This is a genomic window from Pseudomonas trutticola BRTCR10, from assembly GCF_056155105.1.
On record NZ_CM149552.1, the window covers coordinates 5,252,309 to 5,367,651 of the forward strand.

89 protein-coding genes, 1 tRNA gene and 1 pseudogene (2 of these 91 running past the window's edge) are annotated in these 115,343 nt (G+C 58.8%); 38 read left to right on the forward strand and 53 right to left on the reverse strand.

Annotated features, from left to right (window positions below; all coding sequences use genetic code 11):
- A protein-coding gene (gene nosR / locus ACVVH8_RS23825) for a response regulator c-di-GMP phosphodiesterase, NosR family (protein WP_103304601.1) crosses the window boundary here: on the reverse strand, positions 1-1,310 show its 5' portion. The gene continues 49 nt to the left of window position 1, outside the view; 1,310 of the gene's 1,359 nt are visible here — the first part of the coding sequence; its start codon is at positions 1,308-1,310; its stop codon lies off the left edge, out of view.
- 254 nt (positions 1,311-1,564) lie between these two features.
- Here nosR and ACVVH8_RS23830 point away from each other — a divergent pair, with 254 nt between their 5' ends.
- Genes ACVVH8_RS23830 through ACVVH8_RS23850 form a run of 5 tightly spaced genes read left to right on the forward strand, consistent with a single transcriptional unit; the run spans position 1,565 to position 9,906 of the window.
- Complete coding sequence (locus tag ACVVH8_RS23830; protein ID WP_103304600.1) at positions 1,565-3,829, forward strand: GGDEF/EAL domain-containing response regulator; 2,265 nt, start codon at positions 1,565-1,567, stop codon at positions 3,827-3,829.
- Positions 3,826-5,697, forward strand: coding sequence for a putative bifunctional diguanylate cyclase/phosphodiesterase (locus tag ACVVH8_RS23835; RefSeq protein WP_475226676.1), 1,872 nt, complete (start codon positions 3,826-3,828; stop codon positions 5,695-5,697). The genes ACVVH8_RS23830 and ACVVH8_RS23835 overlap by 4 nt, the downstream gene beginning before the upstream one ends.
- A 44-nt stretch (positions 5,698-5,741) precedes the next feature.
- Positions 5,742-6,695, forward strand: coding sequence for a cytochrome-c peroxidase (locus ACVVH8_RS23840; RefSeq protein WP_475226679.1), 954 nt, complete (start codon positions 5,742-5,744; stop codon positions 6,693-6,695).
- Positions 6,692-8,506 carry a DAHL domain-containing protein gene (locus tag ACVVH8_RS23845; protein ID WP_103304598.1) on the forward strand — a complete coding sequence of 605 codons (1,815 nt, stop codon included), beginning with the start codon at positions 6,692-6,694 and terminating at the stop codon, positions 8,504-8,506. Before ACVVH8_RS23840 ends, ACVVH8_RS23845 begins: the two co-directional genes overlap by 4 nt.
- Positions 8,503-9,906 carry an ATP-binding protein gene (locus ACVVH8_RS23850; RefSeq protein ID WP_475226681.1) on the forward strand — a complete coding sequence of 468 codons (1,404 nt, stop codon included), beginning with the start codon at positions 8,503-8,505 and terminating at the stop codon, positions 9,904-9,906. Before ACVVH8_RS23845 ends, ACVVH8_RS23850 begins: the two co-directional genes overlap by 4 nt.
- A gap of 7 nt (positions 9,907-9,913) precedes the next feature.
- On the opposite strand, the gene ACVVH8_RS23855 is transcribed toward ACVVH8_RS23850, so the two are convergent.
- Entirely contained in the window at positions 9,914-11,239 is a 1,326-nt protein-coding gene (locus tag ACVVH8_RS23855; RefSeq protein ID WP_475226684.1) for an APC family permease, read from the reverse strand.
- Between the two features lie 186 nt (positions 11,240-11,425).
- Positions 11,426-12,241, reverse strand: coding sequence for a carbon-nitrogen hydrolase family protein (locus ACVVH8_RS23860; protein WP_475226686.1), 816 nt, complete (start codon positions 12,239-12,241; stop codon positions 11,426-11,428).
- 125 nt (positions 12,242-12,366) lie between these two features.
- On the opposite strand from ACVVH8_RS23860, the gene ACVVH8_RS23865 reads away from it, so the two are divergent.
- Positions 12,367-13,167, forward strand: a complete 801-nt coding sequence (locus ACVVH8_RS23865) for a helix-turn-helix transcriptional regulator (protein WP_475226688.1) — start codon at positions 12,367-12,369, stop codon at positions 13,165-13,167.
- Positions 13,168-13,300: 133 nt separating this feature from the next.
- Positions 13,301-14,920, forward strand: coding sequence for an FMN-binding glutamate synthase family protein (locus ACVVH8_RS23870; RefSeq protein ID WP_103304593.1), 1,620 nt, complete (start codon positions 13,301-13,303; stop codon positions 14,918-14,920).
- Between the two features lie 16 nt (positions 14,921-14,936).
- Here the strand turns inward: ACVVH8_RS23870 and ACVVH8_RS23875 are convergent.
- The 3 genes and pseudogenes from ACVVH8_RS23875 to ACVVH8_RS23885 form a co-directional block, all read right to left on the reverse strand.
- Positions 14,937-15,176: pseudogene (locus ACVVH8_RS23875) on the reverse strand (glucosyltransferase domain-containing protein); the annotation flags it as partial.
- Positions 15,177-15,199: 23 nt separating this feature from the next.
- A complete protein-coding gene (locus ACVVH8_RS23880) occupies positions 15,200-18,799 on the reverse strand; it encodes a hypothetical protein (protein WP_475226691.1) in 3,600 nt (1,199 codons plus the stop codon).
- 399 nt (positions 18,800-19,198) lie between these two features.
- Positions 19,199-20,617, reverse strand: coding sequence for an amino acid permease (locus ACVVH8_RS23885; protein WP_213026485.1), 1,419 nt, complete (start codon positions 20,615-20,617; stop codon positions 19,199-19,201).
- Positions 20,618-21,301: 684 nt separating this feature from the next.
- Here ACVVH8_RS23885 and ACVVH8_RS23890 point away from each other — a divergent pair.
- The 3 genes from ACVVH8_RS23890 to ACVVH8_RS23900 all read left to right on the forward strand — a co-directional run bounded on the left by ACVVH8_RS23890 (position 21,302) and on the right by ACVVH8_RS23900 (position 30,555).
- Positions 21,302-21,760: an REP-associated tyrosine transposase gene (locus tag ACVVH8_RS23890; RefSeq protein WP_401298419.1), complete on the forward strand. Its 459-nt coding sequence runs from the start codon at positions 21,302-21,304 to the stop codon at positions 21,758-21,760.
- Between the two features lie 296 nt (positions 21,761-22,056).
- A complete protein-coding gene (locus ACVVH8_RS23895; protein ID WP_475226693.1) occupies positions 22,057-25,203 on the forward strand; it encodes a transglycosylase domain-containing protein in 3,147 nt (1,048 codons plus the stop codon).
- Positions 25,204-25,392: 189 nt separating this feature from the next.
- Complete coding sequence (locus ACVVH8_RS23900) at positions 25,393-30,555, forward strand: NEL-type E3 ubiquitin ligase domain-containing protein (protein ID WP_475226695.1); 5,163 nt, start codon at positions 25,393-25,395, stop codon at positions 30,553-30,555.
- Here the strand turns inward: ACVVH8_RS23900 and ACVVH8_RS23905 are convergent.
- From ACVVH8_RS23905 to ACVVH8_RS23930, 6 genes are all read right to left on the reverse strand, one after another.
- Positions 30,524-31,717 (reverse strand): hypothetical protein, encoded by a 1,194-nt coding sequence (locus ACVVH8_RS23905; protein WP_475231226.1) that lies wholly within the window; start codon positions 31,715-31,717, stop codon positions 30,524-30,526. The two genes, ACVVH8_RS23900 and ACVVH8_RS23905, sit on opposite strands and share 32 nt — an antisense overlap.
- 93 nt (positions 31,718-31,810) lie before the next feature.
- Complete coding sequence (locus tag ACVVH8_RS23910) at positions 31,811-32,311, reverse strand: CS1 type fimbrial major subunit (RefSeq protein WP_146041242.1); 501 nt, start codon at positions 32,309-32,311, stop codon at positions 31,811-31,813.
- A gap of 33 nt (positions 32,312-32,344) precedes the next feature.
- Positions 32,345-33,088, reverse strand: coding sequence for a pilus assembly protein (locus ACVVH8_RS23915; RefSeq protein WP_103304585.1), 744 nt, complete (start codon positions 33,086-33,088; stop codon positions 32,345-32,347).
- Positions 33,089-33,132: 44 nt separating this feature from the next.
- A complete protein-coding gene (locus tag ACVVH8_RS23920) occupies positions 33,133-34,347 on the reverse strand; it encodes a hypothetical protein (protein WP_315446727.1) in 1,215 nt (404 codons plus the stop codon).
- A 4-nt stretch (positions 34,348-34,351) separates the two neighbouring features.
- Entirely contained in the window at positions 34,352-36,874 is a 2,523-nt protein-coding gene (locus ACVVH8_RS23925; protein WP_213026489.1) for a TcfC E-set like domain-containing protein, read from the reverse strand.
- Between the two features lie 111 nt (positions 36,875-36,985).
- The gene (locus tag ACVVH8_RS23930; RefSeq protein WP_103304582.1) at positions 36,986-37,477 is read right to left on the reverse strand and encodes a CS1 type fimbrial major subunit; all 492 of its coding nucleotides are present in this window, start codon (positions 37,475-37,477) and stop codon (positions 36,986-36,988) included.
- Between the two features lie 497 nt (positions 37,478-37,974).
- Here ACVVH8_RS23930 and ACVVH8_RS23935 point away from each other — a divergent pair, with 497 nt between their 5' ends.
- Positions 37,975-38,550, forward strand: a complete 576-nt coding sequence (locus ACVVH8_RS23935; protein WP_103304581.1) for a PadR family transcriptional regulator — start codon at positions 37,975-37,977, stop codon at positions 38,548-38,550.
- On the forward strand, positions 38,547-39,332 hold the full coding sequence (locus tag ACVVH8_RS23940) for a siderophore-interacting protein (RefSeq protein ID WP_213026490.1): 786 nt from the start codon (positions 38,547-38,549) through the stop codon (positions 39,330-39,332). Before ACVVH8_RS23935 ends, ACVVH8_RS23940 begins: the two co-directional genes overlap by 4 nt.
- 187 nt (positions 39,333-39,519) lie before the next feature.
- On the opposite strand, the gene ACVVH8_RS23945 is transcribed toward ACVVH8_RS23940, so the two are convergent.
- Positions 39,520-40,158 carry a Pr6Pr family membrane protein gene (locus ACVVH8_RS23945; RefSeq protein ID WP_213026491.1) on the reverse strand — a complete coding sequence of 213 codons (639 nt, stop codon included), beginning with the start codon at positions 40,156-40,158 and terminating at the stop codon, positions 39,520-39,522.
- A 1-nt stretch (position 40,159) separates the two neighbouring features.
- Positions 40,160-40,390: a VF530 family protein gene (locus tag ACVVH8_RS23950; RefSeq protein WP_103304578.1), complete on the reverse strand. Its 231-nt coding sequence runs from the start codon at positions 40,388-40,390 to the stop codon at positions 40,160-40,162.
- Between the two features lie 300 nt (positions 40,391-40,690).
- Between ACVVH8_RS23950 and ACVVH8_RS23955 the strand changes: the two genes are divergently transcribed.
- From ACVVH8_RS23955 to cmoB, 12 genes are all read left to right on the forward strand, one after another.
- Positions 40,691-42,052 carry a carbohydrate porin gene (locus tag ACVVH8_RS23955; protein ID WP_103304577.1) on the forward strand — a complete coding sequence of 454 codons (1,362 nt, stop codon included), beginning with the start codon at positions 40,691-40,693 and terminating at the stop codon, positions 42,050-42,052.
- Between the two features lie 237 nt (positions 42,053-42,289).
- Positions 42,290-44,701: a glucose/quinate/shikimate family membrane-bound PQQ-dependent dehydrogenase gene (locus ACVVH8_RS23960; RefSeq protein ID WP_103304576.1), complete on the forward strand. Its 2,412-nt coding sequence runs from the start codon at positions 42,290-42,292 to the stop codon at positions 44,699-44,701.
- Between the two features lie 526 nt (positions 44,702-45,227).
- The gene (locus tag ACVVH8_RS23965) at positions 45,228-45,593 is read left to right on the forward strand and encodes a DUF6124 family protein (RefSeq protein WP_475226699.1); all 366 of its coding nucleotides are present in this window, start codon (positions 45,228-45,230) and stop codon (positions 45,591-45,593) included.
- Between the two features lie 292 nt (positions 45,594-45,885).
- Positions 45,886-46,338 carry a hypothetical protein gene (locus ACVVH8_RS23970; protein WP_475226702.1) on the forward strand — a complete coding sequence of 151 codons (453 nt, stop codon included), beginning with the start codon at positions 45,886-45,888 and terminating at the stop codon, positions 46,336-46,338.
- 95 nt (positions 46,339-46,433) lie between these two features.
- On the forward strand, positions 46,434-46,895 hold the full coding sequence (locus ACVVH8_RS23975; protein WP_103304573.1) for a hypothetical protein: 462 nt from the start codon (positions 46,434-46,436) through the stop codon (positions 46,893-46,895).
- Between the two features lie 647 nt (positions 46,896-47,542).
- The gene (gene lon, locus ACVVH8_RS23980) at positions 47,543-49,966 is read left to right on the forward strand and encodes an endopeptidase La (RefSeq protein WP_103304572.1); all 2,424 of its coding nucleotides are present in this window, start codon (positions 47,543-47,545) and stop codon (positions 49,964-49,966) included.
- Between the two features lie 198 nt (positions 49,967-50,164).
- Positions 50,165-50,626 carry a hypothetical protein gene (locus tag ACVVH8_RS23985; RefSeq protein WP_475226704.1) on the forward strand — a complete coding sequence of 154 codons (462 nt, stop codon included), beginning with the start codon at positions 50,165-50,167 and terminating at the stop codon, positions 50,624-50,626.
- A 251-nt stretch (positions 50,627-50,877) separates the two neighbouring features.
- Complete coding sequence (locus ACVVH8_RS23990; protein ID WP_475226706.1) at positions 50,878-51,270, forward strand: hypothetical protein; 393 nt, start codon at positions 50,878-50,880, stop codon at positions 51,268-51,270.
- A 279-nt stretch (positions 51,271-51,549) separates the two neighbouring features.
- Positions 51,550-51,942 carry a protease inhibitor I42 family protein gene (locus ACVVH8_RS23995; RefSeq protein WP_103304570.1) on the forward strand — a complete coding sequence of 131 codons (393 nt, stop codon included), beginning with the start codon at positions 51,550-51,552 and terminating at the stop codon, positions 51,940-51,942.
- 2 nt (positions 51,943-51,944) lie between these two features.
- Positions 51,945-52,580, forward strand: a complete 636-nt coding sequence (locus tag ACVVH8_RS24000) for a lysoplasmalogenase (RefSeq protein ID WP_475226709.1) — start codon at positions 51,945-51,947, stop codon at positions 52,578-52,580.
- A 211-nt stretch (positions 52,581-52,791) separates the two neighbouring features.
- Complete coding sequence (gene cmoA / locus ACVVH8_RS24005; RefSeq protein WP_103304567.1) at positions 52,792-53,535, forward strand: carboxy-S-adenosyl-L-methionine synthase CmoA; 744 nt, start codon at positions 52,792-52,794, stop codon at positions 53,533-53,535.
- Positions 53,532-54,488, forward strand: a complete 957-nt coding sequence (gene cmoB, locus ACVVH8_RS24010; protein WP_475226711.1) for a tRNA 5-methoxyuridine(34)/uridine 5-oxyacetic acid(34) synthase CmoB — start codon at positions 53,532-53,534, stop codon at positions 54,486-54,488. Before cmoA ends, cmoB begins: the two co-directional genes overlap by 4 nt.
- Positions 54,489-54,618: 130 nt before the next feature.
- Here cmoB and tadA read toward each other — a convergent pair whose 3' ends face one another.
- The 7 genes from tadA to treP form a co-directional block, all read right to left on the reverse strand.
- Positions 54,619-55,116, reverse strand: a complete 498-nt coding sequence (gene tadA / locus ACVVH8_RS24015; protein ID WP_475226713.1) for a tRNA adenosine(34) deaminase TadA — start codon at positions 55,114-55,116, stop codon at positions 54,619-54,621.
- Complete coding sequence (locus ACVVH8_RS24020; protein WP_475226715.1) at positions 55,116-56,492, reverse strand: multicopper oxidase family protein; 1,377 nt, start codon at positions 56,490-56,492, stop codon at positions 55,116-55,118. The genes tadA and ACVVH8_RS24020 overlap by 1 nt, the downstream gene beginning before the upstream one ends.
- A 117-nt stretch (positions 56,493-56,609) precedes the next feature.
- Positions 56,610-56,900 carry a PTS sugar transporter subunit IIB gene (locus tag ACVVH8_RS24025; RefSeq protein WP_103304563.1) on the reverse strand — a complete coding sequence of 97 codons (291 nt, stop codon included), beginning with the start codon at positions 56,898-56,900 and terminating at the stop codon, positions 56,610-56,612.
- A 2-nt stretch (positions 56,901-56,902) separates the two neighbouring features.
- Positions 56,903-59,440 (reverse strand): phosphoenolpyruvate--protein phosphotransferase, encoded by a 2,538-nt coding sequence (gene ptsP / locus ACVVH8_RS24030; RefSeq protein ID WP_475226718.1) that lies wholly within the window; start codon positions 59,438-59,440, stop codon positions 56,903-56,905.
- Positions 59,441-59,502: 62 nt separating this feature from the next.
- The gene (locus ACVVH8_RS24035) at positions 59,503-60,726 is read right to left on the reverse strand and encodes a carbohydrate porin (protein WP_475226720.1); all 1,224 of its coding nucleotides are present in this window, start codon (positions 60,724-60,726) and stop codon (positions 59,503-59,505) included.
- Between the two features lie 104 nt (positions 60,727-60,830).
- Positions 60,831-62,477: an alpha,alpha-phosphotrehalase gene (treC, locus tag ACVVH8_RS24040; protein ID WP_475226722.1), complete on the reverse strand. Its 1,647-nt coding sequence runs from the start codon at positions 62,475-62,477 to the stop codon at positions 60,831-60,833.
- 44 nt (positions 62,478-62,521) lie between these two features.
- Positions 62,522-63,964 carry a PTS system trehalose-specific EIIBC component gene (gene treP / locus ACVVH8_RS24045; protein WP_475226724.1) on the reverse strand — a complete coding sequence of 481 codons (1,443 nt, stop codon included), beginning with the start codon at positions 63,962-63,964 and terminating at the stop codon, positions 62,522-62,524.
- A gap of 235 nt (positions 63,965-64,199) precedes the next feature.
- Here treP and treR point away from each other — a divergent pair, with 235 nt between their 5' ends.
- The 4 genes from treR (at position 64,200) to ACVVH8_RS24065 (ending at position 73,758) form a co-directional block, all read left to right on the forward strand.
- Positions 64,200-64,904 (forward strand): trehalose operon repressor, encoded by a 705-nt coding sequence (gene treR, locus ACVVH8_RS24050; protein ID WP_315446713.1) that lies wholly within the window; start codon positions 64,200-64,202, stop codon positions 64,902-64,904.
- Between the two features lie 101 nt (positions 64,905-65,005).
- The gene (locus ACVVH8_RS24055; RefSeq protein ID WP_475226726.1) at positions 65,006-68,101 is read left to right on the forward strand and encodes a membrane-targeted effector domain-containing toxin; all 3,096 of its coding nucleotides are present in this window, start codon (positions 65,006-65,008) and stop codon (positions 68,099-68,101) included.
- A 94-nt stretch (positions 68,102-68,195) separates the two neighbouring features.
- Positions 68,196-71,339 (forward strand): membrane-targeted effector domain-containing toxin, encoded by a 3,144-nt coding sequence (locus tag ACVVH8_RS24060; RefSeq protein WP_475226728.1) that lies wholly within the window; start codon positions 68,196-68,198, stop codon positions 71,337-71,339.
- A 346-nt stretch (positions 71,340-71,685) separates the two neighbouring features.
- Positions 71,686-73,758 carry a TerD family protein gene (locus tag ACVVH8_RS24065; RefSeq protein ID WP_475226730.1) on the forward strand — a complete coding sequence of 691 codons (2,073 nt, stop codon included), beginning with the start codon at positions 71,686-71,688 and terminating at the stop codon, positions 73,756-73,758.
- A 121-nt stretch (positions 73,759-73,879) separates the two neighbouring features.
- On the opposite strand, the gene ACVVH8_RS24070 is transcribed toward ACVVH8_RS24065, so the two are convergent.
- The 5 genes from ACVVH8_RS24070 to ACVVH8_RS24090 form a co-directional block, all read right to left on the reverse strand.
- Positions 73,880-74,218, reverse strand: a complete 339-nt coding sequence (locus ACVVH8_RS24070) for a hypothetical protein (protein ID WP_103304554.1) — start codon at positions 74,216-74,218, stop codon at positions 73,880-73,882.
- A 162-nt stretch (positions 74,219-74,380) separates the two neighbouring features.
- Positions 74,381-75,958, reverse strand: a complete 1,578-nt coding sequence (gene guaA / locus ACVVH8_RS24075; protein WP_213026511.1) for a glutamine-hydrolyzing GMP synthase — start codon at positions 75,956-75,958, stop codon at positions 74,381-74,383.
- 99 nt (positions 75,959-76,057) lie between these two features.
- Entirely contained in the window at positions 76,058-77,527 is a 1,470-nt protein-coding gene (gene guaB, locus ACVVH8_RS24080; protein WP_085709413.1) for an IMP dehydrogenase, read from the reverse strand.
- Between the two features lie 116 nt (positions 77,528-77,643).
- The gene (locus tag ACVVH8_RS24085) at positions 77,644-78,192 is read right to left on the reverse strand and encodes a sugar ABC transporter ATPase (protein WP_103304552.1); all 549 of its coding nucleotides are present in this window, start codon (positions 78,190-78,192) and stop codon (positions 77,644-77,646) included.
- 183 nt (positions 78,193-78,375) lie between these two features.
- Positions 78,376-79,143 (reverse strand): sulfite exporter TauE/SafE family protein, encoded by a 768-nt coding sequence (locus ACVVH8_RS24090; RefSeq protein ID WP_475226733.1) that lies wholly within the window; start codon positions 79,141-79,143, stop codon positions 78,376-78,378.
- Positions 79,144-79,243: 100 nt separating this feature from the next.
- On the opposite strand from ACVVH8_RS24090, the gene ACVVH8_RS24095 reads away from it, so the two are divergent.
- From ACVVH8_RS24095 to leuA, 4 genes are all read left to right on the forward strand, one after another.
- On the forward strand, positions 79,244-80,131 hold the full coding sequence (locus ACVVH8_RS24095; RefSeq protein WP_475226735.1) for a LysR family transcriptional regulator: 888 nt from the start codon (positions 79,244-79,246) through the stop codon (positions 80,129-80,131).
- Positions 80,132-80,261: 130 nt separating this feature from the next.
- The gene (gene xseA, locus ACVVH8_RS24100) at positions 80,262-81,641 is read left to right on the forward strand and encodes an exodeoxyribonuclease VII large subunit (protein ID WP_016984362.1); all 1,380 of its coding nucleotides are present in this window, start codon (positions 80,262-80,264) and stop codon (positions 81,639-81,641) included.
- A gap of 3 nt (positions 81,642-81,644) precedes the next feature.
- On the forward strand, positions 81,645-82,466 hold the full coding sequence (locus ACVVH8_RS24105; protein ID WP_103304549.1) for a peptidoglycan DD-metalloendopeptidase family protein: 822 nt from the start codon (positions 81,645-81,647) through the stop codon (positions 82,464-82,466).
- 463 nt (positions 82,467-82,929) lie between these two features.
- Positions 82,930-84,609 carry a 2-isopropylmalate synthase gene (gene leuA, locus ACVVH8_RS24110; protein ID WP_103304547.1) on the forward strand — a complete coding sequence of 560 codons (1,680 nt, stop codon included), beginning with the start codon at positions 82,930-82,932 and terminating at the stop codon, positions 84,607-84,609.
- Positions 84,610-84,846: 237 nt separating this feature from the next.
- Here the strand turns inward: leuA and ACVVH8_RS24115 are convergent, their stop codons facing one another.
- From ACVVH8_RS24115 to trmJ, 21 genes are all read right to left on the reverse strand, one after another.
- Positions 84,847-85,638 carry an amidohydrolase gene (locus ACVVH8_RS24115; protein WP_213026516.1) on the reverse strand — a complete coding sequence of 264 codons (792 nt, stop codon included), beginning with the start codon at positions 85,636-85,638 and terminating at the stop codon, positions 84,847-84,849.
- Positions 85,626-86,774, reverse strand: coding sequence for a pyridoxal phosphate-dependent aminotransferase (locus tag ACVVH8_RS24120; protein WP_475226737.1), 1,149 nt, complete (start codon positions 86,772-86,774; stop codon positions 85,626-85,628). The genes ACVVH8_RS24115 and ACVVH8_RS24120 overlap by 13 nt, the downstream gene beginning before the upstream one ends.
- Before the next feature lie 235 nt (positions 86,775-87,009).
- The gene (der, locus tag ACVVH8_RS24125) at positions 87,010-88,482 is read right to left on the reverse strand and encodes a ribosome biogenesis GTPase Der (protein ID WP_090286015.1); all 1,473 of its coding nucleotides are present in this window, start codon (positions 88,480-88,482) and stop codon (positions 87,010-87,012) included.
- Positions 88,483-88,617: 135 nt separating this feature from the next.
- Positions 88,618-89,769 carry an outer membrane protein assembly factor BamB gene (gene bamB / locus ACVVH8_RS24130; RefSeq protein ID WP_034156262.1) on the reverse strand — a complete coding sequence of 384 codons (1,152 nt, stop codon included), beginning with the start codon at positions 89,767-89,769 and terminating at the stop codon, positions 88,618-88,620.
- Complete coding sequence (locus tag ACVVH8_RS24135; protein WP_103304544.1) at positions 89,762-90,403, reverse strand: YfgM family protein; 642 nt, start codon at positions 90,401-90,403, stop codon at positions 89,762-89,764. Before ACVVH8_RS24135 ends, bamB begins: the two co-directional genes overlap by 8 nt.
- A 41-nt stretch (positions 90,404-90,444) precedes the next feature.
- Positions 90,445-91,734 carry a histidine--tRNA ligase gene (gene hisS, locus ACVVH8_RS24140; protein ID WP_213026518.1) on the reverse strand — a complete coding sequence of 430 codons (1,290 nt, stop codon included), beginning with the start codon at positions 91,732-91,734 and terminating at the stop codon, positions 90,445-90,447.
- 36 nt (positions 91,735-91,770) lie between these two features.
- Positions 91,771-92,880 carry a flavodoxin-dependent (E)-4-hydroxy-3-methylbut-2-enyl-diphosphate synthase gene (ispG, locus tag ACVVH8_RS24145; RefSeq protein WP_213026519.1) on the reverse strand — a complete coding sequence of 370 codons (1,110 nt, stop codon included), beginning with the start codon at positions 92,878-92,880 and terminating at the stop codon, positions 91,771-91,773.
- Positions 92,881-92,883: 3 nt separating this feature from the next.
- Positions 92,884-93,921: a RodZ domain-containing protein gene (locus ACVVH8_RS24150; protein ID WP_475226740.1), complete on the reverse strand. Its 1,038-nt coding sequence runs from the start codon at positions 93,919-93,921 to the stop codon at positions 92,884-92,886.
- Positions 93,921-94,679, reverse strand: coding sequence for a type IV pilus biogenesis/stability protein PilW (pilW, locus tag ACVVH8_RS24155; protein ID WP_475226742.1), 759 nt, complete (start codon positions 94,677-94,679; stop codon positions 93,921-93,923). Before pilW ends, ACVVH8_RS24150 begins: the two co-directional genes overlap by 1 nt.
- A gap of 12 nt (positions 94,680-94,691) precedes the next feature.
- Positions 94,692-95,840 carry a dual-specificity RNA methyltransferase RlmN gene (gene rlmN, locus ACVVH8_RS24160; RefSeq protein WP_103304539.1) on the reverse strand — a complete coding sequence of 383 codons (1,149 nt, stop codon included), beginning with the start codon at positions 95,838-95,840 and terminating at the stop codon, positions 94,692-94,694.
- A 28-nt stretch (positions 95,841-95,868) separates the two neighbouring features.
- The gene (ndk, locus tag ACVVH8_RS24165; RefSeq protein ID WP_003227894.1) at positions 95,869-96,294 is read right to left on the reverse strand and encodes a nucleoside-diphosphate kinase; all 426 of its coding nucleotides are present in this window, start codon (positions 96,292-96,294) and stop codon (positions 95,869-95,871) included.
- A gap of 87 nt (positions 96,295-96,381) precedes the next feature.
- Positions 96,382-96,582: a Fe-S cluster assembly protein IscX gene (iscX, locus tag ACVVH8_RS24170; protein WP_077574428.1), complete on the reverse strand. Its 201-nt coding sequence runs from the start codon at positions 96,580-96,582 to the stop codon at positions 96,382-96,384.
- Between the two features lie 14 nt (positions 96,583-96,596).
- Complete coding sequence (gene fdx / locus ACVVH8_RS24175) at positions 96,597-96,938, reverse strand: ISC system 2Fe-2S type ferredoxin (RefSeq protein ID WP_007916885.1); 342 nt, start codon at positions 96,936-96,938, stop codon at positions 96,597-96,599.
- Complete coding sequence (gene hscA, locus ACVVH8_RS24180; RefSeq protein ID WP_475226746.1) at positions 96,938-98,803, reverse strand: Fe-S protein assembly chaperone HscA; 1,866 nt, start codon at positions 98,801-98,803, stop codon at positions 96,938-96,940. The genes fdx and hscA overlap by 1 nt, the downstream gene beginning before the upstream one ends.
- 51 nt (positions 98,804-98,854) lie before the next feature.
- Entirely contained in the window at positions 98,855-99,376 is a 522-nt protein-coding gene (gene hscB / locus ACVVH8_RS24185; protein WP_008084660.1) for a co-chaperone HscB, read from the reverse strand.
- 8 nt (positions 99,377-99,384) lie between these two features.
- Positions 99,385-99,708: an iron-sulfur cluster assembly protein IscA gene (gene iscA, locus ACVVH8_RS24190; RefSeq protein ID WP_003227904.1), complete on the reverse strand. Its 324-nt coding sequence runs from the start codon at positions 99,706-99,708 to the stop codon at positions 99,385-99,387.
- A gap of 28 nt (positions 99,709-99,736) precedes the next feature.
- Complete coding sequence (gene iscU, locus ACVVH8_RS24195) at positions 99,737-100,123, reverse strand: Fe-S cluster assembly scaffold IscU (RefSeq protein ID WP_003227907.1); 387 nt, start codon at positions 100,121-100,123, stop codon at positions 99,737-99,739.
- Between the two features lie 101 nt (positions 100,124-100,224).
- Complete coding sequence (locus ACVVH8_RS24200) at positions 100,225-101,439, reverse strand: IscS subfamily cysteine desulfurase (protein ID WP_103304536.1); 1,215 nt, start codon at positions 101,437-101,439, stop codon at positions 100,225-100,227.
- A gap of 47 nt (positions 101,440-101,486) precedes the next feature.
- Positions 101,487-101,978 (reverse strand): Fe-S cluster assembly transcriptional regulator IscR, encoded by a 492-nt coding sequence (gene iscR, locus ACVVH8_RS24205; protein ID WP_003227911.1) that lies wholly within the window; start codon positions 101,976-101,978, stop codon positions 101,487-101,489.
- A gap of 238 nt (positions 101,979-102,216) precedes the next feature.
- A complete protein-coding gene (gene cysE / locus ACVVH8_RS24210; protein WP_025109222.1) occupies positions 102,217-102,993 on the reverse strand; it encodes a serine O-acetyltransferase in 777 nt (258 codons plus the stop codon).
- A 3-nt stretch (positions 102,994-102,996) separates the two neighbouring features.
- Complete coding sequence (gene trmJ / locus ACVVH8_RS24215) at positions 102,997-103,767, reverse strand: tRNA (cytosine(32)/uridine(32)-2'-O)-methyltransferase TrmJ (protein WP_064589075.1); 771 nt, start codon at positions 103,765-103,767, stop codon at positions 102,997-102,999.
- Between the two features lie 145 nt (positions 103,768-103,912).
- Between trmJ and suhB the strand changes: the two genes are divergently transcribed.
- Positions 103,913-104,731 (forward strand): type III secretion system regulator SuhB, encoded by an 819-nt coding sequence (gene suhB / locus ACVVH8_RS24220; protein ID WP_016773320.1) that lies wholly within the window; start codon positions 103,913-103,915, stop codon positions 104,729-104,731.
- Between the two features lie 187 nt (positions 104,732-104,918).
- Here suhB and ACVVH8_RS24225 read toward each other — a convergent pair whose 3' ends face one another.
- From ACVVH8_RS24225 to queA, 6 genes are all read right to left on the reverse strand, one after another.
- The gene (locus ACVVH8_RS24225) at positions 104,919-105,467 is read right to left on the reverse strand and encodes a glycine zipper 2TM domain-containing protein (RefSeq protein ID WP_053123539.1); all 549 of its coding nucleotides are present in this window, start codon (positions 105,465-105,467) and stop codon (positions 104,919-104,921) included.
- Between the two features lie 121 nt (positions 105,468-105,588).
- Positions 105,589-106,503, reverse strand: a complete 915-nt coding sequence (gene secF, locus ACVVH8_RS24230) for a protein translocase subunit SecF (RefSeq protein WP_103304535.1) — start codon at positions 106,501-106,503, stop codon at positions 105,589-105,591.
- A gap of 9 nt (positions 106,504-106,512) precedes the next feature.
- The gene (gene secD, locus ACVVH8_RS24235; RefSeq protein ID WP_103304534.1) at positions 106,513-108,381 is read right to left on the reverse strand and encodes a protein translocase subunit SecD; all 1,869 of its coding nucleotides are present in this window, start codon (positions 108,379-108,381) and stop codon (positions 106,513-106,515) included.
- A 64-nt stretch (positions 108,382-108,445) separates the two neighbouring features.
- On the reverse strand, positions 108,446-108,784 hold the full coding sequence (yajC, locus tag ACVVH8_RS24240) for a preprotein translocase subunit YajC (protein WP_003227923.1): 339 nt from the start codon (positions 108,782-108,784) through the stop codon (positions 108,446-108,448).
- Between the two features lie 43 nt (positions 108,785-108,827).
- Positions 108,828-109,943: a tRNA guanosine(34) transglycosylase Tgt gene (tgt, locus tag ACVVH8_RS24245; protein WP_161794909.1), complete on the reverse strand. Its 1,116-nt coding sequence runs from the start codon at positions 109,941-109,943 to the stop codon at positions 108,828-108,830.
- Positions 109,944-109,957: 14 nt separating this feature from the next.
- On the reverse strand, positions 109,958-111,022 hold the full coding sequence (queA, locus tag ACVVH8_RS24250; protein ID WP_103304533.1) for a tRNA preQ1(34) S-adenosylmethionine ribosyltransferase-isomerase QueA: 1,065 nt from the start codon (positions 111,020-111,022) through the stop codon (positions 109,958-109,960).
- A gap of 107 nt (positions 111,023-111,129) precedes the next feature.
- On the opposite strand from queA, the gene ACVVH8_RS24255 reads away from it, so the two are divergent.
- The 5 genes from ACVVH8_RS24255 to ACVVH8_RS24275 all read left to right on the forward strand — a co-directional run.
- Positions 111,130-111,214: transfer RNA gene (locus ACVVH8_RS24255), tRNA-Leu, on the forward strand.
- Positions 111,215-111,378: 164 nt separating this feature from the next.
- Complete coding sequence (locus ACVVH8_RS24260; protein ID WP_475226748.1) at positions 111,379-112,620, forward strand: tyrosine-type recombinase/integrase; 1,242 nt, start codon at positions 111,379-111,381, stop codon at positions 112,618-112,620.
- Between the two features lie 284 nt (positions 112,621-112,904).
- The gene (locus ACVVH8_RS24265; RefSeq protein WP_475226751.1) at positions 112,905-113,765 is read left to right on the forward strand and encodes a hypothetical protein; all 861 of its coding nucleotides are present in this window, start codon (positions 112,905-112,907) and stop codon (positions 113,763-113,765) included.
- 235 nt (positions 113,766-114,000) lie between these two features.
- Positions 114,001-115,035, forward strand: a complete 1,035-nt coding sequence (locus ACVVH8_RS24270; RefSeq protein WP_475226753.1) for a hypothetical protein — start codon at positions 114,001-114,003, stop codon at positions 115,033-115,035.
- Between the two features lie 107 nt (positions 115,036-115,142).
- Positions 115,143-115,343, forward strand: partial view of a hypothetical protein gene (locus ACVVH8_RS24275; protein WP_475226755.1) — the 5' end (the start) only. The gene runs 555 nt beyond the window's last position; the window shows 201 of its 756 coding nt (coding positions 1-201); the start codon lies at positions 115,143-115,145; its stop codon lies beyond the right edge, outside the window.

The following is a 115,343-nucleotide window of genomic DNA, read 5'->3' on the forward strand; positions in this document are numbered from 1 at the left end:
AATATCCTGTACTTGGCGCCTTCCATGGCTTCGAAGGCAATCAGCTTTTCCACCAGCAGACCGCTGAGGACCTTGCCGGCATTGAGCAGCAACATGCCGTTATCGGCATTCAGATTGCGTGCCAGGATCATTCCCGCCGCCAGATCCCGAGTGGTCAGTACCTTGACCGTCGGGTCCGCCAAGGTGACGTCACTGAGGAAGGCCGCACACACCTGAATGAAATCTTCGACCAGATCGGGATCGTACAAGCGCCCGGCGTACTGGCGCAGGTACAGCAGCGCTTCGTCACTGTTCATCTGCCGCTCAAGAATCAAACCACGTTGCAATTCAACGAAGTCCACCGCCAGTTTCAGCAAGCGTGAACCAAACGGAATCGCTTCGCCCTTGAGCCGGTCAGGAAACCCGCTGCCGTCCCAACGCTCCTGATGATGCAGGATCAGGCGTGCCGCATCCTTCATCGGGTCCAGCGTCATCAACAGTGATTCGCTCTGCTTGGGATAAGCGCGATAACGCTCGCGATCGGTATGCCGTAGCAGGTCCGAGGGCGTGATCATCATGCCGTCGGTCCAGCTCAGTTTGCCGACGTTGTACAGCGCCGCCGCCATGGTCAGGTCACGGCTGGTGGCCTCGTCCAGACCATGCTGAGTGCAGTAGCTGCGCACCAGTTCGATGATCTGCCGGTTGGTCTGTTTGGCCGGGGGCAAACGCAGATTGGCCAGCAACGAGAACACTTCGGTGCCGGTGACATAGCTGTGCTTGAGCTCTTCGTAGGCCAGATCAAGCATGTCGGCGGTCTGCTGCAGTTCGGCCGTACGCGCGGCGACATGCTTTTCAAGGGTACTGTTGAGCAGCTTGAGCTGGTCGTTCTGCACCCGCGTCACCTGCTCCAGACGCTGGCGCTCCTGCTCGGAGTGCTGATGCTCAAGGGACTGGCGCAGGATCAGCAGCAACTCCTCGTCATTCCACGGTTTGCTGATGTAGCGGTGAATCTGCCCGTCATTGATCGCCTTGATGATGGCGGACGGGTCGGCATAACCGGTGAGCATGATGCGCACAGCGGCCGGATGGCGTTCGCGGACAAGGGCCAGCAACGAGGCGCCGTCCATATTGGGCATGCGTGCGTCACTCATGACCAGATCCACCGCCTGCGTCTGGAGCATCTCCAGCGCCTGCGCGCCACTGGTGGCCAACAGAACATCGTAGGGCTGTCCCCGCAACAAGCGGCGCAAGCTGTTCAGAATCGACTCTTCGTCATCGACCAGCAGCACCTTGGGGCGGCGGCTGTGCGTCGAGGTGGATTGCTCTTCCATGGCGTGCCCTCAAGCGTGACAGTGAACTTGATCGACGCACCGACCTACCACCCCGCTTGCCCCGCGCCTGCCTCAAAGGCTAGATGATTTTTTGCAGCGCTCACGCAAATCTTCGGCCCGGCTGCACAGGCGAAATGCCGGCGGGACAACTATGCTCATCACGTTGTACGACTCCGTCAGCCTTCGAACAGGCCTGACACGAGGGAAAGGATGCTCCCGATGACAGCAGCATGTGACCCCATGGACGTTGCGGCATGAGCCTGCCATCGACGCAGATCAATCGCCGTGTGCTCATTGTCGATGACAGCCCGGCCATTCATGGCGATTTTGCCAAGATTCTCAGCCCCGCCGCTCCCGAAGACGACGGTCTGGACGCAACCGAAAGCCTGTTGTTCGGCACACCGTCTGTGGCCCAGCCTCAGCTATTCGAAATCGATTCGGCGTTTCAGGGCCGCGAAGCCCTGGACAAGCTCGAAGCCGCGTTGGCCGACAATCGTCCTTATGCCATGGCCTTTATCGACATGCGCATGCCACCGGGCTGGGATGGCCTGGAGACCATCGAACGGCTGTGGCAGGTCGATCCCAGGTTGCAGGTCGCGCTGTGCACGGCCTATTCCGACTATTCCTGGGAAGACATCGACCGGCGCCTGGCGTTGAACGACCGCTTGCTGATTCTGAAAAAGCCCTTCGATGCGATCGAGATTCGCCAGATGGCCAGTGCCCTGACGGTCAAATGGCAAATGACCGAAGACGCCGAACTCAAGCTCAACCGGCTCGAACAAGCGGTTCAGGCGCGCACCCGGGAACTGTCCGACGCCAACATCATCGTGCAGAACAGCCCGACCATCCTTTACCGGCTGCGCGGCGACCCTTCGTTTGCGCTGATGTATATCTCCCACAACATCACCCGCTACGGCCATGTCGCGGCTGACCTCGTCGGCTCAGCGAACTGGGCTCAGGTACTGATTCACCCGGACGACCAGCCCTGCGTCGATGCCGCCATGGCCCGGGTGCTGGATCGTCACGCGTCGGGGGCGTCGATCGAATTTCGTCTGCGCACCGGTCAGGGCACCTGGCGCTGGGTGGAAAACCGCTACATCCCGGTACGCGATCACGACGGCCGACTGCTGGAAGTCGAAGGCATTATTCTGGACATCACCGAGCGTCGCCTCGCCGAGGAAAAACTGGCATTGCTGGCCCGCCTCGACGGCCTTACGGGGCTGGCCAATCGCGCCACGCTGATTGAGCGTCTGCATCAGGCGTTTGCCGCCGCACGCCGAGGCGCCATGCCCTTCGCGGTGTTTTATCTGGACCTGGACCACTTCAAGCGGATCAATGACACATTGGGCCATCCCGTCGGCGATCTGCTGTTGCAGGAGGTGGCCCGGCGCATCAGGACCGGTGTGCGCGAAAACGATGTCGTCGCGCGCCTCGGGGGTGACGAGTTCGCGATCCTGCAATTGGACGTCAGCGACCCGACCCAATCGGCCGCGATGGCGGCCAATATCCGCGACGCACTGCTGACGCCCTACAACCTGGCCGGCAATGCGTTGCACATTTCCGTGAGCATCGGCATCAGCACCTACAGCGCCAGCAGCCTCGATGCCGACAGCCTGCTCGGGCAGGCCGACATGGCGCTGTATCGCGCCAAGGAAATGGGCCGCAACCAGTACCACTTCCACTCGGAGGAGATCTCCCGGGAAGTGGCCGAGCGCATGACCATTGTCAGTGAATTGATGACCGCGCTTGAGGGCGATGAGCTGCGGCTGCATTACGCGCCGGAGATGGATTTGCACAGCGGCAGGATTCTGGGCATGGAGGCACAAATCGTCTGGCAACATCCGCGACTCGGGCTGCTGACGGCGGGCGCCTTTGTGCCGGCGGCGGAGCGAACCGGCGCGATCATTCCGCTGGGCCGCTGGGTGCTGGATCGCGCCTGCCGCCAGATGCAGATATGGCGCGACGAAGGTGTCGCACCGCCGGTGATCGCGATCAAGCTTTCATTGGCCCAACTCAAGAGCGGCCCGGAGCTGATTTACGACGTACTGCGCACCACTGCACGCTGGGAGCTGGCGCCCTGGGACCTGCGTTTTGATGTCACCGAGGCGACGCTGGCCCAGACCAAGTGGACGCACAACGACGTACTGCCGCGCCTGCGCGAACTGGGCGTGACCATCGCCATCGATGATTTCGGCACCGAATACTCATCGTTCGATTACCTGAAAACCTACCGGGTCAATCACCTCAAACTCGCCCAGAGCTTTATCGACAGCGCGACTCAGGATGTGGCCGGCGCCAACGCTCTGCGAGCGATCGTCAATTTCGCCCGGGACCTGGACATCGGCATCATCGCCGAAGGCCAGCCTCCGCAGAATCGGCATTACGCAGCGTCCGCCGTTGCCCCGCTGCCCAGCGCGCAGGGTCTCTACTTCAGCGAAGCCGTCAGCGCCGAGCAGGCAGGACAATTACTCAAGGACGGACACGCATCGGCTGCGCCCACACAGGAAGACGAGGGATGAAAAAGCCTTCCCCGCAAACCAACCGGCGCATCCTGATCATCGACGACACGCCGGCAATTCACGATGACTTCCGCAAGATCCTCGCCCCGCAGGCGCAAGACGAAGTCGATCTGAATCAGCTTGAGCAAACGCTGTTTGGCAGCCCCCTGTCGCCGCATTTGACGTTCCAGCTCGACTCCGCCTATCAAGGTCAGGAGGCCCTGACCCTGGTCCAGCGCGCACTGGCTGCCGGCAGCCCTTACGCCCTCGCCTTTATCGACATGCGCATGCCGCCCGGCTGGGACGGCCTGGAAACCATCGAGCAATTGTGGCGCGCCGATCCTGACCTGCAAATCGCCTTGTGCACCGCCTACAGTGACTACAGCTGGGAAGCCATGGCCGAACGTCTGGAGTTCGGCGATCAGTTGCTGATCCTGAAGAAACCGTTCGACAGCCTGGAAATCCGCCAGATGGCCAACGCCCTGACGTGGAAATGGCAGTTGGCCCAGGACGCCGCCCTGAAGATGCTCGGCCTTGAACGAACCATCGAGGCGCGGGTGCACGAATTGCTGAAAGTGTCACACCTGCTGCAATACGACAGCCTCACCGGCCTGCCCAACAGCACCCTGCTCGGTGATCGTTTGAGTCAGGCGCTGGCCGTCTGCCGGCGCCATGACAAGCAACTGGTGGTGATGTTCCTGGGACTTGACCGGTTCAAGCGCATCAACAATGCGCTGGGGCATCCGGCGGGTGACGAGATGCTCAAACGGGTGGGCCAGCAACTGTTGTTGTGCGTGCGTGAATCGGACTCGGTCTTTCGCTACGGCTCCGACGAGTTCGTGGTGATTCTCAGCGACATCAGCCACCCTCAGCAGACCCGCGGCATCGCCGAAAAAGTGCTTGCCGCCATCCGCCTGCCACAGACGATTGCCGGCCATGACGTCAGCGTTACGGCCAGCGTGGGCATCAGCGTCTACCCCGAAGACGGGCTGGATGCCATCGAGCTGATCAAGAAAGCCGAGACCGCGATGCGCAACGTCAAGGAAACCGGCCCCAACGACATCGGTTTCTTCATCGAAGCCATGAACCTGCGGGCCCGTGAGCAACAAGGCATCGAGTCAGGCATTCGCCGGGCCCTGCAACAGCACGAATTCGTCCTCCACTATCAACCGAAAATCGATCTGCGCAGCAGCCGGGTGGTCGGCGCCGAAGCACTGGTGCGCTGGCAGAAACCCGGGCACGGCTGGGTGTATCCGGCGGACTTCATTCCTGTGGCCGAAGACAGCGGACTGATCGTGCCACTGACCCAATGGGTGCTGGGCGAGGCCTGTCGCCAGACGCAGGCCTGGCAAGTGGCCGGACTGCCGCCGATCCGCATGTCAGTGAACATTTCACCGATCGACTTTCGTCAGCGGGATTTCGTCGACAGTGTCGAGCGGGCGCTGGCGCAGTCGGGGCTGGCGGCCGATTGGCTGGAGCTGGAAATCACCGAAAACGTACTGATGCAAAACGTCGAGGCGACGATGAGCGCGCTCAATCGTCTGAAGGCATTGGGCATACGCCTGGCCATCGACGACTTCGGTACCGGCTACTCCAGCCTGAGCTACCTGCGCCGTTTTCCCATTGATGTGCTGAAGATCGATCAATCGTTCATTCGCAGCCTGAGCAATGACAGCAACGATGCCGCCCTCGTCGGCGCCATCATCAGCCTGGGAAAAAGCCTGGGCCTGAAGGTCATCGCCGAAGGCATCGAAACGGCCGGACAACTGGCCTTTCTCAAGACTAACCACTGCGAAGAAGGACAGGGCTACTTTTTCAGCAAAGCCCTGCCGGCCACTGAATTTGTGGCTTTGCTGAGCGGCGCCGGATCCGCGACATGGACGGTTTGATGCCCTCCCGTGAAACCGGCCTCGAATCAGGGAGTTCCTTGTCGATGAACCTTTTGCATCGCGCCATGCTTTTGCTGCTTTGCGTGCTCTGCGCAAACGCCCGCGCCGAGCCGCTGGACGAACCGCTCAAGCCTTTGCCCAAGGTTGAGCAACAGGATGCCCGGCGTGTCGAACTCGGTCGCCGGTTATTCCACGAGCCACGGTTATCGATCAACAACACGCTGTCCTGCGCCAGCTGCCACCAACTGGACAAGAACGGTGCCGACAGCCGTGCCTTTTCACTGGGCTTCGACGGCAAACCGGTAGCGTTCAACACGCCTAGCGTTTTCAACGCCGCCCTCAACTTTCGCCAGTTCTGGGACGGCCGCGTCGAGACCCTGGAGCAGCAGAGCAACGTCGTCATCACCAGCCCGCATGAAATGGGCAGTGACTGGAGCACCGTTGTCGAGCGTATCGCCAGCGACGCCGATTATCGCCGGGACTTCGCCGCCGCCTACCCGGGCGGCGTGAGCAAGGCCAATATCCAGCAAGCGCTGGCCAGCTTCGAACGCACCTTGCTGACCCCTGACTCGCGCTTCGATCAATACCTGTCGGGCAACACCGACATCCTGACCCTGGAAGAAAAGTACGGCTACCAGCGTTTCAAGGATTACGGCTGCATTGCCTGCCATCAAGGCGTGAACATCGGCGGCAACATGTTCCAGAAATTCGGGGTGTTCGGTGATTACATCGCTGATCGCGGCCACCCGACGGAGGCCGACCAAGGACGCTTCAATGTCACCGCTGACGAAGCGGATCGTGCCGTGTTCAAGGTGCCGAGTCTGCGCAATGTCGCACTGACCGCGCCCTACTTCCACGACGGCTCGGCGCCGACCCTCGAGCGGGCCGTGGACGTGATGTTCCAATACCAGTTGGGGCGTATGCCGAGCGACGAAGACAAGGCCCTGATCATTCAGTTTCTGCAGACCCTGACCGGCCGATGGGAGGGCACGCCATGAACCACATCTCACGTCGCGGCAGCCTGCTGTTGCTCACTCTGCTCGCGGTGATCCTGGCCTCGACCCTGTTGTTTCTTTACCTCAAGTCCAGTTCCGAACGGACCATGACGTACACCGATTCCCGGGACCTGATCCGGCAAATCAAACAACAGAACGCGCTATGGGAAAACGAGGTGCTCAAGGCCAGAGTGGCGATCTCCCACAACTATGACCCGCTGGTATCGCCGATGAACGAGATGAGCCGGCTCTGGGAGCGCTTTGATTCTCTGGAGTCCGGGCATGGGCGCAACGACTCGGCGCAATGGAACGACGCCCATGAGGCCTACCTGCAAGCCATGCAGGAAAAGACCCGTCTGGTCGAACAGTTCAAGTCGCACAACGCCTTGCTGCGCAACTCGCTGGCATTCCTGCCGACGGCAGAAGACGACATCCAGGCGCAGCTGGCCAACCTGGCCGATTTCGATAAATTGCAACTGCAGAACATCACCACCGATACCTACGACCTGCTGCTCAGCGCCCTGGAGTTTGCTCAGGTCACCTCCGCCGAAAAGGCCGCCGACATCGAGGTCGGTCTGAACAAACTGGCGGTGAATGCACAACGCCTGCCCCAGGAGTTTCAGGCGCCGATCAGGATCTTGAGTAACCACATCAGCCTGATTGCGCGGGAGCAGCCGCGGGTCAATCAACTGCTTGAAAGTATCGAAGCGATTCCCGTGGCCGACCGTCTGGACACCATCACCACCATGCTCGACCAGGATCAGCAGCGGGTCGAAATCATCGACCGCAAATACCACTTCTATCTGCTGCTGTTTTCCGTGCTGCTGATGTTGTCGCTGATGTGGCTGGCCGTTCGCCTGATTCGCAGTTTCGCCGAAATCAATCGGGTCAACAGCGCCTTGCAAGCCGCCAACGATGCACTGGAACAACGGGTCGAGGAGCGCACCCGCGAACTGAAGAACGCCCAGAGCGAACTGCTCGACGCCGCGCGTCAGGCCGGCATGGCGGAGATCGCGACCAATGTGCTGCACAACGTTGGCAATGTGCTTAACAGCGTGAACATTTCCTCCGACCTGATCGCGCGAAAACTGCGTGCCAGCAAAAGCCAGGGTTTGGGCAAGGCCATGCAGTTGATCAACGAACACCCCCACGACCTCGGCCATTTTCTCAGCGAGGATGCCAAGGGCAAATTGCTCCCCGGCTACCTCAATCAACTGGTCGCCGCCATTGCCCAGGAACAACAGGAAATGGTCGATGAGCTGAACCAGATGAACAAGAGCGTCGACCACATCAAGGACATTGTCGCCACCCAGCAATCCTATGCCGGGGCCAACAGCATGACCGAGCCGCTGTTCATCAACGAACTGCTCGAAGACGCGCTGCGCATGAACGCCGGCGCCCTGACCCGGCATCACGTCACGGTGGTCAAGGAGTACGCCGATGTGCCTCAGGTGATGGGCGACAAACACCGCTTGCTGCTGATTCTGATCAACCTCATCAGCAATGCCAAATACGCCATGTCCGACCTCAGCAATCGCCCACGAACCATGACCCTGGGGGTCAAGGTCGTTGATGACCACTTCCTCGAAATCAGCGTTCGGGACGATGGCGAAGGCATTGCCGCCGAGAACATGACGCGGATCTTTGCCCACGGTTTTACTACGCGCAAGGAAGGCCACGGCTTCGGCCTGCACAGCTGCGCCCTGGCGGCCATCGAGATGAACGGCCACCTCACCGCCCACAGCGACGGACCGGGCAAAGGCGCGCTGTTCACCCTGCAGATCCCTCTGATCAGCGTCACGGAGAACGCATGAGCGAGCAGACCAACCGCCGTATTCTGCTGATCGACGACATGCCGTCGATCCATGAGGACTTTCGCAAGATTCTTGCGCCACCGGCAGCGCAGTCGGTGGAACTGGACGAGATGGAAGCCGCACTGTTCGGCACTCAGGCTCATGCCGAGCGTCCGCTGTTTGAACTGGATTCGGCTTATGGCGGCGAAGAAGGTCTGGGCAAGCTGGTGCAGGCCATGCAGGAACAACGCCCCTACGCGCTGGCCTTTGTGGATATGCGCATGCCCGATGGCTGGGACGGCGCGAAAACCATCGAACACCTTTGGCAACAGGATCCGCTGCTGCAAGTGGTGGTGTGCACGGCGTACTCGGATTATTCCTGGGACGAACTGCTGGAACGTCTGCACGCCCATGATCGATTACTGATCCTGAAGAAGCCGTTCGACAACATCGAAGTGCAGCAGATGGCCAATACCCTGTTGACCAAATGGCAGATGACGGAGCGCGCCTCGCTGCAAATGCATCATCTGGAGGATCTGGTCGATCAACGCACCGCCCAGTTCAAGCAGGCCAGTGAAGCCCTGCAAAGAGAAATCGACGAACGCAAGCAATTGGAGGGGCAATTGGTGCAGTCGGAAAAACTCGCGTCACTGGGGCAACTGGCGGCCGGGGTGGCCCATGAAATCAACAACCCGATCGGCTTCATTTCCTCCAACCTCGGCACTCTGGACAGCTACTTCAAGCAGCTGCTGACCATGCTCGACGCCTACCAGACGCTTGGCCCCACCCAGGACCACGAGACCGTGGCACGGCTGGAGCAATTGCGCACAGACATCGAACTGGATTTTCTGCTTGAAGACATTCCCGTGCTGATCCGCGAATCCAAGGAAGGCATCGGCCGGGTCGGACAGATCGTCAAGGATCTGAAGGATTTCTCGCGGGTCGATACCAATCAGCAATGGCAGTGGGCCAACCTGCAGCAAGGCATCGAGTCGACCCTTAACATTGTCGCCAGCGAACTCAAATACAAGGCCGACGTGATCAGGGATTATCAGGCGCTGCCGGACATCGAGTGCCTGCCGTCGCAAATCAATCAGGTCATCATGAATCTGGTGGTCAACGCCGCTCAGGCCATGGGCGCCGAGCGCGGCACCATCACCTTGCGCACCGGGCAGGTGCAAGACACTGCATGGATTGAAGTTGCCGATACCGGCTCGGGCATCGCAGCGGACACTCTGCAAAAAATCTTCGACCCTTTCTTCACCACCAAACCGGTCGGCCAGGGGACAGGGCTGGGCTTGTCCCTGTCCTACGGCATCGTAAAAAAACACGGTGGAGACATTTCAGTGCGCAGCGAGCCAGGCGTGGGCACGACTTTTCGCGTTGAACTGCCGCTGCGCCAGAGCCGGCCCGGCGCGTGAGGACGCCTCAGGTGGCTTCCTGAAAATCCATCTCCGGCGGCTGGCGACGGAAGCCACCGGTGAGCACCGCGAGATACACCACACCGATTGCCAGCCAGCTCAGGCCCAGATACACCGCCAGGTGATCGAGGCTGACCATCAGCCACAAATCCGCCACCAGGCCGATGAACGGGAAAATCAGGAACAGCACCAGCTCGCGCAGCCCCTTCTTTTCACCGCCTATCCAGTAATGAAAGATCACCGACAGGTTCACCAGGCTGAACGCCAGGAACGCGCCGAAATTGATGAACGAGGTCGAGGTGGTCACGTCGAGTTTCAGCGCCAGCAATGCCACGACCGCGCAGAGCAGAATGCTGTTGACCGGTGTGCCGAAGCGCGCGTGCAAGGTGCCGAAGAACGACTTCGGCAGCACGCCGTCGCGGCCCATCGCGAACAACAGTCGCGAGCCACTGGCCTGTGCCGAAAGCCCGGAAGCAAACTGACCGACGATCAGGCCGATGAGGAAGATCGAGACGAACATGTCGCCGCCAATGTTGCGCGCAATTTCGTAGGCCGCCGAGTCGACGCTGTCGAACTGGAACGACGGGTGGGCGATCTGCACGAAGTACGAAACACCGACGAAAATCAGCCCGCCGATCAAGGTGATCAACATGATCGCCCGAGGAATGGTTCGACGTGGATCGCGGGTTTCTTCGGTCAACGTGCTGACCGCGTCAAAACCCAGAAACGAATAACAGGCGATGGCCGCACCGCTCATGATCAGCGGCATCTGCATGTCGCCATTGAAGAACGGTTTGATCGACCACAGCGGCGTGCTCGCATCGCCTCCGATGTAGTGCACGCACAACGCGACGAAGGCGATCAGCACAAGAAACTGCACAAGCATCAGCAAGGCGTTGATGCCGTTGGCCAGTTTCAGGCCGATGATGTTGATCGCACTGGTGATGCCGATGAACCCAAGGACCCAGATCCATTGCGCAATTGACGGGAAGGCCGAGGCCAGGTACGCGGCGCCGATCAGCCAGATCGCCATCGGCAGGAACAGATAGTCGAGCAGCACCGCCCAACCGGCAATGAACCCGAGTTTCGGGCTGATCGCCTTGCGTACGTAGCTGTAGGCGGAGCCGGCGACGGGGAACGCAGCGGCCATACGCCCGTAACTCATCGCGGTGAAAAACATCGCAATCAGTGCGGCCAGATAAGCGGCGGGCACCATGCCAGCGGTGGATTGGGCGAGGATGCCGAAGGTGCCGAGGACAATGATCGGCGTCATGTAGGCGATGCCGAACAGCACCACCGACCCTAGCGAAAGGGTGCGTTGCAAACGAGCCATGGGCGACTTACTCCGAATTATTGGTTTTATGGCAGAGCCGAGTTCGGCGAATGTTTCGGGTGTGGCTGATCGTTCCCACGCTCTGCGTGGGAATGCCTCAATGGACGCTCTGCGTCTGCTCTTGGGACGCGGAGCGTCCCGGGCTGCATTCCCACGCAGAGCGTGGGAACGATCGGGTACAACGGGTCAAGGGATCAGCAACTCGCGCCGCCCGCAAGCGTGCTCCACCACCTCCCCCGGCAACTTCAAGCGCTGATCATCCAGATAGCGGTAATCCTTGCGCGCGATCTTCAATTGGGCGAAATCCAGCTCAACGCTGAACGTCCCTTCTTCGCGCCCCGCCTCGAACAACAGCGCCCCCAGCGGATCAACCAGCGCACTGCCACCGGCAAACATCAAGCCGTCATCCCCCGCGTCCACGCGGTTGACCATCAGCGCGAACGCCTGATTTTCCTGAGCCCGCGCCATGATCGCGGTGCGATGGGTCGGGCCATAGGGGTCCATGTTGCCGTTGGTCACGATCAGCAACTCGGCGCCCAGTTGCGCCAAGGCACGGGCGGTTTCCGGAAACTCGATGTCGTAGCAGATCAGCAGACCGATGCGCACGCCGTTCCACACGCAGGTCGCATAGCGATCACCCGCCTCGAACACACCGCGATCGGAAGCCCACAAATGCGTCTTGCGATATTTCAAGGCAATGCCTTCGGGGGTGATCAGCAGTGTGGTGTTGAAGAAGCGACCGTTGTCGTTCTCGGCCATGCCGATCACCACCGCCATGTTGCGTTCGCGGGCGGCGGCCAGCACTGCGTTCACGGTCGGGCCATCCACTGGCTCGGATGTTTGCGCAACGGTCGCGGCAGTCGGGAAGCCCATCAGGTGAGTTTCCGGGAACACGATCAGTTGCGTGTCGGCCGCACACGCGGCAATCGCGGCAATGGCCCGTTCGAGGTTGTAGGCGGTGCCATTGTCACGGCCCGCCAGTTGCGCGAGTTCGACTTTCATCGGTAATCCTTGTTCTGAGTGCCGGGCGCTGAAAGATTGCCCGGTGGCTGTCTGTGAGCCAGTATGCGCAGCAAGCAACTGGCCTGGGAATCACGCGGCCGGGGTAACCCGATAGGGGTAGATCGATGACACTTTCGTTTGACGACATCACCTGGCACCGCGCCGTCGGGCAGTTGATCGATGCGCTGGACAAGCCTAATTTCTGGGCGCAACTGGTGCGTTTGCTCGACCAGTACGTGGCGTTCGATAGCTGGGTTGCGCTGTTGTTCAGCGCCGATCAACACCCGCAGGTGTTCGCTGAATGCCCCGGCGTGGACGGCAGTCCGGATCAACTGTTTCAGGACTATCTGCGCGGTCTGTATCTGCTCGACCCGTTCTACATCGCCTGCCGCGAGCAATCGCGCACCGGTTTGTATCGCCTCTCGGAGGTGGCGCCGGAGCATTTCGAGCTGACCGAGTATTACCAGCGATACTTTCGTCTGAATGTGGTCGCCGACGAAATCCAGTTCAATTGTCAGCTCGAAGGCGAGCGCACGTTGTGCCTGTCGCTGGGCAGTAAAAAACGTTTCACTGGCGAGCAGATCGCTTTGCTGTCATTGATCCAGTCATGGGTGCTGGGCCTGTTGCGCCAGCGTCTGCCTTATGAGATCAACGAAACCGTGGCCCTTGCCACCTCACCCGCAGCGGTGGATTGGCGGGTGCAACTGGAAGCCTCGGTGCAACAACTCAAGGGCGCGCAACTGACCGCCCGCGAACTGGACGTCGGCCGTTTGATGCTCAGCGGTTGCTCCAGTAAAGAAATCGCCCGTAAGCTGGAAATCTCCGTAGAAACCGTGAAAGTCCATAAGAAACACATGTACAGCAAGCTGGGGATCAAATCCCAGTCGGAGCTGTTTTCGATATTTCTTCAGGCACAGAACGCCTGAACAGCCAACGCACGCAGTGGCTTGATATCCCCTGTGGCGAGGGGATGAATCCCCTCACCACAATAGATCTCATCAACAGGCCCGCCTGCTGCCATAGGCTTGCAACCCATTGAGTCCGAACCAAGGAAACCGTATGAGCCTGTCACTTCTGAGCCGCTACGCCTTCTTTGCCGTCTGCGTGATTTTCACCCTCGCCAGCCTGCCTTTTCTCGAACATGACTGGCTGTGGCCGTTCACTGCCGTCACTGGCGTATTAAGCCTGATCGGCCTGTTCGATCTGCTGCAGAGCCCGCACGCGGTGCGCCGCAACTACCCGATCCTCGGCAACATCCGCTACCTGGTCGAAGGCATTCGCCCGGAGATTCGCCAGTACCTGCTCGAATCCGACAGCGATGCCCTGCCCTTCTCTCGCGCCCAGCGCTCGCTGGTGTATTCGCGGGCAAAAAACGAAACCGCCGACAAACCCTTCGGCACGCTGATCGATGTCTATCAATCGGGTTTCGAATTCATCGGCCACTCGATGCGCCCGGCACCGCTGAGTGACCCGAGCAGCTTTCGCGTTACCGTCGGCGGCCCGCAGTGCAGCCAGCCATACTCGGCGTCGGTGTTCAACATCTCGGCGATGAGCTTCGGCTCGCTGAGCGCCAACGCGATTCGCGCACTGAACCAGGGCGCGAAACTCGGCAACTTCGCCCACGACACCGGCGAAGGCAGCATCAGCCCCTATCACCGCGAGCACGGCGGCGACCTGACCTGGGAGCTGGGCAGCGGCTACTTTGGCTGCCGCACCAGCGACGGCCGTTTCGACCCGGAACGCTTCGCCGCCCAGGCACAGAATCCGCAAGTGCGCATGATCGAAATCAAGATGAGCCAGGGTGCCAAACCCGGCCATGGCGGCATCCTGCCCAAGCACAAGGTCACCAAGGAAATCGCCGAAACCCGCGGCATCATGATGGGTGAAGACTGTGTGTCGCCATCACGCCACAGCGCCTTTTCCACGCCGATCGAGATGATGCATTTCATCCAGCAACTGCGTGAACTGTCCGGCGGCAAACCGGTGGGTTTCAAATTCTGCCTCGGCCACCCATGGGAATTCATGGGCATCGCCAAAGCCATGCTGGAAACCGGCATCCTTCCGGACTTCATTGTCGTCGATGGCAAGGAAGGTGGCACCGGCGCTGCGCCCGTGGAATTCACCGACCACATCGGCGTGCCGATGCGTGAAGGCCTGCTGTTCGTGCACAACACGCTGGTCGGCCTGAATCTGCGCGACAAGATCAAACTCGGCGCCAGCGGCAAGATCGTCAGCGCGTTCGACATCGCCAGCGTGCTGGCCATCGGCGCCGACTGGGCCAACTCGGCGCGCGGCTTCATGTTCGCCATCGGCTGCATCCAGTCGCAAAGCTGCCACACCAACAAATGCCCGACCGGGGTCGCCACTCAGGATGCCCTGCGCCAGCGTGCGCTGGTGGTGCCGGACAAGGCGCAACGAGTATTCAACTTCCATCGCAACACGTTGAAGGCGCTGGCGGAAATGCTCGCCGCAGCCGGGCTCGAACATCCATCACAATTGTCGGCCAAGCACCTGGTACGACGCATGTCCGCGACCGAGATCAAATTGTTCTCGCAGTTGCATGTGTTCCTCAAACCCGGCGAACTGCTCACTGGCGAAGTGAACGGCGAGTTTTATTCGCGGATGTGGCAGATGGCGCGGGCGGACAGTTTTGAGCCGCAGGAAGTGGTCGCAGCGTAACCACAGGCTGAGCCCGTTACCATTGCAGCAGCCTGCCATGCGGCGGCTCTTTGATGACGATGAAAGCGTAATCGCCCAACAGGTAGATCCGGTAATACAGGCTGTCGACCAAAGCGGGATAACCCATGTACCCCACGCGAGCAGCGTTGCGCCGTTCGCGTTCGGCGACCACGTTGGTAATGCCCGCACTCGGCAGGTTTTCGGCAAGCATGCAGTAGTCGATGTTGAGCAGGTAGCGCAGAACCGGCAGCTGTTCTTAGGCTTGTTATGTTTGACAACTCAGGCCGGTATGGCCGCGTGGCTGCCGCTTTGCTGCGTGGCGCTGGCGACCGTTTTCACCGGTTTGGCCCCGGTCTTCACGATATGAGCTTCGGTAAACGCTTTGACAATCCGTGTGGGTTCGTCAAACCAGCCAGGATCGTTTTTGGAGAAACGATCAATCATTGGCCCACCGTGATGAGACTGGTAGTGCATTGTCCACTGGCCCGCTGTCCGGTCATATTTCATGAAGGAAAACCCGGTCAGGATCATGTCGGCATTGCCGTTCCGATCCATTCGCAAACCATAATCCGGAAACTCCATGGCAGCACTTTGTCCCCAGCCATGCTCATGAACGGGAAGGTCGTTGTATTGAGCGGCTTCCATGCCCGCTTCAACGTGCCGCACACGCAAAGTCTTCTCCCCCATCTGATCGACCGTGAATGAACACCCACTGAAATTCGGTGTGAATACGTGATCAGGCTCTGCCCATCCTGGATGAACAGGTATATCCACGTACCCGCCCTGAGGCGCCCAATAAGCATGGACCGAGTCGAGTTGACCAGGCCGCTCTCCGGCCTTCACTTCCACCACCTTCAAGGCATTGAACTCGGTTTTCACTGCACCGGAGGTCGTCATTCGCTGCATGGAAAAAATCATCGCTCCGCCACCTTCCCGGTTTGTGAGCTGCGGATCCACCTTGCTTGGATTTGACCAATGCTTGGCGTTGAACAGGTCGCCGATAATCGGCAGCCTGGCAAACTCCGCGCCCGACAGCGCCTGGTGGATATTGGTCGGAGTGGTCGCGTAAGGCACAAATTGAAACTTGCCCCAATCGTAGGACAAATGGCGGACGTCCTTGAGCAACACGACTTGAATGGCGGGCTCCTCCAGACCGTTTGGCAAACCCTCGCGCTTAAAGGGTGGCGGGGTATAAACAGGTTTGGCCGGGGCAGGTCTCTGCCTCGGGAATGCACTGGAATGCGCGCCATCAACCCCGTCGGTGATGTCACCGCCTTTCACGGACAACGATTGCCATTGATCCGGCGCCACTTGGCGAAGCCTGGTGCCCTGCACGCGATTGGTCGCGGGGTGGACGATGGCGACATCCGTGATATCAAGGTTCACGTTGAAATCGTCCCTGATCAGATACACCTTCGATTTGCCGGTTGCATCGATATTGCGAATGAAGCAGCGCTGGCCGTCGACACTTCGAAAAATACCTTTGGCATTGGCTTGCAGACCGGAGATTTGCGCTGACTTGACAGCCAGGCGACTCAATTCCTTGTTATCGAATCCATTAAGTCCGAAGCGGCCAGGTGTTGGCCTGAAGTCGCCGGGCGTACCATAAATCCGATTGTTCACAGGGTTGTAGTGATACCACTTGTCGTTGTTCAACACGCCCAGGCTTTCGACACTTTGCTCGCCCAACTTCCAGGTACCGATCAGCGTCGGCCCGTGTTCTTTACTCAGGGCCTGCAACAAGTCGTAGCTGCTCGCCGCGCCACGCAACTTGTTGATCTGCTGCAGGCCTTTGGCGCCTGTAAACTTCAGCCCCCTGCCCAGCAGTCGGGCTCCTCCCACTGCCAAATCATCCAATCCACTCAGCGGATTGAGTTCACCAATAATCACTGCGCCGATTATCTTCGCCGCCTTCAGTGCCTTGCCGACAGCCAAAGCGGTCTTGGCACCGATCTGCGCCAACTTCGTCACGGCACCTGCACCGGCGGTGACAAATCCCAATAGATCGAGGAACAGATCCACTGCGCCGTCAACATGGTTACCGTTCACAAAATTAGTAATAGAGGACTTGAACGGAATCAGATTGAGCACAAAATCCCTGGCGGCTTCCACGGCTGCGTCCTCGCGATCTTTTGTGGTCATGCCTTCGGCAGCCTTCAAGATGTTCTTACTGTCGAGATCAAGATGCTCCACAAACGCGCTGGCAATCGCTGTGGTTCTCCTGCTTCGGTAGCTTTGCGGGGGCAGTTCGTTCGGTGATTGTTTTTGCTTGAGTTGCGCCGCTGCCGTCGTTTCGGCGACATGAAAAGGCTCAGTGGTGTACTGGATACTCGGAATGTTCAGGTCGTACTCGTCTTGCGCTGTTGCAGGGTCGATATCGGTTTTGTCGATCATGCTGCGGCTTAAGTCCATCCGATATATCGAGAGTTTTTTCTCGACGCCTCGCTCGACTCGCAGAATCAGTGCAGGGCTGGTGGACAGGTGGTTTTTACCAACAAAGCCCGTACTGAGCCGGTAGGTCTTTTGCTGATAGAAATCGACCTTTCCGTATTCCAGGTTTTCTCTATCCTTCAATGGCAACTGGGATATCAGATGCCTTACGCTGCCATCGGCAACTTTCTTGAGGTTACGGACAGCACTACCGAACTCGGTCTTGAAGGTGTCGGGCACGCCGAATTCGAGAGTGGCATTGACTGCACCGATAAGCGGCTTTAGCCGTGGATTGTCGGTTTTCCATTGGTAATAAGGCGGACCTCCGATCATGGCCATGTCCAACAGCGAATATTTACTGACGGGCCCCGTACCTAAAAAGAGCGAATAAGCGATGGTTTGCAGAGGGTCGGCGAGTTCAAAGACTCGCTCTTCAAAGGGTACGTTATCGCCAAACTTTTCTCTTAGTTTGGCCAGGGCGATTTCTTTACGACTGGGTATCTGACTGTTCAACAGGGTCGACGTCTCTAGACGATCGGCGAGTTGCTGATTGAATGCGGTTTTCGCATAGTCCAGTTTTTCGTTGGAGTACCGCTCATCAGCGGCCCTTTCCAGCACACCGTTGACGACGCCCCAATCCACCAACGCTGATGCATGGGCTTGCCGGGTAACTACCGGATCAAGCAGGGCGGCACTTTGCGCACTGACCATGACTTGGGCAAACGTCATATTCGCGAGCTTTCCCGGTGATTGGGCGTCGATTGTCGCCGCAGCAACCGCGAGGTTAAACCAGGCAGTGGTGCCATATTTCACACTGTCGGGGATATCTTTGATCAGGAAAACAGCAGCCTTTCTCAGCAACAATGCGTACGTCGCCAGCCCGGCCATTGCTGGACTGATCAGGCTTTCTGCAATCAAGTGCGCCCGCAGATCATCGAATACCACCGACGCGCATTTTCCCCAGTGTCTCTCGCTGGCCAGATCGAATCCGGCAACCTGGTTGCGCAGAGTATTTCCCATGGACGCTGGATCCAGCAGCCAATGGACGGCAGCCAATGCATATTCGCTGATGCTGACATCGGTAGAGATCCCGTTCAGGTGTGTCTGTACCACCAGCCCCAATGCCTGGCCGCGAGCACCGGTGATAAGAGCTTCCAGTGCCGCAGCCGGGTCCTGTAATGATTCAGTTGAAAGCGGCTGGTCGCTGTTCAAATAATCCAGTATCCCAAACCCCGGTTTGATACCACCCTCTACATATTTACTGATGTGGGCCCGTGCCAGTTTCTGTTCAGCGACACTGAGCGGTACCGGCCAGGACAATGCACCACCGAAGTTTCCAAACTTGTGCGGCACGATATTATCGACTTTCAGGTGAGTTGAAATTTTGCCAGCCTGAGTATTATCAGAGGTAGAAGCTGCATTGACAGAGGAACCATTAGATACTGACATTCGATCATCCTTGACGAATTAAAGAGAATCAAAAGTAAATAACCAAACCGGCAAAACAAGAAGCCAATATCTATTGCAAATTTGACGACCTCAAATACTACACAAGCCATTACATACATAAACCCACACACGCATTACCAATTGCATATTACTGGCTATGTATTCATTCAAATTAAAACCTGTGCAAAACCCCTCATCATCTTATTCAATGAACAACATGAGTTTTCTATTGATATTGGCAGACATGCTTTTCGAAAAGATGCATGAAGACATTACTGAACGGGACTGGATGCCGACGGTAAAACGCAAAAAGATCGCCGCCCCCGGTAGCACCTTGAATAATTTTCAGGGACTACTGGAGGCGGCGATCTCTTGTTTTCGCCTATCGCGCTTTACAACTTACGAAGCCGAACGCGCAGCACCTTGTGTCACTTGGGTCGGTTGCAACTTGAACACGTAAAACAACACGGTCAGCAGCACCAGGAATACCGGCCCTACGTACAGCGCGATGCGCGTGTCCGGGAAGTACGCCATCAAGCCGACCACCAGCACCAGAAACGCCAGCGCACAGTACGAACTGAGCGGATACAGCCACATCTTGTATTTCAGACCCGCACGCTCGCTGGCGCTCAGGCCTTTGCGGAATTTCAATTGCGCCAGCAGGATCATCACCCAAGTCCAGATCGCGCCGAAGGTGGCAATCGAGGTCACCCAGACGAAGACTTTTTCCGGCACCAGGTAGTTGAGCAACACGCCGATCAGCAAGGCAAAAATCGACAGCAGCAACGCCCGGCGTGGCACGCCGTTGGAGGTCTTGGCGAAACCGGCCGGGGCCTGACCGTTCTGCGCCAGGCTGTAGAGCATGCGCCCGGTGCTGAAGATGCCGCCGTTGCAGGAAGACAGGGCCGCAGTGATCACCACGAAGTTGATGATGCCGGCCGCCGTCTTGATGCCCAGACGTTCGAAGGTCATCACGAACGGGCTGCCCTGCGTGCCGATTTCATTCCATGGGTAGATCGACAGGATCACGAACAGTGCACCGACGTAGAACAGCAGAATCCGCCAGAACACCGAGCCGATGGCGTTAGGGATGGTCTTCTGCGGGTTCTTCGCTTCACCGGCGGTCAGGCCGATCATCTCGACACCGAGGTAGGCGAACATGACCATTTGCAGCGACATCAGCACACCGGTCACGCCGTTAGGCATGAAACCGCCGTGCGCCCACAGGTTGGAAATTCCCAGGGCCACGCCGTCGTTGCCGAAACCGAAAGCGATGATGCCAACGCCGCCGATCACCATGGCGATGATGGTGACGATCTTGATCAGGGCGAACCAGAATTCGAATTCACCGAAGGCCTTCACCGCGATCAGGTTGATCGAGCCCATGCTGACCAGCGCCGCGAGGGCCCAGATCCAGCGCGGCACATCGGGGAACCAGATGCCCATGTACACGGCGACGGCGGTGATTTCCGCGACGCACGTCACCAGCCACAGGAACCAGTAGTTCCAGCCTGTGAGGAAACCCGCCAAAGGCCCGAGATAGTCTTGCGCGTAGCGGCTGAACGAACCGGCCACCGGGTTGTGCACGGCCATTTCGCCGAGGGCGCGCATGATCACCAGGATCGCCAGACCGCCAAGAATGTAGGAAAGCATGATCGCCGGGCCGGCCATTTCGATGGCTTTGGCCGAACCTAGAAACAGGCCGACGCCGATACAGGCGCCGAGCGCCATCAGGCGAATATGCCGTTCGCCGAGTTCGCGTTTGAGCGGACCGCCTTGAGCGGTTTCGCCGTGGGGCAGGTGATTGCCAACTGGCATAGGGGTGCAACCTCGTCTTGTTATTGGATAGGACCACCGAGTGTCGAAGCCTCGACCGATAGGCGTTGGCTTGTAGAAAACCGCGCCTGCTTCGTGGGCAAACGCGTCTTGTAGGACAAAACCTGCAAGATCAGCGGGGCGTGCAGTATAAAAAGCGCTGGGCAGGTATTTTCACTCTATAAAACACAATATTCAGCGACAACTCTCGGCAAAAGCCCGGTTTACGGAGAGGCATTACCTGCATTACGTAGGAATTTTCACCGCCGAAAAAGGCGCCGAGTATTGCACAGCATTGGTGCATCGTCATGCTTGTGCTTAGGTCGAATTGATCCCCTCAAAGGCTCTGGCCTGCTCATCTCCAAGACAATTGATGGCAAAGCTTTATCTGTGGCGAGGGGATTTATCCCCGATGGCCTGCGCAGCAGGCTCAAACCCTGAAAATGCGGTGTGTCTGTATATATGGGGGGGGCTGGTTTTGGGGCTGCTGCGCAGCCCATCGGGGATAAATCCCCTCGCCACAGATACCCCCCCTCACCACAGATACCTCCTCTGCACACCAATCTCCTCTCCAATTAAATCGCTCTCTCCGTCCTTCACAGAAATCAGAAAATTCACTCAGGCGTTACAGATCCGACTCGGCTAACCCGGCACTAACCTAAAAAGATCAACCACAAGGAAGTGAAAGTGTCTGCCTATCCAAATTCCTGTCGTCTGCGCCTGGGCCGAAGCTCCGAGGTCGGTCGCGCCTATTTCATCACCGCTGTAGTCCACAATCGTCAGCCCATATTTTCCGATTGGCAAACAGGCCGTCTACTTGTCGACCAACTTCGTCAGGCACACGACAAAGGCCAGGCTGAGTCTATTGCCTGGGTTGTAATGCCCGACCATTTTCATTGGCTGATGCAGTTGAAGAGCGACGATCTTGGCGCTGTCATTGGCGGGATCAAGGCTCGCTGTACTCACGCTGTTAACAAAAAAACCGGGAGACGCGGGCCGTTATGGCAAACCGGGTTTCACGACCGCGCCATCCGCGATGGAGAAGACCTGAAACCGTTCGCCCGCTACATCATTGCCAACCCACTACGGGCCGGACTGGTAGAAAAGATAGGCGACTATCCACTCTGGGATGCCTGCTGGCTGTGAACCCGAATGTGGCGAGGGGATTTAGCGAAACGTCGCACCGCCCCGATGGCCTGCGCAGCAGGCCCAAGCCCTGAGAATGCGGTGTAGGTGTAACTGTATATATGGGGGGGCTGGTTTTGGGGCTGCTTCGCAGCCCATCGGGGCGGTGCGACGTTTCGCTAAATCCCCTCGCCATAGTAATTCTGCTGAGCCAATAAATTCCCTCCCCCCACCCCTTCACAATTTTTTCACCAGCGCCAACCACCGTCTAAGCTTCAGACAAGTCCGATCAATCTGCGTGAATGGATCAATCGACTATGGGCGCTTTGTGGCAGACCGATTCGAGTAAAGCCGTGGTTCCGACTGAACGTGTGGATGATCAAGCGCCTGTCCCTGAAAAACCCCGCCGCAGCCGGCACGGGTGGAAGGCTTTCTGGTTGTTGCTGCTGATTATCGCGGTGGTGGTGGGGCTGGCTGCCTCCAAGGAAATGCGCACCTCGCGTTTTCAATCCCGGGAGCTCAGCCAATATGCCGCCTCGCTGACCTACAAACTGGAGCCGGGCCCCAGTGAAGCCATTCGTTATCCGGGCAACGGTCCGTTCGACCTGCGGCTGGGTTACAGCTCCCTTGATGAATTTCTGCCGCGCCTGCTCAAGCGCAACTATGTCGTCACCGAGCAGACGCGTTTTTCACCGGCGCTGCTGAGCTACACCGACAAAGGCCTGTTTGTGCCCTACTCCGAGAAAATCCAGGCCGGGCTGTCGATCACCGATTGCCGCGCCGCACCGCTGTACAAGTACAACTATCCGCAGCAACTGTATTCGAGCTTCGCGGCGATTCCACCAGTGGTGGTCAACAGTCTGCTGTTCATTGAAAACCGCTTCCTGCTCGACCCCAAGCAACCCCTGGCCAACCCCGCCGTGGACTGGCCACGGTTCGGCATGGCCGCGTGGTCACAGGTGGCGAAGTTGCTGCGCCTGCCCGGGCAATCTGCCGGGGGCAGTACCCTGGCGACGCAACTGGAGAAATACCGGCATTCGCCCGATGGTCTGACGGTGTCCGGCGCCGAGAAGATTCGCCAGATGATTTCCGCCAGCGTGCGCGCCTATCAGCCCGGCCCGGAAACCCTCGGCGCGCGGCAGAACATCATTCGCGACTACCTCAACAGCGTGCCGCTGTCCGCCGTGCCCGGCCACGGCGAGGTGCACGGCATGGCCGAAGGGCTGCGGGTCTGGTACGGCACGGATTTCAACAAGGCCAACGAACAGTTGAACAGCCCTGCGACCGACCCGAAAACCATGGCCGAAAAAGGCCTGGCCTTGCGTGAAATGCTCTCGCTGATGATTGCCCAGCGGCGCCCGTCGCATTACCTGACCAAGGGCCACGAAGAACTCGCCGACCTGACCGACAGCCACTTGCGCCTGCTCAAGCAGAGCGGCGTGATCGACAGCGCCCTCGCCGACGCGGCACTGGCCAGCACCGTCAGCTACCGCGACTGGCAGACCCAACCGACCATTCAGCCGATTGAAACCAACAAAGGCATCAGCGTCGCCCGCAGCCGTTTGGCGAGCATGCTCAATCGTCCGCTGTACGATCTCGACCGTCTCGACCTCTCGGCCACCAGCACCCTGCAGGGCGACCTGCAAACCCAGGCCACCGCTTATCTGAAGAAACTCGCCGACCCGGCCTACGCCGGCGAAATCGGCCTGCTCGGCGAACGCCTGTTGACCCCCACCAGCACCACTCAAGTGCGCTACAGCTTCACCCTGTTCGAACTGACCCCGGACGGCTCGCGGGTGCGGGTGCAGACCGACAGCACCGATCAGCCGTTCGACATCAACGAGGGCAGCAAACTCGAATTGGGCTCGACGGCGAAGATGCGCGTGCTCACCACCTACCTGCAAATCATCGCCGAGCTGCACGACAAATACGGCGCCATGAGCGTGCCGGAACTGAAGAAAGTCGAAGTGCCGGATCAGGATCGCCTCAGCCAATGGGTCATCGACTATCTGATCCAGAACAAGGATCACGACCTGTCGAAGATGCTCGGCGCCGCCCTCGATCGCAAATACTCGGCCAGCCCCGGCGAGGCGTTTTTCACCGGTGGCGGGCTGCACGTGTTCCACAACTTTCGCAAGGAAGACAACGGCCGCATGCCGACCCTGCGTGATGCCTTGCGTGAGTCGATCAACCTGCCGTTCATTCGCCTGATGCGCGATGTGGTGCGCTACGTCACCTACTCCGGTCCCAACAGCAGCGCCGAACTGCTCAAGGACGACCGCGACCCGCGACGTCAGGAATACCTGGCCAATTTCGCCGACCGCGAAGGCACTTCGTTCCTGCTCAAGTTCTGGAAAAAGTACAAAAACAAGGACACCCAGGCGCGCCTCGACACCTTCCTCGACAGCATGCGCCCGACCCCGATCCGCATGGCCGCCGTGCACCGTTACCTGTTGCCGAACGCCAGTCAGGAAGATTTCAACAGCTTCGTGCGCTCGCACCTCAAGGGCGCCAAGCTCACCGAGAAACTCACCGATGATCGCCTGATCAGGCTCTACGATTCCTATGGCCCGGGCAGTTACGACCTGCCGGATCAAGGCTTCATCGCCAAGGTGCACCCGCTCGATCTGTGGTTGATGGGTTACCTGTTGAACAACCCCGACGCGACGTTTAGCCAGATGGTCAAGGCCAGCCAGTTCGAGCGTCAGGAAGTTTACAGCTGGCTGTTCAAGAGCAAGCACAAGGGCGCGCGCGACAGCCGCATCCGCACCATGCTCGAGATCGAAGCGTTCCTGGAAATCCATCAGCGCTGGCAGAAAGTCGGTTACCCGTTCGATCATCTGGTGCCGTCGCTGGCAACCGCCATCGGCAGCTCCGGCGACCGCCCGGCCGCCCTGGCAGAGCTGATCGGCACCATCCTCAACGACGGCGTGCGCATGCCGACCCTACGCATCGACAGCCTGCACTTCGCCGCCGGAACCCCCTATGAAACCCGACTGGTCAATGACCCGCATGTCGGCAAACGGGTGATGCCGTCGGAAGTTGCGACAGCCATGCGTGAAGCCTTGTCGCAGGTGGTGGACGCAGGCACGGCAAAACGTGTTTCCGGCAGTTTCAAACTGGCTGATGGCAGCCCGCTGGCCATGGGTGGCAAAACCGGTACCGGCGACAACCGGATCGAGGCCATCGGCTCAGGCGGAAGGATCCTCAGCTCGAAGTCGATCAACCGCACGGCGACCTTCGTTTTCTACATCGGCGATCACCATTTCGGCACCCTCACCGCGTTCGTTCCGGGGCGTTCTGCGGAGAACTTCAAATTCACCTCAGCCCTGCCGGTACAGGTGCTCAAGGGCATGGCACCGATTCTCACACCGTACTTGCAACCGGGTAGTGACTCGCAATGCCGGCCTGCGGAAAACACCCAGGTCACCCTGGTCACAGCACCTGCCGTCGAGCGTCTTTGAACAGCGTTCGGCGTCAGGAAGGTTGAGATAACCCGGCGCACCGGGTGGTACAGAGTTATTTTTTTCGATTCGAATTTTCGACCGGTCGGCCGCGAAAACCCCGGTTTAAACACGTGGGTTTTTAGTCTTTTGTTTTGAGCCTTCACCGATAAGGTGATCATCCCTACCAAGCACTCAAGGATGATTGCCATGCCTGCGTCCCCCTCCTCCGCCGACGATCTGCACAAGGGTCGGCACCACGAATTCATCAAAAACACGCTCCACGGCACGTTCAAGTCCGCCACCCTCAACCGAGGACTGGCACTCAGTGCCGCGACGCTGAAACCCGAAGCGTGGTACGCCACCTCGCACACCCTCCAGCACGACAAACTCAAAGCCGCCAATCTCAAGGCCTGGGCTTCGCAGAACAAAGTCGACGTACTGCTGGCCAAACTCGATATCTACACGTTTGCCACGCCGCTGTTGCAAGCGAAACTCAAGGAGCGCTGCGGCGTCGACATCGACGTCAAAACCACCTGGCTGCGTTTGTACATGCCCAAGGACAAACCCTGGTGGGCCATCGACATCTCGGGGGGTGCCACGGCCCGCACGGTGTCGTTGCTGGATGCCGCACTGCACAATTTCGCCAAAGACGAACAGGTCGATGCCGCCTCGGCTTTCATCAGCAAACCCGATGCGCTGGGCCACTTCGAGGTGCTTACGCTGGCCAATCTGAGCATCAGCGAGTTCCAGACGCTGTGCCGGGAACTGGACATTGGCGCGCAGTACAAAAAACATCTGGAAAGCTATCTTTTGTCCGGCGACGCCGTCGCCGATGCGGTGCTCAAGCACAAAGTCGTCGAGAGCCAGAAAGACGCACTCACGGTGGCGGCACAGTTGGCGTTGATCACCGGCGACATTCAGTACGACGTCTACAAACTGATGCTGGAATTGACCAAGGACAAACCCCGGCTGGTGCTCAATGGCCGCAGAATGCAGTGCTGCGATCTTTCGATGATGGACAACCGCCTGACCGGCATCACCCTGCTGATCCCCGCCAGACCCGACACCCGTGGCATCAATCGGTTGATCGTGTACCTGCCCCACGACCCCGACCACCCGCTCAAGGAGTACGCCTCGGTCGATGCGTTTATCGAGGAACTGGCGCGGCAGTTGCGTGAGGATAAACTCGCTGCATCCTCACAAATGACCTATCGACAATTCTTCAGCCAGTTTGTCGATCAACAACAGCGCGGGCATTTTTTCGCCAGCCTCGAGCAACGCCTGTTCAAGCTGCAATGGCATCCGCCCGGGGATCCGACGGATCAACGCCCGACATGGCGCAAAGAGCCGGTGCCGCGACCACGCCTGCAAATCGATACCGTCGCGCTGCCCGCCGATTACTGGCGACACGTCTACCAGCAAAAGCTCAACAAGATCCTCAACGATGGCCGCGAGATCGCCGTGTCCACTGCCGACACCGACAGCAACACGCGCTGGGCCTGGTGGGACAACTTCAAGAAAATCGTCTCGGACATTTTCAATGCCGCCCTGCTGATCGCCACGCCGTTCGTGCCGTTTCTCGGCGAGTTGATGATGGCCTACACCGTGTACCAACTGACCAGCGACGTCATCGAAGGCATTGTCGATCTGGCCGAGGGACTGGGGCAGGAAGCCGCCGAGCATGTGATCAGCGTGGTCACCGACGTGATTCAGCTGGCGGCCTTCAGTGCCGGAACCGCCATCGGCTCAACCTTGCGCGTCAAGTTTTCCAAGTTGGTCGACGACATGAAACCCGTGCGTTTGCCCAGTGGCAAAGCCAGCCTCTGGCATCCGGATCTTGGCCCTTACGAACAGAAGAATCTGGCGCTGTCGGTGGCTTCGAAACCCGACCGACTGGGCCTGCACCGTCATGGCAACGACCTGCTGCTGCCGCTCGACGGCAAGCTGTACAAGGTGCAGAAAGCCACGACCGAACCGGCGCACAAGACCCACCGCATCGAACACCCCTCACGCGCCAACGCCTATCAGCCGACCCTTGAGCACAACGATCACGGCGCCTGGCTGCACGAAGCGGAAAACCCCGAGGATTGGTCAGGCCCGACCCTGATGCGCCGGCTCGGCCACAGCGTCGAACGCTTCTCGCCGCTGGAGCTGGAGCAGATCCGCGTCGCCAGCGGCACCGACGCTGAAGAGTTGCGACGCATGCACATCGACAACAGCCCGCCGCCACCGGTACTGGCCGACACGATCAAGCGTTACAAGGCCTATGACGATGCAGACACCACCATCGCCGATATTCGCGCCGGGCGGCCGATCGACGCGCAATCGGTGTGGTTTGAACCGATCATCACCCGACTGCCCGGCTGGCCAACCGAGCGGGCATTGCGCGTGTGTGAAAACGCTGACCTCAGCGGCCACTCGCGCCAGTACGGCAATCCGGCCGCCACCGAGGCCGATACCCTGAGCATCGGCCTGCCGGATCTGACCGCCGGCCGACTGCCCGAGCGAGCGGCGGTGTTTCTCACCGACAGCGAAATGCGCGCCTTGGCCGGTCGTGAAGTCCCGGCAGCACAGCGTCCCCAGGCCATGCGCAATCTGCTCGCCGATGCGGTAGATGACCTTCAGGGTGATTTGGCTTCGCGCATTTATCAGGGTACGGAACGCTCCAACAAGGCCGACGTACGGGTCATGACCCAGACCTTCCCGGACATGCCTCTGAGCCTCGCCGAAAAAACACTGGCCCAGGCCCGACCGGCCGAGCTGGAGCGGATTGTCAGCGAAAACCGCCTGCCCCTGCGCATCAAGACGCAGGCCCGCGAGGCCAACTTCGAAGCCACCACGGCCCGCGCCTACGACGGTTTCTACCATGACGAACGGGTGGTGCCGGACACCGAACGGCTTGCGCTCAACACCCTGCGCACTTTTAGCGACAGTTTTGGCGAGATGCGCCTGGAAGTGCGTGACGGCACTTACGACGGCCCGTTGCGTTGCAGCGTCGGTCCGGACGAACCTGCCAGCGTCAGACGCCTGATCCGCGATGAACACGGCCGCTACGAAGTGCTCGACGGCGACAACCGTACCCTGCAGGCCCCCGCCGACTTTTACGAAGCGCTGCTGCAGGCCCTGCCGGAGGACAAGCGTCAGCAGATCGGTTATCAGAAAGGTCAGGGACGCTTGCTCAAACTCTGGATCATGGACAAAACCGCGGCACCGGCCGAACGTCGGGTACTCCTCGCCGAGCCGCCCGTGCGCCCGGTGGCGAGCATTGAAACCGTCGAGCTGGTGCGTGGCTGGCCATGGCCGTTCGGCGAAAAAACCTTCGAGGAGCGCATCAAACAGTTGTTTCCAAAGCTGAACGAGCGTCAGGTGAACAACTTTGCCGAAGCCTTGCGCGCCAAACCGGATCCCGAAGCGGCGCTGCAACAACTCAAGGACCAACTCAAGGAACTGCGCAGCACACTGGCACGCTGGCGCAACAGTCAGCCGGTGGGACTGGACAGTGCCGGCGAACCGATTCATGGCGTTTCGGCCGAGTTCCTGCGCACTGGCGGACTGCACCTGGAGGAGCGCCTGCTCGATTGCTTTGAACGCAAGAACGAGGCGTTCGCCGAGCGCGATCAGCATCCAGATCAAGGCTACACGCTGGATTTATCCTCCGACCTTTCCCGCCCGGATCACGACCGTTGGTGGAACGAAATGCGCCGGCAACCCGGCATGAAAAAATACCTCGATCAGATCACCGCACTGAAAATCGACAATGGACGCTTCTCCCCGGACAGCCAATTGCTCAATGACCTGCCGCAACTGCGCCAGTTGAGCGCCCGCCAGTGCGGCCTGAACAACGTGCCATCAGCCATCGGCGAAATGCGTGATCTGCAGACCCTCGACCTGACCGATAACCGCATCAGGCTCAATGACGAATCGGCCGCACGTCTGAGCGGCCTCACCCGCCTGCAATCGCTGCGCTTGACCGGCAACCCGTTGGGTCAGGCGCCGGACGTCGGGCGCATGTATCGCTTGAATGAATTGAGTCTGGCCAACAGCGATATCCGCGACTGGCCGCGCGGTCTGTTCCGGGTCGCCAATGCACCGCGCCATCGCCCGCGCAGTTTTGCCTTGGACATGCGCCGATCCCCGATCACCACCGTCCCTGAGGTCACGCCCGGCTCCGATGGAGCTTTCATCCTTTCCCGCGCACGCTTCGATACCCAGCGGCTGGCCGACTCCGACCGCATTCGTTACGGCAACTACCGCGAGTCGGCGGGGTTCAGCCGCCAGCAAGCGTATTCCCCAGCGGTGGAAAACGAAGTCAGCCATTGGCTGTCATCGGATGAGCCAACGACGTTCAGCGCATCACAGTCGCTCAGGCGACAGCGCGAAGAATCCTGGCAGGACGTGATGGCCGAGCCCGGCTCCGAGGATTTGTTCAGGATTATCCGCGAACAAAGAGAGAGCGAGGATTACCGCTCCGAGCGATCACGCAAGAGACTCACCCGACGCGTCTGGGAACTGATCGAGGCCGCCGCCCTTGACACCGACCTGCGTGAACAATTGTTCGAACAGGCCCGTGCGCCGGAAACCTGCCAGGACGGCAACGCTCAACTGTTCAACTCCATGGGGCTGAAGGTGCTGGTGTCCAAAGCCTACGCCGAGCGGACCTCGGCCAGAACACTGGACGATAACCTGGTGCGGCTGGCCCGCAGTGCTGCGCGCCTGGAAAGAGTGGGTGATATCGCCCGCGAAGAAGTCAGCCGCCAGCAACAACGGAACCTGATCAACCCTTCAGTCAATCTGCCACCGGATCAATTTGAAGTGCACCTGGCCTTCGAAACGGGACTGGCCGAGCGTCTGGGCCTGCCATGGCAGTCCGACGGCATGATGTATCAACTGCGCTCAGGCGTAGACCAGGGCATGATCGACCGGGCCTACGACACGATCATCGAGCGTGAACGTGGCGAGGGGCTGGCCAACGGCATGCTCGACTTGTATGTCGACGGCTTCTGGGAGCGCCATTTGCGCAGAACCCATCCCACGCAATTTGAAGCCAATGACCAGGTGTTCGAAGAACAGCATCGGCGACTGGAAGAGTTGCGTGAATTACAGACACAGTGGGTCAACACCAAAGACCCCACGCGACTGAATCCACTGGCCCGCCGCATGGAGGCTCTGGCCAGACAATTGAACGCACGCGAAGCTGAAATCTTCAGCGGCGAAGTCATGAGCGATGCCTACTACAGCCGGCTGTTGAGCGACCTGGCGTACACACGCAATGACCTGGCCAGACAACTGACCCACAAGGCGCTGCAGACTGCCGGTCTTGAGGAGAAACCCAAACCGTCTAGCCCAACTCCGAATCCCAGACAACCGTGACGTTGCCTGAGTAGCTGCGCGCGTAGCCTTCCTGCAGCATTTCATCTACCGCATCCCGGGCCACCTCGAAATGCAGGATCCCGGGCTTGCGGTCGAGGTAGAAACCCGGCTGGAACATTTCGCTGCCACTGCCGTCGCGCAACAGTCGGCGGCGATTTACCGGACGTCCCGCTGCGTCGGTCAGCCCGGTGGGTAACGTGACACTGACTTCCAGTGGCACGGCGTGGCCAGCGGTGGGTTCCCACAGTGCACAATTGTTGTCGCTGGCGTACTCGCACGTCAGGTTCATCTTGAAACGGCTTGAAGCGGAAATGTGAAACGTCTGATCACGCATCAGCCGTGCCGGTTTGCGCCCCTGATCGAGCCACGAATGCCAGCCACCGACGGGTTCCAGCACCACACGGTTACCACCCGGGGGGAGGTCGACTTTCAGCGTGTGGGTGACCGTGAGGAGGAAATTCAAAGTCAGCAACGAGTCGGATGGAATCATCACGTCGCCCATGTCGAAATCCTGGTTGGGGCCAACGGTGTAGCTGATTGAACCGGTGTAGTTGCCTGCATCCATTTGCAGTGGATTGGGCGTACGCAATTCGTAGGCGTAGACGAAAAATACGTAGCGCATGGACGCCGGAATGTCGAACTTTGCCTGTTTGCTGCAGGCGCCGGCCCCGGTCGGCACCTTCCAGAAGCTGTTGTAGCCGAACGATCCAGCCGAAAAAGTACCGATGCCCTGACAGGGCGGCGGAGCGTACATCCATGCACCACCCGCCCACAGATCATCCCAGCCGCCACCACCGGTCAACTCTTCAATCGTCTGTGGCAATCGCGTTTCATGACCGATACCGGCAATCCTCAACTGGAGGATCTGCGTATTGCCGGACGCATGGGTCACGGTAACGTCGCGCCAGTCGGAGGGAATTCTGGCCATCCCGCCCTGGCGAGGATCGCTGTGGTTGGCCAGGATCGGCGCATTGGCCGTGAAAGGAATCCGAGCGACCAGGCTGAACAAACCTGACGGCTCACACGCCCAGGGCGCTTGTCGACAGAAACCTTCCGACGGCGTGCGGTTCGTGAACTGATTTCTTTGCGGGTTGGCAAAGTCCGGTTCGAAGGTCGCTTCGATGTTATGCACTTCAGCCGGTACAGCACCGGCAAACAGCATCAGCAGCAAGCCGCTCCATGGCCGGCGAATGCTTATGAAATTCACGTTGGTTCTCCAGAAAAGTGCGCGACAACAAGCGCTGAAAGATACGACTCACGCACCGGGCGCCCTGGCATTGAACAACAACAGCACATTGCCGCTGTACTCGCCGGGGCGATACCCCCCGGCGGGTTTGACCGGATCGATTTCCAGCAGCACGCGTTTGCCCGCCGCCGCTTCCTCTTGGGAAACCACCTGGCGCGGCGGCATCTCTGCGCTCAATGGCACGCCATTGAAGGCGACGCGCAATTCGATATCCTCACCAGCCCTGCCGTTGGACAGGTAGGGCACGGCTTCCAGGCGCGCTTCGATCGCACTGGTGTCGTGACGTACGTCGAAATTCTTGTGCACGCTGCCCAGGCTTGAGGTGACGTAATTCCAGTCGAGCCGCTGTGGCCGGTGAATCCAGTCGGGCTCCGCCGGAATGACGTAAAACGGCCGACTGGGCACGGTCAGCGAGACCTCGAAGGTGTGCTCTTCGCGGGCCGCCCATGTCGCGGTGGCCGTCAGGGCCGCCGCGACCATCACAGCGGCGACGGTGCATTGCTTGATCATGTGGGTTACCCGTTGCGTCAATGGAGAACAGGTCTAGCGACTGCTGACCTTCAGGACCTTCTTCTCGGCGCCCTCGATCAGAAAGAAGCGATACTGACGGCCCTTCTCTTTATCGAAGGCGAAGGACTTGCCGGCCAGTACATGGTGTTTGGTCGTTGCGCCGCAGTCGGCTTCATTGGTCAACGCGCAGCTTTTGAACTCGTCAATGATCACCACGGTGTTGCCGTTGTTGCGCAATTCGTAGCGGCTGTCGGTTTCATTGATCGCGGTGGCAAAACGCGCATCCCGGGGCCGCACGAAAAAGATCGTGCCGAACCCGGTCATCACGTTAACCCCGGCGCTCAGGGCCTTTTTATAGTCCTCGCGCTCCTCGTTGTTAACCGCAAACTCGTCTTCCTTTTCCGGCACCACCGGCACGAAACGCACGCGGAAATAGCGCTCGCGATCACGCTCACCCATGTACAGCAAACGCGTGCCCTGCATGCCTTGGGACGGCACGATCAACCGCGCCGGACTGGCCATGACGCCGTTGCGTGAGGCGCCGTCAGCGGCGTTCTCGACGGCAATTTCCTGCGGTGTGCCATCGGCGCCATAGACGATTTCGAGGACATTGACCTTGACGAACGCCGTCGCGTCACCGCTGTTGAATATCCGTTTCAAATACGTACTTTTATCGGCGTCCAGATAGTCGTACACCGTCCCCACATTGATCTGCGGACCAGCCTGCGCCGTCAGGCCAAACACACTGAGCACGCCCAGCAAAAAACCACGCTTCATCGTCTTCAACTCCATGAAAAATCAATAGGTCCAGCCCGGAGCGTTCACACTTCGGAATCCCAGATAACCGTGATATTGCCGGTGAACGTGTCGCTGAGCCCCGGGCGGAGAACAAAGTCGATCGCGTCTTTGGGCATTTCGAAACGCAGCGAACCGACCTTGCGGTCTACATAGATGCTTGGCTGGAAGGGACCGCTCCAGTGGTTGTATTGCAACTGGAGCAACTTCACGTCGCCACCGCCCGGACCGGTGATTCCGGGGGGCAGCGTGAGTTGGGTTATGACTTCGGTGGAGTTGCCTTTCGGGCTGATCATCTTGCAGCGCGGACCGCCGGTCGAGTTGCACAGGATCATGACCTTGAAACGCGACGAGGCAGACAGGTAGAACGGTTGGTCACGGTAGATCTTGGTCGGCTTCTGGCCGCTGGCGATCCAGCGCATCCAGCCGCCTTCGGGCTCCAGCGTGACGCGATCGCCGCCCGGCGGCAGATCGACTTTGAGGGTGTGCTGCACGTCGAGCACGAAATCCAGATTCAGAACGCCGTCATTGGGCACCATCAACGGGCCCAGACTGAAGTCACCGGTGGGTCCCAGGGAATATGTCATCGAACCGGTGTACAGACCGGAAGACATGCTCAGCGGATTGGGCGTGCGCAGTTCATAGGCGAAATCGAGGGTGTCGAAGTACATCGATGGAATGGTGTACGCGGCGACTTTGCTACACGCCGCCTCAACCGGCGCTTTCCAGAAAAACCAATAAGCTGACGGATTGAAGGCGCCGACGCCGCTGTACTGACATGGCGCAGGCGCATATACCCAACTGCTGCCGGTCCAGAGTTTCTGATGCCCTTCAAGTATGTCGGTGACGCCCACCAAATTGGCCGCTGGATGACTCAGGACGAAATTGGAGCCGATGCCGATGATCCGCACTTCCACCGTTTCGGCTTCCCCGGTTTCGGCATTGGTCACGGTCAACGGTCGCCAATTGGCCGGTACCCGCACATCAATGCTGTCGTTGGGCATTAACGCCCGCAAGGAATCGAAGCGCACCGGCAACTGGATGCTGAACATATTGTTGTCCCTGCACTCGGACGGGTAGTTGGCACAGTAGCCGCTGTTCGGCGTCTGGTTGACGAACACGTTCTTGTTCGGTTGCGACGAATCCGGCTGAAACAACGCGCGAATCTCGCGACTGGCGGCTTCGATTGCCGGCGTGGCCATCACCAGGCACAGGCCAAGACCACATGTGAATCTTTTCATCTAATCAGCCCGCCTTCTGTTCGGTGGAGGTGACATCGGCCAGGGTATCTGGCGTGCAGCGCAGATCGCCGATCATCAGCACGTTGTTTTCACTTCGGTGCTGGTTCTCCACAAGGCGGAACTGGCAGAGCAGCTGGTTATCCCGGCGCACTTCGAGGGTCGGCGAGCCCGCGTTCATTTCCATCGAGAAGAAGCCGTCGACCTCGGTCACGCCACGGCTGGCGTGGTTGATCACGTGGTGGCCCTTGAGCGGCCGGCCTTGCGCGTCAACCAGACGACCAAGCACGGTGAGGGTTTTCATCACGCGAATCTTGCGGTACTCGACCCCGCCCTTGTTCAAGTGATAACGGGTACGCGCCGGGGCAATGGTCGCCGCCGGTACGTGGTTGCCTTCAAAGTCGAAACTCACCGAGCTGTTCTGGTAAGCGGTGATCGGGATGAAATTGCGCCCCGGTTTCAAAGCGGCGCTGCCACCGCTGAAGTCGTCGGCACGCAAGGCGATGTTTTCGATGTCCGACTCGACGTCGACAATCAACCCGGCACCGCGCATCTCGTTCTGACTGGTCAGCAGCATCTGCTGGCCCCCGATTACCAGGGTGCTGTCGACGTTGAGGCCACCGGTGAAATTGCCGTTGTAGGAGGAGCGCTGAACGAAGCCGTCGCCATTCACCGTATCGGTACGGAAGTTCGCCAGGCTGGACATGCCGAGGCCGTAGGTGTCGGTCAGCGCCGTGACCGAAACGCTTTGCAGCACATGATCCTTGAGATCCTTGCGCCAGCCGATCGAACCGTTGTTGTCCCGTTTTCCATCGCGCGCCGTGCGCGAGCCGATGCTGCCGGTGATCTGCTGGCCGGGCGCACCGAGCGCCAGATTGACGCTCAGGTCAACCCCGCGATTGCGCGCATCGCCGCTGCTGTAACTGCCCGGCCGATCAAACACCGACAAGCGCCAACTGGCATCACTGCCGAACAACACCGTGCGCTGCGTCCAGCCCAGATCCAGGCCGGCACCTTCAACGTTGCCCTCGCTGTGCGACACCCGGGCGTTGAGCGAATTCTTGCTGCTGAGCCGGTGGTTGAGCGCCAGCGACGAATTACTGGTCTGGCCGATAAACACGTTGCGCGGGCGAATACGCGTGCCGTCGGGCAAGGTGTCGTAGGTGTTGGTGGTGTCGAGCCAACTGCGGTTGTGGCTGATCACCAGGCTGCCGGATCCATAGTTGTAAAGACTTTGCAGGTCCAGGCCGGTGCCGTAATCCTCGGTCTTGTAGACGTTGGCGAACAGGCTGAGGTGATTGGCCAGCGTCCAGTCGACGGACGTGCCGTATTGCAGTTTTTCGCGGACCTGCCGCGCCGACAGGCCGAGAATCACGCGCGGGTGCATCAAGTAATTGACCGACGCACCGGCCGTGGGGCTGCCGCTGGACTGCGTGTCCCAGTTGCTCAGCAATTTGCTTTCTTCGCCGGCAAACACGTTGTAGCGCCAGCGCTCGTCGAGGTTGCGCCAGTTGTTCGGCTTGTAGACCAGCTCCTGAGTGGTGGAAGTGATCTGGCCGTCTTCGATCAGGCGCACTTCCACTTCATAGATGCCGCCGGGTAACGGTCGAGTATCGAGGGTCTGCAGACCGGCGGGCACCGATTGGGTATTGATCAACAGGCCATCGCGGTAAATCTCCACCGAGCCCTGCCGATTGGCGGTGACGTAGATCGGGTACACGCTGGGCTTGGGGTTATTGATCGCGAGGCTGTCGGAACTGCCGTACATCACGCCGACCGCCGTGTCGGGGCTGGTGCCGAACGTGCGCGGCTGGCGGGTCAGACCTTCGGAATTGGGGGTGAAATAGCCCAGGCGGAAAAAACTGCCTTGCAGTTCGCGCTGGGTGTGCAATTCATGTACCGCGTGGTAAAGCTTGTCGTCCGGGCCACCGAGACGTGACAGTTGCAGGTTGAGCGTCTGACTCCAGTTACCCAGACTGCTGCTGGCTTCGAGGCCGAAACGGCCACCCAGGTCCTGATCCTGACCGCCGTTGAGGTTGAGCTGATTGCGCACCATCAAGCCGTTGCTGCCGCCTTCGGGCTGTTCGTAGTAACGCTTGGCTTCAACGTCGCGTTCGGCGTTTTCGGTGAGGATCGACACCTGTGAGTTTTCCAGGTTGTAGTGCACCGCCAGCACTTGATCCGGGCAGGAACCGGTGCAGTTGCCCAAGGCCACACCCGGCTTCAGATAGGCCGCCCACTTTTCCCGTTCGGCGGGGCCGAAGCGGTTTTCGCTGGTGTCGGTGAACTCGAGCAGGGTGATGCGATCATCGCGGGACAACACCACCAGCGCCTCGCCCAGAGGCTGATGATCGAGCTCGACCCGAACCGCCAGAGGCACATCAAAGAAATGCTCCTCGAAATCCGCCGGCAGGCCTTTGGCCTGGGCCAACAGACTTCGCGGCGTGGTGCCGGCGGAGTTGGAAGCCACGGCTGCGCTGGCACAAAACAACAGCGCAAGCGCAGCCGCGATGGGTGTCATCGGGAACATGAACTCTTACTCTGATTACGAACAATGGAAGTCCGCCGAGCCAGGCAGTGGCTGCCTGTCCCGGCGGGCAGCGCCCGTTGAACAATGGGCGCGTAATGCCTGATCAGCCGATCAAGGCGTGCCGACCGGCGGAACAGCGTCGAACGTCATGGCGACAACGCCGGTGTAATCACCCGGGTTGAAAGTCGAACCGATAACGCTGATCTTCAGCGGCGCACGGAAGTTGACGTTCGACTCCTCCTCACCGACAACTTCCTGTGGGGTCAGGGTCAGGGTCTTGTTATTGATCTCGACTTTCAGGTCGATGCTGTTTGAACCCGAAATGAGTTTTGGTGCGCTGTCGAGGCTGGCATGAACCGAACCGTTGTTGTTGCGCACATCGAAGAAGCCGTTGACTTCACGCATCTTGCCGCTGCCCGGCTGGAAGCTCATGTCCTGATCCTTGTTGACCAGTTCAGGATCGGTCGGCACCACGTAAAAGCCGTTGGTCGGCACATGGGCGACGATGTTGATGGAGTGAGCGGCTTCACCAGCGGCGAACGCTCCCGAGGAACCCAGTGCCAGAAGAGCCAACGGAGCAGCGATTGCGATTTTCTTGAACATCGTTCAGTACCTTGTTTTCTTGATGAGAAGGAAGAATTGAAAGTTCAGGAAAACCCTCAGGGGAGTTGAGCCAGGTCAACTTGAACTCTCAATGCCGGGGCATCATCGACTGTTGTCTCTGGAAAGTAAGCAAGTAACTTCCGATAACCTCGTAGTTCAACAACCTCATGACCCGCAAGAAAAAAGAACAAAAAAACGATATTCAAAACAGTGACTGTAAGTTATGCCCTACATACAGATTCAGTTAAAAAACCATACAGCAACTTCGCCCAGATATAGCAGTACTTAGTTAAAACTTTAGAATACTTGCTCGATTAAATAGAGTGATGACTTTAACTTCAAGGTTATCCATCAAGACACCTTCGCGAAAATTGACCTGTTGCATTTTCTCAGGAGGTCGCCGCTCGTCAGCGGCCCTGAGGATGGGGAAAAAACCTCTTGCGCCAGCATTAAGATATATCTTAAGTTGTATCTAAACATGACGAGAGAAGACAGAAATGAGAGACCATCATTCCCCCCACCGCGAACACGGTGATGGCCGCGACGGCTTCGAAAAGCGCCCCGGGCGTGAACGCGGCGGCCGTGGCCCGCGAGTATTCGCCCCCGGTGACCTGAAATTGCTACTGCTGGCACTGGTCGCCGAACAGCCGTGCCACGGCTACGACCTGATCCGCCAGATCGAAGGCATGTTCGATGGCGCGTACAGCCCGAGCCCCGGCGTGATTTATCCGACCCTGACCTTCCTGGAAGAAAGCGAACTGATCAGCGGCGACGCCGAGGGCGGCAAAAAACGCTACAGCGTCACCGAAGCAGGCCGTTTGTCCTTGAGTGAACAGGCCGTGGCCCTCGATGGCGTGCGCATGCGCATCGACGTCAGCAAGCGTTCGTTGCGCGGCCATGACCGGCCGCCGGAAATCCACGAGGCGGTGCACAACTTGCGCCATGCCCTGCAACTGCACCACGGGCGCTGGAGCCCGGAAGAAATCCTGCGCGTGCGTGACCTGCTCAACGACACCGCCAAAGCCATCGTCGACGGCCCCGCCGTTCAACCTGCCCCGGAGAAAGCCGAATGACTGCAGTCGATAGCCAAACCATTCACCGCGTGATGCACGAAATCAAACGCCGTCGCCTCGAAGTGCTGCGCGTGGTCGACCTGACCCCGCGCATGCGTCGCATCACCCTCGGTGGGCCGGAGCTGGCCGGGTTCATCAGCCTCGGCACCGATGATCATGTGAAATTGCTGTTCCCGCAGAACGCTGAACAAACCGCCGCCCTGGAAACCATGGTACTCGGCGGCAAGAACGACGGCCCGATGCCCGAGATGCGCGACTACACCCCGCGTCGCTACGACCTCGAAAAGCTTGAACTGGACATCGACTTCGTCCTCCACGGCGACGGGCCGGCCTCGACTTGGGCGGAACAGGCCAAACCCGGGCAATTCCTGCACATCGGCGGGCCGCGCGGTTCGATGATCGTGCCGGACATCTTCGACAGCTACCTGCTGATCGGTGACGAAACCGCGCTCCCCGCCATCGCCCGCCGCCTCGAAGGCCTGGCCGCCAATCGCAAGGCGCTGGTGGTGATCGAAGTGGAAAACGGGCGCGAGCAACAAGTGCTGGAGAGCGCGGCGCAGGTCAATGTGATCTGGGTCTTGCGTGAGGGCGGCAAGGACAACCTGCTGACCACCGTGAAGCAGTTGCAGGTACCGAAAGGCAATCTGTATGCGTGGGTGGCGACCGAGACCAAGGTTTCACGGCAGATTCGCCGGGTGCTGCTGGATGAGCATGGGCTCGATGAAAAGCTTGTCAAAGCCGTCGGCTACTGGCGCGCCGAGGGCACTTCCGAAGAGGAATGACTCTTTGGGTATTCACACCTCCCTTTGAGGTGTGAACTCAATTGTGGCGAGGGGATTTATCCCCGATGGGCTGCGCAGCGGCCCCAGAACCTGCACCACGGTGAGCCAGGTAATCTGCGGAGGCAGGTTTCAGGGCCGCTCCGCGCCCCATCGGGGATAAATCCCCTAGCCACAGGTTTGCATGCATTCAGGACTGCGATCCGCGCAATCGGTCGAGGCCGATCAGCGCCAGCGCAATCAGCACAAACCCCACCAATATCCCCCCGGCATTGATCAACACCTGCGGATAACCGAGCACCGCCACATCAATGAACGGATACGCATACGCGCCGAGCAAATGCCCGCGCAGCAAGGCATAGATGAAATACACCAACGGATAAGTCAGCCACAACGGCAGATGGCCCAGGCGCAAAGTGCCTTTCGGCACGCAAAACCACCAATAGCCCAGAAACAGCAACGGCATCACATCGTGCAGCAGTTCATCGGCGATAAATTGCCAACCTTGGGGATGCCACAAGTGCCGCAACAAAATGCTGTAGGCGAGGCCGACCACCACAATGCTCACGGCAATGCCACTGCTCACCCACGGCTGTAAAAACCAGCGCCGGGCGGCGGATTCACGCTCCGTCACGGCACAGGTCAACACCGTCGCCACCAGCGTATTCGTCAGAATCGTGAAGTAACTGAAGAAGCTCACCACCCCGACCAACAGGCTGGCGCCAACACTCAAGCGCGCAAAGAAGATCAGGTAAAGCTGAATACCCAACCCCGCCCAGCCCAGTACGGCTGCACAAGTGATCAGGCGTCGGCGCCACACGGCGTCCATTTCAGACCGGGCGCTTGGTGCGCATCAATTTCACGTACAGACGTTCGACCTTCTCCCGCGCCCACGGGGTTTTACGCAAAAACGTCAGGCTCGACTTGATGCTCGGATCGCTCTTGAAGCAACGGATGTCGATGCGTTCGGCCAGCCCCGACCATTCGTAGTGGGCCACCAGCGCGGTGAGGATCTGTTCGAGGGTCACGCCGTGCAGCGGATCGGGGGATTGTTCGTTCATGCCTGGCCTTTGGGCGAAGTGAAAATGCAGAAGCCGCGCACCTTAGCCGAGGGGGTGGTCGGGTGGAAGGCCTTCCTTCAAATGTAGGCCAACCCGAGAAGATCGCAGCCTGCGCACGGCCCGACAATGCGCCCGTTTGCCGCACTGTTACCGAATCCGAAAGGCTGCATGTCAGCAAAACCCCTTTGTCTTTTTGTTACAGATCATTATCCTGCCGCCCTTCGGCTGAAACGCTTCACTGCCTGCGACATTTTGAAGCGCTCGGTCCGCACCCCGAAAACACCCAAAAAAGACTTCTCCATGCCCGATTTTTCCTTCTCCCGAGACAGCGCTATCTCGACCCTGCGCACCCTTGGCGGCTGCACCGCTCTGGGTCTCGCCACCTGCGTTCAAGCGGCTCCCGCGTTCGACAGTGAATCACCGTACATGCTCGGTGACTGGAACGGCACGCGCACCCAACTCTCGGAAAAAGGCTACGACTTCAAACTCGATTACACCGGCGAAATGGGCAGCAACCTGCACGGTGGCTATGACCACGATCGCACCGCGCGCTACAGCGATCAGTTCGGCCTCGGTACGCACCTGGACCTGCAAAAGATCCTCGGCTGGGACGATGCCGAGTTTCAACTGACCATTACCAAACGCAGCGGCAACAACATCAGCAACGACCGCATCAACGATCCACGCGTCGGCGGCTTCACCTCGGCCCAGGAAGTCTGGGGCCGTGGCCAGACCACGCGCCTGACGCAGATGTGGTACCAGCAGAAATTCTTCGATCAGAAACTCGACATCAAGGTCGGCCGCTTCGGCGAAGGCGAAGACTTCAACAGCTTCCCGTGCGACTTCCAGAACCTGGCGTTCTGCGGCTCGCAGGTCGGCAACTGGGTCGGCGGCATCTGGTACAACTGGCCGGTCAGCCAGTGGGCGATGCGCGTCAAATACCATCTGACGCCGGAGTTGTACGCCCAGGTCGGCGCGTATGAGCAGAACCCGTCGAACCTTGATCGCGGCAACGGTTTCAAACTCAGCGGCAGCGGCACCCAAGGCGCAATCCTGCCAATCGAACTGGTGTGGACGCCGAAGCTCAACGGCCTGCCGGGCGAATACCGCGCCGGCTATTACTACAGCAACGCCAAGGCCAGCGACGTCTATAAAGACAACAATGGCCAACCGGCAGCGTTGAGCGGTGAAGCCTATCGCAGCGCGTCGAGCAAACACGGCGTGTGGCTGGGCATTCAGCAGCAAATCACCAGCGTCGCCAGCGACCACTCGCGCGGCCTGAGCGTATTCGCCAACGGCACGATGCACGACAAGAAAACCAACGCCATCGACAACTACGTGCAGGCCGGCATCACCTACAAAGGCCCGTTCGACGCTCGCGCCAAGGATGACATCGGTTTCGCCCTGGCCCGCGTGCACGTCAACCCGGCCTTCCGCAAAAACGCCGAAGCAAGCAACCGCGCCAACGCCGTTTACGACTACGACGATCCGTCCTTCCTGCCGCCACAAGACACCGAATACAGCGCCGAACTGTATTACGGCGTGCACGTGACGAACTGGCTGACCGTGCGCCCGAACCTGCAATACATCCGCCACCCCGGTGGCGTGGACAAGGTCGACGACGCGCTGATCGCAGGACTGAAGATCCAGTCCTCGTTCTAACCGACACCACAAAAACCTGTGGGAGCTGGCTTGCCAGCGATGCGATTTCACAGTCGACATCTTCGTCGGCTGACACGCCGCCATCGCTGGCAAGTCGAATCGTCGCACCGCAGCTCCCACAGGGATCGAAGAAAATTCGTTAGCTACACAAGTTTTTATCTGAACCATGCCTGTGCCAAATCGTCATCTAAAGTGACTACAGCGCGGGACTACATAAACGTCACGGAGAATCACACTATGAGCACCGAAAGTGCTTCGAGTCGGGGCCGTCTGCTACCGAGCCTGCTCGGCATTCTGCTTCTACTGATGGGCCTGGCCATGTTGGCCGGTGGGGTCAAGCTGAGCATGCTCGGCGGCTCGCTGTACTACCTGCTGGCCGGTATCGGCATCGCGCTGAGCGGCATTCTGATGCTGATGCGTCGTCGTGCGGCGCTGGGCCTGTACGCCATCGTCTTGTTTGCCAGCACCGTTTGGGCGCTGTGGGAAGTCGGTCTGGACTGGTGGCAACTGGTGCCACGTCTGGCCCTGTGGTTCGTCCTCGGCTTCGTGATGTTGCTGCCGTGGTTCCGTCGTCCGCTGCTGCTCGCAGGCCCTGCGCCAATGGGCACCGGCGGTTTGACCGTGGCCGTGATCCTGGCCGGCCTCACCGCACTGGCCAGCCTGTTCACCCACCCGGGCGAAACCTTCGGCGAGCTGGGCCGCGACACTGCGGACACCACCAGCACCGCGCCAGCCATGCCGGATGGCGACTGGCAGGCCTATGGCCGCACCGAGTTCGGTGACCGCTACTCGCCGCTGAAGCAGATCACCCCGGCCAACGTCGGCAAGCTGCAAGAAGCCTGGCGCATCCAGACCGGCGACCTGCCGACTGCCGATGACCCGGTCGAACTGACCAACGAAAACACTCCGCTGAAAGCCAACGGCATGATCTACGCCTGCACCGCGCACAGCAAAGTGCTGGCCCTGGACCCGGACACCGGCAAAGAACTGTGGCGCTTCGACCCGCAGATCAAGAGCCCGGTCGGCTTCAAAGGCTTCGCGCACATGACCTGCCGTGGCGTGTCGTACTACGACGAAGCTGCGTACGCCAAAACTGAAAACGCTGCTTCCGCGGTGATTTCGGAAGCCGGCAAAGCCGTTGCTCAGGCTTGCCCGCGTCGCCTGTACCTGCCAACCGCTGATGCCCGTCTGATCGCTCTGAACGCCGACACCGGCAAGATCTGCGAAGGCTTCGGCAAAAACGGTGTGGTCGACCTGACCCAAGGCATCGGCCCGTTCACTGCCGGTGGTTACTACTCCACCTCGCCAGCGGCGATTACCCGTGATCTGGTGATCATGGGCGGTCACGTGACCGACAACGAATCGACCAACGAGCCATCGGGCGTGATCCGCGCCTTCGACGTGCGCGACGGCCACCTCGTGTGGAACTGGGACAGCGACAAGCCAGACGCCACCGAGCCTTTGGCACCGGGCGAAACATACAGCCGCAACTCGGCCAACATGTGGTCGCTGGCCAGCGTCGACGAAAAACTCGGCATGGTTTACCTGCCACTGGGCAACCAGACCCCAGACCAGTGGGGCGCTGACCGCACCCCGGGCGCCGAGAAATTCAGCGCCGGTGTTGTAGCCCTGGACCTGGCCACCGGTAAAGTGCGCTGGAACTACCAGTTCACCCACCACGACCTGTGGGACATGGACGTTGGCAGCCAGCCAACCCTGCTCGACATGAAAACCGCCGACGGCGTGAAACCTGCGCTGATCGCCCCGACCAAACAGGGCAGCCTGTACGTCCTCGACCGTCGTGACGGCACGCCGATCATCCCGATCAAGGAAATCCCGGTACCGCAGGGCGCCGTGAAAGGCGACCACACCGCACCGACCCAGGCCCGTTCGGACCTCAACCTGCTGGCCCCGGAACTGACCGAAAAAGCCATGTGGGGCGCGAGCCCGTTCGACCAGATGCTGTGCCGCATCCAGTTCAAGGAACTGCGTTACGAAGGCCAGTACACCCCGCCGTCGGAACAGGGCAGCCTGATCTACCCGGGTAACGTCGGCGTGTTCAACTGGGGCGGCGTCTCGGTCGATCCGGTTCGCCAAATGCTGTTTACCAGCCCGAACTACATGGCCTTCGTTTCGAAAATGGTGCCACGCGAGCAAGTCGCCGCCGGCAGCAAACGCGAAAGCGAAACCGCTGGCGTGCAACCGAACACCGGCGCGCCATACGCGGTGATCATGCACCCATTCATGTCGCCATTCGGCGTACCGTGCCAGGCCCCGGCCTGGGGCTACGTCGCCGGTATCGACCTGACTACCAGCAAAGTCGTGTGGAAACGCAAAAACGGCACCAGCCGCGACAGCTCGCCAATCCCGATCGGCTTCACCCTGGGCGTGCCAAGCATGGGCGGCTCGATGGTGACTGCGGGCGGCGTCGGCTTCCTCAGCGGCACCCTCGACCAGTACCTGCGCGCGTACGACGTGAACTCTGGTAAAGAGTTGTGGAAATCGCGTCTGCCGGCAGGTGGCCAAGCGACTCCGATGACCTACACCGGCAAGGACGGCAAGCAATACGTGCTGCTGGTTGTCGGCGGTCACGGCTCGCTGGGCACCAAGATGGGTGACTATGTGATTGCGTACAAACTGCCGGAGTAAGATTCAGCGGCGGTAACAAGAAGGCGATGTCCCGAAAGGGGCATCGCCTTTTTTGTGCCTGCCAATTTTGAATCCTCTGGAGAAACCTGTGGGAGCTGGCTTGCCAGCGATAGCGTCGGGTCAGCCGGCACATATGCCGGCTGGAAGAACGCCATCGCTGGCAAGCCAGCTCCCACAGTTTGATCAGCGTTGGTTGTAGGAATTGTTCTTGTCCTACAGATGCAGGGAGTTGCAGGGAGATTTCCGACAAGTCGTGTCGGTTGTGCCTCGGAAATCGGCTAGATAGGCTCGGGGGGTCGCTGCAAATTCAGCGAACGGGCGTCGCGGCCCGATAACTGATGCATAATCGCCAACCTGACGGCACCTCGGTGCTGTTTGTCTGTGTCATGGCGGCTGTGCGCGGGATACCTTCTTGGAGGTATGCCGATTTCTCAGTTATCGGTCCGCGAACCCGCGTACAGCTGCCACCTCAGATTGCGTCGCGGCAATCGAAGGCAGCCCCACTTTCACCAACTGAGTATTCACCATGAAAAAGCCAACACCCAATCCGCCCGAAAACAACGACACCTCGCCCTACGAATCCCCCGATTCGAAGAAATTCCACGAAGCCGCCGAACGCGCCCTCGACCACTACCTCAAACCCAACGCGTTAACCCTGCGCTTCCACAAACCCAGCACCATGTTCCAGATCGCGCCCGATCAGGACAGCGAAAGCCTGCTGGTCCACGCCTGCGAATCACTGGCACAAGCGAGCCTCATGACCAGCGACATCGCCGCCTACATCGACCTGCCGCAGCGGCGCACGATTATGGCAATCCAGCAAATCATCATGCTCGCCGAACTGGCGGTCAATCGTGTGCTGGATAACCTTGAAATCCCTTCACAAAGTTGAGAATGATAAGCCCTGCGCCTGAAATAGATGTGCAATCACCTGCAATCGCACATCCATTTCAGGCGCACGGTTTTCTATGCGCTCGTTCACAGTAGCGCTCAATATGCAGGGTGGCTGACACACCAATTTCGCGAGCACGAATGCCCAGGCTTGATCATCCTGGCCCTATATAACCCCTCTCAAAAAAAACCATCGCGAAAAGATATAAAAACCTGTCAGATATGACAGTTCACTATTTTTACCCGCTCTCTCAGACTTCCTTCTCCAACTGAATTATTCAAAGGAAGCGCCCATGACAAATCCAAAGGCATCGCCAGCAGTCTTCGCAAATGGCTCTCTTATGATTGATGTGAAAGGCACCATTGGCGGTACGCCGGTCAATCTGGCCAGTTACACTACAACAGCCACTTCCGTGTCCTTCAACCCGTTGGGTGGGTACAATTTTTCTTTTCAGGAAAACGGGACTTTGTCGGGCAAAAGAACCTTCTCGATCTCACTTCGCAAGCTGCTGACCCCCACTATCTCTGGCTACTCTGAAAGCGTCGTTACCGAACGCGGTATTCAGGTTTATCAGTATGACCTGACATCCGTTTCGGCCATTGCGGTGACCCAACTCAACTCCAACCTTTACCGATACTCGCTCGATGGATTCAAACTATCCGGGAAGGCACTCCACGGTGAAGAAACGCGTGAACTCACGGGTAGCGGGTTCTTTTTGCTGCAGGAACTGACGTGGCCTGTCTGACATACGGATCAGATTTGTAGTCGGGTCAATCCTGCATTTTCTGCCCGGCCAAACGGACACGAACTGGCTCATCTCACTCAATGAAGGACAAAAACATGTCAATTAACGACTTGCAATTGAACAGTGCAAGGAAACCGGGCACTGGCGATCTGACTGCTGCGATTAACAACAACTACATCATCAGCAACTTCGAAGGGCAACCCACTATATTTACCACTAATGGAAAAGAGGTTGCGTTATATGCAACTTACCCGCACTCCTCTACCGTTTCCTTTTGCATACAGCTCAATTTTTCAGCGAACATCAAACAAGGCCGGTATGAATTCCACCCAAACAATCTTCCTGTTCCGCCCTCCTTCTCGTATACAGAAGGTGGACACACCAAAGGCTACAACAGTGATAAAGGCGCCGGTCATCTTGAAATATCAGAATTCGATATAAACGAAGGAACCTTCAAGGCCTCGTTCAATTTTACCTTTACGGATTTCGATACCAATCGCCGACATCAAGTGGTAGGTAATATCGACGTCTCGGACCTCGAACATATTGAAGAGTGACGGATCGCGTCCGTCAGCAAGATTTAAACGCATCCAGTCAGAAAACGGGCGGAGGCCAGCAGACCTAAACCCACGGCTCCAGGACTTGTTTAGCAATCAGGCCGCCATCGCTGGCAAGCCAGCTCCCATAAGAAATTGAGAACACCCCCGCACGCGGCGCATGCCGCCCCACTCAACAGGATGAGCGTTAGCTCGGCTGCAGCTCTTGATCTTGATCCACGGGCGACGTCGGAAGGCTGAGTGGAGGGGTTGATCCGGGGGTGGGAGCGTAGCGACCGTTTGGCGCAGCCAAACACATCGAGAGGAGGTGCAGCGAAGCAAACCGGAGGCGATGCCCCCCGGATCAATCCCGCAGCGAAGGAACCCCGAGCCCCAGCGAGCGGGCCGCACGCAGGAGCAAGCCTTTTTGGTTACTTTTTCGGCGTCTGGAAAAAGTGACCCGCCGTAAGGGCGGAACCCTAAGCCGCCATCACTCAAAAAACGGATATACACCCCAACCCCAAGAACATGGTCGGCCCAAAGGCCGCCAAGCCCAAAGCGCGAACCCTGTCAAAACCCTGAACACACAAACAGAAACACACCCCCACCATTGAAACCACCACCAGCCTGCCCCATCTAAGACCCATACTCCATTGCGCAGGTGCCCCATGAGCGACCAGCAAGAATTCCCGGAAAACCCAGACGACTACACCGAAACCGAAGCCGAACACATCGAACACACCTCCTCCGGCAAAGGCCTCGCCCTGCCCGGCCAGAACCTGCCGGACAAGGTCTACATCATCCCGATCCACAATCGCCCGTTCTTCCCGGCCCAGGTCCTGCCGGTCATCGTCAACGAAGAACCCTGGGCCGAAACCCTCGAACTGGTCAGCAAATCCGATCACCACTCCCTGGCCCTGTTTTTCATGGACACCCCCCAGGAAGACCCGCGCCACTTCAACACCGACGCCCTGCCGCAATACGGCACCCTGGTCAAAGTCCATCATGCCAGCCGCGAAAACGGCAAACTGCAGTTCGTCGCCCAAGGCCTCAGCCGCGTGCGCATCAAGACCTGGCTGAAACACCACCGCCCACCGTATCTGGTCGAAGTCGAATACCCGCATCAGCCCACCGAGCCGACCGACGAGGTCAAGGCCTACGGCATGGCGCTGATCAACGCGATCAAGGAACTGCTGCCGCTCAACCCGCTGTACAGCGAAGAGCTGAAGAACTACCTCAACCGCTTCAGCCCCAACGACCCATCGCCGCTGACTGACTTCGCCGCCGCCCTGACCTCCGCCACCGGCCCCGAGCTGCAAGAAGTGCTCGACTGCGTGCCGATGCTTAAACGCATGGAAAAAGTCCTGCCGATGCTGCGCAAGGAAGTCGAAGTCGCGCGCCTGCAAAAAGAGATCTCGGCGGAAGTTAACCGCAAGATCGGCGAACATCAGCGCGAGTTCTTCCTCAAGGAACAGCTGAAAGTCATCCAGCAGGAACTCGGCCTGACCAAGGACGACCGCAGCGCCGACCTCGAACAGTTCGAACAACGCCTGGAAGGCAAAGTCCTGCCGGCGCAGGTGCAGAAGCGCCTCGAAGAAGAAATGCACAAACTGTCGATCCTTGAAACGGGTTCGCCGGAATACGCGGTCACCCGCAATTACCTCGACTGGGCAACGTCAGTGCCATGGGGCGTGTACGGCGAGGACAAACTCGACCTCAAGCACGCGCGCAAAGTGCTCGACAAACACCACGCCGGCCTCGACGACATCAAGGACCGCATCCTCGAATTCCTCGCCGTCGGTGCTTATAAAGGCGAAATCAGCGGCTCCATCGTGCTGCTGGTCGGCCCGCCGGGCGTGGGTAAAACCAGCGTCGGCAAATCCATCGCCGAATCCCTCGGCCGACCGTTCTACCGCTTCAGCCTCGGCGGCATGCGCGACGAAGCCGAGATCAAGGGCCACCGCCGCACCTACATCGGCGCGCAACCGGGCAAACTGGTGCAGGCGTTGAAAGACGTCGAAGTGATGAACCCGGTGATCATGCTCGACGAGATCGACAAGATGGGCCAGAGCTACCAGGGCGACCCGGCCTCGGCGCTTCTGGAAACCCTCGATCCTGAGCAGAACGTCGAATTCCTCGATCACTACCTAGACCTGCGCATGGACCTGTCGAAAGTGCTGTTCGTCTGCACGGCCAACACCCTCGATTCGATCCCCGGCCCGTTGCTCGACCGGATGGAAGTGATTCGCCTGTCGGGCTACATCACCGAAGAAAAAGTCGCCATCGCCAAGCGTCACCTGTGGCCAAAACTGCTGGAGAAGGCTGGCGTGTCGAAAGGCAGCCTGAGCATCAGCGACAGCGCGCTCAAAGCCTTGATCGACGGTTACGCCCGTGAAGCCGGCGTGCGTCAGCTCGAAAAGCAAATGGGCAAACTGGTGCGCAAAGCGGTGATGAAGCTGATCGACGATCCGAAAGCGGTGATCAAACTCGGGCCGAAAGATCTTGAGGCCTCACTGGGTCATCCGGTGTTCCGCAACGAGCAAGTGTTGTCCGGTACCGGCGTGATTACCGGCCTGGCCTGGACCAGCATGGGCGGCGCGACCCTGCCGATCGAAGCCACGCGAATTCACACACTCAATCGCGGTTTCAAACTTACCGGGCAACTGGGTGACGTAATGAAGGAGTCGGCGGAGATCGCTTACAGCTACGTCAGCTCGCACCTGAAGTCGTTTGGCGGCGATCCGAAGTTCTTCGACGAAGCCTTCGTCCACCTGCACGTGCCGGAAGGTGCCACACCAAAAGACGGCCCAAGCGCCGGCGTGACCATGGCCAGCGCCCTGCTCTCCCTCGCCCGTAATCAGGCGCCGAAAAAAGGTGTGGCGATGACCGGCGAACTGACGCTGACCGGGCATGTACTGCCGATTGGCGGGGTGCGCGAGAAGGTGATTGCGGCAAGAAGACAGAAGATTTTCGAGCTGATTTTGCCGGAGCCGAATCGGGGTAACTTCGAGGAACTGCCGGATTATCTGAAGGAAGGCATTACCGTGCATTTCGCCAAGCGTTTTGCGGATGTGGCGAAGGTGTTGTTCTGAGCAACTAATACGAGAGTAGTTAAAATGGCCAGCGCTCCTTCGCTGGCCATTTTTCGCTTAATTAGTTTCGTTTTCGCAAAATCTTATAACCAAAAAATCTAGCCTACCTGTCAACTCTTACAGTTCCCTCTCCATGAACTTGCCGATAGGTTAATCGCTGTGGCGTTAACCCATTACCGCGCAAAAGGAGTTCGTATCTTGAGTATTCATGAAGGTAGAAAACCGTTTCACTCTGTGCCCGCAACAGGCTTGGTCTTTCGCAAGAATTCCGCGACTGAATACCTGAATGCACACGTCAACGATGATGAGTTTGAGGCGACAGAAATTTTCGCCAGCGCTGGCACCCGGGAAATCATGGCTATTTTCAAGGCCGGTGAAAAATACACCCCGGAAGATCGATCGTTTGATTTTTACTTTCCCGTCAAGATAGAAACTGGAATCTACCCGCTGGCTGCCGGTCTCGAAATAGCCTTTACCGAATATGTCCCGCAGCAACACTCAACGCATCAATATTTCACTTACTTCGCTCACTCGGGTGATTTGAATATTTTTGTAAATACTCAAAAGACCGTTTACTCAGGTTCATTCAGTGCCAGGTTCAATAACAAGGTAGGTGAAGAGATCAGCGCTAGCGGCACTTTCGGTTTTTTGATTGGGTAATGATTCGAAGAACTACCGAACTTCTTTAAGGACGGCATTACCGTGCATTTCTCCAAACGGGTTACGGATGTGGCGTAGGTATTTTCTAGAATGGAAGGGCTTTGCAGCGTGTTCGGATATTTAATACGATCACGTTCTATATCACTCGCCATTAATTCCAGATCGCTCTTACAACCTGTCAACCATTACAGTTTCGTCGCTTACACAATTAGCTGACCATAAAACTTCACCCCTTCATGGAATCATTCACGATGACCGCTAAAACTGTTGTAACAAATACCATCACCGGGACATTTACAGCCAAGATTGAAAAGCAGCCTGACTTCGCGGCCACCCGATTTACCGTCTCCGAAGGGAGTGACTATTTCCATTTTTACGGCACAGAAGGTGATCCCCATCCTCTGAAAAACTATCGAGGGATTTACATAGTTGTAAAGAAAGACGTGAGCGGTTTTAAACTCGCCCAATTTGGCTATCTCGACAAGCAGGGTGAAAAACAAAAATTCTATGAGACAGAAGATGGGACATTTACATTTGATTTCGATGAGACCAAAAGATGCTACAAAATGTCATTCCATGTTGTCGCCCAATACGTAATAGAAAAGGTCGACATTCTCGGCAGCTTCGATCTAACTGTGAGTTAGTCGCCCGTTCACCTTATGGACCTGAATCCAAGCGGTTTGCGGATGTGGCAAAGGTGCTCTTCTTACAATCATGTAATGCCTGATATACCGCTATCGCTGGCAAGCCAGCTCCCACAATGTTCGTTGGTGATCACAAATCCTGTGTTCAACCGAGAAACCTGTGGGAGCTGGCTTGCCAGCGATGGCGCCCGGACTGACGACGCCAGCCCCGACCGTCACACTTTGTCTCATCTTCAGTTATGCTCGCCGTTCGTCGCCAACGCTGGAGCCGCTGACCTTATGTCCCCCACTCGCCTGTTTCTCCCCCTCGCCCTTGCCTTGCTGGCCGCTTGCGCCACTCAGCCGAAACACAATGTGACCGTGGAAAAACAAAGCGAATGCCCGGTGCGGCTCACCACGGGGCAGAACCTCATCATCATGCTGCCGAGCAACCCGACCACGGGTTATCGCTGGGCCATTCAGGACTCGGCCGGTGGCGTGTTGCGCGCGCTCAGCCCTGAGGTTTACAGCAATCCGGAAGATGCCGGCGTGGTTGGCGCTGCCGGGCTTTCGACCTGGCGCTTCCAGGCCTTCGCCCCCGGCACCGGACGTCTGCGCCTGACCTCGCAACAACCGTGGGCACCCGAGGTGTTGCCGGTGGAAACCTTTGACTGCGCGATTTCGGTGAACTGATCGTGGGTTGGCTGATTCTGGCGCTGATGGGCGCGGTGACGTTTCTCTACGGTGTAAGCACACATGCAGCGCTGCTCTGCCTGTTGGTCAAACCGCTGCCGGCGCTGGCGTTGCTCGGCTGGCTGCATGATGCGCCGCCCAGCGACTATCGGCGCTGGATCAGCCTGGGTCTGATTTTCTCTCTGCTCGGCGATGTGCTGCTGGCGTGGCCGGGGGATTTGTTCGTGTTTGGCCTGGGTGCGTTTCTGGTTGCGCATCTGGCGTATCTGAAGGCCTATCTGAGTGACTGCAAACGTCTGGCGCTGTTGCCGCTGGTGCTCGCAGTCGTGGTCGGCGCGGCGCTGTTGGGCATTCTGATTTCCAACGGGCTTGGGCCATTGCTGGTGCCAGTGATTGTCTACGGCACAGCTATAAGCGCCATGCTCTGGCGCGCCCTTGCCCGTCTTGGCACTGACGTCCCCAAGCGCTCGGCGCTGCTGGCGGCTGGCGGTGCGCTGGCGTTTGTGTTCTCGGACAGCGTGATCGGTATCGATCGTTTTGTGTCGCCGTTCCAGGCTGCGCCGTACGTCATCATCCTCAGCTACTGGCTGGGACAGTGGGGCATTGCGGCCTCTGCCTTCTCCCAGACTAAACGCTAACCCTGTGGTGAGGGGATTCATCCCCGATGGGCTGCGCAGCGGCCCCGAAACCGGTCAATCAGGTGTGTCAGACAGACCGCAGGCACAGGTTTTGGGGCTGCTGCGCAGCCCATCGGGGATAAATCCCCTCGCCACGTCGGACAACCCAAGCATCCCCGCGCCAGTTTGGCTAAAATGCCGGCCTTTTCCACCGACACCGCCGGACACCGCCGTGAGCAAAGAACCCGATCGCATTTTCGCCCAGCCCCTGGACAAGGTGCCTGACTTCGCCTTCAACGAAGACGTGGTGCGGGTGTTCCCGGACATGATCAAGCGCTCGGTGCCGGGTTACCCGACCATCGTCGAGAACCTTGGCGTGCTCGCGGCGCAGTTCGCCCAGCCAAACAGCGTGCTCTACGATCTCGGCTCGTCGCTGGGTGCGGTGACTCAGGCATTGCGTCGCCATGTGCGCACTGACGGCTGCCGGGTGATCGCGGTGGACAACTCGGCGGCGATGGTCGAGCGTTGCCGCGAGTACCTCAACGGTCAGGATTCGATGTTTCAGGAGTTGCTGCCGGTTGAAGTGATCGAGGGCGATATCCTCGCGCTGGACTTCAAACCCGCGTCGGTGGTGGCACTGAACTTCACGCTGCAATTCATCGCCCCGGATCAACGCACCGCGTTGCTTTCGCGCATCCGCCAATCGTTGCTGCCTGGCGGCGCCTTGATTCTCTCGGAGAAGCTGCGCTTCAACGATGCCGAAGAACATGAGTTGCTCACCGACCTGCATGTCGCGTTCAAACGCGCCAACGGTTACAGCGAACTGGAAATCGCCCAGAAGCGCAGTGCCATCGAAAACGTCATGAAGCCCGACAGCCTCGAAGAACACCGCGAACGCCTGTTGGCCGCCGGGTTCTCGAAAGTCGTGCCGTGGTTCCAGTGTCTTAACTTTGCCTCGTTGATTGCCTTGCCATGATTGATCTGTCTCCCCTCGCCCGCCGCCTGGCTGGCACCCCGCTGGCCGACTGGGCCAACACCCTGCAAGCGCAACTCGACAAGAAAATGGAGAAAGGTCACGGCGACCTGGAGCGCTGGCAAAGTGCGCTGGATGCCTTGCCGAAGATCCAGCCGAGTGAAATCGATCTGCTCAACGGCTTGAAGCTCGACACCGATTGCGACGATGCAACCCGTGCGCAAATGCGCACCGCGCTGATGGGCCTGTCGCCATGGCGCAAGGGGCCGTTCGATCTGTTTGGCGTGCACGTCGACACCGAATGGCGTTCCGACTGGAAATGGTCGCGGGTTGCACCGCATCTGGACCTGCAGGGCAAGCGCATCCTCGATGTCGGTTGCGGCAACGGCTACTACATGTGGCGCATGCTCGGTGCCGGCGCGGACAGTGTGATCGGTGTCGATCCGAACTGGCTGTTCTTCTGCCAGTTCCAGGCGGTGCAGCGTTATCTGTCCGAGCCGAACGCCTGGCATCTGCCGTTCCCGTTCGAAGACCTGCCGCCGAACCTCGAAGGTTTCGACACGGTGTTTTCCATGGGCGTGTTCTATCACCGTCGCTCGCCGATCGAGCATTTATTGGCGCTGAAGGATTGCCTGGTCAAGGGCGGCGAACTGGTGCTGGAAACGCTGGTGGTCGAGGGCGACAAGCATCAAGTGCTGGTGCCGGAAGATCGTTATGCGCAGATGCGTAACGTGTGGTTCCTGCCGTCAGTGCCGGCGCTGGAGTTGTGGCTGCGGCGAGCAGGTTTCACCGATATTCGTTGCGTCGATGTCAGCACAACGACGGTCGAGGAACAACGTGGTACCGAGTGGATGAAGTATCAGTCGCTGAGCGACTTCCTTGATCCCGAGGATCACAGCAAGACGATTGAAGGACTGCCGGCGCCGATGCGGGCGGTGATTGTCGCGAAGAAGTAATTTTTACAACCACCAAACAAACCTGTGGGAGCTGGCTTGCCAGCGATGGCGTCGGCACATCAAACATTGATGTTGGCTGAACCAATGCTATCGCTGGCAAGCCAGCTCCCACAGGGTTTTGTGTTGTCTTTTAGCTAGCGGGTTTAGCGCGTTTCGCCCGGAAGAACTCGGTCAACACCGCCCCGCACTCCTCCGCCAACACCCCGCCCTCATACAACACCCGATGATTCAAAAAGCCCTGGGTAAAAAACTGTCCCTGACTCTGCACAATCCCCGCTTTCGGCTCCAGCGCGCCATACACCACCCGCGCCACCCGCGAATGTACGATCAAACCGGCGCACATGCTGCACGGTTCCAGCGTCACATACAGCGTGCTGCCCGGCAGGCGATAGTTGTTCACGGCTTGCGCGGCGGCGCGGATCGCGACCATTTCCGCGTGGGCGCTGGGGTCGCTGGCGCTGATCGGGCAATTGAAGCCGCGACCGATGATCTCGCCATCCTGCACCAGCACCGCGCCGACCGGCACTTCGCCGAGGGCTGCGCCTTGCGCCGCAAGGGCCAGGGCTTCGCGCATGAAATCGCGATCACGGCTGCGGTCGATGATCGCCGCGGGGCGAATCTGGCGCATCACTTCACCTCGATGGCGGCCATCAGGCCGGTTTCCATGTGATCAATCACATGACAGTGGAACATCCACACCCCCGGGTTATCCGCCACCAGCGCCACTTGTGCGCGCTCGTTCTTGCCCAGCAGATAGGTGTCGGTGAAGTACGGAATGATCTTGTGCCGGTTCGACGCAATCACCTTGAAGCTCATGCCATGCAGGTGGATCGGATGCTGATACTGGGTCATGTTTTTCAGTTCGAAAATATAGCTTTGACCCAGTTTCAGGCTGGCGATCGGCCGGTCGGCACAAGTCTTGTCGGTGATGTCCCAGGCCTTGCCGTTGATCTGCCACAGACTTGGCGGCTTGCCGTTGTCGACGTTGACCGACACCGAACCGACCCATTCGAAATTGAAGTTGAGTTTCTCGGCATTGGCCAGGTCCGGCTCGGCCAACGGATTGGCGGGCAGCGCTTTCGGCCAGTCCGTCGGCGCATCGGTGTTGGCCACCGAACGCAAGGTACCCAGTCGGACCGGGCCGTTGCGCAGCGAGAGTTCTTCCCCCGCCGCCGGCGCCTTGATCGCCAGACAAATGCGCATGCCCGGGCCAAGCCAATATTCCTTGCCCAGCGGGCGAGGTTCGACCGGGTTGCCATCCAGCGCGTAGATCTTTGCCTCAACGCCAGGAATGTTGATGCGATACGTCAGGGTGTTATCGAGATTGAGCAAGCGCACGCGGGTGATCTGCCCGGCCGGCAATTCGATCACTGGCAACGGTACGCCGTTGATGGTCGACAGACGCCCCGCCGTGCCGCCACGCGCAGCTTCACGCGGAATGCTGAACTCGACGAAGTTGCCTTCGTCATCGATGTGCCAGTTTTTCAGGCTCAGGGTCTTTTCATACTTGAAACCGGTCGGCTCGCGCTCTTCGATGATCAGCGGCCCGACCAGTCCGCGACCGAGTTCTTCGCTGCTGCTGACGTGCGGGTGATACCAGTAGCTGCCGGCGTCCGGCACACGGAATTTGTAGTCGAAGTATTCGCCCGGCAGCACTGGCAGTTGCGAGACGTACGGCACGCCGTCCATTTCCAGCGGCAGGCGAATGCCGTGCCAGTGAATGGTGGTCGCGACCGGCAGATGGTTGATGAACCGCACCCGCAGCCATTCACCCTGACGCACACGCAATTCGGTACCCGGCGCCGACGGGCCGAACGCCCACGCCTCGGTCTTGTGCCCGGGAACCAGTTCCACGTCCAGTGGCGCGGCGATCAGCTCGTAGTCGTGACCCGCCTCGGCGTCGGCCATCTTGCCCAGCCAGTAACGCGACGCGCCCCCCGCTCCAACGCCAACGACAACAAGACCGGCCAGGCCACCGAGGATTTGGCGACGGGTAAAGGACATGAACTCAACTACCTCACGTATCAGCGACAGACCCTGAAGGCCCGTAAAAGGCGAATACGATACACCTGCGGTTGAGAAACAGTAAGGGTGACCTGAGGCCGCACATCCCCTCCGCGCTCAGCTTTGCAGGCCGGTAATCAGGTGCACCACCCCGCCCTCCAGGGGCATGACGCCCGCGACACCGGCCTCGCTGAGCGCCTGGCGATCCATCAGCGACACATCGCCCAGCGCCACGCGCACCCGGGTCAACGCGACCGGTTGCTGCGATTTGAGGTTATCCGCACCACCCAGCGCGGCGACGATCTCGGCACTCAATCCATCGGCAGGCTCGGCCTGCGCGGGCGGTGCATCCACCACCAGATCCGGGGTCAGGGCTTTCCAGAATGCCTGCTGCAATTTATCGAACATGTTCAGTTCTCCAGAACCGGTAAAGTATCGACCGTCGCTTCGTGATACAGGCGCAGCGCCTCACGTACTTCTTCAGCGCTTTCCAGCCCCTGCACCTGCTCGGCAATGGCCTTGCAGTCGAGCAGATCCACCTCGCGTACCGCCGCTTTGATCGCCGGAATCTGCGGCACACTCACCGACAACTCGTCCACGCCCAGCCCCAGCAACAGCGGCACCGCCAGACGTTCGGAGGCCATCGCCCCACAGACACCGACCCATTTGCCATGGGCGTGCGCGGCGTTCACGGTCAGCGCAATCAGGCGCAGTACCGATGGATGAAAGCTGTCCGCCTGACTGGCCAGACGCGGATGATCGCGATCCATGGCCAGGGTGTATTGGGTCAGATCGTTGGTGCCGATCGAGAAGAAGTCCACGTGCGGGGCAAACACGTCGGCCATCAATGCCGCCGCCGGCACTTCGATCATGATCCCCAGTTTCGGCAGTTGACCCAGGTTCAGCGCCAGCGCTTCCTCCTCCAGCATCTGTCGGGCCAGACGCAATTCCGCCAGTTGAGTGACCATCGGCAACATGATGTGCAGACGCGTCAGGCCGGCACTGCCGAGGATCGCGCGGAACTGCTCACGCAACAGGTCCGGCCGCGCCAGACACAGGCGAATTCCGCGCAGCCCGAGGAACGGATTGGTTTCGCTGTCCATCGGCACGTAAGCCAGCGGTTTGTCGCCACCGACATCCAGCGTACGCACCACCAGATTGTGCGACGGCCCCACCGCCCGGGCGATGGCGCTGTAGGTCGACACCTGTTCATCACGGGTGGGCGCATGATTGCGATCCAGATAAAGAAACTCCGAACGCAAAAGCCCCACGCCTGCGCTGCCCACGGCCATCGCCCGTTCGGTTTCGCTCAGCGAGGCAACGTTGGCCGTGACTTCGATGTGATGCCCGTCGCGGGTGCAGGCTGCTTGCGTCGCCTGCGCCTGCTCGTGTTGATGGCGCTGGCGTTGCTGCTCGTGCCTGGCTTGCCACTGGCTGATCGCCTCCGGATCCGGATGCAAGTGCAACTCGCCCCGGTCGGCGTCGAGCAATACCTGGGCGCCATTGGCCAGCGCGAGCATTTGCCCAGGCATCCCGCAGATCGCCGGCAAACCACAGGCTCGGGCCAGAATCGCGACGTGACTGGTCGCCCCGCCACCGACCGTGGCGAAACCCAGCACTTTTTCGGTGTCGAGGCCGGCGGTCTGCGACGGCGTCAGTTGATCGGCGATCAGAATCGTCCCGGCGGGCAGTTCCAGCGCCCGCTCGCGAACCCCGAGGATCAGTTTCAGCACACGTACGCCCACGTCAGCCAGATCCGCCGCCCTCTCGGCCAGCAACGCACTGCCCAGTTGCTGGAACAGTGTCGCTGTCGACTCGGTAGCCGCACGCCAGGCAAACGCCGCGCTTTTACCCTCAACGATCAACGCCTGAGCCTGATCCAACAGACTCGGATCTTCGAGCAGTTCCTGATGCGCCTTGAAAATTTCCGCCTGAGCTTCACTGGCGGCGATGTCGCGCAGATGCTGCAAGGCCATATCGGCCTCGATCAACGCGTTAGCCAGAGTTTCGCGTTCGATGCGTGCGCCAGCGCCGAACTCTTTCACCTCGAGCGTCGGCTCAGTGATCTGCACCGCCGTGCCCAATGCCGAACCGGGTGACGCACAGACCCCACGCAAAACCATCAGGGCCTCTTCCTCGGCGCGCTCGACTGGCGCCACAGCAATCACTGTCGTCACCGCTTCGCCGCAGCCTTCGGCCAATAATCGGGTGAGCGTATTGATCGCGTCTTCAGCATCGTCGCCCAGCGCACTGACCTGCACGCTGTCACCGAAAACGGTCTGCAACGCCATGATCGCCACCAATGACTTGGCGTTGGCTTCAGATTGCTGCTTGTGCAGATAAATCTTTGCTGAAAAAGCCTTGGCCGCTTGCGCGAACACCGCCGCCGGACGCGCATGCAGGCCATTCGGGTTAGGCAGTTTCAGCGATTGCGAAAACAGCCTTTGGCCCTCTGCAATCAAAGGTTCCTCGCTGCTCGCCGTGGCGCTGGCGAGACTCAGCAGTGCCTGGCCGGTTTCGACCAGACCGCTTGGCGAGACGCACCAACTGAATGGCTCACCGCTGACCACCAGCATCAGGGTCATCAGGCTGCGAGCGTGCAGGGCGACGTAATCGGCATCGAACTCGATCAGCGCCTGCCCGACTTCAACCCGCTGGCCTTCCTCGACCTGCCGGGTGAATCCCTGCCCCCCCAGGTTCACCGTATCAAGACCGATGTGCATCAATACCTGAACGCCCGTGTCGGCGGTGATACTGATGGCATGCCCACTGGCCTGCACGTTGCTGACCACCCCGGCCAGCGGCGCGCACAGCGTTGACGAAGTCGGGTCGATGCACAGACCGTCGCCGATCACGCGCCTGGAAAACACCGGATCAGGCACTTGATCCAGCGGTATCAGCACGCCGGACAGAGGCGCCAGCAGTTGCAATTGTTGGGATGTGGCCATGACGTCACCTGCGGTTTTGTTCTCTGAAGTGCCCGTGGAGCGCGACGCCCCACCAGCATCGCTTATTTCCACCAGTATTCGACCTGCAATCCGACGTTCGCACCGTGGCGCGCAGTGCCGAAGGCGCCGGTATCAGACAGTGCCGAGCCTTTGGCCAGTTCGTTGGCCGCACGTTTGGCCGCCTCGTTCCAGGTGGCATAGGTGTAATACAGCCGCACCTCGGGGCGCGCCCAGAATTCCGGGCCCTTGGGTGACCAGGTCGGGGCGAAAGTGAACTTGCTCAGCTTGCGCGTCCCTCCCGGGGCTTCGACTTGATCGTGGCCCAGTTCGGTGACCAGTTTGAACTGCTCGGTGAGCGCATAGGTCGGGCGCACGCCCAGGGAAATCCAGTTCTGGTCAGCCCCGTCCGGGCGAATGTCCTTCTGATACACCGCCTCGACTTGCCCGCCGAAACGCGGCGTCACCTGCCAGTCGAAAAACTCCACGATCCGGTAACTCTTGTTGCTGTCGTCGAGTTTGACGTTACCGGTGTAGCCCAGGCCGGTGCCCGGCCCTTCGCCGTATTGCAGGGCCAGTTTGTTCTTGCCGCCAAGAAAATCCTTTTGCACATGCTGTGTGGTAATCGCCCAGCCACGGTGGGCATCGCGGCTGTCGGGCTTATCGATGTAGCTGAGGCCGAATTCAAGTTCACCGCCCGGATTGGTGTTGAAACCGGCGACATTGAAGTCGTGCCGGTTGATGTAATCCTTCTGGTAGAGGTTGTCCTTGCGCGAGAACGCGTAGCTGTATTTCAGATCGCCGATCAGCACGTCTTCGATCCCGCCACCGGTGGCGCTCTGGTTCCAGTAGTAGAAATCGGAGATATGGATGTCGTTACGTTTGTAGTAACGGCGGCCGGCCCAGAGTGAGCCGCCATTGAGCGCCGGCATCGCCGACCACTGGGCGTAGGCCTGTGGCAGGCGAATCGAGCCGTTGTCTTCGTTGAACGTCGGGCGGCGGTTATAGCGGTTGTACAGCGAGGCCATGCCGTCGACGCTGAGTACCGAGCCGTCGTCAAGGGTGTACAGATCCTGGCGCAGTTCAAGCTCGCCGTACTGCTCGCACTCGTTGCCCAAGCGATATTTGGTTTGCGCCCCTGGCAACTGGAAACACGACTGGCCACCGCCCTTGAGCGAATTGCCAACGCCACTGCGCAAGTAGCCACCGAACTCCAGCCCGTGCGACGACTGTGGTAACGCGAGGCATATACCTGCTACTGCAAGGCTGCGATTTATTGTTGTTTTCATAAGCCACCCCATTATTTTTATTGTGTGTTTGCATGAATTCGGCGCAAAACTCCCCCGCGCAGGGCTCTGCGTGTTTTTTGAAACGCTGGTTTTCCTGTTAGGAATCAGGGATCGATCAGGTGCAGCACGAACGACTCATAAGGTCGCAAACTCACCTGTCGATTGCGTCGCGGACAGTCCGGGTAGTTGCTGATCAGCAAACGCTGGTTCAATGACTCGTCGATCTCCATGGGCAGTTCGACTTCGCACGGTGTGCCGTAGAAATTGTTCACCACCAGCAGGCGCTCGCCCGTGCCTTCGCGCAGGTAAGCCCAGACTTGCTTGTGCTCCGGCAACAGTTGCCGATAGACGCCGTCTGACATCAACGTCTCGGTGCGCCGCAAAGCGATCAGCCGACGGTAGTGATGCAGTACCGATGCGGGATCGTCGAGCTGGTTGTCGACGTTGATCTGCGCGGCATTCGCCGGCACCCCGATCCACGGTTCAACGCTGCTGAAGCCGGCGTTCGCTTCAGCGTTCCACTGCATTGGCGTGCGTCCGTTGTCGCGGGACTTCTGCATGATCGCCGCCATGTTATCGGCGTCGCTGTTACCCGCTTCTCGCTTGAGACGGAAGATGTTCAGGGTTTCGACATCGCGGTACTGATCGATGTGTTCAAACCCCGGATTGGTCATCCCCAACTCTTCGCCCTGATACACGAACGGTGTGCCCTGTAAAAAGTGCAGGGCAGTGCCGAGCATCTTCGCCGAGAGTTCCCGATATTCGCCGTCATGGCCAAAACGCGAGACCACCCGCGGCTGATCGTGGTTACACCAGAACAGCGCATTCCAGCCACCTCCGGCCTGCATGCCGGTCTGCCAGTCGGAGAGAATCCGCTTGAGCTGGAGGAAATCGAAATCGGCGCGTACCCACTTTTGCAGGTTCGGATAATCGACTTTCAGGTGATGAAAGTTGAAGGTCATCGACAGCTCTTGCGACTGCGGATTCGAGTAGCGAATGCAGTGTTCGAGGCTAGTGGATGACATTTCGCCGACGTTGATCAGGTTATGCCCGGCGAAGACTTCGCGGTGCATCTGCTGCAAGTACTCATGGACGTTCGGACCATCGGTGTAAAAACGTCGACCGTCACTGCTGTCCTCGGGAAAGTCTGCAGGCTTGGAGATCAGATTGATCACATCGAGACGGAAACCGCCCACACCCTTGTCACGCCAGAAGCGCATCATCTTGAACACTTCGGCGCGCACCTTGGGGTTGTCCCAATTCAGATCGGCCTGGGTGTGGTCAAACAGGTGCAGGTAATATTGCCCGGTCTGGGCTTCATACTCCCAGGCCGAGCCGCCGAACTTGGATTCCCAGTTGTTCGGCTGATCGCGCCAGATATAGAAGTCGCGATATGGATTGTCGAGACTGCTGCGCGCCTGCTGGAACCAGACGTGTTCGATCGAAGTGTGGTTGACCACGATGTCGAGCATCAGCTTGATCCCGCGCTTGCCGGCTTCGGCGATCAGCAGTTCGCAGTCGGCCATGCAGCCGTAACTCGGGTCGATCGCGTAGTAATCGCTGATGTCGTAGCCGTTGTCACGTTGCGGCGAGCGCAGGAACGGCGTGATCCACAGGCAATCGACACCCAGCCATTGCAGATAGTCGAGCTTGGCTACTACCCCGAGCAGATCACCGGTCGGGTTGCCGGCATGGCTGTGAAAACTCTTCGGGTAGATCTGGTAGATCACCGAACGCTGCCAGTCTTGCATGGCGCATCTCCCTCTTGAATATGTAGCCCTTTGCAGGTCTGGAATCAGGCAACCCGGTAGCCGGGGCGGACAATCTTCATGCTCAGCGCACAGGTCAGAACAAACGGCACAACCATGGCAATCAGCATTCCGATCACGAACATCGGAATGAACTGCGGAATGATCGAGATGAAACCGGGCAGGCCGCCGACGCCGATCGCCGAAGCCTGGATCTTGTTCAGCGACAGGAAGATGCAGCCCAGTGCCGAACCGGTCAGCGCGGCATAGAACGGAAATTTGTAGCGCAGGTTGACCCCGAACATCGCAGGCTCGGTGATACCGAAATACGCGGAAACCGCCGAGGTCGACGCCATGCTTTTGTCCCGTGCATTGCGCGTCATGTAGAACACTGCCAGCGCTGCACTGCCCTGGGCGAGGTTGGACATGACAATCATCGGCCAGATGAATGTGCCGCCCTGGGTCGAGATCAACTGCAGATCGACCGCGAGAAACATGTGATGCATGCCGGTGATCACCAGCGGTGCATAGAGCAGTCCGAAAATCGCCCCGCCGACCATCGGCGCCAGATCAAACAGCATGACCACGCCTTCGGTGATCAGGATGCCGACATGACGGGTCACCGGGCCGATCACCGCCAGTGCCAGCACACCCGTGACAACGATGGTGGTGATCGGCACCACCAGCAATTGCACCGCATTGGGCACACGCGCCCGCAGCCATTTCTCGATGACGCTCATCACGTACGCAGCCAGCAATATCGGCAGGATCTGCCCCTGATAACCGACTTTCTCCACCTGAAACAGGCCGAGGATGTCGAAGTACGGCATGTGTTGTCCGTCCAGCCCGGCCACGGCCTTGCCGTAGTTCCAGGCGTTGAGCAGATCCGGGTGAACCAGCATCAGGCCGAGCACGATGCCGAGGATTTCGCTGCCGCCAAAACGCTTGGCCGCCGACCAGCCCACCAGTGCCGGCAGAAACACAAAGGAGGTGTTGGCCATCAGATTGATCAGGCTCCAGAGCCCGTCGAGTTTCGGGTAGGCGTCCAGCAGGGTCTGGCCCTCGATGAACATGCCCTTGGCACCGAGCAGATTGTTGATGCCCATCAGCAGGCCGGCAATGATCAGCGCCGGCAGGATGGGCATGAACACATCGGAAAACACCCGCACCAGGCGCTGCATGGCGTTGATCTTTTCGGCGCTTTTCTGTTTGACGTCGGCGATGGTCGACGCGGCGAGACCGGTCTGGCGACGCAGTTCGGCGTAGACCTTTTCCACCTCGCCCGGACCGATCACTACCTGATACAGACCGCCGGTGAAGAACGAGCCTTTGACCAGATCGATCTGGTTGAGCGTGGCGCTGTCGACCAGGCCGGGATTCTTAAGGGCCAGGCGCAATCGCGTGACGCAATGGGCGGCCTGTTCGAGATTTTCACTGCCGCCGAGGCTTTGCAGCAGCTCGCTGGCGATCTTCGGATAGTCGTGGCTCATGCTTGTTCTTCCACTGTGGATTGTTGTTATTGGCAGCACGCCGAAGCGAAAAATACTCGTACAGACGAGTTAATGCAATAACTCGTCTGTACGAGTTTGTTTTTGCCTATTGCCGCCAGACCGTCAGCGAATTTTCCTACCCGAACCTAAGGCGATTTCCATCCACCACATGGACAAAGCCCTACCCTGCCCTTAAGGTTCGAGGCTTTGAGCACAGCCGGCACAGAGCCTATCCATGAGCAAATACAACCAGATCTATAGCGATCTGCTGGCCAGTATCACCACTGAACGCCTCGAACGCGGCGCGCGACTGCCGTCCGAAACCGAACTGATGGACAGCTATCAAGCCAGCCGGGGCACCGTGCGCAAGGCGATCGAGCTACTTCAGGAGCGTGGTTTTGCGCAGAAGATTCATGGCAAAGGCACGTTCGTTCTTTCGACCAACCCGATCGAATTCCAGCTCGGCGGCATCGTCAGTTTTCAGGAAACCTATCCACGGCTGGGCAATGACGTCCGCACCGAAGTCGTCGAGTTGGCCCAGATACCGCTCGAAGGCACCCTGCTCGAACACATTAATGCCGAGCCCGGCAGCCTGATCACCCGCGTCAAACGCGTGCGACGAATCGACGGCAAACGGGTGATTCTCGACATCAACCACTTCGTCACCGAGGTGATTCCCGACCTGTCTCGCGACATCGCCGAGCAGTCGATCTACGCCTACATCGAACAAACCCTGCTGCTGCAGATCGCCTATGCCCAACGCACCATCGAAGCCGTGCCACGCAGCAAGGATGACCTGCTGCACCTGGACCTCGACGGGCAGAGCCATGTGATCGTGGTCAGCAACCAGACGTTTCTGCAGGACGGCCGGCAGTTCGAGTACACCGAATCGCGCCACACCCTCGACAAGTTCTACTTCTCCGACGTAGCCCGGCGCTGACCCCGGCACGTTTCGACCGCCGATGTGCGGTATCCATGTAGTGCACTCTCCCGGGGCGAATCAGCCATGCTCGGCTTTCGTTTCTCAAGGATGGAGAAAGCATGAACGCCCCCGAAACACATCCTCTGCCGAACGCAGCGGACAACGCCGCCCTCAAGCTCATCGCCGCGACGGTCGTGCAAACCTGCCCTAGCCTGCACGACGCGGCCTATCAAGTCGCCCGCGAGCTGCTTGGGCTCAAAGGCCTGCCAGACACCGATCCGGACCGGGTTTACTTCCATCGATTCAAAGCGGCCCAGAGCAGCAGCCAGTCGTTTACCGGCTGGGAACATATCCGCGAAAAACCCTACGAATCGATGACCCTCACACAATTGGTGATCCATCGCTTTCGCGCCACCGACGTCGACAACGCCGACCTGCTGGATCTTTACGCTGGGTTCTATTCGGACGGGCCCGAGACCGAAGATTTCGACCACAGCAATGAAGTTCGCCTGCATGGCAACGAAGTGCTCAACGCCTTCTGGGACATCGATTTCAGCTCGCGCTACAACGACACACTGACTACGTTCTGGAACACCCACACGGATGATTTCCGCACGTTGGCCAGGTGCAACTTCCTCAGCCGTGCCGTGCAGGCACTTGAACTCGAGCAATTGAGCGGCACGGATTTCCAGTGGATCGTCAGCGCCGTTATGGGGCCTGTTACCTGGCCAGTGACGCTGGCCACGCTGCAATCAACCCACACACCAGACAGTGGCGTGCGCGCCTTCGATATCGACGGGCATATGGCGACCAACCTTCTGCGCATCGTCAGTACCACAGGCCGGGAGATGGTCTATCTGCCGGGTGAAACGGTGGCGTTCGTCGTACAGGAAACCGCGGCGGACATGCATGGGTGGGTGCTTGAGCAGATGAACCTGGAGCCCCGGCGCCAGGCTTTCTTCAGTCACTTTGCACTCGCCGACCGTCAGCACATGACGACGAACATCACCGATCTGATGAATCGGTTGGTCAGCACGTGGGGACACTCCGATCATCATCTGATCAATAAAACCAACGCCGTAATCAGCGGCGATGCCTTCAGTTGGCTGCGCGATTCGACCCGCAGCGCCATGTTTGCCGAAGCCAGCCTGACGCTGACGTCCAATGGCGATCTGCGCAAAAAACTGTGGATCGGTTACTTGAGCGCCGGCCTCAAGGTATTTGGCCCGATGGCCGCCGTCGGCTGGCCGCTCGCGCTGCCGGTGATTGGCGCCAGCATTGCCAGCATGGGGCTGAACATCGATCAGGCGGTCAACGGCAAAACCTCCAGCGAACGCAAGGCCGGCGTGCTGGGTGCCGTGTTGAGCGGCATTGATGCACTGTTCAACATTCCATTTCTCAAAGGCACCGGCCCGATGCTGGAGGTGGGTGTCGAGGTGGATGCAGTGGAGGCCGCAGAAATGGCCGGACTGAACGAGCCGGCTGCAGCAGTGGAGGTGCCGGATCCGCTGGTCGAACCGCAGGAAAGCGAGGTTGCGCTCGAGCCAGACGTGATTGCGCCGCCGCTGGAAACATCTTGGTTGCCGCCGACCGAGAGCGCTGCACCACCGCCCATACCTGACAAATACCTGTGCAACGAGCTGCTCGACGGGCTCGATGTGCAACGCGAGCCCGGGCAATTTCAGGGGGTCTTTCGCCTGGATAGCGATCCGCCCTACGCCATCCATCTGGATGACAACCCATACTACGTGCGCTATTTCGGCGACACCGACGAGGGCGGCTACTGGGCCATCGTTGATCCGGACAGGCCCAATCAATTTGTCCACTCATTGCCTGTTCGCCTGAACGCCGAGGGCCAGTGGGAGCGGATGCAGGCCCTGCGCTTGCGGGGCGGCGGCCAATGCGCGGGCAAACCGTGCGCGCCCGACCTTGCGCTCGCCCCTCAGGAACCGCCAGCCCCCGAAGCGCCCGCGCAAACGGAGGTCGAATTGCCCAGCCCGGTATCACGTCCGGTGCGCATTGTGACGTCTGCCTTCGACATCGAGCCGACGGTACGCCGTTCGATAAGAGCCTGGGCACTGAATCTGAACGAAACCCACGCTCAACTGGTGCCCGACGCCGACGGTGCCTTCGGCATGACTGACCCTTTTGAGCTGTACGCCGTCAACAAGCGCATTGCGCTGCAAACCGCCGCGAAAAGATTTTTCAGTTCACTGCCGTGGATCACTCCACCGTTTCGCGCCCCCATTCCCGCGATCAATGCGCAGATCAGCCTTTCCGAGCTTATCGACCGCCTCTTTGAATCCGCCGTCGGGCTGGTCGTGGGGGAAACCCTGGATCGCATTGCCAGCATGCGCTTCCTGATTGAAAACATGCCGGCACTGGCTCGGCACGCAAAAACCCTGTACATGCGCGGCATCCTCAGTGATTTCGCGCAGGTGGAACTGAACCGCTATTTCACAACCGGCAACCTGTCGGCCGATCTGCAAACCTACCTGACCAGCCTGGGCACCGATCCGACGGGACGCTTCAATGCACTGGAACTGGTCAAAGTGGCCAGGGAAAACGGCGTTCGGGTCCAAGGCATCGACTGTGCAGCGAGCTACAAGATGAAGACTCCACTGTCGCCCTTTGACGAGCAAATGATCGGCACGTATCTGGCGAGCGACATCATGACCGGCGATACCTACCTCAACAGCCCGAAAAAATGGATCGTACTGACCGGCGCGCAGAACACCAACACCCTCAGGGGGCTGACCGGCCTCAGTGAGATAAAGGGCGGCATCGGTTTGCGCATCGAGGAAGTCGGCGCAGCGGACGCCATGGAAATCGACATCGATCCGGGTATCGACGTGAACCGGGGGCCGTTTGCCAATGGGGCTGCCGCGCGGGGCAATGACGATGTGCTTCGCGCCGATTTACGCCTGCGCATGCCGAGCGAACCGGTGAACTGGAATGAGCAGACGCTGGAAAACCTGCTGCACCGACGTGGCATGTACCTGTTCAGAAAAGTCGGCGACAGCTTCACCGTGCTGCACCGCAGCAAGTCAGGAATGCTCGCGCATACACCTGTGACGCGTCTGGCCGATGGACGGGTTTCCCTGCACCGGCCGGCTTGGCCGCTGGTGAACGATGTCAGCTTTGCCAGCATCGAGGACATGTCTCATCGTCTGACCGAGATGGGGCTGACGTTGCAGAGCCGGCTGCCGGACTGAATCCGCACCGCAAAGGAAAAATACAGGGATAGTGCATGGCCCGTGAGCCGATGGGACATGCTCGATCTTCGTTTCCTCATGGATGAAGAACTGCATGAACGCACCCGAACGCCGTCTGCTGCCGAACGCAGCAGACAAGGCCAGCCTCAAGGCCATCGCTACCACCGTCGTACAAACCTGTCCCAGTCTGCTGGACGCGGCCCGCGAAGTCGCCAGTGAGCTACTGACGGACAAAGGACTTTCGGGCAACGATCCGGACCATGTCTATTTCCACCGATTCAGGACGGCGCAAAGCAGCGCTCTGACATTTACCGGTTGGGAACACACACTGGAAAAACCATACGAATCGTTGACCCTCACACAATTGGTGATCCATCGCTTTCGTGTCACCGATCAGGACAATGCAGACCTGCTGAGCCTGTACGGCGGCTTTTACACGGACGGGCCGCAGGCCGAATCCTTCAATCAGAGCAATGAAGTGAAGCTGCTGGGCAGCGATGTTCTGAAGGCGTTCTGGAACATCGATTTCAGCGCGCGCTACACCCGTCAACTGAGCACGTTCTGGCAGAACTCAGCGGACAATTTCCGCACGCTGGCCAAGTGCAGTTTTCTCAGCCTGGCGGTGAACGCGCTGCAAAAAGGTCACCTCGACGGCACTGATTTTCAACGCGTGATCAACTCGGTGTGCGGTCCCGTCACCTGGCCCGTCACCCTGCAAATGCTGCAGTCCTCTTACCCTGTCGGCAGTGAGGTGCGCGCGCTGGATATCGACGGTCACATCGCCGTCAATATCCTGCGCTTTGTTGAAGACAGCGGGCGGCAAACACTTTATCTGCCAGGCGAAGCCCAGGCCTTTCAAGTGCTGGAGAACGAAGCGGCGCTGCACTGGTGGGTGCTTGAACAATTGAATGATGAGACGCGCTGCAAGATTTTTCTCAACCATTTCTCTTTCGCAGACCGTCACGCCATCAACGAGAACTTCACCGACCTGATGAATCGTCTGGTCAGCACCTGGGGTCATTCCGATCATTACCTGATCAACAAGACCAACCTTGAAATTGGTCGTGATGCGTTCACCTGGCTACGCATTTGCGCCCGCCATTCGATGTCCGAGGAAGCCAGTCTGTTACTGACGTCCAATGCTGAGCTGCGCAAAAAGCTCTGGATCGGTTATTTGAGTGCCGGACTCAAGGTGTTCGGCCCGATGGCCACCGTGGGCTGGCCTTTGGCGCTGCCGGTTATTGGCGCCGGCATTGCCAACATGGGACTGAACATCGACAGAGCGGTCAACGGCAGGACGCCCGCCGAGCGCAAGGCCGGTACCCTTGGCGCGGTGCTCAATGGCATAGAAGCACTGTTCAACGTGCCGTTTCTGATCGGCACCGGAGCGCATCTGGAAGTGGGGCCACAGGTTGAATTTGCCGAGGCGCAAGAGATGGCCGGGTTGATCGAGTTCACCTCGGCTGACGAACCTTTCCTGCCAACCCAGGATCAGGCGCAGGTTGTGGTGACGGATGAAGACGTTGTCGAGATGGCAAACGACATTGCCAGCGAAACACCCCCCACTTCGCCCGTAGTCCTCGCTCCCACTGCGCCGCAAACCCCATCGGTACCGAAGGTTCCGGCCCGCTATCTATGCAATGAGTTACTTGATCGCTACAGCGCAGAAACGCAATCAGGGAAATTTCAGGGCATTTATCGCCTTGATGGCGAACCGCCCTATGCCATTGATCTCGATGGCAAGCCCTACTACGTACGTTATTTCGACACCTCCGAGGACAGTGGCCACTGGGCTATCGTCGACCCTGAGCGCGCCAATCAGTTCGTCGGCTCATTGCCGGTCCGCTATAGTGCCGCCGGCCGGTGGGAGCGCATGCTGGCGCTGCGACTCAACGGCGGCGGTCAATGTCTGGGCACGGCGTGCCATTCGTACTTTGATCCGGCCTCGTCAACCAACTCATCAAACCCGCCCACCCCATCAACGCCATCACCGGAACTGCCATTGGTCGAACCGGTCCCGCCGAGTGCCCGTCCGCTGCGCCTTGTGACCACCCTCTATGATGTTTTGGGGCTGGACATGGCCAGGCTGAGAAAGTGGGCGATGAACTTGCCTGACGATTCCGCCGATGCGGTTCGCGAGGCCAGACGCAATTTGTCTGTGAACGATCTGTATACCCTGCATTTCGACCACCAACGCACATTGCTCCTGAACGAAGCCAGAGAGTATTACTCAGCACTGAACTGGTCCAATCTGCCCGCACGCCCGATTCTGCCCGAGGTCAGTCACTCAATGACGACCGATGCATTGATTGATCGCATTTTTGAAAAAACCAAAGGTCTGGTGGTGGGAGAAACCCTGGATCGCATCACCAGCATGCGCTTCATGATCGAAAACATGCCTGCGCTGGCGCGCCACGCCACGACGCTCTACGTGCGTGACCTGCTGAGTGATTTCGCCCAGTCAGACCTGAACAGCTTCCACACGTCCGGTCAGATGTCAGAGGATCTGCGGATTTATCTGACCAGCCTCGGAACCGATCCGAACGAAGCGTTCAACATGCTCGAACTGGTCAAGTCTGCCCAGGCAAATGGAGTCCGGGTTCAAAGTCTCGATTGTGCGGCGAGTTACAAAATGAAGGTGCCGCTCACCTCGATTGAAGAGCAGATGATGCGCGCTCGCATGACGTCCAAAATCATGTGGGGCGACGAAATCCTCAATCGCCCAGACAAATGGATCGCCTTGGTCGATGCGCAGAACACCAATAACTTCAGAAATCTGCCGGGCATCAGCGAGCTCAAAGGCGGCATCGGTTTGCGGATTGAAGAAGCCTTTCCCGGAGAAGATCCGGGCGTCAGCATCGACCCGGGAATCAAAGTCGCTCGCGGCCCCTTTGACAACGGGGCATCGACGCGCGACTCGTTCGATTACCTGCACGCTGACTTGCGCCTGCAAATCGACGCACCGCCGGTGACATGGACTGACGAAACACTGGACCGCCTGCTGCATCGCAATGGCATGTACTTGATCGAGAAGTCGCAAGGCAATTACACACTCGTGCGTCGCAACAGCACAGGCAGCATTGTGCGAACACCCGTGAATCGGACGCTGGACGGCCAAGCCTACCTCTGGCTTCAATCAATGCCACGCATCAGTGGCGTATTGTTTCCTGATATCTCAGCGTTATCGCAGCGCCTGATAGAAATAGGCCTGAAAATACAAAGTCGCCTACCCGACTGAAGGGTTTTCGCAAGCGATTGAAATGCCCCAAATCCGGCCTGGGCCGGGGGTTTCAGCCACTTGAAGCAAGCAGGCAAGTTCAGCGCGATCATTGCCGTTCAATGGTCCGCTGGTGGCTTGTCAGGCTCTCAGCCCCCGTTCGTGTCGGCGCGCAGAGCAACCTGACAAACGGGGACAACCTCCCGTAGAATGCGTCCGTGGCTATGGAACACCTTCCTTCTAAACCTCCTATGACCTAGGGGTTTCGCTCTCCACACTGCGCCTGCTGCTTGCAGGCGTTTTCATATCTGCTGTAGACACAATGCTGCTGCTCGTTCACGACGGCGACCAAAGGAGAAAATCAAGGATGAATCAGGAGCTGTTCCTGCGTCGCCGCAGCAAAGTTCACGTCCCGATGGGCACTGGCGGTGCCACGCGTGCTCATGTCGCGTCGGCCATCCAGGAAATCGCGGCGTTCCGATGCGTACTCTCGGAGTCTCTGATTGAGCAAATCGGCGGGCTGTCACCCGCAGAACTCAAGCACTGGCTGCGCGACATTATCGGAATGCTTCGGCGCCGGGCTGGCGCTCATGTGCACCACCGGCCGTTTTATCCTGACTTTCCAGAGCAGGTTCTGCAGGCCCCAGAGGCAGAGCTGTACCTGAACGCCGTCATGCACTACCTCACGCTTCGGCGTTTACCACCGACTGAACACTCTCGACCTCCCCTGCTTGAAGGCAACTTCATACCTTGGGTGATCGAATCCGGAAGCGTGTCTGAGTTCGAGTCACTGCTTGAGCCACTGGTTTCATCGCGCACCTCGCTCTCCGAAGAGGAGACGGCCGATGTCGTCTGGTTTATCCGCGAATACAAAAGCGATGTGTTCCGTCTGCTGCCCGAGACCATCCCCTTCCGGGAGATCCGTGCACTGGTTGGCGGGGCACTGATCCTGCATGTCGCCAGCGATGCTCGGGTCGACACATTTCTGCAGCGAAACGTCGAAACGGCAACTGACGTGCTACGACTGGCGGTCGCGTTGAGTGGCGGAGACGTGTCGCTGGCGACCGCTTCGACACGTTTCAAAGCGATGAAGCGCTCGATACGCCGCCTGTTTTTGCGCCTGCTCGATAACATTCCCGACGCTGTAGAAGACGTGATGCGCCATGCTGAGCGCTGGAAACGCCTGGCTGAAGTACTGCATCCGGGCGACTACGCCGAGAAGTACCCACGAGCGCTGGCCGCCATCACGGCAGCGCGTCGTAACGAACCGCCCGCCACATTTAATTCACGTGTCGAAACAATGCTGGCCCAGCGTGACATCGCCACGCTTGTGCCAATACTACAAAGCCGTCCTGGCGAGTTCGCACGACGGCTTGACGTAACCCTGCGCCGCGCGATGGAAACCGAATCGGTACTCGACGCGTTCGAGGCTGTTGCGGCACACGTTTCCTCACCCGTTCTGCTGCAGTTGCTGGCCCAGTTACGTGCACCGCGCCCTCTGCCCCTGCGGGCGTTCACCCCGAAAGGTTCATTCGCCAAAGTCTTTGCCATCAAGGATCGACGCGAACCTCTCACACCTGAAACGTTGGCGCGTGCTGCCCGTATCTGCGAGAACGCACTCGTACAGCGTTTTGCCTCCCTGCCGCCATTAGGTCGCTGTTTCATTGATCCAGCATTACGTGAATACAAGGTGCCGCTGGCGCAGCGCGCTTCATCGAAGTCACTACGTACACTGGTGCGGGGCAGTCGATTGCCTGTGCCTGACACACGATTCATTCGCCTGTTTCTGTGGTGGAAGAATGGCCGCGAACGCACGGACATCGACTTGTCCGCCGCATTTTTCGATGCCGACTTCGTGTTCAAGGATACGGTCGCGTACTACAACCTGAAGGGCTACGGCGGTTACCACAGCGGCGACATCGTCGATGCGCCCGACGGGGCTTCGGAATTTATCGATCTCGACATCGACGTGCTCGTCGAGCAGGGCATCCGTTATGTCGTCACGTCCATCAACTCATACACCCAGCAGCCGTACTGCGATCTCCCGGAATGCTTCGCTGGCTGGATGGCCCGCACTGACACTGCGTCGGGTGAAGTGTACGAGCCGCGAACCGTGTTCGACCGTATCGATATCGCGTCCGACACAGTGATCTGTCTGCCATTCGTGATGGACCTTCAGGAACGACGCATGATCTGGGCCGATCTGGGGCTCACTTCATCTCCACGGTGGAACAACGTCGGCAACAATCTCAGCGGGGTATCGTTGATGCTGCGGGCTTTGGTGCATACGCCACGGCCGGATCTGGAAACTCTGTTCGATTTACATGTTCGAGCACGAGGCGAACGAGTGGCTTCGCCGCAGCAGGCACAGGTGGTTTTTGCGCCTGATCAAGGGACAACGCCGTTCGATACAGACGTGATTCGATCGCAGTTTCTTTAGTAACGACTCCAGTCTTCGCGATCAATTTAGCGCGACGAGTCTTGCCAAGGTGCTTTGCGCCCGGAAACAAAAATGCCAGTCAGTAAAACTGACTGGCATTGGCGAAGATCCGTAGGCGTAATCAACGCGAAACAGAATAATTCTGGACGATATCGTTCTCGAAAAAAATCCTTAAATTGATCCCTTGGGCGGTGGTCTTGCCGGTGGTTACGCTGGTCACTTCATTCATCGTGCCCTGCGCATTGGCCACGTGTGACGTTGCTGTACCAATAGCACCGCTGGTTTCCGGCGAGACGAATCGGTGGGCAAGATTCACGTACTTCTCCAGCCCTTCTTCGCTTTTGACGTACGTCCAGTTAGTCATGGTGTCCGAGTCGGCCTGTTCCTGCATCGGCGGGCCAAACATCTGAGATATCTGGTTTTTAGTGGTTTTGCCACGAACGATGGCGGTCCAACCCACAACAGAAGTTGCCTGTAGCTTAGGGCGAGGAAATACGCGTAGCTATAGTACAGGTGTGCTAGTACCCACTTCGATTGCACACGGTGAACTCAAAAAAAAACCGCCTGACGCGTACGCCAGACGGTTTTTTATTTCAGTCAATCGGCCCTCAGGCCGGTGACATTATTCCCACTCAATGGTCGCCGGCGGCTTGCTCGACACGTCGTAAGTGACGCGGGAGATGCCTTCGATTTCATTGATGATGCGGCCGGATACGGTTTCCAGCAGTTCGTAAGGCAGGTGTGCCCAACGTGCGGTCATGAAGTCGATGGTTTCCACGGCACGCAGGGCCACGACCCAGGCGTAACGACGGCCATCGCCCACCACGCCAACCGATTTCACTGGCTGGAACACCACGAAGGCCTGGCTGACTTTGTGGTACCAGTCGGCTTTGCGCAGTTCTTCGATGAAGATGTGGTCGGCACGACGCAGCAGGTCGGCGTATTCCTTTTTCACTTCACCGAGGATACGTACGCCCAGGCCCGGGCCCGGGAACGGGTGACGGTAGACCATGTCGTACGGCAGGCCCAGTTCCAGGCCCAGACGACGGACTTCGTCCTTGAACAGCTCGCGCAGTGGCTCGACCAGTTTCAGGTTCATCTCTTCCGGCAGGCCGCCCACGTTGTGGTGCGACTTGATTACGTGAGCCTTGCCGCTTTTCGCGCCAGCCGACTCGATCACGTCCGGGTAGATGGTGCCCTGAGCGAGATACTTGATGTTTTCCAGTTTGTTGGACTGGGCATCGAATACGTCGATGAAGGTGCGACCGATGATCTTGCGCTTCTTCTCTGGATCGGCTTCGCCGGCCAGGTTGTTCAGGAACTGATCTTCAGCATTGGCGCGAATCACTTTGACGCCCATGTTCTCGGCGAACATGGCCATCACTTGCTCGCCTTCGTGCAGACGCAGCAGGCCGTTGTCGACGAAGACGCAGGTCAGTTGGTCGCCAATGGCTTTGTGCAGCAGCGCCGCAACCACCGAGGAGTCAACGCCGCCGGACAGACCCAGCAGCACGTTGTCGGTGCCGACCTGGGCGCGGATGTTGGCGATGGCGTCTTCAGCGATTTTCGATGGAGTCCACAGGGCTTCACAGCCGCAGATGTCGAGAACGAAACGCGACAGGATGCGACCGCCCTGTTTGGTGTGGGTCACTTCCGGGTGGAACTGCACGCCGTAGTAAGCACGCTCGTCGTTGAACATGCCGGCGATCGGGCAGCTCGGGGTGCTGGCGAGGATGTGGAAGTCTTCCGGCATCCTGGTGACTTTGTCACCGTGGCTCATCCACACGTCGAGGCCGAACAGGCCATCAGCGTCGATGTGGTCTTCGATGCCGTCGAGCAGACGGCTCTTGCCGACCACGTCAACACGGGCGTAACCGAACTCACGCAGTTCGGAACCTTCAACCTTGCCGCCCAGTTGTTCGGCCATGGTCTGCATGCCGTAGCAGATACCGAAGACCGGCACGCCCAGGTCAAACACGGCCTGCGGGCAGCGCGGGCTGTTGGCTTCGTGTACGGACTCTGGGCCGCCGGCGAGGATGACGCCTTTTGGAGCGAATTCGCGGATCGCATCTTCGTCCATGTCGAACGGGTGCAGTTCGCAGTACACACCGATCTCGCGCACGCGGCGGGCGATCAGTTGGGTGTATTGCGAGCCGAAGTCGAGGATCAGGATGCGGTGAGCGTGAATATCGAGGGCCATGATTCAGTCTCGTCTAAGTCATTCAGAAACAGTCGTGATTCAGAAACAACTCGGGGCTGAATAAAACAGCCCCGGTTGCTTAGCTTGTTGCTTGAAGGCTCAACCTACGCGGTAGTTTGGCGCTTCTTTGGTGATCTGCACGTCGTGCACGTGGGATTCGGCCATGCCGGCGCCGGTGATCCGCACGAATTCAGGCTTGGTGCGCATCTCTTCGATGTTGGCGCTGCCGGTGTAACCCATCGAGGAACGCAGACCGCCCATCAACTGGTGAATGATCGCGCTCAGGGTGCCTTTGTAAGGCACACGGCCTTCGATGCCTTCCGGAACGAGTTTCTCGGCACCGGCCGAGGAGTCCTGGAAGTAACGGTCGGAGGAGCCTTGAGCCTGGGACATGGCGCCCAGCGAACCCATGCCGCGATAAGCCTTGTACGAACGGCCCTGGAACAGTTCGATTTCGCCCGGTGCTTCTTCAGTACCGGCGAACATCGAGCCCATCATCACGCAGGAAGCACCGGCTACGATGGCCTTGGACAGGTCACCGGAGAAACGGATACCGCCGTCGGCGATCAACGGCACGCCAGTGCCTTCGAGGGCAGCGGCAACGTTGGCGATGGCACTGATTTGCGGAACGCCGACACCGGCGACGATACGGGTGGTGCAGATCGAGCCAGGGCCGATACCGACCTTGACTGCGTCGGCGCCCGCTTCGGCCAGGGCCTTGGCAGCGGCGCCGGTGGCGATGTTGCCGCCGATCACCTGCACTTCAGGGAAATTCTCTTTGACCCAGCGAACGCGGTCGATCACGCCTTTGGAGTGACCGTGCGCGGTGTCGACCACCACCACGTCCACACCGGCATTGACCAGGGCTGCGACGCGATCACCGGTGTCTTTACCGGTGCCGACGGCAGCGCCAACGCGCAGACGACCTTGATCGTCCTTGCTGGCCAGCGGGTAGGCTTTGGCTTTTTCGATGTCTTTGACGGTCATCATGCCTTTGAGGGCAAACTTGTCGTCGACGATCAGAACTTTTTCCAGACGGTGCTTGTGCAGCAACTCGCGGACTTCGTTCTTGTTGGCGCCTTCGCGTACGGTGACCAGACGCTCTTTAGGCGTCATCACTTCACGTACGGTGGCTTCCAGACGGGTTTCGAAACGCACGTCACGGGAAGTGACGATGCCGACCAGGTCGCCATCGTGCAGTACCGGAACGCCGGAAATGTTGTGCATGCGGGTCAATTCGAACAGATCACGAACCGTGGCGTCAGCCTCGATGGTGATCGGATCCTTGACGACGCCGGCTTCGAACTTCTTGACCTTGCGAACTTCGGCAGCTTGCTGCTCGATGGTCATGTTCTTGTGGATAATGCCGATGCCACCTTCCTGAGCCATGGCGATTGCCAGACGGGCTTCAGTGACGGTGTCCATTGCGGCAGAAACCAGAGGAATGTTCAGCTCGATGCCACGGGTAAGGCGGGTCTTGAGACTGACTTCGTTAGGAAGCACCTCGGAATAACCAGGCACTAGGAGAATGTCGTCGAATGTCAGAGCTTCTTGGCTGATACGCAGCATCGCGGGGGCTCCCGAGCGGGAAAATGGAAGCGCGCCATTATAGTCAGACACCCCCTGCTGTTCAATGTAAAACTCTGCTTAATATCAATGTTGCTGATGTACGGGAATCGCCGGCTCTACAGTTCTACCTTGACCCAAGAGACAGGTTGATCCAGCCAATCGGCAAATTCATCGATAAAGCTCTGCTTGAACCCTGCTTCCAGCCAGTTATTGAAGATGAAACCGAGGTTGGAGAAAGCGCACTCCTGCAGGTACAGAAAGCCGTTGATGTCGTCTTCGTGCCCGCATTCTGGGCAGGTGAAGTTGTCGGTGCGGCCTGGGAACCAGTCTTCAAGGCTTTCGAACAGCGCTTCGCCGACTTCGCGGCGGCACTCGGCGCAACCGGCTTCTTCGAGAAAGCCCTTGGCCGGAGTGTAGATGCAGCGTTTGGTGACGATCTCCAGGCCGTTGATCGGCTCGCCGAACGGCAGCGCCTCTGGGTGCAACACCACGGCGCGGGCGCCATCGGCAATGGCGTGGGCCATGCGGTTGCCAGTGCGCCCGCAGGTGGTCAACTCTTCCTCGATGATGTTCTTGCGCACCAGCCAGCGCACGATCGCCCGGGCCCGGGGTTCGTGGACCGGCAGGGTGGAAATTTTCGGGACGATGATGCTTTGCGAATTCATGGGTGCAGCCTGTGACGTCAAATGGAAATTCTGCGGTGCTCTCTCCGACGCCATCGTTGGCAAGCCAACTCCCACAGGTTTTTCTGGTGTACACAATATTTGTGAGCGACCGAACTCTGTGGGAGCTGGCTTGCCAGCGATGGCGTCAGTGCGGGCGGCAGCTTAATCCCTGACGAAATGCGGTCAAGTGCTGAAATAACGCCCGATCAACGCAATCCCGCTCGCCAGCACCAACCACGTCACCAGCCGTACAAACGCCTCGCGAGACAAGCGCAGGGTCAACCGCCGCCCGATCCACAACCCCAGCGCCATGGCCGGTAACAGACACAGCGCCAACATCAACAAGGGTAGCTCGGCATACACGCCGGCGATGGCAAACAGGCTCAAACGCACCACCGTACTGCAACTGATCAGCGCACTTTGCGTGGCCCGCGCTGCGTCTTTCGGCAACCGGCTGTTGAGATAGATCGCGTATAAAAAGCCGCCACTGCCAAATAGCGCCCCGAACAACCCACCGACCGTGCCCATCGGCACCGCCCACGCCGCTGACAATTGCGCCGGCCGCGTTTTGACCCACAGGCTGTAAATCGCATAGGCGCTGATGAACAGCCCCATCAACAGCAACAACAGATCCGATTTGAGGTTGAGCAGGAAGATCACCCCCAACGTGCAACCCACGGCCATGCACGGCAGCAGCCGCAGCAACTCAGGCTTGGCCACATCGCGGCGCGACGGCAGCAGATTGCCGAACGCTGCAACGAAATCCAGCAACACCAGCAACGGCACGATTTTCGACAACGGCATAAACACAATCAGAATCGGCCCCGCCACCAGCGCCGTGCCAAATCCGGCGATGCCGAACACGATATAAGCCAGCGCGATAGCCAGCCCGATCACCACCCAGCCCTCGGCGCCCCACGCCCATTCATTCAACAGTCCTGCCACACTCATCGATCCGCGTCCTTAATAAGCTTGCGATGACTTTAGCCAGCGCCAAGCGTTGCGACTAATATCTTCAAAGCCGACCACCCATCTCGAAAAGGCATACCTCGTGCTGTCTACCCGCCAACTGCGTTACTTCGTGGAAATCGCCGAATGCGGCAGTTTCAGTGCTGCAGCCGAGCGATTGTTCATTGCGCAATCGGCGCTGAGCCGGCAGATCAAGGAGATGGAGATCCAGTTGCAAACACCGTTGTTCGAACGCACCGCGCGCCAGCCTCGACTCACCGCAGCGGGCGAAGCGTTTTTACCGCGTGCGAAAAATCTGCTCAACGAGCTGAGTAAAGCCAGCGCCATGGCCACCGAAGTCGGTAACGGCCAACTCGGTACATTGCGCCTGAGTCATTCGAGCACCGTACCGATCAGTGGGCGCCTGCTGCGTGACATCAGCCGCTATCTCGATCAGCAACAAGGCGTGTCGCTGGACATCGGCAAACTGTCCTCGGAGGCGCAACTTGAGGATCTGGCCGAGGGGCGCCTCGATATTGGCTTGCTGCGCCTGCCTGTGCTTCGTCAGCGTGAAGGCATTCAGATTGTGCCGCTGTTTACTGAGCGTTTGCTGCTGGCAGTTCCGGCCGAACATCGGTTGGCCGATTCGGCCCTGGTCGAACTGGCGCAACTGAAGGATGAACCGTTCATTTCCATTCCCCATCCACAGCGCGGCGGCCTGAGCTATTTATGTGCCGACCTGTGCATGCGTCAGGGCTTTTTCCCGAAAGCGGCGCGGGTGATGTCGCGCAAGACCACGCAATTGCAGTTGATTCAGGCCGGATTCGGCATTGCCCTGCTGCCGGAATCGATGCAGGACCTTGCCCCGCCCGGCGTACGCTTTTTGCCACTGAGCGACCCCGACTGCCAAAGCACCGTCGCCCTCGCCTATCGCCAGAACCCTACTCCACTGATCCAACACTTCCTCCAGACTTTTACAAATCCCTTGTAGGAGTGAGCCTGCTCGCGATAGCGATCTGTCCATCACCACCTCTTCGCCTGACACACCGCTATCGCGAGCAGGCTTACTCCTACAGGGGACATGTGGTGATTCGACGGCGAATGCCTTTAAACTGCGCCCCATGATTAAAGATCCCTTTGCAAGACTTGGCCTGGACCGTGAAGTCCTGACCGTCAGCCAGCTCAACGGCCGTGCGCGGGTGTTGCTCGAAGACGTGTTCAGCAACATCTGGGTCGAAGGCGAAATCTCCAACCTCGCCCGCCCGGCGTCGGGGCACATTTACTTCACGCTCAAGGACAGCGGCGCCCAGGTGCGCTGTGCCTTGTTCCGCCAGAACGCGGCGCGCGTGCGTCAGGCGCTGAAGGATGGCCTGGCCGTGAAGGTGCGCGGCAAGGTTTCACTGTTCGAGGGCCGTGGCGACTACCAGCTGATTCTCGACACCGTGGAGCCGGCCGGTGATGGTGCGTTGCGTCTGGCCTTCGATGCACTGAAGGAAAAGCTCAGCGCCGAAGGCCTTTTCAGCGCCGAACGCAAAGTGCCGCTGCCGGCGCATCCGCAGCGCATCGGCATTATCAGCTCGCCGACCGGCGCGGTGATCCGCGACATCATCAGCGTGTTCCGCCGTCGTGCGCCGCAGGTGCAACTGACGCTGATTCCGACTGCCGTACAGGGCCGCGAAGCCACTGCACAAATCGTCCGCGCCCTGAAAATGGCCGATGCCCGCGGCTTCGATGCGTTGATCCTTGCCCGTGGCGGTGGCTCGCTGGAAGACCTCTGGTGCTTCAACGAAGAAGCCGTGGCCCGCGCCGTCGATGCCTGCGTAACGCCGATTGTCAGCGCCGTCGGCCATGAAACCGATGTGTCGATCAGCGACTTTGTCGCCGACGTTCGCGCACCAACGCCTTCCGCCGCCGCCGAACTGCTCGCCCCAGACTCCAGCCATCTGATCCGTCAGGTGGAAAGCCTGCACCGCCGTCTGGTGATGCGCATGCGAGACCGTTTGATGCGTGATCGCCTGCGCCTTGAAGGCATGGCCCGGCGTCTGCGTCATCCCGGTGAACGTCTGCGCCAGCAGGCTCAGCGTCTGGACGATCTGGACATGCGCATGCGCCGCGCCTTTGAACGCCACCTCAACACCCGCCGCGAACGCCTGATTCGCCTGGAAACGCGCCTCGCCGGTCAGCATCCGGGACGGCAACTGGCGATGCTGCGCCAACGTCTGGACAGCCTCGCCGAACGCCTGCCGCGAGCCATGCGCGAAGGTCTGAAAAACCGTCGCCTGCAATTGCATAGCCAGATGCAGACACTGCATGTGGTCAGTCCGCTGGCGACCCTCGGCCGTGGTTACAGCATTCTGCTCGACGAACGCGGTCATGCGATTCGCAACGCCGCACAGACTCACACCGGGCAGCGCCTCAAAGCCAAACTCGGCGAAGGCGAACTGCAAGTGCGCGTCGAGGACAATCACCTGACGCCTGTCACCCTCTCTTTACTGGACTGATCCATGCCGCGTTTTCTGGCTCCATTGTTTTTGCTCTGTCTGACCTTCAACGCCCACGCCGACAGTTACATCACCCGGCTGCTGAACAAACCGGTGCCGGGCGGCGTCGCGGTAGTTGATCTGGGCGTTGCCGCTCAGGCGCCGAAAGCCACGTATCAGGGCAAACCGGTGCTGGTGGTGAAGGAGCAGAACAATTGGCTGGCGATTGTTGGCGTGCCGCTAACGGTCAAGCCCGGCGCGCAGCAGATCAGCAGTGGTGGGCGCAATCTGCCGTTTACCGTGGGCAACAAGAAATACCCTGAACAACGCATCACCCTGAAGAACAAGCAGCAAGTCAATCCGGATCAGTCGAACCTCAAGCGCATCGAGGGCGAACTGGCCGAGCAGATCAAGGCGTATCGCAGTTTCAGCCCGAACACGCCGAGCAATCTGCTGCTGGACAAACCGGTCAACGGGCCGCTGTCGAGCAAGTTTGGTGTGCGCCGGTTCTTCAATGGTGAAGAGCGCAATCCGCATGCGGGCCTGGACTTCGCGGTGCCGGCGGGCACGCCGATCAAGACTCCGGCGGCGGGCAAAGTGATTCTGACCGGCAACTATTTTTTCAACGGCAACACGGTGTTTGTCGATCATGGCCAGGGCTTTATCAGCATGTTCTGCCATATGTCGAAGATTGATGTGAAGGTCGGCGATCAACTGGCGCGTGGCGCAGTGGTCGGCAAAGTGGGTTCGACTGGCCGGGCGACCGGGCCGCACATGCACTGGAATATCAGCCTGAATGATGCGCGGGTGGATCCGGCGATTTTCATTGGTGCATTCCAGCCTTAAATAGGTGTTGAGGCGACCGGCCTCTTCGCGAGCAGGCTCGCTCCCACACTCGATCTTATTAACAACAAAGATCCCCTGTGGGAGCGAGCCTGCTCGCGAAGGCGGCCTGTACAACACCGCAATACTCAATGAACCTCCAAAAAATCAATTGCGCCCCAACCGAACCCCGCGCAAAAAACTAAACAATCGTCTTTATTACGCACAATAAAATCGCGCAAAAACTCGCTTTCCGAGTATTCCTCTCAATTTTTTCCGACTGCTTGCCATCCTTCCCACCCGCGGTTAGGGTTGAAGGCATGAAAACCTCTCACACCCTTATTCAGCTTCGCCAGCACCGCAGCCTGTGCCTCGTCAGCGCACGACTGCCGGGCTGAATCGCTGCGCCTCGTCCCACGCTTTTCCAAGAACATTCGTTCCACCGGCAGGCCGCCTCTTTTCGGCCCAGACAATAAGGAATTTCCCGATGAGCATGCTCAAAGATCCGTCTTCGAAATACCGCGCATTTCCCGTCATCAACTTGCCGGATCGCACCTGGCCGTCGAAAACCATCGACACCGCGCCGATCTGGTGCAGCTCCGACCTGCGTGACGGCAACCAGTCGCTGATCGAGCCGATGGACGCGGTGAAAAAGCTGCGCTTCTGGAAAACCCTCGTTCAAGTGGGTGTGAAGGAAATCGAAGCCTCGTTCCCGGCAGCGTCGCAAACCGACTTCGACTTCGTGCGTACTCTCATCGAGGAAGGCCATATCCCGGACGACACCACCATTCAGGTGCTGACCCAGGGCCGTGAAGACTTGATCGAGCGCACCTTCGAATCCCTGCGCGGGGCGAAAAAAGCCATCGTTCACCTGTACAACGCTACCTCGCCGTCTTTCCGTCGCATTGTCTTCAACCAGGACAAGGACGGCATCAAGGCCATCGCGGTCAACGCCGCCAAGCTGTTCGTCAAATACGCCGCGATGCAGCCAGACACCGAGTGGACCTTCGAATACTCGCCGGAAACCTTCAGCGCCACCGAACTGGAATTCGCCAAGGAAGTCTGTGACGCGGTGATCGAGGTCTGGAACCCGACGCCTGAGCACAAGATCATCCTCAACCTGCCAGCCACCGTTGAATGCGCGACGCCGAACGTCTACGCCGACCAGATCGAGTGGTTCCATCGCAACATCAACCGTCGTGACAGCGTGCTCATCAGCCTGCACACCCATAACGACCGTGGCACCGGCGTGGCCGCCACCGAGTTGGGCCTGATGGCCGGCGCCGACCGCGTCGAAGGCTGCCTGTTCGGCAACGGCGAGCGCACCGGTAACGTCGACCTCGTCACCGTGGCACTGAACATGTACACCCAGGGCCTCGACCCACAATTGGACTTCTCCGACATCGACGGCGTGCGCAAAGTCGTCGAAGAGTGCAACCAGATCCAGGTTCACCCACGTCATCCGTACGTCGGTGACCTGGTTCACACCGCATTCTCCGGCTCCCACCAGGACGCGATCCGCAAGGGCTTCGCCCAGCAGAAATCCGATGCCCTGTGGGAAGTGCCGTACTTGCCGATCGACCCGGCCGACATCGGTCGTAGCTACGAGGCGGTGATCCGCGTCAACAGCCAGTCCGGCAAGGGTGGCATCGCCTACTTGCTGGAGCAGGAATACGGCATCAGCCTGCCGCGTCGCATGCAGATCGAGTTCAGCCAGGTCGTGCAGCGTGAAACAGACCGTCTGGGCCTGGAAATGACCGCCAAGCAGATCCACTCGCTGTTGATCAGCGAATACCTGCAAGCCAACACCCCGTACGCGCTGGTCAGCCATCGCCTGCAGGAAGAAAACGGCAACAGCAATGTTGAAGTGGAAGTGGCGAGCAAGGGTCAGGGCGAAACCAACCTGCACTGGCGCGGCAAAGGCAACGGTGCGCTGGAAGCACTGGTGGCCGGCTTGCCGATTCCAGTGGAGATCATGGACTACAACGAACACGCAATTGGTGCGGGTACCAACGCCAAGGCTGCGGCCTACATCGAACTGCGTGTGAACGGTGAGCGTGCGGTGCACGGCGTAGGGATCGATGAAAACATCACCACCGCCAGCTTCAAGGCACTGTTCAGTGCACTGAACCGCTCGTTGAGCCAGCCGGAAGCGAAAGCGGCTTAAGCCTTCGTTGAAATGCAAAAGGCCCCGGAGTGCGAACTCCGGGGCCTTTTTTTGCTTGATGGTTTTGTGTTGTTCAATCAGGCCTCTTCGCGGGCAAGCCCGCTCCCACAGTTTGAACGCAATTCCCTGTGGGAGCGGGCTTGCCCGCGAAGAGNCGCGCCGCTCAATCGCAGCGGTGACGAAGAGGGCTGCCATTTCGACAACGGGGTGGTGACACCTGAACAGACGGCGCAAAACTCAGGTGAACTCGAAGGTATCCGCATCCAGATTCGCCGGAAAGCGCTCGCGGTACGCCGCCAGTGGCGCCGCTTCCAACACTGCCTTGAACACGCCGTCAGCCTCCCCCGCCGCCAGCAACATCTCGCCCTGGAAATCCAGTACCTGACTGTCACCGGTGTAGGCAAAGCCCTTGCCGTCGGTCCCCACGCGATTCACCGCCGCCACGTAGCAGAGGTTTTCAATCGCTCGCGCTGGCAGCAAACGGTTCCAGTGCAGACGCCGGGCACCCGGCCAGTTGGCGGTGTACAGCAGCAGATCGGTGTCCTGGGCGTCGCGACTCCATACCGGGAAGCGCAGGTCGTAGCAAATCAGCGGGCGGATGCGCCAACCCTTGAGCTCGAACTGCACTTGGCGCTCGCCGGGGGTGTAATGGTTGTGCTCGCCGGCCATGCGAAACAGATGACGCTTGTCGTAATGCAGCACTTCGCCATCGGGACGTGCCCACAGCAGACGATTGCGATGGCTGCCGTCAGCCGCCTGAATGATCACGCTGCCGGTGATCACCGCGTTGAGTTTCGCCGCCTGCGCCTTGAGCCATTTGCTGGTCGGGCCGTTTTCGGCTTCGGCGAGGGTTGCCGACTCCATCGAGAAGCCAGTGGTGAACATTTCCGGCAGGATAATCAGATCTGCCCCACGCGCCTGTTCCAGCAATGCGTCGAAGTGCTCAAGGTTGGCCTGACGGTCGTGCCAGGCCAGGCTGGTCTGGATCAACGCCAGATTGAGGTCGGGCAACGTACTCAGATCGCGCATAGTTTTGCCGCCGCTTCGCGCAGCGTCTCCTCGCGTTTGGCAAAGCACAGACGCACCAGGCGCTGGCCTTCAGGCGGGTTCTGGTAGAACACCGACACCGGAATACTCGCCACGCCGTGTTCGCGGGTCATCCATGTCGCCATCTCGACATCGTTCAGCTCGGGACGGATCTGCGAATAGTCGACCAACTGGAAATAGGTGCCAGCAACACGGGTGAAGCTGAACCGCGACGAAGCCAATAGATCGCAGAACAGATCGCGCTTGGCCTGATAGAACCCCGGCAGCTCTTCAACGTGTTCCGGATGTTCGGCCATGTAATCGGCCAAGGCGTATTGCAACGGCGTGACCCCGCAGAAACTGACGTACTGGTGCACCTTGCGCAACTCGGCGTTCAGCGCGGGGGGCGCGACGACGTAACCGGTTTTCCAGCCAGTGACGTGGTAGGTCTTGCCGAACGAGCTGACCACGAACGCGCGCTGATACAGCTCTTCATGGGCTAGCACACTGACATGCGGCACGCCGTCGAACACCAGATGTTCGTAGACTTCGTCGCTGATCAGGTAGATGTCGCGGTCGCGAATCAATGCCGCCAGTTGATCCAGCTCGGCGCGGCTGATCAATGCGCCGCTGGGGTTGTGCGGGGTGTTGATGACGATCATTTTCGTGCGCGGGCTCAGGGCCGCCGCGAGCTTGTCGAAATCGATGGAGAAATCGTTCGGGTTCAGTTGCACATGCACACACCGACCGCCTGCCAACTCCGTCGCCGGCTCGTAGCTGTCGTAGCAAGGGTCGAACACGATGACTTCGTCGCCGTTGTGGATAACCGCCTGAATCGCACAGAAGATCGCTTGGGTGGCGCCCGGCGTCACCGTCACCTCAGTGTCGGCATCCACCTTCACGCCGTAGCTGCGAGCGATCTTCGCCGCAATCTGCTCACGCAGTGCCGGCAGGCCGGTCATCGGCGAATACTGGTTGTGGCCACTGGCGATATGCCGTCCCACCGCGTCGCGCAACGACTGCGGGCCGTCGAAATCAGGGAAACCCTGGGACAGGTTGATGGCTCCGGTCTGCGCCGCGAGCTGAGACATCTGCGTGAAAATAGTGATGCCGACATTCGGCAGCTTACTGGTGATCATCGGGGGTTCCCTGCTCAACACCCGGCTCTGACGGCGGCGCGGGAGAGCCCGAGGATAGCCCATCCGACGCCCATAAAAAAAGGGCGCCTACCGGCGCCCTTCTCTTTCAACGATCGTTCCCACGCTCTGCGTGGGAATGCGGCCTTGGACGCTCTGCGTCCGCAGCTTTTGTGACGCAGAGCGTCACGGGATACATTCCCACGCGGAGCATGGGAACGATCAACGGCCAGCGACCTTACTTCTTGTCGCGGCGCTTCTTGCTGGCCTTCTTGTTGTGCGACATCAAGCGACGCTTCTTGTTGACCTGGCGGTCGGTCAGCGTGTTCTTGTTGCCTTCGTACGGGTTCTCGCCGCCCTTGAACTCGATGCGAATCGGCGTACCGACCAGCTTCAGCACGCGGCGATAAGTGTTCTCCAGATAGCGCACGTACGACTTCGGCACTTTCTCGATCTGGTTACCGTGAATCACGATGATCGGCGGGTTCGCACCACCCAAGTGGGCGTAACGCAGCTTGATCCGGCGGTTGTTGACCATCGGTGGCGCGTGTTCGCCAACCGCGTCTTCGAGAATCTGGGTCAGACGGTTGGTCGGCCAGCGGGTGACCGCCGACTTGAACGAGTTCTGCACGGAAGCGTAGAGGTTGCCCACGCCAGTACCGTGCAAGGCCGAGATGAAGTGGATGTCGGCGTAATCAACGAAGAACAGTCGACGTTGCAGCTCGACCTTCACGAAGTCGCGCTCGCTCGGCGTCATGCCGTCCCACTTGTTGATCGCGATAACCAGCGCACGACCCGATTCGATGGCGAAGCCCAACAGGTTGAGGTCGTGATCGACCACGCCTTCGCGGGCGTCCATCACGAAGATCACCACGTTGGCGTCTTTGATCGCCTGCAGGGTTTTGACCACGGAGAACTTTTCGACTTCTTCGTGGATCTTGCCGCGCTTGCGCACACCTGCGGTGTCGATCAGCGTGTACTTCTCTTCATTCCGTTCGAACGGGATGTAGATACTGTCACGCGTGGTGCCGGGTTGGTCGTAGACGATGACCCGGTCTTCACCAAGCATGCGGTTGACCAGCGTCGATTTGCCGACGTTCGGACGGCCGATGATGGCGATCTTGATCCCGTCTTTTTCGCTCGGGCCAGGAATGCGCTTGGCTTCCTCGCCTTCGGCGACGATCTCTTCTTCTTCGCCTTCAGCAGGCTCGTCATCATCACGCGGGAAATCGCTCAGGGCGGCTTCCAGCAATTGCGTGATGCCGCGACCGTGAGCACCGGCGATCGGGATCGCGTGGCCCATGCCCAGCGGGGCGAACTCGGCGCGAGCCATTTCCGGGTCGATGTTGTCGACCTTGTTGGCGACCACGTGGGAACGCTTGTTACGTTTGCGCAGGTGCTCGGCGATCATCTGGTCGGCGGCGGTGAAACCGGCCTTGGCATCTACCAGGAACAGAACAACATCTGCCTCTTCAATGGCCAGCAGCGACTGCTCGGCCATTTTTTCGTCCATACCGTGCTCGTCACCGGAGATACCGCCGGTGTCGATCAGAATGTAGGAACGCCCTTGCCACTTGGCCTCACCGTACTGGCGATCACGGGTCAGACCGGACAAGTCGCCGACGATGGCGTCGCGAGTCCTGGTCAGGCGGTTGAACAAGGTGGATTTGCCGACGTTCGGTCGGCCCACCAGGGCGATTACGGGAACCATGCGGCTCTCCACTTCGTTATTTCAGAAAATACAAAAGCCGCTGCGAGGCAGCGGCTGGTGCTCGGGGCAACACCCATGGGTGCTGCAAGCCTTGTAAATACAAGGCCGCTTGGGGATTAACCCCAAGCATAGTTGTTACTTGATGGTCAGGGCTTCCAGTTTGCCGCTGTTGCCATACACATAAATCGTGTCACCCACCACCAGCGGACGGGCACGCAGGCCGTCGCTGTCGATGCGCTCACGGCCGACGAAACGACCGTCAACCTGACTCAGCAGGTGCAGATAACCTTCCAGGTCACCCACTGCCACGTAGCTGGAGAACACTTCCGGAGCCGACAACTGACGGCGAGCCAGCGAATCGTTGCTCCACAGCGCAGTGGTGGAACGCTCGTCGACGCCTTCAACGGTGCCCGAGGACAGGCTCACGTAAACGCTGCCGAAACCCTGGGCAATACCGGCGTAGCTCGACGCATCGCGCTGCCAGAGTTGACGACCGCTCTCCAGATCCAGTGCCGCCACGCGACCCTGATAGCTGGCAACGTACAGCGTACCGCCGGACAGCAGCAGGCCGCCGTCGATGTCGACCACGCGCTCCAGTTCCGAACGACCCTGTGGAATCGCGATCCGTTGTTCCCACACCGGCACGCCGTTGGAGATGTCCAGAGCGACCACTTTGCCGGTCGACAGGCCAGCCACCGCGAGGCGGTTGGTCACCAGCGGTGCACTGGTGCCACGCAGGGTCAGAACGGCAGGCGTGCTGTCATACACCCAGCGTTGCGTACCGGTGGAGGCATCCAGACCGATCAGACGATCGTCCTGAGTCTGAACCACCACCACGTCGCCGTTGTTGGCCGGCGGCGCAAGGACTTCGCTGTTGACGCGAGCACGCCACTTCTCTTCACCATTGCTGGTGTCCAGAGCGACCACTTCGCCACGCAGAGTGCCGATCAGAACCAGACCGTAACCTACGCCAACGGCGCCGGAGACAGGCAGATCAAGATCCTGCTTCCACTTCACGTCGCCATTGCCACGATCCATGGCCATCACCACGCCGGTCACATCGGCGGCGTAGATGGTGTCACCGTCGATCGCCGGCACCAGCATGTTGTAGGTTTCGCCCTGACCGTCACCGATCGAACGACTCCACTGCTTGTGCAGAACCACTTCTTCTTTGAAGTCGGTCAGTTCAGCCGGTGGCAATTCTTTTTTACTGTTGCTGCTGCAACCCGCGGCCAGAAGGGCCAGAGCCAGCAATGCTGCATGCTTCCAACGGATCACGTCACGCATCCCCTTTGGCCAGGTCGTCAAGCTTGATTTGAAGGCCACCGACCGCCGCTTCATCCGACAGTGCCGCCTTGGCTTTTTGATACGCTTTGTTCGCGTCATCGGTACGGCCCAGCTGTACCAGCAGGTCGCCCTTGAGTTCTTCGCGAGTGGCCAGGAACGCTTTGTCGGCGTCGCCGTCGAGCAGTTTCAGGGCGTCTTCGGCCTTGTTCTGCGCGCCGAGCACCTGCGCCAGACGCTGACGGGCGATTTCGCCCAGCGCCGGGTTGGCCGGTTTGTCGACGATGGTTTTCAGCTCGGTCGCGGCGTCGTCCAGCTTGCCGCTGTCGACTGCAACCTTGGCCACGAACAGGCTGCCGTACTGTGCGTAGGCAGAACCGCCGAACTCGCTGTTGAGCTTGCCGGCCAGATCTGCAACACGGGCAACATCAGGCTTGCCGTCAGGCGTCAGCGTGGTTTCCAGCAATTGCTGATAGAGCACCGAAGCACCTTGCGACTGGTTGCTCTGATACTTGTGATAAGCCTGCCAGCCGAACACGATGACCAGCGCCAACAGGCCGCCGGTGACCAGAGGTTTGCCGTTGCGTGTCCACCAGTCCTTCAAATCCGCCAACTGTTCGTCTTCGGTACTCGACACCCCAATACTCCTTAATCGCTAAATCGGCTGTTTAGACAGCTTCAACCCTGCACGACGCAGGTGGCCAGGTGAGCGGCGAGCGCATCCCAGGCAATGCTTTGTTGTTCGCCCTGGCCACGCAGGGGTTTGAAACCTACCACTTGCTGGGCCATTTCGTCGTCACCGAGGATCAGTGCGTACAGCGCACCGCTCTTGTCGGCCTTCTTGAACTGGCTCTTGAAGCTACCGGCGCCGGCATTGACTTGCAGGCGCAGGTTTGGAAGTTGATCGCGAACACGTTCGGCCAGTTTCAGACCGGCCAGCTCGGCCGCTTCACCGAAGGCGCAGAGGTAGACATCGACCTGACGGGAGATTTCTTCCGGGATCTGCTCAAGGGTTTCGAGCATCAGCACCAGGCGCTCGATACCCATGGCGAAACCGACGCCAGTGGTTGGCTTGCCACCCATCTGCTCGACCAGACCGTCATAACGGCCGCCCGCGCACACAGTCCCCTGGGCACCCAGCTTGTCGGTGACCCACTCAAAAACGGTTTTGCTGTAGTAATCGAGGCCACGCACCAGCTTCGGGTTGAGCACGTAAGGAATGCCGACGGCATCCAGACGGGCCTTCAAGCCTTCGAAGTGGGCACGGGATTCGTCGTCGAGGTAGTCGGCCATTTTCGGCGCATCGACCAGCACGGCCTGGGTGTCGGCATTTTTGGTGTCGAGCACGCGCAGCGGGTTGGTTTTCAGACGACGCTGGCTGTCTTCGTCGAGCTTGTCGTGGTGCGCCGAGAGGTACTCGACCAGCGCTTCACGATAACGACCACGGGACTCGCTGGTGCCGAGGCTGTTGAGTTCGAGTTTGACCGCATCACGAATGCCCAGCTCGCCCCACAGGCGCCAGGTCATGATGATCAGTTCGGCATCGATGTCCGGACCGTCGAGGTTGAACACCTCAAGACCGATCTGGTGGAACTGGCGATAACGGCCTTTTTGCGGACGCTCGTGGCGGAACATCGGGCCGATGTACCAAAGCTTCTGCACCTGACCACCGCCGGTGATGCCGTGCTCGAGCACAGCGCGCACGCACGCGGCAGTGCCTTCCGGACGCAGGGTCAGGGAGTCGCCGTTGCGGTCTTCGAAGGTGTACATCTCCTTTTCGACGATGTCGGTCACTTCACCGATGGAGCGCTTGAACAGCTCGGTGAACTCGACGATCGGCATGCGGATCTGCTTGTAACCGTAGTTATCCAGCAGGCGCGCAACGGTGCTCTCGAAATAGCGCCACAGCGGGGTCTGCTCGGGCAGGATGTCGTTCATGCCACGAATGGCTTGCAGAGACTTGCTCACTTTAAATCCTTAAATTCGTTCGGCTTTCAGTCAGGCTCAGCCGCGCGCGATAACCGCTGCGTCAGCTTCGACCTTTTCGGCCGCTTTCTCGCGGATCAGCCTTTCCAGCTCGTCCACCAGATTGTCATTCGTCAGTTTCTGCGACGGCTTGCCGTCGATGTAAATCAGGTTTGGCGTGCCGCCGGTCAAGCCGATATGGGCTTCCTTGGCTTCGCCGGGGCCGTTGACCACACAACCGATCACCGCGACATCCAGCGGCACCAGCAGGTCTTCAAGGCGCCCTTCCAGCTCGTTCATGGTCTTGACCACATCGAAGTTCTGCCGCGAGCAGCTCGGGCAGGCGATGAAGTTGATGCCACGGGAACGCAGATGCAAAGACTTGAGAATGTCGTAACCGACCTTCACTTCCTCGACCGGGTCGGCCGCCAGCGAGATGCGGATAGTATCGCCAATCCCCTCGGCGAGCAGCATACCTAGGCCCACGGCGGATTTCACTGTGCCCGAACGCAATCCACCGGCTTCGGTGATGCCCAGGTGCAGCGGCTGAACGATTTCCTTGGCCAGCAAACGGTAGGCTTCGACGGCCATGAACACGTCGGAGGCCTTCACGCTGACCTTGAAGTCCTGGAAATTCAGGCGTTCGAGGTGCTCGACGTGGCGCAGAGCGGACTCGACCAGCGCGGCTGGGGTTGGCTCGCCGTACTTCTTTTGCAGGTCTTTTTCCAGCGAACCGGCGTTGACGCCGATGCGGATCGGAATCCCGCGATCACGGGCGGCATCGACCACGGCACGCACGCGGTCTTCACGACCGATGTTGCCCGGGTTGATCCGCAGGCAGTCCACACCCAGTTCGGCTACGCGCAAAGCGATCTTGTAGTCGAAGTGAATGTCGGCAACCAACGGCACCTTGACCAGTTGCTTGATTCGGCCGAACGCCTCGGCGGCGTCCATGTCCGGCACCGATACGCGGACGATGTCGACACCGGCGGCTTCCAGACGATTGATCTGCGCAACGGTGGCGGCAACATCATTGGTGTCGCTGTTGGTCATGCTCTGCACAGCGATCGGCGCATCGCCGCCCACCGGCACATTGCCGACCCAGATCTTGCGCGAAACGCGACGTTTGATTGGAGATTCGCCGTGCATGACTTATTGACCCAACTTCAGGCGAGCAGTCTCGCCACTGGTGAACGGAGCGACATCGACCGGCTGGCCGTTGTAGCTGACCTGCGCGCCACGGGCATAGCCCAGGCGCACGGCAAACGGTGGCTTGCCGGCAACCGCCAGGCTGTCGCCTTTACGCTTCAGGCCACTGAACAGAACTTTGCCGCTGCCGTCGCTGACCTGGGTCCAGCAATCGGCGACGAACTGCACCGACACCTGGCCTTGACCGGCCACCGGAGCGGCTGCGGCAGGAGCGTTGACCGTCGGGGCCACTGGCGCGGTGACAGTCGGCGCTGGCGTGCTCGGAACAGTTGGTGCCGGAGTAGCAGGCGTGGCAACAACCGGGGCGGGCGTATGAACCGGTGCTGCGGGCGTTGCGCTCGGAGCAGCTGGAGCAACCTGTGCAGTTGCTGGCGCAGCAGGCTCGGCACCGGTCGATTCAGCGGTGGTTTCCGACTGCGGCAGGGCCAGAGCGGTCGCGCCCTCGGCCTGACCTTCAGCGACAGCCTGATCTTCCGGCTCGTCGATCGGGTGAATCTGGGTGGTGCCATCGGCGCCTTCGACTTCGACGTGCTCCGGGGCCAGAGTGGTCAAGTCTTTGCTCCGCAGCGAGGTCTGATCCTGCCACCAGACGAAACCGCCGCCGATGACCGCGATCAGCAACAGCAGGCTGACGATACGCAAAATAGTGTGGGAAACCCGCACCGGCTCTTCGATACGGCCCAGCGCATGGACGTTGCTGCCCTGGGAATCGGTGCCGGTGGACTGGTCGAATTGCTGAACCAGAACGGTCTGATCCATACCGAGCAACTTGGCATAGGCGCGAATGTAACCGCGAGCGAAGGTATGCCCCGGCAGCTTGTCGAAAGCGCCGGCTTCAAGATTGCTCAGGGAAGTCACGGTGAGGTTGAGCTTGAGGGCCACTTCGGCCAGCGACCAGCCATTGCTTTCGCGGGCCTGGCGCAGGGTCTCACCGGGGTTAACGCGATTCGCTGCTACAACTTCGGGATGCGCCGCTTTCATCATTGCTCCGACAGGTATTGCTGATATTCCGGCGTACCGGGATAGAGTCGTTTTAATTGCAGGCCGTAACTGGCGGCCTTGTCGCGATCTTCAAACACTTTTGCCAGCCGAACGCCGAGCAATAGACTACGTGCATTTTGCTCGGTTAGCAGGCTGAAACGGTCGTAATAGTCACGCGCGGGCACATAATGCCTGTCTTCGAAGGACAACTCAGCCATTTCCAGCAATGCACGCGGTTGTTGACGGTTCAAACGCAGGGCCTTTTCCAGCTGCTGCTGCGCCAACTCACGCTGCCCCAGCTTGGATGCGGTCATGCCTAGATTCTCGAACACACGCGAACGCTCAGGATACAGGGTATCGGCGGCGGCCTGTTCAAAACGCTCGTAGGCTTCCTTGTAACGCTGTTCTTCGTAGAGAAAACTGCCGTAGTTGTTGAGGATGCGCGCATCAGCGGGACGGGAGGACAAGGCTTTGCGGAAGTGCTCGTCGGCCAGATTCGGCTCCATTTCGGCCTGAAACACCAGACCGAGGGCAGCATTGGCGTCGGGATCGGAGCTATCCAGATCCAGTGCTTTCTTCAGCGGCACCTTGGCCCGCTCGGTCATGCCCTGCTGCAAATACCCCAGCCCCAACTGCACATAGGCAGCCCGCGCTTCATCGCGGCCCTTGCTGGTCTTCATCGGGTTGTAGTCACCCGACAGGACACAACCAGCACTCAGGCTGGCCAACAGCAACAGCAGCGCAAAGCGCAGGGACATAGAGATCCTCTCTTAGTTAGTGTTCGCGGCGTTCTGTGCCAGATCGCTGTCGGCGCTCAACTCACGCACGGCGATGTAACGTTCGCTGCGACGGGTGCGATCCAGCACCTGACCTACCAATTGACCACATGCGGCATCGATGTCTTCACCACGGGTGGTGCGGACAGTGACGTTGAAACCGGCCTGATGCAACTGATCCTGGAAACGACGGATCGCGTTGTTGCTTGGCCGCTCGTACCCGGAGTGCGGGAACGGGTTGAACGGAATCAGGTTGATCTTGCACGGAATATTCTTCAGCAGCTCGATCATCTCAACGGCGTGTTCGACCTTGTCGTTGATGTCCTTGAGCAAGGTGTACTCGATGGTCAGCACACGTTTCTCGCCCAGGGACGACATGTAGCGCTGGCACGACTCGAGCAGCATCTTAAGCGGATACTTCTTGTTGATCGGCACCAATTGGTTACGCAATGCGTCATTCGGTGCATGCAGGGACAACGCCAGGGATACGTCGATGTGCTTGGCCAGCTCATCGATCATCGGCACCACACCCGAGGTGGACAGGGTCACGCGGCGCTTGGAGATCCCGTAGCCCAGATCATCCATCATCAGATGCATGGCGGCGACGACGTTGTCGAAGTTCAGCAGCGGCTCACCCATACCCATCATCACCACGTTGGTGATGGCACGGTCGACGGTGGCCGGGACACTGCCGAAAGATTTGTTGGCAATCCACACCTGACCGATGACTTCGGCGGCGGTGAGGTTGCTATTGAAGCCTTGCTTGCCGGTGGAGCAGAAACTGCAATCCAGGGCACAGCCTGCCTGGGACGAAACGCACAAAGTGCCGCGTTTGCCCTGGGGAATGTACACGGTCTCGACGCAGCTGCCGGACGCCACGCGCACCACCCATTTACGGGTGCCGTCGCTGGAGATGTCCTCGCTGACCACTTCCGGACCACGGACCTCAGCAATCGCCTTGAGCTTGTCGCGCAAGGCTTTGCTGACGTTCGTCATGGCGTCGAAATCATCGACGCCAAAGTGGTGAATCCATTTCATTACCTGACCGGCACGGAAACGCTTCTCCCCGATTGAGTCGAAGAATTTTTCCATTTCCGGCTGGGTCAGACCCAGCAGGTTTGTTTTAACAGTCGATGTAGTCATGGATTCACCTTCACTCTTTAAGCAATGCTTAGCGAGTGGTTACTTCAGTAGCTGCGAAGAAGTACGAGATTTCGCGAGCAGCAGCGGCTTCGGAGTCCGAACCGTGCACGGCGTTGGCGTCGATCGACTCAGCGAAGTCAGCACGGATGGTGCCAGCAGCAGCTTCTTTAGGGTTGGTAGCGCCCATCAGCTCACGGTTGCGAGCGATAGCGTTTTCGCCTTCCAGAACCTGAACAACTACTGGACCGGAGATCATGAAAGCAACCAGGTCACCGAAGAAACCGCGCTCTTTGTGCTCAGCGTAGAAGCCTTCAGCTTCGGCTTTGGACAGCTGCTTCATTTTCGAAGCAACAACTTTCAGACCAGCCTTTTCGAAACGGGTAACGATTTCGCCGGCAGCGCCTTTAGCAACGGCGTCAGGCTTGATGATGGAGAAAGTACGTTGAACAGCCATGGTGTAACTCCAGAAACAGTAATTTGCGAAAAATTAAACCCGCGAATTATACGCGGGTTCTTGGGTATTGCCTAACCTGCGAGACGATCAGTCCAATTCTTTGGCCCAGAGCTCCTGAACCGCTTCCAGCACCTTCTCGCCGACACGGCCAGAAGTGCTGTCGAAGTCAGGCAGATCCAGGATCATCTGCTGCAAACGGACAAAACCTACAGAATACGGATCGACGCCGGCATGGGCCTCGGCCAGTTCTTCTGCAATACGTTGAACATCATTCCAACCGTAGCTCATGACAGTCTTACCAGTCAGTGCGGCGCTTCGGCCGCATGGTTAAGCGAATATTTCGGAATTTCGACGGTGATGTCTTCTTCACCGACGATAGCCTGACAGGCCAGGCGCGATTGCGCTTCCAGACCCCAGGCACGATCGAGGAAGTCTTCTTCCAGCTCGTCAGCCTCTTCCATCGAGTCGAAACCCTCGCGGATGATGCAGTGGCAAGTGGTGCAAGCGCAGACGCCGCCGCAGGCGCTCTCCATCTCGATGTGGTGTTCGTGGGCCAGTTCGAGAATCGATGTGCCGGGCGCAGCCTCGACCACCATGCCTTCAGGGCAGAACTTCTCGTGGGGCAGAAAAATGACCTGCGGCATCAGATATCCTCGATTTCATTCAGATTGCGCCCCGACAGAGCGGCTTTCACCGTCAGATCCATGCGGCGGGCAGCAAAAGCATCGGTCACTTGCGACAGACGCTTGGTCTGCTGCTCGATGGCGTAACCATCGGTACCTTTCATCAGTTCGGTGAGTTCCTGCACTTGCAGGTCGATGACCATGCGTTCTTCGGCGTCGAGCAAACGCTCGCCATCAGCCTCCAGAGCGCCCTGCACCGCTTCGATCAAGCGCTGGGCATCGACTTGCTGCTCACGCAGGACGCGGGCGACTTTGTCGTCATTGGCGTGCTGGAACGAATCTTTGAGCATCTTGGCGATTTCGCCGTCGGTCAGACCGTAGGACGGCTTGACCTGAATGCTCGCCTCAACGCCCGAACCCAGTTCACGGGCGGAAACGCTGAGCAGACCGTCGGCATCGACCTGGAAGGTCACGCGAATCTTCGCCGCGCCAGCCACCATTGCTGGAATGCCACGCAATTCGAAGCGCGCCAGCGAACGGCAGTCACTGATCAGCTCGCGCTCACCCTGCAGTACATGGATCGCCATGGCCGACTGGCCATCTTTATAAGTAGTGAAATCTTGTGCGCGAGCGACGGGGATTGTGGTGTTGCGCGGGATCACCTTCTCCATCAGACCGCCCATGGTTTCCAGCCCCAGGGACAGCGGAATCACGTCGAGCAGCAGCAGTTCGCCGCCATCGCGCTTGTTGCCAGCCAGTGTATCGGCCTGGATCGCGGCACCGATGGCCACCACTTGATCCGGATCGATTTCAGTCAAAGGCTGACGACCGAAAGCTTCGGCAACGGCTTCGCGAACACGTGGAACGCGAGTCGAACCGCCGACCATGACCACGGCGTGCACGTCTTCCAGTTCGATGCCGGAATCGCGAACGGCGCGGCGGCAGGCTTTCAGGCTGCGCGCGACCATCGGCTCGATCAGCGCATCGAAGGCTTCGCGGGTCAGTTGCGCCTTCCAGTCGCCGTAGGCCACTTCAACGCTGGCAGCATCGGTCAGGGCTTCTTTGGCCGCGCATGCGGTTTGCAGCAGATTACGCTGTGCGCCCGGATCGAGGTCAGCGGACAGGCCCGCGCTCTCGATGATCCAGCCGGCAATCGCGTGATCGAAATCATCGCCACCCAGCGCGCTGTCGCCGCCAGTGGCCAGAACCTCGAAAACACCGCCAGTCAGACGCAGAATCGAAATATCGAAGGTGCCGCCGCCCAGGTCGTAGATCGCAACAAGCCCTTCGGCGTGCTGATCCAGACCGTAAGCCACAGCGGCCGCCGTCGGCTCGTTAAGCAGACGCAACACGTTCAGACCGGCGAGTTTGGCCGCATCTTTGGTGGCCTGACGTTGAGCATCGTCGAAGTACGCCGGAACGGTGATCACCGCACCAACCAATTCGCCACCCAAGGTCGCCTCAGCGCGCTGACGCAGCACCTTGAGAATATCGGCGGAAACTTCGACCGGGCTTTTCGGGCCTTGCACGGTGTCGATGAACGGCATGTGCGATTCGCCACCAACAAAGCGGTACGGCAGTTGCTCGCCCAATTGCTTGACGTCGGACAGACCACGACCCATCAAGCGCTTGACCGAGAGCACAGTGTTCAAAGGATCGGAGGACGCAGCCAGCTTGGCCGATTCACCGACTTCGACGCGGTCGGCGTGATAACGCACGGCGGACGGCAGGATGACCTGCCCGTTTGCGTCGGCCAGCGGTTCGGAAAGACCACTGCGCAACGCAGCGACCAGCGAATTGGTAGTGCCCAAGTCGATCCCCACAGCCAGACGACGCTGGTGCGGTTGAGGACTTTGGCCGGGTTCGGCGATCTGCAGTAGGGCCATCGTGATCAGGACTTATCTGTATATCAGGCGTGCGACCGGAGCGGCACTGGGTTAATCGTCGAGGCGCTCTTCTAACTGGCGCACTTCGTAGGTGAGCTTGTCGAGGAACTGCATGCGCCGCATCAGGCGTTCGGCCTGTTCACGTTGCGCTGCGTCATCCCAACAGGCCGCGAAGCTTTCGTTGAGTTCTTCCTGAGCCACTTTCAAGCGACGCTTGAATACCGCGACACCGTCGAGATCGGCGCTGTCCTGGAGGTCTTCGAGCTCTTCGCGCCATTGCATCTGCTGCAGAAGAAACTCGGGGTCATGGACCGTGACTTCCATCGGCACTTCATGCCCGCTGATGGTCAGCAGGTAGCGTGCGCGCTGGGCCGGGCTCTTGAGCGTCTGATAAGCGTCGTTGAGGCGCGCAGACTGCTCGAGTGCCGAACGCTGCTCGCGCTCTGAAGCGTCGGCAAAGCGATCAGGATGAACGCCGCGCGCCAACTCACGATAGCGCGTGGCCAACTGCTCGAGATCCAGACGGAAGCTCGGTTGCAGCTCGAATAAAGCGAAATGACAAGGAATACCCACGACAAGCCTCAGATATTGAAGCTTTCGCCGCAGCCACATTCACCGCGAACGTTGGGATTGTTGAACTTGAAGCCTTCGTTCAACCCTTCCTTGACGAAATCGAGCTCGGTGCCGTCCAGGTAGGCGAGGCTTTTCGGGTCGATGATCACTTTTTCGCCGTGACTCTCGAACACCTGATCCTCTGCAACCACCTCGTCGACAAACTCCAGCACGTAGGCAAGGCCGGAACAGCCTGTGGTGCGAACACCCAGACGAATCCCTTCACCTTTGCCGCGCCCGTCGAGGGAGCGCCGCACGTGTCGAGCAGCCGCTTCTGTCATGCTGATAGCCATCGTTGACTCCTTACTCGTCGCCCAATGCTTAGATCAAGCCTTTCTTCTGCTTGTAATCGCGAACAGCCGCCTTGATAGCGTCTTCAGCGAGTACCGAGCAGTGAATTTTCACTGGCGGCAAGGCCAGTTCTTCGGCCAGCTGAGTGTTCTTGATGGTTTCCGCTTCATCCAGAGTCTTGCCCTTCATCCACTCGGTGGCGAGGGAGCTGGAGGCGATGGCGGAACCACAGCCGTAGGTCTTGAACTTGGCATCTTCGATAACGCCCTGATCATTGACCTTGATCTGCAGACGCATCACGTCGCCGCACGCTGGTGCGCCAACCATGCCGGTGCCAACATCAGGATCTTCCGCGTTCATCTTGCCGACGTTGCGCGGGTTTTCGTAGTGGTCGATGACCTTTTCGCTGTAAGCCATGATTCTCAATCCTCACTCATCAGGGCCGCTCTTGAGACCCTGCAACTGCGCTGCGTCAGTCGCCGCGTCGCTACAGGATCTGTACCTGGCGGCTTCTATATTTAGTGTGCCGCCCACTCGATCTTCGAGATATCGACGCCGTCTTTGTACATGTCCCACAGCGGCGACAGAGCGCGCAGCTTGGTAACGGCCTCGCAAACTTTCTGCGCGGCGTAATCGATTTCTTCTTCGGTGGTGAAGCGGCCGAAGGTGAAGCGGATCGAGCTGTGTGCCAGTTCGTCGTTGCGGCCCAGGGCACGCAATACGTACGAAGGCTCCAACGATGCCGAGGTGCACGCCGAACCGGACGATACCGCCAGATCCTTGAGTGCCATGATCAGCGACTCGCCTTCAACGTAGTTGAAGCTCAGGTTCAGGTTGTGCGGAACGCGGGCGGTCAGGCTGCCGTTGACGTACAGCTCTTCCAGATGCTCGACCTGCTTGTAGAAACGGTCGCTCAAGGCTTTGATGCGGACGTTTTCGGCAGCCATGTCTTCCTTGGCTACACGGAATGCTTCACCCATGCCGACGATCTGGTGAGTCGCCAGGGTGCCGGAACGCATGCCACGCTCGTGACCGCCGCCGTGCATGGTCGCTTCGATGCGCACACGCGGCTTGCGGCTGACGTACAGCGCGCCGATGCCTTTAGGGCCGTAGGTTTTGTGAGCAGAGAAGGACATCATGTCGACTTTCAGCTTCTGCAGGTCGATCTCGACCTTGCCAGTGGACTGAGCGGCGTCGACGTGGAACAGGATGCCTTTCGAACGCAGCAGTTCGCCGATGGCGGCGATGTCGTTGACGGTGCCGATTTCGTTATTCACATGCATGACCGACACCAGGATGGTGTCTTCGCGCAGTGCAGCTTCGATCATTGCCGGGGTGATCAGACCGTCAGTCTGAGGCTCGAGGTAGGTCACTTCGAAACCTTCACGCTCCAGTTGGCGCATGGTGTCGAGGACAGCCTTGTGCTCAATCTTGGTGGTGATCAGGTGTTTGCCCTTGGAGGCGTAGAAATGTGCCGCACCCTTGATTGCCAGGTTGTCGGACTCGGTGGCACCGGAAGTCCAGACGATTTCGCGCGGATCGGCATTGACCAGATCGGCCACCTGACGACGGGCGTTTTCGACGGACTCTTCAGCTTTCCAGCCGAACACGTGGGAACGGGACGCCGGGTTACCGAAGTTTCCGTCGACCAGCAGGCATTCGCTCATTTTTTGCGCAACGCGCGGATCGACCGGGGTGGTCGCAGAGTAATCAAGGTAAATCGGCAATTTCATGGACTATCTCCTAAATCAGGGCTGGCGTGCCGCTAGCTCTTTGGCTGTCATTCGACGGCGGACGCTTCAATCTTGTCCAGGCGTGGCGCCTTGCTGTTGCAACGGCGCTGGTCCTGACGCTGGGCTACTTCTTGCACCTCACGGCGAGTCACAAGATCAGCCAAGCTGATACCACTTAGAAATTCGTGAATCTGCAGGCTCAAGTCGCACCACAGATGATGGGTCAGGCAGGTGTCGCCGGAATGGCAATCGCCCTGGCCCTGGCACTTGGTCGCATCGACCGATTCGTTGACCGCATCGATCACTTGCGCCACCTGGATGCCCTGCATGTCGCGAGACAGCTGGTAACCACCACCGGGGCCGCGAACACTGGAAACCAGGTTACTGCGGCGCAGCTTGGCGAAAAGCTGTTCGAGATAGGACAGGGAGATGCCTTGGCGCTCGGAGATATCGGCCAGGGACACGGGCCCGTGCTGCGCGTGCAACGCCAGGTCAAGCATGGCGGTCACGGCGTATCGGCCTTTTGTAGTCAGTCGCATGGACAGTTACCACGGAGTTCGGAATGGGCGGGAGTATGCAATTCCCGAGCATTTAAGTCAACTATAAGACCTAGTGCTTTAGTCGGGTTTACCCGCAAAAGAGCGCGCGCATCATAGCAAAGGCTGGCGGCGTACAGCCAGTGATTGCGAGTTATCGCTCTACGCGAGCAGGCTCGCTCCCACAGGAGAACTCATTCCAATGTGGGAGGGAGCCTGCCCGCGAAGAAATCGGCGCGGTTTAACTGGCCTGGCTTTGATCCTTGCCTTTTACGCAGGCGAAGTCTTCTTCACGCAGCTCAGGCAGATCTTTCGCACAGTAATTGCTGCCCAGATCCTTCAGCGCACCGCACATCCCCTCCAGACGCCCGTCGACCGCTTGCAGGTGATCGAGCAATTGGCCGATCGCGCGCGCTACCGGGTCAGGCATGTCCTCGCTGACACCGTAGGCATCGAAACCGATTTTCTCCGCCATGGCCTTGCGCTTGGCATCCTGCTCTTCATCGGACTTGACGATAATTCGACCGGGAATCCCCACGACCGTGGCGCCCGGCGGCACTTCCTTGGTCACCACCGCATTGGAACCGACCTTGGCACCGGCACCGACAGTGAATGGCCCCAGCACCTTGGCGCCAGCACCAACGACAACGCCATCACCCAGCGTTGGATGGCGCTTGCCTTTATTCCAGCTGGTGCCACCCAGGGTCACACCCTGATAAATGGTCACGTCATCGCCAATTTCGGCGGTTTCGCCAATGACAATGCCCATGCCGTGGTCAATAAAGAAGCGTCGACCGACTTTCGCCCCCGGATGAATCTCGATCCCGGTCAGCCAGCGACCGAAATTCGACACCAGCCGCGCCAGCCATTTCAGCTCGTTGCGCCACAGCATTCCCGCGAGTCGATGAATCCAGATCGCATGCATGCCGGGATAGCAGGTAAGGACTTCAAAAGCGTTACGCGCCGCCGGGTCTCGATGGAATACGCTTTGGATATCTTCACGCAAACGCTCAAACATCATTTAGTCCTTCCGCTTCAGAAGCTCGCCACGGGCCGCTTTTTGGGTTTCCGTGAGGATGCCACGCAAAATGTTCATTTCCGCCCGGCTGACCGAGCTGCGTCCGTATAACCGGCGCAGGCGCGCCATCAAGTGCCGCGGCTTTTCCGGATCGAGGAATTCGATGGCAACCAGCGTCTGCTCCAGATGCTCATAGAAACGCTCCAGCTCATCCATGGTCGCCAGCTCGGCACTTTTCACCGAGGCCACTTCTTCTTTCTCGATCTTGGTCGGCTGACCTTGTGCGGCCAGCCAGGCCATGCGCACTTCATAGCTCAACACCTGCACCGCTGCCCCAAGATTCAGTGAACTGAACCCAGGATCAGAGGGGATGTGCACGTGAAAGTGACATCGCTGCAGCTCGTCATTGGTCAGGCCGGAATCTTCACGACCGAACACCAAAGCGATTTCCGCGCCCTGCCCGGCTTCCTCGACCACTTTGCTGCCGCATTCACGCGGATCCAGCAGCGGCCAGGGAATGCGGCGGTCGCGGGCGCTGGTGCCGAGCACCAGATTGCAGCCGACCAAGGCATCTTCCAGGGTGGCGACGACTTGCGCGTTTTCAAGGATGTCACCGGCACCGGAAGCGCGAGCATCGGCTTCGTGATGCGGAAACAACCGCGGTTCGACCAGCACCAGCCGCGACAGACCCATGTTTTTCATGGCGCGCGCGGCCCCGCCGATGTTGCCGGGGTGGCTGGTATTGACCAGGACGACACGAATGTTCTGCAGCAAGGGAGGCGCTCTCGGACACAGGAAAGGGGTGCAAATCTTACAGAACAGCCTACCGTTAAGCTATGAAAGCGAACAGCGTCCTTCACCTGAAGAAAAGTTCTGATAGAATGCGCGGCTTTCTTTAACAACCTTAGGTGACACATCCATGCAGCCCATGCTGAATATCGCGCTGCGCGCCGCCCGCAGCGCCAGTGAACTGATCTTCCGCTCCATCGAGCGCCTGGATACCATCAAGGTCGACGAAAAAGACGCCAAGGATTACGTATCCGAGGTCGATCGCGCCGCTGAACAGAAAATCATCGATGCCCTGCGCAAGGCTTACCCGAATCACTCGATCCAGGGTGAAGAAACCGGCCTGCACGCCGGCACCGGCATCGAAGGCGAAGAGTACCTGTGGATCATCGATCCGCTGGACGGCACCACCAACTTCCTGCGCGGCATTCCTCACTTCGCTGTCAGCATTGCCTGTAAATACCGTGGTCGCCTGGAGCACGCAGTGGTTCTGGACCCGGTTCGCCAGGAAGAATTCACCGCCAGCCGTGGTCGCGGCGCTCAACTGAACGGTCGTCGTCTGCGCGTTAGCGGTCGCACCAGCCTCGACGGCGCTCTGCTGGGTACTGGCTTCCCGTTCCGTGACGACCAGATGGACAACCTCGACAACTACCTGGGCATGTTCCGCGCCCTGGTTGGCCAGACTGCCGGCATCCGCCGCGCCGGTTCGGCGAGCCTGGACCTGGCCTACGTGGCTGCCGGTCGTTTCGACGCATTCTGGGAATCGGGCCTGTCCGAGTGGGACATGGCTGCAGGCGCCCTGCTGATTCAAGAAGCAGGCGGTCTGGTGAGCGACTTCACTGGCGGTCACGACTTCCTGGAAAAAGGCCACATCGTTGCCGGCAACACCAAATGCTTCAAGGCAGTCCTGACGGCGATCCAGCCGCACCTGCCGGCTTCGCTGAAGCGCTAAGCTTCCCGCGAAACAAAAAAAGCACCCTACGGGGTGCTTTTTTTATGCCTGGAATTCGATCTTCAGATCACCAAAATTTTCATACTGGAGCGAGCCTGCTCGCTCCCACAAGAGATCCGGGTTTAGCCAGAAATTCCGGGCACAAAAAAGCACCCCGCAGGGTGCTTCTTGTTAAAACAGTCGGTCTTTACTGACCCGGCTCATTCTGCGACAAAATCAGCTTGCCTTCCTTGTCGACCGGAATCTGGTTACCCGGATCGCGATCCATCCGCACTTTGCCTTCCTTGCCATCGAGCGAGTAACGCACGTCGTAACCGACGACCTTGTCGCTGATGTCATTGACCGTGTTGCAGCGGGTTTGCGTGGTGGTGTAGGTATCGCGGTTCTGCATGCCTTCTTGAACCTTGTTACCGGCATAGCCGCCACCGACCGCGCCAGCCACCGTGGCAATCTTCTTGCCGGTGCCGCCGCCAATCTGATTACCCAGCAAACCACCTGCCAGTGCACCGACCACCGTACCAGCGATCTGATGCTGATCTTTTACCGGTGCCTGACGAGTCACTGTCACGTCCTTGCACACTTCACGTGGAGTCTTTATCTGTGTCTTGACCGGTTCGACGGCCAACACTTGCGCATACTCAGGGCCGCTTTTAACCAGGCTGTAGGTGGCAACAGCACCCCCGGCAGTCACACCGACAGCACCCAATACCGCACCAACCAGCAACGACTTGTTCACATGAACCTCCTGACCATCACATGCGGGACGCGCCCGCGCTTCTCCCAGCCTTGGAGCATAAAAAAAGGCGCGAGTTCAACTCGCGCCTTTTTCACCTGACTGCCGGGAAAACGATGGCCGTTTATGGACGGTCGTCGACTTCCTTCTCGGTGTTGGCCGGAGGAATCAGATCCTCAGTGGTCAGGTTCAACCAGATCAGCACCACGTTGGCGATGTAGATCGACGAGTAGGTACCCGCCAGAACACCGATGAACAATGCGATCGAGAAACCGAACAGATTGTCGCCACCAAAGAACAGCAGTGCCGCGATCGCCAGCAAGGTGGAGATCGACGTCGCCATGGTGCGCAGCAGGGTCTGGGTGGTCGAGATGTTGATGTTCTCGATCAGCGTTGCCTTGCGCAGCACACGGAAGTTCTCACGAACCCGGTCGAATACCACGATGGTATCGTTCAGCGAATAACCGATGATCGCCAACACCGCCGCCAGTACGGTCAGATCGAAAGTGATCTGGAAGTACGACAGGATACCGATGGTCACGATCACGTCGTGGATCAACGAAACAATGGCGCCGACCGCGAATTTCCACTGAAAGCGGAAAGCCAGGTAAATCAGGATCCCGCCGAGCGCCAGCAGCATGCCGAGGCCGCCCTGATCGCGCAGCTCTTCACCGACCTGCGGACCGACGAACTCGACACGTTTGACGGTCGCCGGGTTGTCGCCGCCGACCTTCTGCAGCGCTTCCGCGACCTGATGGCCCAGTTGCGGGTCTTCACCCGGCATACGCACCAGCAAATCGGTGGTTGCACCGAAGTTCTGCACGATGGCTTCGTGATAACCGGAAGTGGTCAGTTGCTCGCGCACCTTGGTGACGTCAGCCGGACGCTCGTAGGTCAGCTCGATGAGCGTACCGCCGGTAAAGTCCAGACCCCAGTTCATGCCCTTGTGGAAGACGCTGAAAATAGCCAGCACCGTAAGAAACACTGTGACGCCGAACGCAAAGTTGCGAACGCCCATGAAGTTGATTGTACGTAACATGGCAGCCCCTTAAATCCACAACTTCTTGAAGTCACGTCCGCCAAAGATCAGGTTGACCATTGCGCGGGTCACCATGATGGCCGTGAACATCGAGGTAAAGATCCCGAGGGACATGGTCACTGCGAAACCTTTGACCGGGCCTGTGCCCATCGCAAAGAGAATGCCGCCGACCAACAAGGTAGTCAGGTTGGCGTCGAGAATCGCGGTGAATGCCCGGCCGAAGCCTTCGTTGATTGCACGCTGGATGGTCATGCCGGCGGCGATCTCTTCACGAATCCGCGAGAAGATCAGCACGTTGGCGTCGACCGCCATACCCATGGTCAGCACGATACCGGCGATACCCGGCAGGGTCAGTGTTGCACCCAGCAGCGACATCAAGGCCAGCAGCAGCACCATGTTCACCGCCAGTGCGACGGTGGCGATAACGCCGAAGAAGCGGTAGATGGCGATGATGAACAACGACACGAACAACATGCCCCACAGCGACGCATCGATACCTTTGGTGATGTTGTCAGCACCCAGGCTCGGGCCGATTGTGCGCTCTTCAGCGAAGTACATCGGCGCCGCCAGACCACCGGCACGCAGCAGCAGTGCCAGTTCGGACGATTCGCCCTGGCCGTTCAGGCCAGTGATGCGGAACTGAGCACCCAGTGGCGACTGAATGGTCGCCAGACTGATGATCTTCTTCTCTTCTTTGAACGTCTGCACCGCAACGTCTTTCTCGACGCCATCAACCACTTGCTTGGTGTAAGTGGTGATCGGACGCTGCTCGATGAAGATCACCGCCATGCTGCGACCAACGTTGGAGCGGGTTGCGCGGCTCATCAGCTCGCCACCGTGGCCATCCAGACGGATGTTCACTTCAGGCGTGCCGTGCTCGCCGAAACCGGCCTTGGCGTCGGTCACCTGGTCACCGGTGATGATCAGGCCACGCTCGATCTGCGCAGGAGGACGCTTGCCTTCACGGAACTCGAAAGTCTCGGAAGTGGCTTTCGAAGCACCTGGCTCTGCTGCCAGACGGAACTCAAGGTTGGCCGTCTTGCCGAGAATACGCTTGGCTTCGGCAGTGTCCTGCACGCCCGGCAGCTCAACCACGATGCGGTTGGCGCCCTGACGCTGAACGATCGGTTCGGCAACACCCAGCTCGTTGACGCGGTTACGTACCGTGGTCAAGTTCTGCTTGATGGAGTATTCACGGATTTCCGCCAGCTTGGCCGGGGTCATCGCCAGACGCAGCACCGGTTGACCGTTGAGGTCGGCCGGAACAATGTCGAAATCGTTGAAGTTCTTGCGGATCAGCGCACGGGCCTGTTCGCGGGAGTCAGCATCGCTGAAGCCCAACTGAATGGCACCGCCCAGTTGCGGCAGGCTGCGATAGCGCAGCTTCTCTTTGCGCAGCAGGCTCTTGACGTCGCCTTCGTAGACTTTCAGGCGTGCATCGAGGGCTTTGTCCATGTCCACTTCGAGCAGGAAGTGCACACCACCGGACAAGTCCAGACCCAGCTTCATCGGGTGCGCGCCCAGATTGCGCAGCCATTGCGGGGTGGTTTGTGCCAGGTTCAGCGCGACGACGTAGTCATCACCCAACGCCTTGCGCACAACGTCTTTGGCCGGCAGCTGGTCTTCAGCCTTGGTCAGACGGATCAGACCGCCCTTGCCGTTGGCCGCCAGAGTGGCTGCCTTGACGTTGATCCCGGACTCCTTGAGCGCAGTGCTCACACGATCCAGATCAGCCTGATTGACTTGCAGCGCAGTGCTTGCACCGCTGACCTGAATGGCCGGGTCATCGGGGTATAGATTGGGAGCGGAATAAATCAGACCGACCGCCAGCACCGCCAGGATCAGAATGTATTTCCACAGAGGATATTTGTTCAGCATCACGCCGCCCGTTATGACGCGGGGCGCCTTGCGCGCCCCGTCGATTGAGTAGAAGTTGTTGCTCTTAGATCGCTTTCAGCGTGCCTTTTGGCAGCGTGGCGGCGATGGCGCCTTTCTGGAACTTCATTTCCACGGTGTCGGAAACTTCCAGAACCACGAAGTCATCGGCCACTTTGGTGATCTTGCCGGCGATGCCGCCGGTGGTGACCACTTCGTCGCCCTTCGCAAGGCTGCTCAGCAGGTTCTTCTGCTCTTTGGCGCGCTTGGCCTGTGGACGCCAGATCATCAGGTAGAAGATGACCAGGAAGCCGACCAGGAAAATCCACTCGAAACCGCCGCCCATTGGGCCGGCAGCAGCCGGTGCAGCCGCGTCGGCCATGGCGTTAGAGATAAAAAAGCTCATTTAGCACTCCAGTTGCAAATGTTGAATCTTGGGGTCAGAAAACTCAGTCCAAAGGCGGAACGGGGAGCCCGCGTTTGGCGTAGAAGGCATCGACAAAGGCGGCCAATGTACCCTGTTGAATAGCCTCGCGCAAACCAGCCATGAGCACCTGATAATGGCGCAAGTTATGGATGGTATTGAGCATGCTTCCCAGCATTTCGCCGCACTTGTCCAGGTGATGCAGATAAGCGCGGGAGAAGTTCTGGCAGGTATAGCAATCGCAGGTCGGATCGAGCGGCGAATCATCATGGCGATGGAACGCGTTACGGATCTTCAGCACGCCGGTATCAATGAACAGATGCCCGTTGCGGGCATTACGGGTTGGCATCACGCAATCGAACATGTCCACACCGCGGCGCACACCCTCAACCAGATCTTCCGGTTTGCCAACGCCCATAAGGTAACGAGGTTTGTCAGCCGGCATCATGCCCGGCAGATAATCCAGCACCTTGATCATCTCGTGCTTGGGCTCGCCCACCGACAGACCGCCGATGGCCAGGCCGTCAAAGCCGATTTTGTCGAGGCCTTCCAGCGAGCGCATGCGCAGATCCTGGTGCATGCCACCCTGAACGATACCGAACAGCGCCGCAGTGTTGTCACCGTGGGCATTTTTCGAACGCTGGGCCCAACGCAGCGACAGCTCCATCGATACGCGAGCGACGTCTTCGTCAGCCGGGTACGGCGTGCATTCGTCGAAGATCATCACGATGTCGGAGCCCAGATCGCGCTGAACCTGCATCGATTCTTCCGGCCCCATGAACACTTTCGAGCCGTCGACCGGAGAGGCGAAGGTCACGCCCTCCTCCTTGATCTTGCGCATCGCGCCGAGGCTGAACACCTGGAAACCGCCGGAGTCGGTCAGGATCGGACCCTTCCACTGCATGAAATCGTGCAGGTCGCCGTGTTCCTTGATGACCTCGGTGCCAGGGCGCAGCCACAGGTGGAAGGTGTTGCCCAAAATGATTTCCGCGCCGGTGGCGACGATGTCACGCGGCAACATGCCCTTGACCGTGCCATAAGTACCGACCGGCATGAAGGCCGGGGTCTCGACGGTGCCACGCGGGAAGGTCAGACGACCACGACGGGCCTTGCCATCAGTGGCCAGGAGCTCAAAGGACATGCGACATTCGCGACTCATTCTGTTTCCTCTGGGCCGGTTTGTTTAGGGGCAGTAGGTGCAGGATTACGAGTGATGAACATCGCATCACCGTAGCTGAAAAAGCGGTATCCGTTTTCGACAGCGGCTTTATAAGCGGCCATGGTTTCGGGATAACCGGCAAACGCCGAAACCAGCATCAACAGCGTGGATTCGGGCAAATGGAAATTGGTCACCAGAGCGTCGACCACATGGAACGGCCGGCCCGGGTAGATAAAGATGTCGGTGTCGCCACTGAACGGCTTGAGCACGCCATCGCGCGCGGCACTTTCCAGAGAACGCACGCTGGTGGTGCCGACCGCAATCACTCGACCGCCGCGCGCACGGCACGCGGCGACCGCATCAACCACATCCTGGCCGACTTCCAGCCACTCGCTGTGCATGTGGTGATCTTCGATCTTCTCGACGCGCACTGGCTGGAACGTACCCGCGCCCACGTGCAACGTCACGAATGCGGTCTCGACGCCTTTGGCAGCAATCGACTCCATCAACGACTGATCGAAATGCAGCCCCGCCGTCGGCGCCGCCACCGCGCCCAGACGCTCGGCATAAACGGTCTGATAACGCTCGCGATCCGAGCCTTCATCCGGGCGATCTATATAAGGAGGCAACGGCATGTGCCCGACGCGATCAAGCAGCGGCAGCACTTCTTCAGCGAACCCCAGCTCGAACAACGCATCGTGACGCGCGAGCATTTCTGCCTCGCCACCACCGTCGATAAGAATCTTCGAACCCGGCTTCGGCGACTTGCTGGAGCGCACATGCGCCAGCACGCGATGCGAATCGAGAACTCGCTCGATGAGGATCTCCAGCTTGCCGCCGGACGCTTTCTGCCCGAACAGCCGCGCCGGAATCACCCGGGTATTGTTGAACACCATCAAATCACCCGGGCGCAAATGCTCAAGCAAGTCAGTGAATTGACGGTGTGCGAGGGCGCCGCTCGGCCCATCAAGGGTCAGCAGGCGACTACCGCGACGCTCGGCCAAAGGGTGGCGGGCGATCAGCGAATCAGGGAGCTCGAAAGTAAAGTCAGCAACGCGCATGATGGGGTTCGTCTAGCAGGGCCGGAAAGTCTAGCGGAAATATCGAAAATTCTCTATGTACCTGATTGACCGACGGTAATCTCATCTCTATACTTCGCCGCCATTGAGCCCTGATGGCGGAATTGGTAGACGCGGCGGATTCAAAATCCGTTTTCGAAAGGAGTGGGAGTTCGAGTCTCCCTCGGGGCACCACATAGCAGTATCTGAGAGTCTCTACCAGCCTCTCAGCACCAGAGAAACCGGCCACTTGGCCGGTTTTTTTGTGCCTGCCTGTTTATCCCTGTCTGCCCTTATCCGTTGTATCCCTGTATCCCTGCTTGTATCCTGAGAAAAATACCGAACTTTGGGATACAAGGATGAAACGCGCAGACATCAAGCGCCGCCCCCTCGCCGATACCACGCTTGCAGGGCTTGAGCCTGAAACAAAGGAATATCGAGAGCTGGATGGAAACGGCTTATATTTCCGGGTCAAACCGGACGGTGGCAAGTCTTGGCAACTCAGGTACAAGCGGCCTGTAGGTAACTGGGCATGGATGGGCCTCGGCGGCTATCCAGAAGTCAGCGGCGCACTTGCCCGTGAGAAAGCAGCCGATCTACGAAAGGTTGTCAGTAGCGGTGCCGACCCTCTTGAACAGAAGCGCTCGGCAAAAGCGGCAATCGATGCCGCTCGAACCCGAACCTTCAGAGCAGCTGCAGAAGCTTGGCTAAAGGCAAAGGAGGAGAAAGGTCTCGCTCCCTCCACCCTCAATAAAATCCGCACCTACCTCGAAAAAGACATTCTTCCAGCGCTTGGCGACAAACCTCTAGACGAAATAACTCGAACCGATTGTGCAAATCTCCAGGCCTCCCTTGAAGCTCGGGAGGCGCATAACGTTGCTGAGAAATGCCGGACCTGGGTCAATCAGATCTTCGGCAGAGCAATCGGGTTGGGACTGACAGAAAACGATCCCGGTAGCCGTCTACGCGACATCGCAGCTCAAGCACCAAAGACTCAACAACACCCTCATTTGCTAGAGCCCGAACTCGGCGAGTTTCTCATCGCCTTAAGGAACACCCCCAGCAGACTCACCGCCCGAACGGCGGCATGGCTTTGCATCTGGACAGCCTCAAGGCCGGGAATGGTTCGCCTAGCGGAGTGGAAAGAGTTTGATCTCGATAAAGCTCTGTGGATTACACCTGCGTCGAAGATGAAGATGCGCCGAGACTTCGTATGTCCCCTTCCACGCCAAGCGCTGGTAGCACTTAGAGAACTGCACTCTTTAACCGGGCGCAGCCGCTGGCTATTTCCTGGAGTTGGTGCGAAGAATCCTACTATCAGTGAAAACACAATAAATAAGGTATTCGCGACCATTGGCTATAAAGGACGTCTTGTTGGCCACGGTACACGACACACGGCGAGCACCCTACTCCGTGAACACGGGTGGCCAAAGGAGCATGTGGAGGCGCAATTAGCTCACAAAGAAGAGGGTATCTCGGGGGTCTATAACAAAGCTCAGTATCTCGAGCAACGGACAGCCATGATGCAATGGTATGCCGATCATCTGGACAAGTTGCAGAACGGGACCGTTGTGCCGGGCCAATTCGGACAGGCAATTTGACGGTGCAAATCTCGAATCCTCAAAAGAGCGGTGTTCCGCGTGTTCCATGTGTTCCATGTGTTCCATGTGTTCCAAAACCACTCGAAGCCTTTAATTTCGGGGCTTTCAACGGTGGAACACAGGTGGCGCACACATGGAACACATGGACGATGGCATACAAAAAGTGTTCCAGGATCGGTAACACCGGCAAGCAGCGCTCCCCTCTCCTCAGTGGTGGCCGCACAGCTCTGCCAAGCGCAGGCACTCGCGTTTCTTCGATTACGGAACGGGGCGAGGGGTGAATATTGAACAAAAAATTTTACTTAAGCGCTCCACTCAACATTGAGCAGTGGGAGATTGTAGAGACGTTTGAGCGATTCACGCTGTGCGACGAATTTGGAGATCGCATCGAAGATGCTCTCGAACTCATACGAGAGGGCCAAGAGCATTGGTCGAGCCATCTGACCGATGGAGAATGGTCTGTTGAATCCGTTCGAGTACTGGCTAATGCCAGAAGACTCTCCTACAACATACGCCAACAATTTGAACGCTCCAGAGACGACTTACCTCGATGCATCCAATCGGCAGTGGGGGAATCATCCAACACGGCTATTACTGATGGCCAGTACATTGCCGCGTTGGCGCTTGATCTCGCCTGCCGTTCTATTGAGACGCTGGAGAGATGGTTGAGCGGCTTCGACGAGGATTTATGCGGCGGAAACCATGAAAATCTAGCCGCACTGATAGCTGATCCATCGGACGATTTCAGCACGTTTGTGGAAGAGGTACGCCATGATCAATCTCATTTGGAAATCGAAGCACGTGAAGCGGCCGCAGACTTGCTAGGCAAAGCCCGGTACTACATGACCTTGGCAGACGTCTACTGCTCCCCACTGCTAAGTAACGCCGATAAGATCCGCATCAGTACCACCGCGCGCAAAGCAGGCCTGAGCTCCGGGGCCATACGTCGTGAGAGCACCCTTAATCGCGATAAAAGCATTTGCGCCCATGCCAGACGCTTGCTAAGCGATGGAAGATCATCAAGGGAAATTATTGGCATTATCATCGGAACGGACTCTGCGCAAAGAAAACCGGGGGACACCGCCAAGCTCTCCACCAGGCAAATTCGCAACATATTGATCAAAGGAGAGGTGCTTAACGACTAGAGCGCGACCTTTCTGATTTAAAGTCGATTAGTCGAACCATCGACATTAGATTTCGAACACAGAATTTTCAGCAAAAAAATTCGCGCTCGCTCCAAGTCATCTCTTCCAAAGAAAAAACCAGCTCACAAGCTTGTATATCGGTCTAGGAGAATCTCCTCATCTCTTGAAAATCTGGTTGTGTCGGATATCCGAAGCTGATGTAAACTAATCACCCAACATAACAAGGACGAAGTCGATGGAGCATGTTACATATATTGTTGGAGCTGGTTTCTCCGCTTCTCTCGGATTGCCAGTGATGAGCAACTTTGTTGCAAAATCAAAAGACCTTTATTTTTCAAATCCTGAAAAATACCCTGTATTCAAAAAGGTATTTGATCAAATAAAGGAGCTATCATACGCAAAAAACTACTATGCAACTGACCTGCTAAATATAGAGGAAATATTATCCATTCAGGAAATGGCGGACTTCTTAGAAGGCCGGCGACTTTCCAACGACTTTACCAGCTATATTATTGACACGATTTCAGCCTACACGCCAGATTTGTTACCACGCCAAAGGGCCTCAAACTGGTACAGCCATGTATTCGGCGGCAGTAAAGATACTGAAGCACTTGGACTTTTTGTAGCTTCATTATTGGGGATTGCATTTGAATCAGACGAGGGCACTAGAATAGTTGATGACTCTGCAAGCAATACTAAATACTCTGTTATAAGCTTAAACTATGACATGGTCTTCGAAAATTACGCAGATTTTCTTAGGTCGACCTTCGAATCCAGGCAAGCGAATAACGTTTCCTTCGAAACCAATAATTATGATCCCGAATGGAAAAATTGTCATCTTGCTAAGCTGCACGGCTCCGTTCACAAAGGAGATATCGTACCGCCAACTTGGGCAAAGGGAACACACCCATCAATTGTTAACACATGGAAGAATGCCTATCAGATACTAAAAAGCTCCAATCACATTCGCTTTATTGGTTACTCACTGCCCGTCGCTGACTCCTATTTAAAATACCTACTGAAATCCGCAGTTGTTGACGCCCCTCATTTAAAATCCCTCGATGTAATCTGCCTTGATGGGCAAGGAGACGTTAGACGTCGTTATGAGTCATTTTTCTCCCTGAGTAATTTTCGCTTCAGGAACGCGTCTATTACTGACTTAGCAACGGCAATCGCGAAAGGAAGTTTTCTTGCGACCGCGGACATCAGGGGTGGCACGTCACACTTCCGGGATGCTGAAAAAGCTTACGATGAATTTATGCGCTCCTAGCAAGCCAACCAACAGAACAAGTTGATGGCGGAGCTGCTACAAGCACGCCGTTACTAGCACCATAATGAAACCAAGCTGACGCTAGCTTGCAACTTAAGATCAGCCACATGAAAAATATCAAAACATGCAAACTATGCAAAAAAGACAAAGAACTTTGTGCCTCCCACATCATACCCAAGGGCTTACTTAAGATATCCAAAGGAAATAATTCCCAGCTTATTGCCTTACACAACACAAAAATCAGTCCCGCCGTTTACGACAATGTAAACTGGACCGAGGACTTACTGTGCTCGGAATGTGAGAGCCAT

Bases quoted from the DNA above. Each gene is read 5' to 3' on its own strand.
- ACVVH8_RS23830 (WP_103304600.1), top strand. From the start codon at position 1,565: ATGAGCCTGCCATCGACGCAGATCAATCGCCGTGTGCTCATTGTCGAT.
- ACVVH8_RS23835 (WP_475226676.1), top strand. From the start codon at position 3,826: ATGAAAAAGCCTTCCCCGCAAACCAACCGGCGCATCCTGATCATCGAC.
- ACVVH8_RS23840 (WP_475226679.1), top strand. From the start codon at position 5,742: ATGAACCTTTTGCATCGCGCCATGCTTTTGCTGCTTTGCGTGCTCTGC.
- ACVVH8_RS23845 (WP_103304598.1), top strand. From the start codon at position 6,692: ATGAACCACATCTCACGTCGCGGCAGCCTGCTGTTGCTCACTCTGCTC.
- ACVVH8_RS23850 (WP_475226681.1), top strand. From the start codon at position 8,503: ATGAGCGAGCAGACCAACCGCCGTATTCTGCTGATCGACGACATGCCG.
- ACVVH8_RS23855 (WP_475226684.1), bottom strand. From the start codon at position 11,239: ATGGCTCGTTTGCAACGCACCCTTTCGCTAGGGTCGGTGGTGCTGTTC.
- ACVVH8_RS23860 (WP_475226686.1), bottom strand. From the start codon at position 12,241: ATGAAAGTCGAACTCGCGCAACTGGCGGGCCGTGACAATGGCACCGCC.
- ACVVH8_RS23865 (WP_475226688.1), top strand. From the start codon at position 12,367: ATGACACTTTCGTTTGACGACATCACCTGGCACCGCGCCGTCGGGCAG.
- ACVVH8_RS23870 (WP_103304593.1), top strand. From the start codon at position 13,301: ATGAGCCTGTCACTTCTGAGCCGCTACGCCTTCTTTGCCGTCTGCGTG.
- ACVVH8_RS23880 (WP_475226691.1), bottom strand. From the start codon at position 18,799: ATGTCAGTATCTAATGGTTCCTCTGTCAATGCAGCTTCTACCTCTGAT.
- ACVVH8_RS23885 (WP_213026485.1), bottom strand. From the start codon at position 20,617: ATGCCAGTTGGCAATCACCTGCCCCACGGCGAAACCGCTCAAGGCGGT.
- ACVVH8_RS23895 (WP_475226693.1), top strand. From the start codon at position 22,057: ATGGGCGCTTTGTGGCAGACCGATTCGAGTAAAGCCGTGGTTCCGACT.
- ACVVH8_RS23900 (WP_475226695.1), top strand. From the start codon at position 25,393: ATGCCTGCGTCCCCCTCCTCCGCCGACGATCTGCACAAGGGTCGGCAC.
- ACVVH8_RS23905 (WP_475231226.1), bottom strand. From the start codon at position 31,717: ATGCTGTTTGCCGGTGCTGTACCGGCTGAAGTGCATAACATCGAAGCG.
- ACVVH8_RS23910 (WP_146041242.1), bottom strand. From the start codon at position 32,311: ATGATCAAGCAATGCACCGTCGCCGCTGTGATGGTCGCGGCGGCCCTG.
- ACVVH8_RS23915 (WP_103304585.1), bottom strand. From the start codon at position 33,088: ATGAAGCGTGGTTTTTTGCTGGGCGTGCTCAGTGTGTTTGGCCTGACG.
- ACVVH8_RS23920 (WP_315446727.1), bottom strand. From the start codon at position 34,347: ATGAAAAGATTCACATGTGGTCTTGGCCTGTGCCTGGTGATGGCCACG.
- ACVVH8_RS23925 (WP_213026489.1), bottom strand. From the start codon at position 36,874: ATGTTCCCGATGACACCCATCGCGGCTGCGCTTGCGCTGTTGTTTTGT.
- ACVVH8_RS23930 (WP_103304582.1), bottom strand. From the start codon at position 37,477: ATGTTCAAGAAAATCGCAATCGCTGCTCCGTTGGCTCTTCTGGCACTG.
- ACVVH8_RS23935 (WP_103304581.1), top strand. From the start codon at position 37,975: ATGAGAGACCATCATTCCCCCCACCGCGAACACGGTGATGGCCGCGAC.
- ACVVH8_RS23940 (WP_213026490.1), top strand. From the start codon at position 38,547: ATGACTGCAGTCGATAGCCAAACCATTCACCGCGTGATGCACGAAATC.
- ACVVH8_RS23945 (WP_213026491.1), bottom strand. From the start codon at position 40,158: ATGGACGCCGTGTGGCGCCGACGCCTGATCACTTGTGCAGCCGTACTG.
- ACVVH8_RS23950 (WP_103304578.1), bottom strand. From the start codon at position 40,390: ATGAACGAACAATCCCCCGATCCGCTGCACGGCGTGACCCTCGAACAG.
- ACVVH8_RS23955 (WP_103304577.1), top strand. From the start codon at position 40,691: ATGCCCGATTTTTCCTTCTCCCGAGACAGCGCTATCTCGACCCTGCGC.
- ACVVH8_RS23960 (WP_103304576.1), top strand. From the start codon at position 42,290: ATGAGCACCGAAAGTGCTTCGAGTCGGGGCCGTCTGCTACCGAGCCTG.
- ACVVH8_RS23965 (WP_475226699.1), top strand. From the start codon at position 45,228: ATGAAAAAGCCAACACCCAATCCGCCCGAAAACAACGACACCTCGCCC.
- ACVVH8_RS23970 (WP_475226702.1), top strand. From the start codon at position 45,886: ATGACAAATCCAAAGGCATCGCCAGCAGTCTTCGCAAATGGCTCTCTT.
- ACVVH8_RS23975 (WP_103304573.1), top strand. From the start codon at position 46,434: ATGTCAATTAACGACTTGCAATTGAACAGTGCAAGGAAACCGGGCACT.
- lon (WP_103304572.1), top strand. From the start codon at position 47,543: ATGAGCGACCAGCAAGAATTCCCGGAAAACCCAGACGACTACACCGAA.
- ACVVH8_RS23990 (WP_475226706.1), top strand. From the start codon at position 50,878: ATGACCGCTAAAACTGTTGTAACAAATACCATCACCGGGACATTTACA.
- ACVVH8_RS23995 (WP_103304570.1), top strand. From the start codon at position 51,550: ATGTCCCCCACTCGCCTGTTTCTCCCCCTCGCCCTTGCCTTGCTGGCC.
- cmoB (WP_475226711.1), top strand. From the start codon at position 53,532: ATGATTGATCTGTCTCCCCTCGCCCGCCGCCTGGCTGGCACCCCGCTG.
- tadA (WP_475226713.1), bottom strand. From the start codon at position 55,116: ATGCGCCAGATTCGCCCCGCGGCGATCATCGACCGCAGCCGTGATCGC.
- ACVVH8_RS24020 (WP_475226715.1), bottom strand. From the start codon at position 56,492: ATGTCCTTTACCCGTCGCCAAATCCTCGGTGGCCTGGCCGGTCTTGTT.
- ACVVH8_RS24025 (WP_103304563.1), bottom strand. From the start codon at position 56,900: ATGTTCGATAAATTGCAGCAGGCATTCTGGAAAGCCCTGACCCCGGAT.
- ptsP (WP_475226718.1), bottom strand. From the start codon at position 59,440: ATGGCCACATCCCAACAATTGCAACTGCTGGCGCCTCTGTCCGGCGTG.
- ACVVH8_RS24035 (WP_475226720.1), bottom strand. From the start codon at position 60,726: ATGAAAACAACAATAAATCGCAGCCTTGCAGTAGCAGGTATATGCCTC.
- treC (WP_475226722.1), bottom strand. From the start codon at position 62,477: ATGCAAGACTGGCAGCGTTCGGTGATCTACCAGATCTACCCGAAGAGT.
- treP (WP_475226724.1), bottom strand. From the start codon at position 63,964: ATGAGCCACGACTATCCGAAGATCGCCAGCGAGCTGCTGCAAAGCCTC.
- treR (WP_315446713.1), top strand. From the start codon at position 64,200: ATGAGCAAATACAACCAGATCTATAGCGATCTGCTGGCCAGTATCACC.
- ACVVH8_RS24055 (WP_475226726.1), top strand. From the start codon at position 65,006: ATGAACGCCCCCGAAACACATCCTCTGCCGAACGCAGCGGACAACGCC.
- ACVVH8_RS24060 (WP_475226728.1), top strand. From the start codon at position 68,196: ATGAACGCACCCGAACGCCGTCTGCTGCCGAACGCAGCAGACAAGGCC.
- ACVVH8_RS24065 (WP_475226730.1), top strand. From the start codon at position 71,686: ATGAATCAGGAGCTGTTCCTGCGTCGCCGCAGCAAAGTTCACGTCCCG.
- guaA (WP_213026511.1), bottom strand. From the start codon at position 75,958: ATGGCCCTCGATATTCACGCTCACCGCATCCTGATCCTCGACTTCGGC.
- guaB (WP_085709413.1), bottom strand. From the start codon at position 77,527: ATGCTGCGTATCAGCCAAGAAGCTCTGACATTCGACGACATTCTCCTA.
- ACVVH8_RS24085 (WP_103304552.1), bottom strand. From the start codon at position 78,192: ATGAATTCGCAAAGCATCATCGTCCCGAAAATTTCCACCCTGCCGGTC.
- ACVVH8_RS24090 (WP_475226733.1), bottom strand. From the start codon at position 79,143: ATGAGTGTGGCAGGACTGTTGAATGAATGGGCGTGGGGCGCCGAGGGC.
- xseA (WP_016984362.1), top strand. From the start codon at position 80,262: ATGATTAAAGATCCCTTTGCAAGACTTGGCCTGGACCGTGAAGTCCTG.
- ACVVH8_RS24105 (WP_103304549.1), top strand. From the start codon at position 81,645: ATGCCGCGTTTTCTGGCTCCATTGTTTTTGCTCTGTCTGACCTTCAAC.
- leuA (WP_103304547.1), top strand. From the start codon at position 82,930: ATGAGCATGCTCAAAGATCCGTCTTCGAAATACCGCGCATTTCCCGTC.
- ACVVH8_RS24115 (WP_213026516.1), bottom strand. From the start codon at position 85,638: ATGCGCGATCTGAGTACGTTGCCCGACCTCAATCTGGCGTTGATCCAG.
- ACVVH8_RS24120 (WP_475226737.1), bottom strand. From the start codon at position 86,774: ATGATCACCAGTAAGCTGCCGAATGTCGGCATCACTATTTTCACGCAG.
- der (WP_090286015.1), bottom strand. From the start codon at position 88,482: ATGGTTCCCGTAATCGCCCTGGTGGGCCGACCGAACGTCGGCAAATCC.
- bamB (WP_034156262.1), bottom strand. From the start codon at position 89,769: ATGCGTGACGTGATCCGTTGGAAGCATGCAGCATTGCTGGCTCTGGCC.
- ispG (WP_213026519.1), bottom strand. From the start codon at position 92,880: ATGCACGGCGAATCTCCAATCAAACGTCGCGTTTCGCGCAAGATCTGG.
- ACVVH8_RS24150 (WP_475226740.1), bottom strand. From the start codon at position 93,921: ATGAAAGCGGCGCATCCCGAAGTTGTAGCAGCGAATCGCGTTAACCCC.
- pilW (WP_475226742.1), bottom strand. From the start codon at position 94,679: ATGTCCCTGCGCTTTGCGCTGCTGTTGCTGTTGGCCAGCCTGAGTGCT.
- rlmN (WP_103304539.1), bottom strand. From the start codon at position 95,840: ATGACTACATCGACTGTTAAAACAAACCTGCTGGGTCTGACCCAGCCG.
- ndk (WP_003227894.1), bottom strand. From the start codon at position 96,294: ATGGCTGTTCAACGTACTTTCTCCATCATCAAGCCTGACGCCGTTGCT.
- iscX (WP_077574428.1), bottom strand. From the start codon at position 96,582: ATGAGCTACGGTTGGAATGATGTTCAACGTATTGCAGAAGAACTGGCC.
- fdx (WP_007916885.1), bottom strand. From the start codon at position 96,938: ATGCCGCAGGTCATTTTTCTGCCCCACGAGAAGTTCTGCCCTGAAGGC.
- hscA (WP_475226746.1), bottom strand. From the start codon at position 98,803: ATGGCCCTACTGCAGATCGCCGAACCCGGCCAAAGTCCTCAACCGCAC.
- iscA (WP_003227904.1), bottom strand. From the start codon at position 99,708: ATGGCTATCAGCATGACAGAAGCGGCTGCTCGACACGTGCGGCGCTCC.
- iscU (WP_003227907.1), bottom strand. From the start codon at position 100,123: ATGGCTTACAGCGAAAAGGTCATCGACCACTACGAAAACCCGCGCAAC.
- ACVVH8_RS24200 (WP_103304536.1), bottom strand. From the start codon at position 101,439: ATGAAATTGCCGATTTACCTTGATTACTCTGCGACCACCCCGGTCGAT.
- iscR (WP_003227911.1), bottom strand. From the start codon at position 101,978: ATGCGACTGACTACAAAAGGCCGATACGCCGTGACCGCCATGCTTGAC.
- cysE (WP_025109222.1), bottom strand. From the start codon at position 102,993: ATGTTTGAGCGTTTGCGTGAAGATATCCAAAGCGTATTCCATCGAGAC.
- suhB (WP_016773320.1), top strand. From the start codon at position 103,913: ATGCAGCCCATGCTGAATATCGCGCTGCGCGCCGCCCGCAGCGCCAGT.
- secF (WP_103304535.1), bottom strand. From the start codon at position 106,503: ATGTTACGTACAATCAACTTCATGGGCGTTCGCAACTTTGCGTTCGGC.
- secD (WP_103304534.1), bottom strand. From the start codon at position 108,381: ATGCTGAACAAATATCCTCTGTGGAAATACATTCTGATCCTGGCGGTG.
- yajC (WP_003227923.1), bottom strand. From the start codon at position 108,784: ATGAGCTTTTTTATCTCTAACGCCATGGCCGACGCGGCTGCACCGGCT.
- tgt (WP_161794909.1), bottom strand. From the start codon at position 109,943: ATGTCCTTTGAGCTCCTGGCCACTGATGGCAAGGCCCGTCGTGGTCGT.
- queA (WP_103304533.1), bottom strand. From the start codon at position 111,022: ATGCGCGTTGCTGACTTTACTTTCGAGCTCCCTGATTCGCTGATCGCC.
- ACVVH8_RS24260 (WP_475226748.1), top strand. From the start codon at position 111,379: ATGAAACGCGCAGACATCAAGCGCCGCCCCCTCGCCGATACCACGCTT.
- ACVVH8_RS24270 (WP_475226753.1), top strand. From the start codon at position 114,001: ATGGAGCATGTTACATATATTGTTGGAGCTGGTTTCTCCGCTTCTCTC.